The following is a 115,343-nucleotide window of genomic DNA, read 5'->3' as shown; positions in this document are numbered from 1 at the left end:
TCTGGTCGCACTTCTCGCCCGAGATCTCGACTCGACCAAGCAGTGGGTCCATGACGTCCTCGGTCCTCTCGCCGCGCCCGGCGAGACCTCCTCGATCCTCCGCGAGACGCTCAACGCGTATTTCGAGACCGGCGACAGCCACCTCCGCGCCGCCGAGCGTCTCAACGTCCACCGCAACACGGTCAAGTACCGCGTGACCAAGGCGCTCTCCGAAGCGCCCGGTGCTGATCGTCTCGACATCGCAGCCGCCTTGGTCGTCTGCAGTCTCCTCGGTTCGGCCGTCGTCGGCGACGACGCCTCCTGAACAGTTCCCATCAAACCGGTCCGACGAAAGGATCGAACATGTCCACTTCACTTGTCACCGTCCCTGGCCCTTCCGCATTCGAGGGTCGCACCGTGGTGATGTCCGGCGGGAGCCGCGGCATCGGCCTCGCCATCGCGATCGAACTCGGACGACGCGGCGCGAACATCGTCATGCTCGCCAAGACGGACAGCCCCGACCCTCGCCTGGACGGCACCATTCACACCGCAGTGGACGCAGTTCGAGCCACCGGGGCTCACGCAGTCGGAGTGATCGGCGATCTGCGTAGCGATTCCGACATCGCCCGATTGGTCCGCACCGCTGTCGAGGAGTTCGGCGGCGTCGACATCTGCGTGAACAACGCCAGCGCGCTCGCTCCGACGGCGACCGCCGACTTGCCGATGAAGAAGTACGACCTGGTTCAGCAGGTCAACGCCCGCGGTACGTTCGCCCTCACACAGGCGTGCCTGCCTCACCTCCGCCGGTCCGACCACGCACGCGTGGTGACATTGTCTCCACCGATAAACCTCAACCCCGACTGGCTCGGGAGATTCCCCGGATACATGGTCTCGAAGTATGGGATGACTCTGGCGACACTGGGTTTCGCCGCCGAGTGGCGCGATGACGGAATCGCATGCAACTGCTTGTGGCCCGAGACGACGATCGCGACCGCCGCCGTGCGGAACCTTCTCGGCGGCGACGAGACGGTCGCGCATTCACGGAGTCCACAGATCATGGGCGATGCGGCCGCAGTCCTCGTCGCCGCGTCGGCCGACGTCACCGGTCGGTGCTTCATCGACGCCGATCTGGTCCGCGACGCCGGCGTCGCCGATCTCAGTCCGTACGGTGGCGCGGAACCGCTGGAGTACGACTTCTTCCTCGACCCTCCGGCGGCAGAGGAATAGCGAGATGCCCCAGAGGTCACGCGGTGGTCGTGTTCGTCCACCACCACGGCGTGACTTCTGCGGCGTCCCGCGGTTCCGGTCAGCCCGAGACTGCCGCCGTCTCAATTACTGCGACATCCAACGCGGCCCGAGCCGTCTGCTTGCCGCTGTAGATGTCGATTGCGGTCAGCGTTCGCGCCTTCGGATCACTCACGTACGCCGTCCCCCCGACGACGTCGATCGACGGCATCGGTTCCTGCCATTCGACGGGTTCGGTCCAGGGGTCGATCACCTGGTGCCGCGCCGTCTGTCGTCCGGTCTCGGGGTCGAACACGTAGACCGCCCCGTCGGTTCCGAGGATCATCGCCTGACCATCCTGACCGCGCGCGAGAGACCGGAAGCTGTAGCTCGTGGGAAGGTCGACGATCCGGAGAGATCCCGTGCGAGTGTCGGTCAGTGAGAACCTGCGCGGCCGTTCGATCTCGTCGTCGGCCAGCTGATCCGAAGGCCGAGTCTTGTAGTCGCCCAACACGATCGGCGACTCGTCCGAACCCGCTTGATTGCCGATCCGGCCGTAGGCGTCCGGTGATGCGACCTTGGTGATCGAGTTGCCACGAACGACCAGGATCCCGTTCTGGCATCCGAACGTCAGCACGCCGCCGGACGCGGCGGCCTCACCATGCACCCCCGGGCAGTCGGCTGACGCAGCCGACTCCTTCTGCACGGCGTCCACAATCCGAATGCCCGATCGAGATTCCTCGTCACCGTCGGTCACGACCAGCGAGCCGTCGCCCCGCGACACCGCGACTCCGTGATGCGCGTGCGGGGTGCGGTAGTCGGCCACGTCCGGGGCCTTGTCGCCGAGCGCGGACTGATCGATGGTCTTCACCTCGCCCGTCCCGTCGAAGAACAGTGTGAGGCGGTTGTCGTGGGCCACCGCGTGGCCGGGCTCCGAGCCGTCGAACCTCGCCCCGGTGAAGCGTGGTTCGGAGACTTTGAAGTGCGCGTGGTCGCCATGCTCCTCACGCCACGTACCCGAATCGAGCACCTCGAAGCCGGCGTCGGTCGTGACGATCACGTGCCGGTCGTCACCTGCCGGGTTGAGTCGAAGGAATCCGTCCTTCTGCAGGTCGGCGACTTGCTCGAGAGTCTTTCCGTCGAGGACGCGAAGTCCCCCGTCATACGACACAACGACTCGCGGTGTGGCGCGAGCACGCTCAGTGACGCTCGGTGACGACGACGTCTCGTCGTCGGCGGAGCCACACGCAGTGAGGGTCGCCGCCAATGCCACCAGCACGGCGGAGGTCCGGAGAGAGAGTGATTTCTGCATGCCGGACAGTCAACACTTTAATGACAATTATTGTCAACAACGCATGAGTCAGTGATGAAACGGAGTCGTCTCGGCCGCGTGGGGAATCGGCCCGTCCAACCGGTCGAGGTACGCCACCTCTGCGCGCAGATCATCGAGCAACGCCGAAGCGAGATCACGACTGAATCCGTTGCGGACCACGATCCGTTGGACGACGACGTCCGTCAGATCGTCGGGAAGCGGATACGCCGGAACCAGCCAGCCCTTCATGCGCAGACGATCGGAGAGGTCGTACAACGTCCAGTTGGTGGTGTGCCCGTCGCGCAGTCTCCACGCGAACACCGGGATGTCGGTGCCGTCGCTCCACAGCTCGAAAGAGTCCATCTGTCCGATCGCCTCCGACAGATACGCTGCGACGTCGAGTGATGTCTGCTGGACCTCGCGGTAACCGTCGAATCCGAGGCGCAGGAACAGGTAGTACTGCAGCAGCACCTGAGCACCCGGTCGAGAGAAATTGAGCGCAAATGTCGGCATGTCGCCGCCGAGATAGCTGACGCGGAAGATCAGGTCTTCGGGCAGTGCCTCGAGGTCTCGCCAGACGATCCACCCGACTCCCGGGTACACGAGCCCGTACTTGTGGCCGGAGGTGTTGATCGACGCGACACGCTCGATCCCGAAGTCCCACACCAGGTCTGGTCGGCAGAATGGAGCCACCATCGCGCCGGACGCGCCGTCGACGTGGATCGGCACGTCGTGCTCGGTGTCGTGTGCGATGACGTCGAGCGCCGCGGCGATCTCCTGGACCGGTTCGTACGAACCGGTGTACGTGACTCCCATGATCGCGACCACCCCGATGGTGTTCTCGTCGACGTACGACTGCAGGTCGTGCCCGTCGAGGAGGCGATGATCGTCCGATACTGGAACGTACCGCGGCTCCACTTCGAAGTAGTTGCAGAACTTCTCCCAGCAGACCTGGACAGCACTCGACAGGATCAGGTTCGGCTTGTCCGTGGAGAGCCCGGCCTCTCGGCGTGCATGCTGCCATCGACGCTTGAGCGCGAGACCTCCAAGCATGCAGGCCTCCGACGAGCCGATCGTGGACGTGCCGATCGCGCGTGCCGGATCGGGCGCGTTCCAGAGGTCGGCGAGCATCGACACACACCGGTTCTCGATCTCGGCGGTCTGCGGGTACTCGTCCTTGTCGATCATGTTCTTGTCGGCCGACTCGACGTACAGGCGGTTGGCGTGATCGTCCATCCAGGTGCCGACAAAGGTCGCGAGGTTGAGTCGCGCGTTGCCGTCGAGCATCGCTTCGTCGTGAACGAGCCGGTACGCGGTCTCCGCAGCCATCGAGGCGTCGGGCAACCGATTCTTCGGAACTTCGACGTCCTCGCCCGGAGCGACGGTGGCTGGATTCGGCCGCACTGTGTCGCGAATGCCCACAGCTCTGCCTCGAAACCCTCGTGCACGATCGGAACCAGTCATCACTTCACCTCTCGTCAGCAGTCGACAGTCGCCACCATTCTCACTGCTGCGTGACGGATGCGCCATCGTCGACGGGCGAATCGGGGCGGGAGTCGACGAGCGACGCCCCCGACAGGAGCGACGGCAGTCCCTTCCCGTGCCTGCTGAACACCAGGAGGATCAGGGCGATGGCCGCGAACCCCCAGGCCGCTGCGTCATACGGGTCCGGCAGCAACGTCAAGGCGTAGTACATGCCGATGCTCGAGCAGAACCTGACGACTCGAAGGAGTGCCACGGGGAGCGGGCCTCCCCGGTATTCGAGTTCCACGCACAGGTCCCCGATCGATCGCCCGGTCCCCGCGATGACCATGAGCCACACGACCGCGGGCACCGCTCCGCCGACGACCGCTGCGAGTTCTCCGGACAGAACCGCGGCCCGATCGTCGACGACGTACTCGAGCCAGAGTTGCACGCTCACCGATACGAGAGCCGACAGCATCGCGGCCGCGAGGACGTCGCACCAGACTCCGACGATGCGACGAGACTTGCTGACGGGCGACGCGACATCGCTTCCTGGACGCTTGGACATGCCACGCATGCGTCGTGGCACGACCAGCGCCATGATCGAGCCGAGAACCGCACCGGCGGTGTTCGTGACCAGATCGTCGACATCGAACACCCGGTACGCGCAGTCGTAGATCCACCACATTCCGGTGACCTGGGTGGTCTCCACAAACAGTGAGACTCCGGCGCCTGTGATCAGGGCAGTCGGCAGGCCTCGTCCACCGAGGACTCGGATGAACACACCGAGCGGGACGAAGAGCAGAACGTTGAGCGCCAACTGCAGCGTCGCCGGATCGGTGAAGGGGCGTCCGCGGTCGCGGGCGCCCTCGACGTCGCGCACCGCCTGCCACAGGTCGGTGTTCGTTCCCACGCACACCAGGTGGTCCGGGTCCGGCAGAGGGAAGAGCGTGTACGTCCATATCGCACAGAAGTAGATGAGGGCCGCGATCCACAACAGCGACCGACCAAAGGTCAGACCACCTCGCCGTCGATAGCTCAGGGCCACGAACGGAACGAACAGCAGCATGCCGATCGCCACGCCCGCACCTATGGCCAGGCCGCCCGAAAGAACTTCATTTCCCACGGCCCCAACAGTATTCGGCCCCGGAATGCACTGAACCCCGGGACCGTGAGGTCCCGGGGTTCAGTGAGATCTAGCTACGCGATCAGGCGTTGCCCGACAGACGCTCGCGGAGAGCGGCGAGCTGCTCATCGCTGGCCAGCGAACCACCGGTCGACGCTGCACCGGTCGACGAAGCCGACTCGGAGGTGGTCGACGATGCCGACGACGACGAGTAGTCGGTCGGAGCGTTCTCTGCCTCGGCGGCTGCAGCGGCGAACTTCTCCATCTGCGTGGTGTGCATCTTGTGGCGACGCTCGGCCTCGGCGTACCGGGCCTCCCATGCCTCACGCTGCTTGTCGAAGCCTTCGAGCCATTCGTTGGTCTCGGCGTCGAAGCCCTCGGGGAAGATGTAGTTGCCCTGGTCGTCGTAGCTGTCGGCCATGCCGTACTTCGACGGGTCGAACTCTTCCGCGTAGTCCTCGTTGGCCTGCTTCAGCGACAGCGAGATGCGACGACGATCGAGATCGATGTCGATGACCTTGACCATCGCGTCGTCGCCGACGGAGACGACCTGGTCCGGGACCTCGACGTGGCGCTCGGCCAGCTCCGAGATGTGGACGAGGCCTTCGATGCCCTCTTCGACGCGCACGAATGCACCGAACGGAACCAGCTTGGTGACCTTGCCCGGGACGATCTGGCCGATCGCGTGGGTGCGGGCGAACTGACGCCACGGATCTTCCTGCGTCGCCTTGAGCGACAGCGACACGCGCTCGCGGTCCATGTCGACGTCGAGGACCTCGACAGTGACCTCGTCGCCCACGGTGACGACCTCGGACGGGTGGTCGATGTGCTTCCACGACAGCTCGGAGACGTGCACCAGGCCGTCGACGCCGCCGAGATCGACGAATGCGCCGAAGTTGACGATCGAGGACACGACGCCCTTGCGGACCTGGCCCTTCTGCAGCTGGTTGAGGAACTCGCTGCGGACCTCGGACTGAGTCTGCTCGAGCCATGCACGGCGCGACAGGACCACGTTGTTGCGGTTCTTGTCGAGCTCGATGATCTTGGCCTCGACCTCCTTGCCGATGTACGGCTGGAGGTCGCGGACGCGACGCATCTCGACGAGCGATGCGGGCAGGAAGCCGCGCAGACCGATGTCGAGGATCAGGCCGCCCTTGACGACCTCGATGACGGTGCCCTTGACGGCCTCGTCCTTCTCCTTGAGCTCCTCGATCGTGCCCCAAGCGCGCTCGTACTGTGCGCGCTTCTTCGACAGGATGAGGCGGCCTTCCTTGTCCTCCTTGGTGAGGACAAGCGCTTCGACCTCGTCACCGACGGTGACGACTTCGCTCGGGTCGACGTCGTGCTTGATCGACAGCTCGCGCGACGGGATGACACCCTCGGTCTTGTAGCCGATGTCAAGCAGAACCTCGTCGCGATCGACCTTGACGATCGTGCCTTCGACGATGTCGCCATCGTTGAAGTACTTGATCGTGGCGTCGATGGCAGCGAGGAAATCCTCAGCCGAGCCGATATCGTTGACGGCGACCTGCGGCGAGGTGATGGTGGGGGACGACATGTGGTGAGTTGCTCCGGACAGGTAAGTAGTAGGTACGTCGCTCCCGTGCGATCCGTGCAGGCCACAGCGGGTTTGACGATGATTGGACGCGCATGCCGGGCACGCGCGTATACCAGGTTACTACCCGGCGCTGGCCTGCACAAATAGAGCCCCATCGTCTCACGACTGGCTGTCGCCGCGTGCCGAATGACAGGATCGTCATCGTGGCTGCATCCATCGAACTCCTCCTCGACGACACCGCGGACGTCGCGATCCGCGACCGGTGGCGCTCACTGGCCGCCTTAGGGGTCGATCCGGCGATCGGCCGACCTCACTGCACCTTGATCGCCGGCACTCGGATCAGCGGCGCGGACTCCCATCTCGCGACGATCGCCCAGCGCCTTCCGATCCCGGTCCTGATCGGTCCTCCGGTGGCGCTTCCGGCGGGTCCCGGTCTGTTCACCCTCGCTGCGTCTGTGGTTCCGTCGAGCGAACTCCTCTCAGTTCACGCCACCGTTCACCGTCTGTGCGGCGACGCAGTCGACGGCCTCGTCGACCACGTGACACCCGGATCGTGGACGCCGCACATCACACTTGCCCGACGGCTCACCGCCGACCGGGTGGGCTCGGCCCTCACCCTCGACTGGTCCCCGATTCCCGCGCATGCCAACGCGATTCGCCGCTGGGACGGCGACACTTCTTCGGAGATGGTGGTGGCCGGCCGTGCCTGCTGACACTCCTCGCCCGCCGCGTGTGCTCGGCGACGTCGACACCTCGACCAGCCAACGCGCGAACCGTTCGTGGTGGGACGCCGAGGCTGCCGAATACCACGCCGAACACGGCGAGTTCATCGGGAACCGGACGCCGGGAGGAGAGTTCGTGTGGGGCCCGGAGCGTCTCCGGGAGTCGGAGATCCGGCTCCTCGGCGACGTCGCGGACCGCGACGTCCTCGAAGTGGGGTGCGGTTCGGCGCCGTGTGCGCGCTGGCTCTCGGCGCGCGGCGCCCGCGTCGTCGGGCTCGATGTGTCTGCGGGGATGCTCGCGCATGCCGTCGACGCGATGAGACTCGACGAACGCCCGGTGCCCTTGGTTCAGGCCGGGGCCGAACGCCTCCCGTTCGCTGACGAGTCGTTCGACATCGCATGTTCGTCGTTCGGGGCGATTCCGTTCGTCGCCGACTCCGCGCGGGCGATGCGTGAGGTCGCCCGAGTCCTGCGCCCGGGTGGGCGGTGGGTGTTCGCCACGAATCACCCGATGCGGTGGATGTTCCTCGACGATCCCGGACCCGACGGACTGGTGGTCCGCATGTCGTACTTCGACCGGACGCCTTACTCCGAGGCCGACGACGACGGCGTCGTCACCTATGTCGAACACCACCGCACGATGGGCGACCGCATCCGCGAGATCGTCGGCGCAGGCCTCGTCCTGGACGACGTCGTCGAACCGGAGTGGCCCGAGGACCTCGATCAGGAATGGGGACAGTGGTCTCCCCTGCGCGGTTCGTACTTCCCGGGCACCGCGATCTTCGTCTGCCACAAGCCATGACCGCCGAACTCACGTACCGCGATGTCGGGGCCAGTCTGCGGGGCGAGGCACCACCTGGTTTTCACGCCCTCCACCGCGAGACGCTGATCGGCCGGGGCGCCGACACGTTCGCCACCGCCCGTAGGTCGCTTCTGAGCTGGCAGGTCCAGCGGCGTTCCGGGGTACGGGTGCAGACCGCGTCCGACGTCGTGGCCGAAGGTGTAGAAGCCGTGGTCGGCATCGGGGTGGGACCGTTCCGGATCAGCGGGCCGGTCCGTGTGGTCGCCGTGATCGACGAACCGACCCGCGCGGGTTTCGCCTATGGAACACTGCCCGGGCATCCGGAGACCGGCGAGGAGTCGTTCATCGTCGAGGTGGACGACGACGGCGTGGTGCGCTTCGTCCTCACCGGCTTCTCCCGGCCGAGCACGCTCCTCACGAAACTCGGCGCACCGGTCGCGTCACTGGTCCAACGCGCAATCACCGACCGCTACGCCCGCGCGCTGCTCTGACCCGGCCGTCCGCCCGTCGAGCGGAGTCGAGACGCCGACGACGCGCTCAGAGAAGCTTCGACAGGAACGACTGCGTGCGTTCGTGTTTCGGGTTCGAGAGGATCTCGCGGGGATCGCCCTTCTCGACAACCACTCCACCGTCCATGAACACGAGCTGATCGGCGACCTCGCGAGCGAAGCCCATCTCGTGGGTCACGACGAGCATCGTCATTCCGTCGGACGCCAGACCGCGCATCACTTCGAGCACATCGCCGACGAGTTCCGGGTCGAGCGCCGACGTCGGCTCGTCGAACAGCATCAACTTGGGTTCCATCGCGAGCGCGCGGGCGATCGCGACGCGCTGCTGCTGGCCGCCGGAGAGCTGTGCCGGGTAGGCGTCGGCCTTGGCGCGCAGTCCGACCTGGGTGAGCAGGTCGAGCGCTCGCTCGGACGCCTGAGCCTTCGACTGTCCTTTGACCAGAACCGGCGCCTCGATGATGTTCTCCAGGACGGTGCGGTGCGGGAACAGGTTGAAGTGTTGGAACACCATGCCGATGTCTCGGCGCTGGCGGCCTGCTTCCTTCGGGCTCAATTCGTACAGTTTGCCGTCGCGTTCGCGGTAGCCGATGAGCTCACCGTCGACGGTGAGTCGTCCGGCGTTGACCTTCTCAAGGTGGTTGACGCAGCGAAGGAATGTCGACTTGCCCGACCCGGACGGACCGATCAGACAGGCGACCTCCCCGCGCTTCACCTCCAGCGTGACGCCGGTCAGCACGTTGAGCGCGCCGAAGTTCTTGCAGACCTGGTCGGCGACGACCATCGGGGTCTCAGTGGTGGTCACAGACTCAGCCTCCGATGAGGTTGGGGTTGTTGGCGGCGGCGAGGTTCTCCAGCTGCGCGTCAGACAGGTTTCGGGACGAGCCGCGGGCGTAACGCTTTTCGAGGAAATGCTGGCCGACCATCAGAACGCTTGTCACAGCGAGGTACCAGGCCGACGCGACGAGCAGCAGCGGGATCGGCTGGAAGTTGACGCCCGCGATGTCGCCCTGGCGGCCGAACACGTCGAGAGTGAACGGCACCGCCGACACGAGGCTGGTGGTCTTGAGCATGCTGATCAATTCGTTGCCGGTCGGCGGGATGATCACTCGCATCGCCTGCGGCAGCACCGTCCGTCGCATCGTTTGTCCCCACGTCATACCGAGCGCGGTCGACGCCTCCATCTGGCCCTCGCCGACCGACGAGATGCCTGCCCGGACGATCTCGGCCATGTACGCGGCTTCGTTCAGTGCCAGTCCGATTGTCGCGAGTACAAACACATGCTGGAGGCTGAACTCCTGCGCATCCCATTCGACGAACGTCGGGCCGAACGGCACGCCGATGTTGATCGTCGGGTACAGCGAACCGAACAGGCCCCACAGGATCAGCTGGACGTAGACCGGTGTTCCGCGGAAGACCCACAAGTAGATCCACGCGGCCCAGCGGAAGACTCCGTTCGGCGACATGCGCATCACCGCGAGCAGCACGCCGAGAGCCACACCTCCGACCATTGCGAGAATGGTCAGTGCCAGCGTGTACCCGACGCCCGACAGGATCCTGACCTCGAAGAGGTACTTCCCGAACGTGTCCCAGTGATAGTTGTCATTGGTCGCTGCTCCGTAAATGAACAACCCGGCGAGGACGACCACAATCGTGCCCGCGACCCACTGTCCTGGGTGCTTCACCGGTATCGCTTTGATCGGGGCAGGCCTGCCGCTTTCGGCCGTCTGCTTGTCGTCAGTCGTCATGAGTTATTCCTTCGCCCCGTTGATCTCTGCGTGCTCGATCATTCCGGCCTGCACGCCCCAATGCTCGTTGATCGTCCGGTAGTAGCCCTTGTCGATGAGATGCTGCATCGCCTTCTGCACCGCGGCGGCGAGCGGCGAGCCCTTCTTGATCGGAAGTCCGTACGGCGCGGCGTCGTACGCAGGGCCGACCTGGTGCAGTTGGCCGTCGGTCTTCTTGATCGCGTACGCGGTGACGGGTGAATCCGCGGAGAACGCGTCCACCTGGCCGAGGAGCGTGGCATTCACAGCTTGGTCCTGGCTGTCGAACTTCACCTTGATGATCGGATCTTCACCGCGCGCTTCGCACGCCGCGCTCTTGGCCGGCACTTCGTCGGTGTCTTCAACGGTCGTCGCCTGGACACCGACGCGCAGACCGCACGCGTTGTCCGGGTCGATCTCACGTCCCTCTTTGGTGGCCCACTGCACGCCGGCGCTGAAGTAGGTCACGAAGTCGACCTCCTTCTCGCGTTCCAGCGAGTCGGTGAAGGACGACATCCCCATGTGGAAGGTTCCGGCCTGGATGGCGGGAATGATCTTGCCGAAGTCTGCTTCGAAGAACTTCGGCTCCAGCCCGAGGACTTGACTGACAGCCGTGACCAAGTCGACGTCGAAGCCGATGATCCGTCCTTCGCTGTCCTTGAACTCGTTCGGCTGATACGGCACGTTGGTGCCGACCTTCAGCACTCCCCCTGCGCGAATGTCGTCCGGAACGAGCGCCGCGATGTCGGGCTGCTTCGCGATGGTCAGCGAGATCGGCTTGGTGTCGTTGGCCGATTCGTCGACGACACATCCGGTCATCAGCAAGGCCGCACAGGCCAGCACACCTGCCAGACGCACGCGCATGGGCACCTTCTTGTTCTGTCGCATCGGTTGATGAAACTACTTCAATCAGAGACACGAGTATTGCCGATCCGAGTTCTCCGCCACGCCATCGGGTCCGGTCATGCAACCGAATCGTGAGTCTGAGCGTCTAATCCCTGTGCTCAACCAGATTCACAGCACGGCGAGCACGGCAGAACTGAATTCTCCTGTCGACGCCGTTCCTCCCAAGTCTGCGGTCGCCAGACCGTCGGCGAGGACGTGTGCGACGGCGCCATCGATCGAGTCGGCGGCTGACCTGAGTGCGTCGGAGTCCCGACGTTCGCCCTCCCACCGCAGGAGCATCGCGACCGAGAGAATCGTGGCGATCGGGTTGGCGATCCCCTGCCCGGCGATGTCCGGAGCGGCACCGTGCACCGCCTGGGCCATCGCCCGGTCCGTCGAACTGTTCAACGACGCCGCGAGGCCGAGCGACCCCGACAGCTCAGCGGCGAGATCCGACAGGATGTCTCCGAACAGATTCTCCGTGACGACCACATCGAAGTCGGCCGGCCGCCGAACGAGGAGCGCTGCCATGGCGTCGACGTGCTCCGTGTCGACGGTGACGTCCGGGTAGTGCTCGGACACCTGAAGACACACATCTCGGAAGAGTCCCGTCGTCAGACGGAGCACGTTCGCCTTGTGGACGACGGTCACATGCCCACGTCGACGCCGTGCCGCTTCGAACGCCTCCACGGCGATCCGTTCAGTCGCGGACCGCGTGATCAATCCGACGGACAATGCGACGTCGGGAGTCGGCATGAACTCGCCACTCCCGACGGCCATGTTCCGATCGGCGTACAAGCCCTCGCTGTTCTCCCGCACGATCAGCACGTCGATGTCGGGTGCGGTCGCGGGCACTCCGGCGACCGCGCGGGCGGGCCGCAGGTTGGCGAACAGATCGAACTGCTTGCGCATCACAGCACCAGGCGCGGGATGACGGAACGCCGGCGGGTACGCGGCACTGTCATGCGGTCCGACGAGCCACAGCTCGATGCCGGACAGAGCGTCCAACGTCGACTCCGGAACGGGGGCGCCGTGCGATTCAATCGCGGCGGCCCCGAACGGCAGCTCGACGGTCGCCAGCTCGACTCCGTGTGCCTCCAGCGCGCGCCGCGCGACGTCGACGGCCATCGGCACCACTTCCGGTCCTATCCCGTCGCCTTCGAGCACGGCCAACCGGACAGTCTGGCTATCAGTCATCGATCCTCCTCGAGTTCGCACGGAGGCAGGTCCGCGCCGGGCAGTTCCAAGACCGAGTCGTACGCCCTGGTCATCGTGACCCCGTTCAGCGGGGCGTAGGAAGCGTCGTAAAGCACGCACAACTCTTCGGCCGGTAAGGGTTCGACCACCACGAGCATGACCGCTGCAACGGTTCCCACGACGACAACAACGGCACTGAGGAAGCCTGGCACCAGTAGATCTGCCCTCGTCCGCATGGTCACTCCCCCGAGTAGCGCACGTAGCAGGCACCGGAGCCGTACCCGCTGCACACGGACTCAGCGGCGGACTCGCTCGCGACGGGGATCACGACAACCCAGGTCGACGACGATCCGACGATGTACCCGGGCCTGACCACGGCACCGTGCTGCGCGGCGGCTGCGTCCGCGTTCGATCGATCGTTGAAGGCTCCGAGCTGTGCATACCATCCCCCTGCGCCCGATTCGGTCCGCGTCGGCTCGGTGGCGGGCGGCGGAGTATGGGTCTCGGTGACGGTGACGGGCGGGGTGACCGTGACAGTCTCGGGAGTCGACGGCGCGGAGGTCAGTGCCGACGATGCGGCAGCGGGATCTGCCACCGCGTCGGACGAGTCCTTCCCGATGAGCCAGCCGACTATCCCGAGCACGCCGAGCAGTGCGATGATCGCCGGCAGCACCCAGTCCTGTCGGCCGTCGCGCATCAGTGAGCTGCTTCGTCCCACGTGCGGCCGAAGCCGACCGACACCTCAAGCGGCACGGACAGCTTGATCGCGCCGCCCATCTCCTCGCGAACCAGCTTCTCGACGGCGTCGCGCTCGTCGGCGGCGACATCGAGCACGAGTTCGTCATGAACCTGCAACAGCATCCGCGACCGATGTCCCTCTGCCGCGAGTCGGTTCTGGACCTTGATCATCGCGACCTTGATGATGTCGGCCGCCGTGCCCTGGATCGGTGCGTTCAGCGCCATGCGCTCGGCGGACTGACGTCGCTGGAAGTTGTCCGAGTTCAGGTCGGGCAAGTAACGGCGACGGCCGAACAGGGTCGCCGTGTACTCCTTGCGACGTGCTTCGACCACAACGTCGTGGAGGTAGTCGCGCACTCCGCCGAAGCGGTCGAAGTACTGCTCCATCTGCTGCTTGGCCTCTTCTCGGCCGATGCCGAGCTGCGCGGCCAGACCGAACGCGCTCAGGCCGTACGCGAGACCGTACGACATCGCCTTGACCCGCGACCGCATCTGCGAGTCGACTTGATCGACCGGAACGCCGAACGCCCGCGAGCCGACGAAGTTGTGCAGGTCCTCCCCCGACCGGAACGCTTCGATGAGCCCTTCGTCTTCCGAGAGATGCGCCATGATGCGCATCTCGATCTGCGAATAGTCCGCCGTCATCAAGGAGTCGAACTCCGGCGCCACCACGAAACCACCACGAATCTGCCGTCCGGCGTCGGTGCGGACGGGGATGTTCTGCAGGTTCGGGTCGGTCGACGAAAGACGGCCGGTCGCGGCGACGGTCTGGTTGAACGTCGTGTGGATACGGCCGTCGTCGGCGACCGACTTGAGCAGGCCGTCGACAGTCACCTTCAGGCGAGTGGCGTCGCGGTGCTCGAGCAGGAACTTGAGGAAAGGATGCTCGGTCTTCTCGTACAGCGAGGCCAACGCGTCCGCATCGGTGGTGTAGCCCGTCTTCGTCTTCTTCGTCTTCGGCATGTCGAGTTTGTCGAAGAGGATCGTCTGCAGCTGCTTCGGCGATCCCAGATTGACCTGCTCGCCGATCACCTCGTAGGCGGATTCGGCGGCGTCACGGACACGCTGCGCGAATTCACGCTCCAGGTCGGAGAAGTGCTCGGTGTCGACGCCGATGCCGACCGCCTCGAGTTCGGCGAGAACAAACGCGAGGGGCAATTCCATCTCGGTCAACAGCGACGTCGAGTCGATGCGCTCGAGTTCGGTGTCCAACGCGTCGGCGAGTTCGGCGACCGCCCTCGCGGACAGCATCAGAGTCTCTGCCGCACGCGCGGAATCGGCGTCGTCGTCGAGCAGCGACAACTGACCGCCGTCGTCCACTCCGTCGTCGGCGCGGAGCTCACGACGCAGGTAGCGCAGCGCGAGGTCGTCGAGGTTGAACGTGCGCTGCCCCGGTCGCACCAGGTACGCGGCGAGCGATGTGTCCGAGGTGACTCCCGCGACAGTCCAGCCGCGACCCCGGAAGGCGTGCACCGCCCATTTCGCCTCGTGGACGGCCTTCGCGACCGATGCGTCCGCCAGCCAGTCGGCGAGAGCCGCCTCGTCGTCCACCGACAGGGCGACCGGGTCGATGTACGCCGCGTCGCCATCGGCAGCAGCGATCGCCAGACCGTCGACATCGCCGCCGACGACGACGTGCTTGGCGTCCACGGCAAGTCCAGCACGTCCGGTCCTGGCGTGAGCGTCGAGCCAAGCGGCCACCTCGTCTGCGCCGAGCCGGGTGCCGTTGACCTCGAAACCCTCCTCCGCCTCGGGCTCCACCGACGACAGCGTCGAGAACAGGCGGTCGCGCAGAACCTTGAACTCGAGGTCGTCGAACAATGCGTGGATCTTGTCGCGGTCCCAGGCGTGCAATGCGAGCTCGTCGGGTCCGGCAGGCAGTTCCATGTCGCGGACGAGTTCGGTCAGCCTGCGATTCATGATGACGCCGGCGAGGTTGGCACGCAGCGAGTCGCCGACCTTGCCCTTGACCTCATCGGCCCGATTGACGAGTTCGTCGAATGAACCGTATTCACGAATCCATTTGGCCGCGGTCTTCTCACCGACTCCCGGGATGCCGGGCAGATTGTCGGACGGGTCGCCGCGGAGCGCGGCGTAGTCCGGGTACTGGGCGGGCGTCAGGCCGTACTTCTTCTCCACCTCGTCGGGGGTGAAGCGAGTCATCTCCGACACGCCGCGCTTGGGGTAGAGCACGGTGATGTTCTCGTTCACCAGCTGCAGCGAGTCGCGGTCGCCGGTGACCACCAGAACGCGATAGCCCTGCTGGTCGGCTTGCGTCGCGAGTGTTCCGATGATGTCGTCCGCCTCGAACCCGTCGATGGCCATCACCGGTATCCCCATGGCGCCCAAGACGTCCTTGGTCAGGTCGACCTGGCCGCGGAACTCGTCGGGCGACTTGCTGCGCTGGGCCTTGTATTCGGGGAACATCTCCGACCGGAACGTCTGACGCGAGACGTCGAAGGCGGCCGCGATGTGTGTCGGCTCCTCATCGCGCAGCAGGTTGATCAGCATCGACGTGAAGCCGTACACGGCGTTGGTGCTCTGTCCGGTGTTCGTCTTGAAATTCTCCGGAGGCAACGCGAAAAACGCACGATAGGCGAGAGAATGCCCATCGAGAAGCATGAGGGTCGGGCGATTCTTGCTGGCGTTCGTCTGCGCTGGGCTCACACGAATGAGTCTAGTGGCGACCCCCGACAACGTCGGCCGGGGCCGTCAGTCGCCGAGCGTGTCGACGACGATCTCAGCGACCGCCTTCATCGTCACGCGACGATCCATCGCGTTTCGCTGGATCCACCGGAACGCCTCAGGCTCGGTGATCTCCTGCTTCGTCATCAACAGACCCTTCGCCTGTTCGATGAGCTTGCGTGTCTCGAAGCGCTCCGACATGTCGGCGACTTCGTTCTCGAGCGCCTTCAACTCGCGGTACCGGCTGAGCGCCACCTCTATCGCTGGCACCAGGTCGGCCTGGTTGAACGGTTTGACTAGATACGCCATCGCGCCGGCATCGCGCGCCTTCTCGACGAACTCGCGCTGGCTGAACGCGGTCAGCATCACCACTGCCGCCAGCCGCCTCGCGGCGATCTCGCTCGCCGCGTCGATCCCGTCGCGGACGGGCATCTTGACGTCCATGATCACAAGATCCGGATCGAGTTGTTCCGTGAGGTCCACGGCCACCTGACCGTTCGGAGCTTCGCCGACGACGTCGTATCCCTCTTCGCGGAGCATCTCGACGAGATCGAGACGAATGAGCGAATCGTCCTCCGCCACAACGACGCGGACCGCGCTGGCGGATGTCGCGTCGGACATTTGCGAGCCTTCCGTTCGTCGTCGTGTGGAAGTGCGTGCCCCGGGCCGGACTCGAACCGGCACCCCGTTAGAGACCGCATTTTGAGTGCGGCGCGTCTGCCAATTTCGCCACCGGGGCAGGTGGAAATTCGTGCGATGCACAAGTGTACGGACCCACCCCGGTCGATTTCCACTCGGGTCTGAAGTCTTCTGCGACAAGAGAATCGGATCTCGACTATGACGGCCCCTACCCTTATTGTTACCTGAGAGTCAGGTCACAGATCGGTCGCGAACTCCTCACGGCCGCAGCTCGACCCGGCTCGTCGGGGAGGTAATCGCACGTGAGCGTGTTGCGCCGGACGGTCCGGCAGTTTTCAGTTCTGATGGTCACCGCAGTCACCGTGGTCGCCGGGGCGGGGCTCGTTCCCGCCGTGCCTGGCACCGCCGACGCCGAACTCTACGGCGCACTCGGTGCGAAATGGACACGGACCCATGACGGGCCGTCGAAGTACAAGGGCTACAAGGTGACGCCGGACGTCCCGATCCGGATGTCGGACGGCACCGTGCTTCGCGGAAACCTGATACGGCCGACGGACCGCAACGGTCGCCCGGTCAGCGAGAAGCTGCCGACCGTGGTCAACATGACCCCGTACACCAAGATGGTGTCGGCGCTGGCCTCCGAGTCGATGAACTATCCGGTGTTGGTCCCGCAACTCATCGAGCTCCTCAACTCGATCAACCTGCAGGGCACTTTCCTCTCCGGATACAACGAACTCGTCGGCGCGCTGCGCGGCGGTCTGATCAACACGTTCTCGTACGACCCGAAGCTCATCAAGAGCGGATACAACATGCTCGTCGTCGACGTGCGCGGCACCGGCTTCTCGCAGGGCACCTGGCAGGTGTTCGGAGAACGTGAACGCCGCGACACCGTCGAGGTGATCGACTGGGTGAAGCGACAGCGGTGGGACAACGGCAAGGTCGGCATGGCCGGTGTGTCGTACTCTGCGATCAACCAGCTCCAGGCCGCGTCCGACGCCCCCGGCGAACTCGGCGCGATCTTCCCGATCGTTCCGGGCGCCGATCTGATCCAGGACGTCATCGCTCCCGGAGGCGGAGTCGGCATGGGATTCCTCGCACCGTGGCTGGGCCTCGTCAACGGAACCAAGATGATCCCCAACGTCGCGTCCATGCTGAACGGCACATTCGATTGGAAATGGCTCGGCGATCGCGTCAAGGACCCGCTCACCTACTTCGACGTGATGATCGAAGCCCTCACCACGAGGACGCCGAACGGTCTGCGCGGAACCACCAAGGATCTCGTCACGGCCGGCACCGCACGACGCAGGTCCCTGCACACAGACACCTCGAAGATCACCACCCCGACATTCGCGATCGGCGGCTGGAACGATCTCTTCACCTTCAGCGAATCGCGTCTGCTCAGCGGATTGACCTCGCTGCCCGACGGTCAACGCAAGCTGATCATGGACGACGGCTACCACATCACGTCCGGATCGAACTTCGGCCAGCGCGGCTACCCGCCGCGGGCCGACGTGCTCGCCCGCGCCTGGTACGACAAGTGGCTCAAGGGCATCGACAACGGTATCGATCGCTACTCCCCCGCGACGCTGTCGCAGGAGCCCAGCGGCGCGTTCGTCCAGGGTCCGACCTTCCCGCTGCCCGGTCATCAGCGCCAGCGCCAGTACCTCTCGGGGCGTCCGTCCGGCACTACCGACACTCCGGTGGCGGGTGACGGATCGTTGTCGTCGGCGGTTCCCGCGAACCGCGCCACACGACGCGTCGCGCCCGGATTGTCGACGGTGTGCAGCCGCGACGGAGCGCAGTCGGCAGCAGGCATCACTGCTCTCTTCGACTTCTGCGCACGCGACTCCCGGGTGTCCGAGATTGCCGCTCAGACGTTCACGTCGGAGCCCGCCACGGCGACGACGACGATCAGTGGAACGCCCGTCGTCCACCTGCGGCAACGGCTCAACGCCCGCGACGGGTACTGGCACGCGACAGTCAACGTCGTCTCGCCAGACGGCCGCTCGACGACGGTCTCGATGGGGCAACTGATGGTCTCCCTACGAGGTCTCGACAAGCAGCGGACCGCCTTCGGGCCCAACGGCGACGTGATCGACGCCATCCCTACGCTGTCGCTGGACGACTACCGCCCGGTTCGGCCGGGCCAGGTGCTGACGATCGACATCCCGATGACCGCGACCCAGGCGAAACTGCGTCCGGGTGATCGTCTGCGGGTGGACATCTACGCGTTCAACTTCCCGAAGGCAGTTCCGCTGGGTCCGGGCCTGTGGTCGTCGCAGTTGCGTCCGCAGTACATCGAGATCGATCCGGCGAACCCGAGCTGGGTGAACGTCCCCGTGTCCCGCCCGCTGCGATGACCGCGCTGGAGATCGCAGTACAAGACGCCGCGGGCGCGGCAGTCGCGCTCGCGGGCGGCGCCGATCGGGTGGAGCTGTGTGCCGCTCTCGGCGCCACCGGCGGACTCACCCCGTCGCCTGCGACGATCGCGGCGACCGTGGCGACCGGAGTCGAGGTGCACGCGCTGATCCGCAACCGGCCCGGTGGGTTCGTCTACTCACCGGATGAAGTCAGAGTGCTCGCCGACGACGTTCGACGCGCTGTCGACCTCGGTGCGGCAGGCGTCGTGATCGGGGCGCTGCAACCGGACGGTGCACTCGACGCAGCGGCCACCGCGATCCTGCTCGACGCTGCAGGCGACGCCGACGTGACGTTCCATCGCGCGATCGACACCGTGAGCGATCCCGTACGGACGCTGCACCAGCTCGCCGACATCGGCGTCCTGCGAGTGCTCACGTCCGGAGGTGCACCGAAGGCGGGTGACGGTCTGAACACACTCGCCGCGCTGATCGCCGCCGACACGGGTGTGGAAGTGATGGCGGGCGGCGGCGTCACTCCGACGTCGATTCCGTCATTGCTCGCGGTCGGCGTGGATGCGGTCCACCTGTCGGCGAAGGCCGTCGTCTCCGATCCGGGCGCGACCGGCCCCGGCGGTGGCACTGCCAGTGGACTCGAGGTGACCGACCCTGCGGTCGTCGCGGCGGCCCGAGCCGCGACTTACACGAAAAGGTAGCCGGTTCGGAGGCCTTCCGCGGTCGCCAGACTGCGGAAGGTCTTTCCCATTCGCACGACGTAGACGTCCACGGTCTTCACGTCGTCCACCTCGAACTCGGCGAAGCAGGTGTCGCCGCCCATCACACGCAACGTGTCCAGGCGAGTCGTCGCCAGCGGTCCGCCGTGGACGTCGTCGGCGTCGTACAGTTCGACGGTGTCCCCGAAGGACACCTGCGCCGAACCCACTGCCGCACGCGTACCACAATCGATGGTCACCGCCCCGGCGGCGGTGATCGTCGAACGAGAGTCGACTCCGACCACGAGGGCGAGAACGCCCAGCACGGTCACGGCCAGCGCGACGATCACACTGCCGATCCTGATCGGCCACCGGTACCGCTGCTGCCACGTCTTCGGCGGCAACGGTGGGCCCGGTGGCAGATGGAAACGGACGTCGATCTGCTGTGTCGGGGCGGTCATGAGCGCGGCGGGAAGTACTTGATCAGGGCTTCCTGCACGACGGACGCCGCGAGGGTGCCGTCGCGCATGAAGTAGCGGCCCGAACCGATGCCGCGAGAGCCGGCGGCAACGGGTGACTCGGTCGCGTACAGCAGCCACTCGTCGAACCGGAACTCACGGTGGAACCAGATCGAATGGTTGACTGTGGCCGCGAACAGCCTGTCGATTCCCCACGACAACCCATGTGTCGTGATGATCGAGTCGAGGACCGTCGTGTCCGACGAGTACGCGAGTGCGCCCATGTGCAGCAGCGGGTCGTCGGGCATCGGACCGTCGGTCTTCATCCAGGCCCGGTTGTGATTGAGCTGTTCTCCGGTGCCTTTCATCTTCCACGTGGGAGCGTTGGCGAACCGGACGTCGATGGGGTGGAGAGCCTTCACGAATGCTTCGACGGTCTCCTCGTAGCCCTCGAAGTGCTCACTGATCGGCGGCAGGTCCTCCGGGTAGGGAACCTGAGGGATCTCGACCGCGTGCTCGAGACCGGCCTTGTTGTCCTGGAAGGCGACGAGCATCGTGAAGACGACCTCGCCGTCTTGCATCGCGGTGACCTGCCTGTTCGCGAAGGCTTTGCCGTCGCGGAACCTGCTGATGTGGTATTCGAGGGGCTTTGTGACGTCGCCGCCCCGAATGAAGTGGGCGTGGAGTGCGTGGACCGGTGGGGCGCCGCGAGTCAACGATCGTCCTGCGGCCACGAGGCCCTGTCCGAGCAGCTGACCGCCGAACGTGCGGGCCATCACCTGATCCGGGTGCTGTCCGATGTAGAGGTCGTCGTCGACGCGTTCCACGTCGAGCAGTTCGAGGAGGGTGACGAGGTCGTCGGACTGGACTGCTGCCGTGGCGTCGGTCATGCCACCCACCATAAACGACGCGCACCGTCGGATTCCCGACGGTGCGCGCGTGTGTCAGCGGGCCCAGGCAGCGGTCAGTGGTCCTGCTCGCCGATGCGGTGGACATGGACGAAGTTCGTCGAACCGATCACCGACGCCGGTGCTCCGGCGACGATGACGACGACGTCGCCGTGCTTGAGGTGACCGTTCGTGACGAGAACGTCGTCGACCTGGTTGATCATCTCGTCTGTGTGGGACAGGCGGACCACGAGGTTCGGGTCGACGCCCCAGCTCACTGACAGGTGATTGCGGGTCGACTCGGTCGCGGTGAACGCGAACAGCGGGACGCGCGGATGCAGTCGTGCCACTCGACGCGCGGTGTCGCCCGACTCGGTGAACGTGACGATCGCGTCGACGTTGAGGCGTTCGGCGATGTCACGGGCAGCGTAGGTGACCACACCGCGGCGAGTGCGGGGCACATGCTTGAGCGGCGGGACGTCGCGGCTGCCGCCTTCGGCTGCCGAGACGATGCGCGCCATGGTCCGCACCGTGTCGTGCGGGTACTTGCCCACCGAGGTCTCGCCGGAGAGCATCACGGCGTCGGCGCCGTCGAGCACCGCGTTCGCGACGTCGGACGCCTCAGCGCGCGTCGGGCGCGAGTTCTCGATCATCGAGTCGAGCATCTGTGTTGCGACGATGACCGGCTTCGCGTTCTCACGGGCCATCTGGATGGCACGCTTCTGGACCAGCGGAACCTGTTCGAGGGGCATCTCGACGCCGAGGTCGCCGCGGGCGACCATGATGGCGTCGAAGGCGAGGACGACGGCTTCGAGGTTGTCGATCGCCTCGGGCTTCTCCAGCTTCGCGATCACCGGGACGCGGCGTCCCACCCGATCCATCACCTCGTGCACGAGTTCCACATCGGCCGGGCTGCGCACGAACGAGAGGGCGACCATGTCGACACCGAGTTCGAGTGAGAACTCGAGGTCGGCGATGTCCTTCTCCGACATCGCCGGAACCGAGATGTTCATGCCCGGCATCGACAAGCCCTTGTTGTTGCTGACCGTTCCGCCCTCGGTGACGGTGCAGACCACATCGTTCCCGTCGACGGTGTCGACGGTGAGTCCGACCTTGCCGTCGTCGATGAGGAGGCGGTCGCCCGGGCGGGCGTCGATCGCGAGGTTCTTGTACGTCGTCGACACGCGATCGTGATTTCCGATGACGTCGTCGACGGTGATGCGGACCTGCTCACCGTTGTTCCAGTCCACTGCGCCGTTCGGACGGCCGTTGTCCTCGAACTTGCCGAGGCGGATCTTCGGGCCCTGCAGGTCGGCCAGAATGCCGACCGTCTTGCCCGTGTTGACGCTCGCCGCGCGTACCGCCTTGTACACGCTCTCGTGGTCGCTGTGGGCGCCATGGCTGAAGTTGAGCCGAGCGACGTTCATGCCGCACTCGACAAGAGTGGTGATGCTCTCTTCAGTGTTGGTAGCAGGGCCCAGGGTACAAACGATCTTAGTTCGACGAGTCACCGCTCAAGGCTATCGGTCGAGCACCTCGACTCCCAACCTACTTGCGAGTATCGGCGAGACGTTCACCGCCTATTCGCTTTGCACCTGTTCAGGCGCCGTCGTTGTTCTCGTCTTTCGGTGCGGCGGGCCGGATCTCGATCGCGCCGGCTGACCATCCCGGGTTCTCTTCGACGACGGTGATCGCGTCGAGCCCGGAGTTCGACGACGACACGGTGAACGACTCGCCCGCTTCATGCGCGACGATGGTCGGCGTCCCCGATCGGGCCTCCTCGACCGTCGGCACATCGAGGTCGTCGACGTCGTCCTCGACGTCGACGATCGTCGGTTCCGCGTCCGCATCCTCGTCCTGTCCGCCAGTTGTGACCACGTGCGTGACAGAACTGGCGGACGGAGCGTCTTCCGTCTCGGCGGCCTCATCCTCAGCAGGTTCCTCGACCACAGCGTCAGCCGACTCCACGACAGAGGTCTCGGCAACCTCGTCCTCAACCACAGCGTCGGCCAAGTCCTCGACGGAACTCTCGTCAGTCGCGTCCCCAGCAGGCTCCTCAACCACAGCGTCAGCCGACTCCACGACAGAGGTCTCGGCAACCTCGTCCTCAACCACAGCGTCGGCCGCGGTCTCGACGGAACTCTCGTCGACCTCATCCACAGCAGGTTCCTCGACCACAGCGTCAGCCGACTCCTCGACCGAAGTCTCGTCAGGCTGGTCCGCAACAACAGCGTCGGCCGAGTCCTCGACGGAACTCTCGTCGGCCTCATCCTCAGCAGATTCCTCGACCACAGCGTCAGCCGACTCCTCGACCGAAGTCTCGGCAACCTCGTCCCCAACCACAGCGTCAGCCGCGGTCTCGACGGAACTCTCGTCGACCTCATCCACAGCAGGTTCCTCGACCACAGCGTCAGCCGACTCCTCGACCGAGGTCTCGTCAGGCTGGTCCGCAACAACAGCGTCAGCCAAGTCCTCGACGGAACTCTCGTCAGTCGCGTCCCCAGCAGGCTCCTCAACCACAGCGTCAGCCGACTCCACGACCGACGTCTCGGCTACCTCGTCCTCGACCACAGCGTCGGCCGAGTCCTCGACCGAGGTCTCGGTGTCTGTGCCGTCGATCGTGTCCACTATGTGGTCACGATCCACGGCATAGTCGACTTCCTCGTCGGAAGCGTCCAGGTGCTTGTCCAGATCGACACCGTCGACGTAATCCTCGTCGTCGTACTTCTCATCGTCGTACTCGTCGTCGAGAGTCGGCGGGATGTAGCCGACCTCGCCCTCGGAGGCGAGGAGTTCGGCGCGTTCCGGACGGAACATCGACAAGCCCTCTTCGCGGCCCTTCGGTGCGATGACCACGTAGAGCGCTGCGCCGAGGAACACGAGCGCGGCGACCAGGACGTTGACCCGGAGTCCGAGGATGTGAGTCGCCTCGTCGGTGCGCATCAGTTCGATCCAGAAGCGGCCGACGCAGTAGCCCGCGACGTACAGCGCGAACAGCCTGCCGTGACCGATCCGGAAACGGCGGTCGACGAACACGAGTGCGGCGACGATCAGCAGGTTCCACACGAGCTCGTACAGGAATGTCGGATGCACGACGCCGACGACATGTCCGTTCGAGACTCCGTCGATCACGGAGACGCCGGTCGCGCCGGTGTCGGGGTTGACGCGCTGGTACAGCTCAAGGCCCCACGGAACCGTCGTCGAATCGCCGTACAACTCCTGGTTGAAGTAGTTGCCGATGCGGCCGATCGCCTGGGCGGCGAGGATCGCGGGCGCGAGCGCGTCGCCGAACGGCGGCAGTTTGATGCCCTTCCATCGGCAGCCGACCCATGCGCCGACACCACCGAGCGCAACCGCGCCCCAGATGCCGAGTCCGCCGTCCCAGACCTGGAAGACGGCTGCGAGGCCCTTGCCGTCGTCACCGAAGTATCGCCACCAGTCCGTGATGACGTGATACAGGCGACCGCCGACGAGGCCGAACGGAACCGAGATGAGCGCCACGTCGAGGACGTCGCCCGGTTGGCCGCCGCGCGCCTGCCAGCGTCGGTCGCCCCACCAGACCGCGACGATGATGCCGACGATGATGAACAACGCGTACGCACGAAGCGGCAGCGGACCCAGATGCCACACGCCCTGCGGCGGGCTCGGGATATAGGCGAGGACGACGTCTCCTGCAGTCACAGGTGCCACCCTAGTGCACGCCTGTCAGGCGCGAGCCCGGCGCACTCCCTGTGCCAACTCGTCGACCAGCGATGCGACGGCCTTCTGGCTGTCCGCTGCGGCGCTCACGATCGCGGATCCGACGATCACACCGTCGGCGTATGCACCGATCTCAGCGGCCTGATCACCACTGCGGACTCCGAGACCGACGCCGATCGGGATGTCCGAGACCTCCCGGACACGGCGGCACAATTCCGGCGCAGCGCTCGACACGGTCGATCGTGCGCCGGTGACACCCATGGTCGACGCGGCGTACACGAAGCCACGGCACTCGTCGACGGTCATCGCCAGCCGCTCCGGCGTGGACGACGGCGCGACGAGGTAGATGCGGTCCAGCCCGTGAGCATCGGAGGCGGTATGCCATTGCGCGCCTTCCTCCGGGATCAGGTTCGGAGTGATGATTCCGAGCCCTCCCGCAGAGGCGAGGTCCCGCGCGAACGAGTCCACGCCGTACTTGAGGATCAGATTCCAGTAGCTCATCACGACCGGTTTCGCGCCGGCCGCAGCCACGACCTCGGCAGCGGCGAACACGTCCCGGACTCGCGTGCCCTGTGCGAGCGCCGAGATGGCCGCTTTCGCCACGGTCGGACCGTCCATCACCGGATCGGAGTACGGAATCCCGAGTTCGACGATGTCGCAGCCCGCGGACACCATGGTGCGCAACGTCTCAAGCGAGCCGACGGGGTCGGGGTAGCCGACCGGCAGGTAGCCGATCAGAGCCGCGCGGTTCTCGTCGCGGCAGGCGGCGAACGTGTCGCCGAGGCGGGATGCGGGTGCGGTGACGCTCACTTGTCTTCCCCTGTGGTGGATGCGGCCAATTGGGCGGCGTACTCAGTCTCTGACGGCGGTTTGCCGAACAGACCGAACCACTCTGCGGCGGTGTCGACGTCCTTGTCGCCACGACCCGACAGGTTGACGACGATGATCGCGCCCTCCCCCAGTTCCTGGCCGAGCTTCAGTGCACCGGCCACAGCGTGTGCCGATTCGATCGCCGGGATGATGCCTTCGCGACGCGACAGCAATGCCAGTGCGTCCATGGCCTCGGTGTCGGTGACGGGCCGGTACTCGGCACGACCGATCTCGAGGAGGTGAGCGTGCTCGGGACCGACACCCGGGTAGTCCAGCCCGGCAGAGATGGAATGCGATTCGATCGTCTGCCCGTCTTCGTCCTGCAGAAGATAGGAGTACGCACCCTGGAAGGCTCCGGGGGTTCCGCCGGTGAAGGTGGCCGCGTGACGACCGGTCTCGACGCCGTCGCCCGCCGCCTCGAATCCGACGAGCCGAACGCCTGCGTCGTCGATGAATGGGTGGAAGATGCCGATCGCATTCGATCCGCCGCCGACACACGCGGTGACGGCGTCCGGCAGACGACCGGTCTTCTCGAGGATCTGGTACCGCGCCTCCATGCCGATGATCCGCTGGAAGTCGCGGACGAGCATCGGGAACGGGTGCGGTCCGGCTGCGGTGCCGAAGCAGTAGTACGTGTCGTCTGCGTTTGTCACCCAGTCGCGCAGCGCTTCGTTGATGGCGTCCTTCAGCGTCGCCGAACCGGATTCGACAGCGACGACGGTCGCGCCGAGCAGTTGCATGCGCGCGACGTTCAGTGCCTGGCGCTCGGTGTCGACGCGGCCCATGTAGATCAGGCATTCGAGGTCGAGCAGGGCGCACGCGGTGGCGGTCGCCACGCCGTGCTGGCCGGCACCGGTCTCGGCGATCACCCGGGTCTTGCCCATGTGCTTGGCGAGCAGTGCCTGGCCGAGGACGTTGTTGATCTTGTGCGAACCGGTGTGGTTCAAGTCTTCGCGCTTGAGGAACAACCGGGCGCCGCCTGCAGCCTCCGAGAGCCGGGTGGCCTCGTACAACGGCGACGGGCGACCGGAGTAGTCGCGCTGAAGACGGTCGAGTTCGTCGAGGAACGCGGTGTCGGTGCGCAGCTTCTCGTATGTGGCGGTGACCTCGTCGATCACTGCCATCAGCGCCTCGGGCACGTGGCGTCCGCCGAACTCGCCCCAATGGCCGTGCTCGTCGGGTCCGATCTGCGCGATGTCGGCGACGCCGTCGCTGGCCTTGGGAAAGTCGGTCTGATCGGTCACGTGATCCATCATCCTCATCGGGCTCGGGTGACGGCAAACGAATATCTGTTCGCGTCGCACGCTGCCGCCCGCGCCGACGCTGTTGTCACATGGGAACAGTCAGCGCGACGGCTTCGGGCACGACGGATGGGCGCCGGCGGCGACGAGGTCGGCGACGGCAGCACGCGGATCACCCGACGTCACGAGGCCCTCGCCGACGAGCACCGCATCGGCGCCTGCGCCCGCGTACGCCAGCAGATCGGCGGTTCCGCGGACGCCCGACTCGGCGATCCGGACGATGTCCGACGGCAGGCCCGGCGCGATCCGAGAGAACACGTCGCGGTCCACCGTGAGGGTCTTCAGATCGCGGGCGTTGACGCCGACGACGCTCGCACCCGCTTCGAGTGCGCGGTTCGCCTCTTCTTCGGTGTGCACCTCGACCAGAGCTGTCATGCCCAGGGACTCGGTGCGGTCGAGCAGAGAGGCGAGCACCTTCTGCTCTAGAGCTGCGACGATCAGCAGAATGACGTCGGCGCCGTGGGCGCGGGCCTCATGAATCTGATACGGCCCGACGATGAAATCCTTGCGCAGCACCGGGATGTCGACGACGGCGCGGACGGCGTCCAGGTCGGCGAGCGATCCGTTGAACCGACGCTCCTCGGTGAGGACGCTGATGACTCGCGCCCCGCCGTCCTCGTACTGCTTGGCGAGGCTCGCCGGATCGGTGATGTTCGACAGCTGCCCCTTCGACGGGCTCGCACGCTTCACCTCGGCGATCACTCCGATGTCGGGCATGCGGAGGGCGGCAGCGGCGTCACGCGGCTCGGGAGCCTTCGCGGCGAGCGCCTTGACCGCGGCCAGGTCGAGCACGGCTTCGCGCGCCGCGACGTCGGCCTTGACACCGTCGATGATCGAATCGAGCACTGACTGGCTGCTCATGCGGACGCCCCTTTCTCGCGCTGTTCATCAAGAGTAAGCATCGACGTGACGCCGGTCGGGGTCGGGGTCCCGACCGTTGTCGGACCGATGCCCTAGTGTGCCGGGTATGCCGTGGACACAGGAGCAGGTGATCGCCGCTGCGCCCGACGCCGCGTCGGTCGCGGCGGGACGCAAGCTCGCCTCGCCCGGCCCGTGGTCGGGCACCGGCGCGACCGATGCACTCCTGTGGGGTTCATGCCAGGGCAGCGGGAAGAAGCCGTACCAGGTGAGCATCGACCTGACCGGTCCGGCGTTTCGATGCTCGTGTCCGAGCCGGAAGTTCCCGTGCAAACATGCGATCGCCCTGTTGCTGCTGTGGTCGGCGGGCGCGATCGCCGACGGCGAGGTGTCAGACTTCGCGTCGAGTTGGGCGGACGAGCGCGCATCGAAGGCGAAGACTCGTTCGAAGCCGGCGGCACCCGTCGATCCGCAGGCGCAAGCCGCTCGTCGGGCCGAACGGGTCGCGAAGATGGACGCGGGCGTCGGCGAGTTCAGCCGGTGGCTGTCCGACCTCGTCCGCGCAGGCCTCGCGGAGGCTCTACGCCGTCCCCTGCCGTGGTGGGAGACGACGGCGTCCCGCCTGGTCGACGCACAAGCGCCGGGTCTGGCCGAACGTGTCCGCGACACCGGAGCCGACGTCGTCGCCGGACTGGGCGCCGACGAATTGCTGGAGCGGATCGGGGTGTGGTGGATGCTCGTTCAGGCATGGAGCCGTCGCGACTCGTTGACGACATCCGAATCGGCTGATCTGCACGCTGCCCTCGGCTGGCCGACACCTACCGCAGAAGTCCGCGGCGGCGCCGTCGAATCACGCGTGTGGACGGTTGTCGGAGCTCATCGCGACCAGAAGGGCCGACTCGCTCAGCAACGCACCTGGCTCCGCGACGACGACGGCCGGTACCGACTCCTCCTGGAAACCGCCGGACCCGGCCAGTCCCTCGGCGTTCCCGCGCTGGCGGGCGCACGACTCCGCGCCGACCTCGCGATCTACCCCGGCGCCGAACCCTGCCGAGGCCTGTTCGTCGACACGCCGGAAGCCCTCGAACCACAGACGCGCTTGGGCGCCGGCCAAAGCGTCGACGCGGCGTTGGCGGACGCAGCGGCCGCGTTCGCCACGACACCGTGGCGGGACCGGCATCCGGTGATGCTGGCCGACGTCCGCTTCGGGGCCAGGCATGTCGTCGACCCGTCCGGTCAGTCGTTGGAGTTGGTCGAGGACACTCCGTCCACGGAGCTCGCAGCGATCAGCGGAGGCCGCGCCGATCATGTGTTCGGCGAACTCGACGGCGGCAGATTCCGTGTCCTCACCGTCAGCGTCGACGGTCGGGTGGTTCCGCTGTGACCGGAATCGCCGACTGGCATCGCGCGCTGTCGACGGCGGCCGTCCTCGGGACGGATCGGCGGCCGCCCCCACTGAACCCGCCGGGCTTCGTCGCGCGCCGCGACACCGAGTCGCCGCGGCTGCTGCTCGATCAGGCGGCGCTCGCCGCCGCACTGGTGAAGGCCGGACGCGTCGCAGGCGCCGAGGAGCCCGTCGACCCCGCGCCCCGCGAACGACTGCCGTATGCACCGGAGTCCGCGGTCCAACGACTCCGCACGCTCCTCGACGTCCCGCCGGTTCCTCGGGAACTCCGGATGCATCTGCTGGCCCGATGGTTGCGCACCGCGGCTTCGCGGTCGGTCATCGTGCCGCCCGAGTTCATCCCCGCGCTGTCCGCGCACTCCGCCGGCAACCCAGACCTGCGCGCCGCACTCTCCGGCGCCTGGGGCGAACGCGGACGCTGGCTGGCACCGCGGCTCGGACCCGCTGCGGTCACTGTCGCCACCCTCTCTTCGGATGTCGTGAACGTGCCCGAACAGTGGCCCGCCCTCGCCGCACGCGAGAAGGAGCACCTCCTGCGCGCATCGGCGGACACCGTCATCGGCGTCGACGACTCGTTCCTCGACAGGTGCCTGGACGAGCGCGCGGCGCGCGTCCGAGACGCCGCTCGGGACGCACTCGCAGCACGTCCGACGTCTGCGTTCGCACACCGGATGGCCGGCCGACTGTCGCGGCTGGTGGACGTCGAGGGGCCCCGCCGACGGCTCCTCGGATCGACCGACCTCGTGGTCCGGGTGCGTCCGCCGACCGACCTCGACGAGGCGGCGACCCGAGACGGGCTGCCCGGCGTCGCGACCGACGGCGACCGCGCAGCATCGTTGCGGGCCATTCTCCGGAGTGCACCCCTGCACACGTGGACCGTCGTCACCGAGTCGACGCCCGACCAGATAGTCCGTGCCCTCGCCGACGACGACGTTGTGCTCGCTGCGATCTCGACCGCAGCCGTCACCCAGCGCGACAGCCTGTGGGCCGCCGCCCTCGCACCTCTCGCCGCGGCGCCCGGGCTGGTCGAGGTCCTCGACACGGCAGACCGGGAATCGTATGTGGTGTCCCGCCTTCCGAGCGCCCGACCGTCCGAGTTCACCGGCCTGGTCGACATGGCTGAACAGCCATGGTCGGCGTCCGTCGCCTCCGCCGTTCTCGACCGCCTCGCGTCGGCACGTGACGACGCGACGTGGGCGGCACTCCCCACGCTGCCGCTCGGGCACGCCGCGCACTTTCCGCCTTCGCACCTCGGTCGTGTCCGCGCACTGCTCGACGCGCCCGAATCCTCCGGCGACAAACCTGTCACACGTGCGGCATTCGAACGCCGCCGTCGACTCCTGCACGCAACCGTCACCTTTCACGCTTTCGACCAGTCCATTCAGGAGGGCTTCGCATGACCTCAGGGTCCGACCACCAGGCATCCGGCGAGTCCGCGGTCCTGCGCGCGCACGCCGAGCAGGCGTACGCCGACGAACTCGCCGCCCTGGCCGCAGTCGACGACCGTCCGCGGCCGCCACAGTGGCAACTGTCGCCGTGGGCGGTGGCGACATATCTCCTCGGCGGAACGCTCCCCGACGGGACGACGGTCAGCGCGAAGTACGTCGGGTCGCGACGTCTGATCGAGATCGCCGTGGCGTCCCTCGCCACCGATCGGGCATTGCTGCTGCTCGGTGTGCCGGGCACCGCGAAATCGTGGGTCAGCGAACACCTCGCAGCTGCGATCAGCGGCGATTCGACGCTGGTCGTCCAAGGCACCGCGGGAACCACCGAAGAGACCCTGCGGTACGGGTGGAACTACGCGAGCCTGCTCGCGCACGGACCGTCCGACGGCGCGCTCGTTCCGGGTCCGGTGATGCGTGCGATGCGCGAAGGCACCCTCGCCCGGATCGAGGAGCTGACCCGTATCCCCGCCGACGTGCAGGACACGTTGATCACGATCCTGTCGGAGAAGTCGCTGCCGATCCCCGAACTCGACGACGAGGTTCAGGCCCGCCGCGGATTCAACGTGATCGCCACCGCGAACAACCGCGACAAGGGCGTCAACGACCTGTCGTCCGCGCTGCGCAGGCGGTTCACCACCGTCGTCCTGCCACTCCCCGACTCCCTCGACGACGAGGTGTCGATCGTCCAGGGCCGGGTGGCCAGCCTCGGCGCGTCCCTCGACCTGCCCGCCGACCTCGAGTCCCTCAGCGAGATCCGCCGGGTGGTGACGGTGATGCGAGAACTCAGGTCGGGGGTGACCCACGACGGTCGGACGACCGTCAAATCGCCGAGCTCCACTCTGTCGACGGCCGAGGCGATCTCGGTGATGACCAGCGGGCTGTCTCTGGCCGCGCATTTCGGCGACGGCCGGGTCGGGGCGGACGACGTCGCAGCCGGACTGCTCGGCGCCGTCGTCAAAGACCCTGTGCAGGACGCCGTCGTGTGGGACGAGTACCTGGAGACCGTCGTCCGCAGCCGCCCCGAGTGGAACGACCTGTACCGCGCATGCCGCGACCTGGACCCGGCTCGGGCGTGACGGTCCGAGCGCTCGGAATCCGCCATCACGGCCCCGGATCGGCGCTGTCGGTGACGGCCGCACTCGAGCAGTTCGATCCCACGTTCGTGCTGGTGGAGGGTCCACCCGAGCTGACGCCCATCCTGCCGCTGCTGGCCGACGAGGCGATGGTCCCGCCGGTCGCCGGGCTCGTCTACGCGGTCGACGAGCCGCGTCGCGCCGGGTTCTATCCGCTCGCCGAGTTCTCCCCCGAATGGGTCGCGACGCGGTGGGCCCTCGTCCGTGGTGTCGACGTCGTGTGGGCCGACCTGCCCGCCGCGCAGTCCCTGGCGATCCGGGCTGCCGTCGACGACTCGGCGGAACCCGCCGACGACAGCGGCCGGGCACACGTATCCGATCCCATCGGCGAACTCGCCAGGACCGCAGGGTACGACGATGCCGAACGGTGGTGGGAGGACGCGGTCGAGCACCGTTCCGGTGACCCATCAGCCCAATTCGAGGCGGTCCTCGACGCGATCGCCGAACTCCGCCGCGACGAGCCCGAGGCGGCTCCGCTGCTGCGTGAGGACAAGACGGTCGACATCGCCGCGGCCTCCGATCCGACGGGCCCGTCGATCACCGCGGCACGCGAAGCCGCGATGCGTGCCGCGGTACGTGCGGCCGTCAAGGCAGGCCATGATCGAATCGCGTTCGTATGCGGCGCATGGCACGCGCCCGCCGTCGACCCGACGGCCGGGCGGTCCGCGGCAGCCGACAACCGACTGCTGCGAGGCCTGCCGAAGGTCAAAGTCGCGGCCGCGTGGGCACCGTGGACGGCGGCACGGCTGTCGCAGAGTTCCGGCTACGGCGCCGGTGTCAGCTCGCCCGGCTGGTACCGGCACCTGTACGCCTCCCGGCTGGCGGGTGACGATCCCGATGCGGCAGCCGCGTCGTGGCTGGTCAGGGTGGCACGCGAGCTGCGTTCCCAGGGTATGTCCGCCTCCCCGGCATCGGTCGTCGATGCGACACGAGTGGCCCGGACCCTCGCGACCATTCGCGGCCGCCCGCATCCGGGCCTGACCGAGCTCGACGACGCCGCCCTCGCGGTGCTCGCCGACGGGGACCGGCTGCCGCTGTCTCTGGTCCACCGCGATCTTGTCGTCGGCTCGGACATCGGCGGTGTCCCCGACTCGGCACCCCTGGTTCCGCTGGCCGCCGACATCGGCCGTCAGCAGAAACGGTGCCGACTCAAGCCCTCCGCACACGCACAGACCGTCACGCTCGATCTCCGCACCGACGGCGGCCGAGCGCGGTCGGTGCTCCTGCATCGACTCCTGCTGCTCGGTGTCGAGTGGGGCGAACCAGCCGACAGCGGACGCACCACCGGCACGTTCAAGGAGACGTGGACGCTCGTCTGGGATCCGGGCCTCGCGGTCGCAGTGGTCGAGGCCGCCGTGTACGGCACCACTGTCGTCGACGCCGCGTCGGCGAGGGTGGCGTCGGCCGCTGAAACGGCAACCGCCCTCGCCGACCTGTCCGCACTCGTCGATCGGTGCATGACCGCCGACCTTCCGACACACGACGTGGTGCGAGTGCTGGCCGACCGAGCCGCCGCACACACCGACGCCCCCGAACTGCTCGGTGCGATCGAACCACTGGCGCGCATCTGCCGGTACGGGACCGTCCGCCGAGTCGACACGACTCGAGTGCGCGCCGTCCTCGATCAGGTGACGGTACGTGCCGGCATCGGTCTGCCGCCGGCGGCCGTCGCCCTCGACGACGATGCGGCGGCCGCGTTGCGGACGGCGGTCGACTCCGCGCACCGCGGCCTGATGATGCTCGACGATGAACTCCTCACGGCTCGGTGGTTCACGTCCCTGCGGGAGGTGACCGACCGGGACCGTGTGCCCGGACTCCTCGCCGGGCGTGCGGTTCGCATCCTGCTCGACGCCGGACACCTCGACCGCGACGATGTGGAACTGCGGATGAGCCGGGAACTGTCGCGTGCGTCCGATCCTGTCGGCGCAGCAGCTTGGCTGGACGGCTTCCTGTCCGGCGATGCGATGATCCTCGTGCACGACGCAGCGCTGCTCGGCGTCGTCGACCGGTGGGTGTCCGACGCACCTGTGGAGACTTTCGACGACCTTCTGCCGCTTCTGCGCCGCACGTTCTCCGCGTTCACGACCGCAGAGCGGCGGTCGATCGGCCAGACGATCGTGCGCGGCGGGTCGAACGATTCGACCGCGGTCGTCGACGAGACCCGAGCCGCACCCGCGATCTCCACGGTCGCCCGACTCATCGGATGGGAACACGCATGACCGACCCGATCACCCGGTGGCGACTGATCTTGGGCGGCGGCGACGCCGACGGAACGGGCGTCTCGTCGACCGAACTGTCCGTCGACGACGCCGCGCGCGACCGCGTGCTCGGCGAGGTCTACGACGCCCCTCGCCGCGGCGCGGGGCTCGGTGGATCCGCGCCGCGGGTCACCCGGTGGCTCGGCGACATCCGGCAGTACTTTCCGACGACGGTCGTCCGCGTGATGCAGGGCGACGCGATGGACCGACTCGGCCTGCGGCAGTTGCTCCTCGAACCCGAGATGATGGCGGCGGTGACGCCGGACATCCACCTGGCGACCACGCTGCTCGAGCTGAAGTCGGCGATGGACGACGCCACCCGTGAGACGGCCCGCCAGGTGGTTCGGGCGGTCACCGACGAACTGGAGAAGCGGCTTCGCGATGCGACCGTGCAGGCGGTGAGCGGTGCGATCGACAGGTCTGCCCGCACCCGCAGACCACGCCCAGCCGACATCGACTGGAACCGCACGATCGCGGCGAACTTGAAGCACTATCAGCCCGAGTATCGGACGGTGGTGCCCGAGCGGCTCGTCGGCTACGCCCGACGGCGATCACACGTGGAGCGCGACATCATCTTGTGCATCGACCAGTCGGGGTCCATGGCCGAATCTGTGGTGTTCTCCAGCGTCTTCGGCGCGGTCCTCCCGTCACTGCGATCGGTGCGCACCCGGCTCGTCGTGTTCGACACGTCGATCGTCGACCTCACCGACGACCTCGACGATCCGGTCGACGTGCTGTTCGGCGTCCAACTCGGCGGCGGCACCGACATCAACGGCGCCCTCGCCTACTGTCAATCGCAGATCACGAGGCCTGCCGACACCGTGCTCGTCCTGATCAGCGACCTCTACGAAGGCGGCATCGCCGAGGAGATGCTCGAACGCGCTCACGCAGTCGTCGAGTCGGGTGCGACGATGGTCGCGCTGCTCGCACTGTCCGACTCCGGTGCACCGTCGTACGATTCCGGCCACGCCGCGGCTCTCGCCTCGATCGGCGTCCCCGCGTTCGCGTGCACACCCGACCTGTTTCCGGACATGATGGCCGCCGCGATCGAACGGCGGGACATCACCGAGTGGGCTTCTGCGAACGACATCGTGACCGCCCACGAACGCTGAGACACGCGCAGTCGCCGTATGGGAGTCAGGCGCCGTCCCGCGCTCGTGTCAGGAGACGTTCGACGAGCTCGATTCCCCGGAGCGCGGCGGGACGATGCGGCCACGTCGGGTAGCGCGTGGTGTCCGAGTACAGGCAACGCAGCACCCTGACGCCTGCACGACCGCGGATCTGCATCAACGGCGACACGACTCCCTCGATCTTGAGTTGGCCGACGGCCGCCGCGACGCACGCCTGACCGACCGCGGTGAGCCTCGCCTCGGCCGAACCGTCGGCGACCAGAGCGAGAAGCCGTTCGTCCGGAAAGTCGAGGACTCCGTCGGGTAGATCGAACGCCCACCCCGCCAGGAGGTCGTCGAGGAATCCTTCGGCGGGGTCCACGCCGGGTCGCGCTGCTCGTACCACGCCTCCATGTCGCGGAGCACGTCGTTTCCATCGTCCGAGCCGAACGGCGCGAACTCGTCGGTGGCACTGTAGAACGACTCCGGCGCGAGCGCCACGAAACGTGGGTGGCTGGTCTCGGGTCGCGGCGATTCCGCGGCGTCGTCGATGTAGATCGTCATGTCGTCTCCTGTCCAGACAAATCGAAGACCTGGTTGTACAGCGGCTTGAGACCGTCTGGAGCCTTGGCGACGATCGACACCGCACCGCGCTCGGAGTCGGCATCCCGGCCCCACAGCGCAAACAGGGCGGCACGCCACGCGAAATCCGTTCCACGCAGCGCGAGGAGCGCACCGAGGGAGTCGGGATTCGCCATCATCGCCGGATACGTGGAACGGTGACGGAGATGTTGGATGTTTCCGGCGCAGGCGACCAGGTAGGCCAGTGATTCAGGGGTCGCACCGTGGGAGTCGATGTACGCCTCGACGAACTTCGCCTGCAACGACTGGTGTTCGCCGTCGACCAGTTCCAGATAGTCGCGTACCAGCGGCGCGAACCGTCGATCCGCCATCCCGAGCGCGAACACCGCGAATGTCCCCGGCATAGCGCACTGCTCGTCGTGGAGATTCTCGTACCAGGCGTCCTCGCGCATCGCCGAGCGCGCGTACCGCTCGATCAATTCGTGCAGTTCCAGGTGTCTCGCCGCTGCGGCGAACAGTTGGTGGACGCCCTTCTTCGGCAGTCCCTTGATCGGGAGGTACACCTTTGTCGGCCCTCGGAACTCGATCGCATAACTTCGCGGAAAGTCTGTCGAGTCCACAAGCCGCACGAGGTGGTCGAGGACGACTTCGTACACCTGTGCGGAGTCGTTCCTGATCACAATGCGGATCACCGCCAGCGCATCGTTGGCCGTGATCGTGACGTCGTCGGTCTGCAGGCGTGCCAGATCAGCAGGAAGGTCACCACTGCCGTGCTTCTTCAGCCGGCCGGGCAGGTCGGAGCCGAGCGCGCTCACCCAGCCGAAGATCCGGTTCGCCGACACCGACGCGTAGCTCGGTCCGTGCTTGAGTTCACCGATCGCGATTCGGCACGCGAAATCATAGAACGAGTCAGGAACACCGCTGGTGTCCGCGTCGGGGCGCAACACCCACTCCTGGTCCCAGTCCCGTCCCCTGTTGACGAAGTACGGTGCGCCGAGCCGACGTTCCACCCACATCTGGAGCTGGTAGTCCATCTCGTTCCACCCGATGAGGGGTCGCAGCCGCTCGACGAACGCCCACGCGGAGTCTGCATCGAACGTCTCAGCCGGCCCCGCACCGACACCGACCCGGTATTCGAGCAGTCCACTTCCGAGGATCTTCTGACCGTCGGTCACGACGCCGACAGGGTACGCGGCGTCGACGACCGCGGTACCGGCCTCGACCTGTTCGACGGCGCGGTCGAACAGAGCGCGCACAGCCGGGTCTCGCTGGGCGTCACCGACGATCAGGTAACCGCGGCTGGTGGCCACCGTCAGTCGCCCGTCGGATCCACACCGCTGTCGAGCGAGTCCCACATGAGTCGCTCATTGCCGTCTGCTGCGCCCGGAGTGTCGACGTTCCCCTCAGCGGCGAGACGACGCTCGCGTTCGGCGAACACCTTCTTCTCCAGTTCCTCCTGCCGGGCGGCCGGTGAGGTGTACTTCGACGACATGCCCCGGGCCGACGCGCCGCGCATCATCAGCACGGCCGCGATCACAGCGCACAAGGCGCCTGCGAGCAGCAGGTAACCGGGCGACGTGCTCACGGTGACGGCCTCGATCTTGTACCGCCCGGGGATGTCGATCCGGGTCGACGCGTACAGGTCGTCCGCGCCGTCCCTGATCAGAGTGAACGCCGGAACGGCCGACAGGACACCGGCGACCGCGATGATGACGGCGACCACCCGCAGCGCCCAGCCGCGGACCGCGAACTGGGCGATGACACCCGCGCCGAACAGCGCGGCGACACCGGTCAACCACGGGCTCCAGTCCGACCCGAGCACCTCGAACACCCGTGGCAGCGACAGCCCGTCGGCACCGAGCACCTCTGCCCACTTCATCCGCGACGATCCCCACAATGCGCCTGCCGCCGCGATCAGCAGCAGACTCGCGATGCCCTGGAGGCGCCGGTTCGGCTTCGGGTGGTCGGTCGTGTCGTCGCTCATGAGTTGTCTCCGACTCGAGTCACGGTTCCGGCGGCCGCAACTGCGTTGAGAACAGCCGTCGCCTTGTTGCGCGCCTCGTTGAACTCGTACTCGGCGTCACTGTCGGCGACCACACCGCCGCCCGCCTGCACGAATGCCGTGCCGCCGGACATGAGCGCGGTGCGGATCGCGATCGCGGTGTCGGCGTCGCCTGCGAAGTCGAGATATCCGACGATGCCGCCGTAAAGACCACGCCGAGTGAGCTCGTGCTCCTCGATGATCTCCATCGCCCGTACTTTCGGCGCCCCGGTCAGAGTGCCTGCGGGGAAACACGCGGTGACGGCGTCGAGCGCGTGCTTGCCGTCGCGCAGGCGTCCCGACACCGTCGACACCAGGTGCATCACATGGCTGTAACGCTCCACCCGACGGTAATCCGTCACGCGGACCGTGCCCGGCTCGCACACGCGGCCGAGGTCATTGCGTCCGAGGTCGACGAGCATGAGGTGCTCGGAGTTCTCCTTCTCGTCTTCGAGAAGGCCCTTGGCGAGGAGTTGGTCCTCGGCTTCGGTGGCGCCACGCCAGCGGGTGCCCGCGATCGGGTGCGTGGTGGCGACTCCCTCGGTGACCGTCACGAGCGCTTCGGGTGACGAGCCGACGATGGTGAACGGGTCGCGGCCCACCCCGGGGACCCGAACAAAATACATGTACGGGCTCGGATTCGACGCGCGGAGCACGCGGTAGACGTCGAGCGGGTCGGCTCCAGTGTCCATCGAGAACCGCTGCGAGGGAACCACCTGGAACGCCTCGCCTGCTTCGATCTCCTCGACCACGTCCTCGACGATCACCCGATACTCGTCGAGTGTGCGCTGCGAGGTGTAGTCCGGCGTCGGGCGCTCGAACGTCGACACTGTCGACGGGGCCGGCGCCGCGAGTGCCGCGGTCATGTCGTCGAGACGTCGGACCGCGTCGGCGTACGCCTCGTCGGCCCGTTCGTCGCTGCCGTCCCAGTTGATCGCGTTGGCGATCAACGTGATGGTGCCTTCGTGGTGATCGAATGCCGCGAGCTCGGATGTCAGCAGCCAGAACATGTCGGGAAGTTCGAGGTCGTCGACAGTCGTCGACGGCAGTCGCTCCAGACGCCGCACGAAGTCGTATGCCATGAATCCGACGAACCCACCGGTCAGCGGCGGCATGTCGGCGAGCGCCTCGGTCTGCAGCAGGCGCAGGGATTCCGCCAGCGCCTCCAGCGGGTCGCCGCCGATCGGGGCTCCCGCGGGCACCGAACCCCACCAGTGCGCTGCACCGTCGGCGACGGTAAGCGCAGTCGAACCGGAACCGATGAACGACCACCGCGACCACGACTGACCATTGGGCGCGGACTCGAGCAGGAACGTGCCGTCGCGGTCACCCGCCAGCTTGCGGTACGCCGACAGCGGTGTCTCGGAGTCGGCGAGCAGCTTACGCGTGACCGGGACCACGCGATGATCGGCGGCCAGGTCGAGGAACTCGTCGAGCGACGTGGTGTGCAGGCTCATCCGAGAGGTTCCCCGCCGACGCCCCACTGACTGCGCGGGATCTCGGTGATCGTCACCCACACCGAGTCGGGGTTCTTGCCCGTCGCCTTCGCGTATGCGTCGGTGACGGCGGCGATCGTCTCACGCTTCACCGCGTCGGAGAGTCCTGCGGTCTGCGAGATCTGGATCAGCGGCATGTTCAGTGCCCTCCTGTGTCGGGATCGGTGGAGTCGATGACGGAGTCGGCGAACTCCAGCGGCTCGGTGTCGAAACAGCTGTGATTGCCGGTGTGGCAGGCCGCGCCCACCTGGTCGACGGTGAGGAGCAGGGTGTCCCCGTCGCAGTCGATCCGGATGTCGTGCACGTATTGCGTGTGACCACTCGTCTCGCCCTTGACCCAGTACTCCTGGCGGGACCGCGAGTAGTACGTGCCCTTGCGGGTGGCGAGGGTCCGTTCGAGCGCCTCGTCGTCCATCCACGCCATCATCAGGACGATGCCGGTGTCCCGTTCCTGGGCGATGGCGGCGAAGAGACCGTCCGGACCGCGTTTGAGTTTGGCCGCGAGTTCTGCGGGCAATGCCATGGGAACAACTCCTGGTGGAAGTGAATGTGCGATCAGCGGACGGTGATGCCGTCGGCCCGCATCGCGTCTTTGACCTGGCCGATCGTCAGCTCTCCGAAGTGGAAGACAGATGCGGCCAACACCGCGTCGGCTCCTGCGTCGACGGCGGGCGCGAAGTCGCCGACTGCGCCCGCACCGCCGGACGCGATGACCGGAATCGTGACGGCCGCCCGCACAGCGCGAATCATGTCCAGGTCGAAACCGTCCTTGGTCCCGTCCGCGTCCATCGAGTTGAGCAGGATCTCACCGACCCCGAGCTCAGCCCCTCGACGTGCCCATTCGACCGCGTCGATGCCGGTGCCTCGACGACCACCGTGTGTTGTCACTTCCCACCCGGACGAGGTCTTCTCCCCTGTCTCGGGAACCGTCCGCGCGTCCACCGACAGCACGATGCACTGCGAGCCGAAACGGCGGCTCATCTCGTCGAGCACCTCGGGGCGGGCGATCGCCGCCGTGTTGACGCTCACCTTGTCCGCTCCGGCGCGCAGCATGGTGTCGACGTCGTCGACGGTGCGGATGCCGCCGCCGACAGTCAGCGGAATGAAGATCTGGTCCGCCGTCCGACGGACCACCTCGATCATCGTCGACCGACCCGAACTCGACGCGGTGACGTCGAGGAAGGTCAGCTCGTCGGCGCCCTCTGCGTCGTAACGCGCGGCGAGTTCGACCGGATCGCCCGCATCACGCAGGTTCTCGAAGTTCACGCCCTTGACCACTCGGCCACCGTCGACGTCCAGACACGGGATGACCCGCACCGCAACACTCACTGCTCCACCTTGCTCTCGTTGGTTCGCCTGTCCGGCACACCGCTCTGGGCGACCACCGTCAGCAATTCTTCATGAAGTCGCTCGTCCCCGGCCACCATCGACCGTGAACCGACACGCCACGGGTGCCCGTGCACGTCGGTCGCGATGCCGCCTGCCGCCCGGATCAGTGCCACACCGGCCGCGTTGTCCCACGCATGTCTGCTGAACGACACCGCGCCGCCGAAGATTCCGGCGGCCACATACGCCAGGTCGGCGCCGGTCGACCCGGTCATCCGCATCCGCCTCGCCCGGTAGCTGAGCATCCGATACAACTCGGCACGCGCGGCGCCCGAGTACCGTCCGCCGCCGCGCGCGTTGTACGAGCCGCACCCGATGACCGCCGAGGACAACGCAGTGTCGACGAGCGGAGTGCCCGGCTCCCCGTTGACCGTGAACGACTCCCCGACCACCGCCGCATACGACTGATTGAGGATCGGCAGACGAGTCACACCGATCACCGGTTCGCCCTCGATCGCCAACGACAGCAGCATCGCCGCCATCGGGAGACCGACGGAGTAGTTGTACGTCCCGTCGATCGGGTCGAGGATCCACACGGTGCCCGCCTCAGACGGCGGCCCTCCGAACTCTTCGCCGTGCACCTCGATCCCGGTCAGTTCCTGCAGTTCGGCACCGATGCGGCGTTCCAGCGACAGATCGATGTGCGTGGCGAAGTCGTCGCCGATCTTGGACACGGCGCTGGGCGCTCCGAGCCCGTCGATGAACACGTCCTGCACCGAGTCGAGCACGCCCTCGGCCATCGACAGCAGCCGCTGCAGGTCGAGGTCGGCCGGAACAGGCACGGTCATGCTCCGTCTCGGCTCCGCTCGACGATCGAGTCGACCGACACCGCAGCCAACGCTTCGGGAAGGGTGAATCGTCCCGCGTACAGTGCCTTGCCGATGATCGCGCCTTCCACCCCGAGGTCGGTGAGGTCGGCGATCGCGACGAGGTCGGCCACCGTCGAGACGCCGCCTGAGGCGACGATCGGCGCGTCCGTCGCCCGCGCCACCTGCGCGAGAAGTTCGAGGTTGGGGCCGGTCAGTGTGCCGTCCTTGCTGACGTCGGTGACGACGTAGCGCGAGCAGCCGTCGTTGTTGAGGCGTTCGAGCGTCTCCCACAGGTCTCCGCCGTCGGTGACCCAGCCGCGACCACGGACTCGCCACGAGTCGCCGTCGCGCAACACGTCGAGTCCGACGGCGATCTTGTCGCCGTGCTCGGCGATCGCCCGCGCGCACCACTCCGGGTTCTCGATCGCGGCCGTGCCGAGGTTCACGCGCGTCGCACCGGTCGCCAACGCCGCGGCGAGCGTCGCGTCGTCGCGGATGCCACCGGACAACTCCACCTTGATGTCGAGCTCCCCCGCGACCTCGGCGAGCAGCGCCCGGTTGTCACCACGACCGAATGCCGCGTCGAGGTCCACGAGATGCACCCATTCGGCGCCGCCCGCCTGCCATGCCTGCGCGGCGTCGCGCGGCGACCCGTACGAAGTCTCCGAACCGGCTTCGCCCTGCACCAGGCGGACCGCCTGCCCGTCGACGACGTCGACGGCCGGCAGCAGTTCCAGGGTCTTCATGCCCACAGTGGTTTCTCTCTCGCTCTACTTGTCGTCCGCCGCTGCGCGGCGTTCGTCGATCTCTCGCTGGACTCCCGCCAGCATGCGCTTGGACACCAGCGCGATCACCGCGACCATCACCACCACGGCGACGATCGCGACGATCAGTGCCGCGACCGCCGACGTCTGCGCGACGACGAGGATGATCAGGACGGCGACGACGAGCACCAGCACACCGGCGCCGAGTGCGTACGCCACCGATTTGCCGTACGAGTAGTCGTCGGCCGCGGACGTCTTCTTGGCTGCCATCTAGAGGCTCTCGATCCAGTTGACGAGCAGTTGCGAACCGACGTCTCCCGATTTCTCCGGGTGGAACTGAGTCGCCGACAGCGGTCCGTTCTCGACGGCCGCCAGGAACGGTCCGCCGTGGTCAGCCCAGGTCAAGAGCGGTGCGGCGATGTTCGATGCAACCGAGTCCATCTCCCACTCCTGCACCCCGTACGAGTGCACGAAGTAGAACCTCGCGTCGTCGTCGATGCCGGCGAACAGTGTCGAATCCGCAGGTGCCTGCACCGTGTTCCATCCCATGTGCGGGAGGACGTCGGCCTGCAGACGTGTGACCGAACCCGGCCATTCGTCGCATCCGGCGGTGTCGACGCCGAACTCGACGCCTCGCGTGAACAGGATCTGCATGCCGACGCAGATGCCGAGCACCGGGCGTCCACCTGCCAGGCGACGGCCGATGATCCGGTCGCCCTGTACCGCGAGCAATCCCTCCATACAGGCCGCGTACGCACCGACGCCGGGTACGAGCAACCCGTCGGCGTTCAGCGCGGTCTCGAAGTCGGAGGTGATCTCCACGTCCGCGCCGGCCCGCTCGAGCGCACGCTGCGCAGAGCGGAGGTTTCCCGAGCCGTAGTCGAGCAGGGCGACCTTCTTCGGTGCACTCACAGGCTGCCCTTCGTGGACGGGATGCCGCTCACCCGGGGATCGGGTTCGACGGCTTCGCGCAACGCTCGCGCGACGGCCTTGAACTCGGCTTCGGTGATGTGGTGCTGGTCGCGCCCGTACAGGACTCGGACGTGCAGTGCGATCCGCGCGTTGAGGGCGATCGACTCGAACACGTGGCGGTTGATGACAGTCGAGTACGAGACGACCGGGCGATCGCCGCCCGAGTAGCCGCCGATGGTTGCGGTCAGCAGGTGCTCGGGTTCACCTGTGTGCACGCAATACGGGCGGCCGGAGACGTCGACGATCGCCTGTGCGAGGGTCTCGTCCATCGGGATCCACGCGTCACCGAAGCGTCGGATGCCCTTCTTGTCGCCGAGGGCCTCACCGATCGCCTGCCCCAGCACGATCGACGTGTCTTCCACGGTGTGATGCGCTTCGATGTCGATGTCGCCGGTCGCGTGGACCGTCAGATCGAAGCTGCCGTGCGCGCCGAACGCTGTGAGCATGTGGTCGAAGAACGGGACCCCGGTGTTGATGTCGGTGACGCCGGTGCCGTCGAGGTTGATCTCCACGACGATCGACGACTCGCGGGTGGTTCGTTCGACACGCGCGATGCGGGCCTGCGGTGCTGTGGTCACGCTGACTGCTTTCGGTCGGTGCCTGCCAGCTTCTCGCTGACCGACAGGAAGACATCGTTCTCGGCTGCCAGTCCAATCGTCGCACGCAAGCGGCCGGGGATGCCGACGTCCCTGATCAGCACGCCGTCGTCGAGGTAGCGCTGCCAGGTGGCGGGTGCGTCGGTGAATTCGCCGAACAGGATGAAGTTGGCGTCGGACGGGACGACGTCGTATCCCATCGCGGAGAGTGCTGCGACCACCCGCTCGCGTTCGGAGATGAGCGTCGCGACGCTGCCGAGGGTCTCTGCGCTGTGCCGAAGCGCTGCGCGCGCGGCCGCCTGGGTGAGGACCGACAGGTGGTACGGCAGCCGCACAAGGAGGATGGCCTCGATGACGGCGGGCGAGGCCGCGAGGTAGCCGAGTCGGCCGCCCGCGAAGGCGAACGCCTTGCTCATGGTGCGGGACACGATCAGCTTGTCGCCGAACTCGTCGAGCAGGGTCACTGCACTGACCTGCGACGAGAACTCGCCGTAGGCCTCGTCGACGACGACGATGCCGGGCGCCACCCGAAGGATCGAGGCGATCTCCTCGACCGGCACGCTGGCCCCGGTCGGGTTGTTCGGCGACGTCACGAACACGACGTCGGGCCGGTGCTCGGTGATCGCCGCTGTCGCCACGTCGACGTCGAGACCGAAGTCGTCTGCGCGCTGCGCAGCGATCCAGGTGGTCTGCGTTCCGTCGGAGATGATCGGGTGCATCGAGTACGACGGGACGAAGCCCATCGCGCTTCGCCCGGGACCGCCGAACGCCTGCAGGATCTGCTGCAGCACCTCGTTGGAGCCGTTGGCCGCCCACAGGTTGTCGACGGTCAGCGGAACACCCGTCGCGCCTGCGAGGTACGCCGCGAGATCTGTGCGCAGGTCGACGGCGTCCCGGTCGGGGTAGCGGTGCAGATCTTCGGCCGCCGAGCCCACGGCTTTCGCGACGTCGTCCACCAGCGCCTGCGTCGGCGGGTGTGGATTCTCATTGGTGTTGAGGACCACCGGAACCTGCAACTGCGGCGCGCCGTACGCCGATTTGCCTCGTAGCGACTCGCGAAGCGGGAGGTCGGCGAGGGTGTACTTGTCGCCGACGCTCATCGGGCGAATCTTTCCGGCGCCGGGAGCGGAGCGAGCGGGCCGAATCTCGCCGTGACGGCTTCGCCGTGGGCGGGCAGGTCTTCGGCGTTGGCGAGGGTGACCACGTGATCGGCCACTCCGGCGAGGGCGTCACGGTTGTAGTCGATGACGTGGACGCCGCGCAGGAACGTCTGAACCGACAGACCCGACGCGTACTTGGCCGAACCGGTGGTCGGGAGCACGTGGTTCGATCCGGCGCAGTAGTCGCCGAGACTCACCGGCGAGTACGTGCCGACGAAGATCGCGCCCGCACTGGTGATGCGCTCGGCGACCGCCGCAGCGTCTCGGGTCTGGATCTCGAGGTGCTCGGCTGCGTAGGCGTCGACGACCGCGACACCCGCGTCGATGTCGTCGACGAGCACGATGCCGGACTGCTTGCCTGCGAGAGCCTCGGTGACGCGCTCAGAGTGCTTGGTGCTGTTCGCGGCCTGCTCGACGGCGGCGTCGACGGCGTTTGCGAACTCCTCACTGTCGGTGACGAGCACCGATGCGGCGAGCACGTCGTGCTCGGCCTGGCTGACCATGTCGGAGGCGACGATCGCCGGGTCGGCCGAGTCGTCGGCGAGGATGGCGATCTCCGTGGGGCCGGCCTCGGAGTCGATGCCGACCACACCGCGGACGAGCCGCTTGGCAGCGGTCACGTAGATGTTGCCCGGCCCGGTGATCAGATCGACCGGGTCGAGGATCTGGCCCGTCAGGTCGGTTCCGCCGTAGGCGAGGAGTGCGACACCCTGCGCACCGCCGACCGCCCACACCTCGTCGACGCCGAGCAGCGAGCAGGCGGCGAGGATGGTCGGGTGCGGCCAGCCGCCGAAGTCCGCCTGGGCGGGCGACGCGACGACGAGCGACTGCACGCCCGCTTCCTGTGCGGGGACGACGTTCATGACGACACTCGACGGGTACACCGCGTTGCCGCCGGGAACGTAGAGGCCGACTCGTCGGACGGGGATCCACTTCTCGGCGACGGTTCCGCCCGGAACCACCTGGGTGACCGATGTGGAACGACGCTGGTCAGCGTGTACCAGACGGGCGCGACGAATCGACTCCTCCAGCGCAGCAGTCACGTCGTCATCGAGGTCGGCGCGGGCCTGGGCGATCACCTCGGCGGGGACGCGCACGGACTGCGGACGGATCCGATCGAACTTCTCGGTGTAGTCGAGCGCCGCATGCGCTCCATGCTCGGCCACCGCTTCGACGACGGGTGTGACGACGGGCATCACGGCGTTGACGTCTGTTCCGCCGCGAGGCAGCGCACGACGCAGTTCGCTCAGCGTCGGGGCGGCACCCCGCAGATCGGTTCGGGCGAGCATGGTTTCTCCACTTTCGAGCGAGGGATTTCGGCTCCCACCAGGATATGCGGTCACCGCAAACTGTTAACGATCGCCTCCGCGGTGTGTGACGTGGTCCGCTCAGATCAGCCGCTGCCCACCCCGGTACAGATGTCCACCCGCGTTCACCACGCTGCCGCCGACTGCGTCGTCCAGCGGCAGATTCCAGAGAGCGCCGTCCGACTCGGGACCGAACACGGTGATACCCTGCTCGCCGGACACCGCGATCCGTGTCCCGTCAGAACCGAGGGTGTCGTACAACGAAGCGATCACCCTCGACGCCCCCACTCCGGTCGCCAGGTCGTACCAGGCGAATCGTCGTGCGTCGTTCTCGTCGCCGCTCATGTTGTCGATGATCACTCCGCGTCCGGACGCCTTCGCGTGAGCACTGTAGGCCCCGTCGAGTTTGCGAGACCAGAGGACGTCTCCGCTGGCTGGGTCGATGACGCCGACCTGTTTGTCGAGGTCCGCCATCACGGGAAGTGCAGGAGCGGGCACAGTGAGGGCATTGCCCTGCGCCACGTAGAGCGGCCGCCAGTCCCCCGGAATCGCAGCGAGTCGCTTGCCGTCGTTGGTGTAGAAGTGGTCTCCCAGGACGAAGCCTGACGCATAGGGCGTCAGCTGGGGGTCCTCCGCGTACTTGTCGTCGGGCTTCGACACTCGGGTGAGTTCTCTGCCGTCGCTCACTCGAATGGCGATCGTCTCGGCTTTGAAGAATGCGTCGCCGTTCGATGCGGGCGCCACCGCGACCACGGAGCCGCCCAGGATCACGTTCTTCGTGGAGTCGCGCTCCCACACGGTGTCGCCGCGGTTGTTGACCACTGTGACCGTGTAGTCGTCGCCGGACCCGGTGGACATCACAACCGAGTCTCCGACCACCGCGTACGACGTCGACGACCCCAGTGCGGTCACCGAGCCGGTGACGGCGGCGCGAGCGAGATCAACGATCACGATGCGTCCGTGGTATCCGACACGACACGCCGCCCATGCTCCGGAGCCGTTGACGCCGCAGTCGGTTGGAGCGTCGTCGCCGGAGATCCGCGCGGTCCGGAGGAGCTTCGCCGTCGACGCGTCGACGATGTCGAGGGCGCCGTCCCGGCCGACGAGAACGGTGTCGCCGACGGCACCGACAACTCGTACCCCGTAGTTCTGGTCGATGCCCGGCGGCGCGTATCGCCAGGCGCCCGCGGTCGGTTCGGTCTCGAGCGACGCCAGAGGCGGCGTCACGTCAGGCAGGTCGAGTGCCCGTGCGCTGTCGGTCGGTTCCTGCACGTAGTCGCCTTGACCGGCCTTGAGACTGTCGGGGAGTGCAAACCATATCCCGCCTGCGACGACCACCAGTATGGCGACGACCGCCCCGACTATCACGGCGATGCGTCGGCCGGATCTCGGCCGGTGCTGCGGTCCGGCGATCATCGTCGGCGGAGCGTGGACAAACGACGGAGGCGATGGGACCGGCGGCAATGTCGGCGACGCGGCGGGCGGTGTCTGTGCCAGTGCGTGGTCGAGGGCCGCGGCAAATTCCGCGGAGGTCGCGAATCGCGCTGCCGGATTCTTTGCCGTCGCCCGCTGGAGCACTGCGTCGACGGCAGGCGCGAGGTCCGGCCGAGCGGTCCGGACGCTCGGAAGCGGATCGTTCAGTTGACTGCTGATCACCCGCGCGGCGCTCGACGCGGCGAACGGTGCACGACCGGTGAGCAGAGCAAACGCGGTGCACGCGAGCGAGTACTGATCGCTGCGGCCGTCGACCTGCAGTCCTTGGAGTTGCTCAGGCGACGCGAAGTCGACCGTTCCCACTGCCGTACCCGTCGACGTCAGCCCGACATCTGCAGACTCCGACCGTGCGATCCCGAAATCGGTGAGCAGGATGTCGCCGTCAGTGCTGCGCAGTATGTTGGCCGGCTTCACGTCGCGGTGGACCAGTCCCCTCGCGTTCGCCCTGTCGAGCGCGTCGGCGACCGTCCTGGTCACGAGCCTCACCTGGTTCGCGGTGAACGGGCCGTGTGTTCGGAGGCGATCGGCGAGGTCTTCTCCGTCGACGAACGCCATCGCGATCCACAGCCGGCCGTCGTATTCGCCGCGGTCGTGGACGGGGACGATCGCCGGGTGCCGCAATGACGCCGCCAGTTCTGCTTCCCGCTCGAAACGCGCCCGGTAGTGGGGATCCGACGAGAACTGCGGAGCGAGCACTTTCAGCGCGTCGTGCCTGGGGAGTCGTGGGTGCGCCGCGAGGTAGACCTCACCCATCCCACCGGAGCCGAGCAACCGCTCGATCGCATAGCCCGCGAACTCACTGCCGACGTCCAGGTTCACGCACGTCACCGTACACAACCGATCCGGTCAGATCGGGCTCTGCGTCATTCACACAACGTCGGCGACGATTTCCTGTCCTGCTCCGGAATTCGTCGCCGACGTTCTCAGCGGCGCATGGGGACGTGCGGAATGCCGTCCTCTATGAACTGCGGGCCGTCGGCGACATAGCCCCAGCGGGCGTACATCTGTTCCAGGTGCGCCTGAGCGTCCAGAACGCTCGGCCGGTCGCCGATGTCAGAGACGATCCGGTCGATGAGAAGCCTGACGAGGCCATTGCCTCGAAGTTCGTGGCGGGCGCACACCCGCCCGATGCGCAGGAGCGCGGTGCCGTCCGGGAGTTCGTCGGTCAGGAGCCTGGCCGTGGCGATCGGCGCACCGTCCAGGTCCGTGCACCAGTACTGAACCGCCGAAGGCTCAAGGTCTCGACCGTCGAGGTCGGGGTAAGCGCACTCCTGCTCGACCACGAACACGTCGACGCGCAACTGCATCAACCCGTACAAGGTCACCGGATCGATGTCGGCCAGGGCTGCGGCGTGCACGGTCGGATTCACCGTTCCATGATGCCGCGAAACGGAATCGTCCCGTCAAGCGCCCGCCACTCGGTCGGGTCGAGAAGCCTCAAGAACTTCGGCACTCGCCGCCGCGCCTGGCGCGGTTACGAGTGCCGAAGTTTCAGATGCCGGGGTTCAGGTGGCAGGTTCGCCGGTCGCGGGTGGCGTGAATCAGTCGTCCGCTCACATGTCCAGACCGAGGTCGAGGACGGTGACGGAATGGGTGAGCGCACCGACGGCGAGGTAGTCGACGCCGGTTGTCGCATAGTCACGGGCGACGTCGAGCGTGAGGCCTCCCGACGACTCCAGTTTCGTGTCGGGGGCACGCTTGTCACGACGCTGGACTGCCATCTGAGTGGCCCACGGCTCGAAGTTGTCGAGCAGAACCAGCTGGGGCGACAGGGCGAGGACCTCGTCGAACTGATCGAGCGAATCGACCTCGACTTCAACGGGCACGTCGGGTGCTGCGGCGCGAACCGCATTCAGAGCGGCGGCGACCCCGCCTGCGGCGACGACGTGGTTGTCCTTGATGAGCGCGGCGTCACCGAGACCCATGCGGTGGTTGACTCCACCGCCGGCCCGGACAGCGTACTTCTGCAGCACCCGCATGCCGGGCAGAGTCTTGCGCGAGTCACGGATCTTGGCACCGGTGCCCTCGACCGCATCGACCCATGCGGCTGTCGCCGTCGCGATGCCCGAGAGGTGACAGAGGATGTTCAGTGCGGTGCGTTCGGCGGTCAGCAGGGCACCTGTCGGCGCGGTGACGGCAAGCACCACGGTGCCGGGCTCCACCCGCGACCCGTCGACGATCTCCTCGGAGACCGTGTAGCGGTCCGCGCCGATCACCTCGTCGAACACCGCTCTGACCACCGGCAGCCCGGCGATCACGCCGGGTTGCCGAGAGACGATCCGCGCCTGCGCAACCGCGTCGGCGGGCACCGTCGCGAGCGAGGTGATGTCGGGCCCGTACCGTAGGTCCTCGATGAGAGCGGTCCGGATCAGCGCGAGAACATCGTCGTCGATCTCCAGGCTCAACTCGCCGTTGACGTCGACGTCTCCGATGAACGTCATTCGCCGCCGCCCGGGTTGCCGATCTCGATCATCCGCTGCACCGACGCGCGCGCACGCTCGGCGACGTCGGGTGCGACGTGCACCTCGTCCTTGCCCTCGCGCAGGCATCGGAGCAGAGCCGCCGGGGTGATCATCTTCATGTACGGGCACGCCGCGCGTGAGTTGACGGCCTGGAAGTCGACCTCGGGAGCGGCCTTGCGCAACTGGTGCAGCATGCCCACCTCGGTCGCGACGAGGACCTGCTTGGAGTGGGTCGCCCTGGCTGCGTCGATCATCCCGCCCGTCGACAGAATCTGCACGCGATCCGCCGGAACGGTCCCCTCGCCCGCGAGATACAGAGCGGACGTCGCACAGCCGCATTCCGGGTGGATGAAGAGCTCGGCGTCGGGGTGCGAGTCGACCTGGTCGGTCAGCTCGTCGCCGTTGATGCCGGCGTGAACGTGGCACTCGCCTGCCCAGATGTGAATGTTGTCGCGGCCGGTCTCACGCTTGACGTGCGCGCCGAGGAACTGGTCCGGGAGGAACAGGACCTCGCGGTCGGGGTCGATCGACGCGACGACGTCTACCGCGTTGGACGACGTGCAGCAGATGTCCGTCAGTCCCTTGACCTCCGCCGTCGTGTTCACGTAGGAGACGACGAGGGCGTCGGGATAGTCGGCCTTCCACGCACGGAGGTCGTCGGCGGTGATCGAGTCGGCGAGCGAGCATCCGGCTCGCTCGTCCGGGATGAGAACCCGCTTCTCCGGGCTCAGGATCTTCGCGGTCTCGGCCATGAAGTGGACGCCGCAGAAGATGATCTCGTCTGCGTCGACCTCGGCCGCGATACGCGAGAGCGCGAGGGAGTCGCCGACGTGATCGGCGATGTCTTGGATCGCGGGCAGCTGGTAGTTGTGGGCCAGGATCGTCGCGTTGCGCGCCTTCGCTAGCCGTTTGATCTCGGCCGCCCAGGCGGCGTCGGCCTCGACTCCCCCGTACGCGGCGGGGATCCCGTGGCGCGGGTCGGGCATGCCGAGGTCGGTCTCGGTACGTGTGATCACGGTGTCTGTGGTCATGGCGAGGAACACTCCATTCGCAGCGTCTCCGGCGACGGGCTGAGCCACCAGAGCAGGTTTCCGACTGATGGTCGATAACCCTGCGGCCATGGTAACACCCGTCACCTCGGGCGGCTCCGCACGACTATGAAGGCCGAGTGGAGAGGATCGTCGGCCCGGCACTCGAATGTTTCAAGGTTGCGGTCGGATCCTGGGCGTACCCCGAGCCGGGCGTTCTCGTGATCGGCGGCATACCGCTGTACGCGGATCGGGGTCGTCGGCGCACCGGCGGTCGCCGCGTACGCACACTTCAACAGTCACCACTGGATACCCGATCTGCGCATCCCGATACTCATCATGTTCACCGCCGTGACGTGGCGCATGCGGGTCTGGTTCACCGTGAGCGATCGCCGCCACTGGATGCCGCTCCCGGTACCGTTCGTCCTCATCGGCATCTTCCTCTGGGTCGCCGAGAACGTCGCGACCTACTTCGGCGCGTGGGAGTATCCCGATCAGGAAGGCGTCTGGCGGATGGTCCATCTCGGCGAGTCCAGTTCGTGGATCCTGCTGGTCAGTCTCAGCTTCGTCCTGGTATCGGCGCTGATGAGGCATCGAACATCGCGTGACTCCTCGCTCACCGGGCCCACCGTCGCACACTAGACTCGACGCATGCCGAGCTCCGTGGACGTCGAGGTCCTCACTGCCGTGTTCCAGGTCCGCGAATGTGGCGACCGCGGACACACGCTGCACGTGCTGCTGCATCGCGCGTCCGACGACTCCGACACGTGGCGACTTCCGGGAGGCCTCGTCGGGGACCGCGACACACTCCCGACGTCGGCCGGACGTCACCTCGGCGAACAGGCCGATCTGACCCGGGTCGCACACCTCGAACAGTTGTCGGTGTTCTCCGACCCCGATCGTGTGCCCGCCAGGCGGACCATCGCGTCGACCTTCCTCGGACTCGTTCCCCGCGACATCCCGGCCGATCCGGCTACCGCCGCAGCGGCGTGGTTCGACGTCGATGATCCGCCGGAGTTGGCGGGCGATCACCGCGACATCGTCGACCTGGCTCGTCAGCGACTCGCCGGGAAGCTCTCGTACACCAACATCGCGTTCGCGCTCGCACCCGGAACGTTCTCGATGTCAGAGCTTTCCGAGATCTACGGGGCCGCCCTCGGCTACCCCGTCGACGCGACCAACCTGCTGCGGATTCTGTCCAGGCGCGGTGTTGTGGTCGCCACCGGCACTGTCGGCCGGACCGGTCGGACCGGCGGACGCCCACCCAGCCTGTACGCCTTCGCCGACTCCCGGCTGCGGGTGACCGACGAATTCGCCACCTTGCGTCCCCCACTCTGACCCGACGAGATCCCCCGGGCGCAGGGCCGGGTTCTTCGCTGTCAACACGCAGATCAAATAGACGATCAGTGCGGTCGTCGGAGCGCAGATGAGCAGCAACCACGGCGGGGCCACGTCACTGTCGAACCACAACTTCGCTGTCAGGTGATACTCGCCGGGATTCACACGGTTGAGGTCGGGGCGCGTCGCCTCGGCGATCGACGTGCCGATGTTCATCGCCAACCCGGCCGACACCACGGACATCACCGTGGTCAGGATCAGCCCCGGCACACCGCGCATGTGCGGCAGGCCGAACCAACTGGCGAGAGCGAGCACCGCACCCAGCCCGAACGACAGCAAGGCGAACACCGCCACTCCTCCGAACAGGTTCGCCGATGCCCCCTGGGAGAACCGAGCGTCTCCACCGGGGAGCACAGTCACCGTGATCGGCGGGGCGAGCCACACCCACAACGCGCCGGCCGCCACCGAGAGCACGACGACCACCAGGACAAAGAGCACAGGTGTACGGCGGTTGATCGCATTCAGGTTCGCCAGCGCGGGGCGAGAGGGCACGGCGGTGGTCATCGGCGTCCGAGCTCCACCGAATCGACGGTGCCGTGACGCGAACAGCGGGCGTCCCAACCGTCCGGACGCACCTGCACCACCATCCGGCGGCCGCACTGACCACAGAACCGCGGCGGTTCGAGACCCATTCTGGCAGCTGCGGGCACGGCGTCGTCGGCCTGGAGTTCCAGTTCCACCCCGGTGAAGACACCGAATTTCAGCGGCTCTGCAAGCGGTGTCGGGACCATCAGGCGTCTGCCTCCTTCTCGGGCGAATCACCCACGACGCTACACGCCGCGGACGACACGTCAGATCGTGTCATTGAGGGCCTTGATCGGCATCGACAGATCGGCGAGAAGATCGAGGTCGTTCTCGGCGGGACGGCCGAGGGTCGTCAGGTAGTTTCCGACGATCACGGCATTGATGCCTCCGAGAATGCCCTGCTGCGCTCCGAGGTCGCCGAGGGTGATCTCTCGCCCGCCCGCGAAGCGCAGAATGGTGCGCGGCAGCGCCAGCCGGAAGGCGGCGACAGCGGCCAGCGCCTCCGAGGCGGGCAAGACGTCGAGGTCGCCGAAGGGAGTGCCCGGGCGGGGGTTCAGGAAGTTCAACGGCACTTCGTCCGGGTCGAGTGACGCGAGGTCGGAGGCGAACTCCGCGCGCTGCTCCAGCGTCTCCCCCATGCCGAGGATGCCGCCGCAGCACACCTCCATGCCGGCATCGCGGACCATCCGCAGCGTCCCCCACCGCTCCTCCCACGTGTGGGTGGTGACGACGTTCGGGAAGTGGCTGCGCGCCGTCTCCAGGTTGTGGTTGTAGCGGTGGACGCCCATCGCCGCCAGTTCGTCGACCTGCTCTTGGGTGAGCATGCCGAGGCTGCACGCGATCTGGATGTCGACTTCGTTGCGGATGGCTTCGATGCCTGCCGCGACCTGGCTGAGCAGTCGCTTGTCCGGACCGCGGACCGCGGCGACGATGCAGAACTCGGTTGCACCGGTCTTGGCAGTCTGCTTGGCGGCCTCGACCAGCGACGGGATGTCGATCCACGCACTGCGGACCGGTGAGGAGAACAGTCCGGACTGGCTGCAGAAGTGGCAGTCCTCCGGGCATCCGCCGGTCTTCAGCGAGATGATGCCCTCCACCTCGACCTCCGGGCCACACCAGCGCATGCGCACGTCATGGGCCAATGCCAACAGTTCGGTGAGCCGGTCCTCCGGCAGTTGCAGGACACGCAGCACCTGGTCGCGGTCGAGCCCGACTCCTCGTTCCAGCACCTGCTCGCGGGCGATCGCGAGGATGTCGTCGGTGGCCGCCCCGGTCGGGTCGTTGCGCTGTTCGGTTGTCGTCACGGGTGTACTCCTGGCTGTGAGGTGGTCGGGCTGGTGATGGGGCTGCGCACCCAGGTCGGTGCGTTGATCTGAAAGGCCGCAGGGTCGAGTGATCCGGCGCCTGCGGGAAGGGTCGCGACGATCGGTACGCCGGTGAGACGTTGCAGGTCGTCGCGGTTGCATGTCATCGCGAGGTCCGGCTGCGGAGGCCATGCGCCGATGATCAAGCCGTCGACGCCGAGTCCCGCGCGCCGGATCTCCCGAACGGTGAGTTCGGTGTGATTGAGAGTTCCGAGACCCGGATCGGTGACCACGAGGATCTGCGCACCGAGGTCACGCGCGAGATCGAGAACAGTGAGGTCGGGCGCCAGCCGGACGAGCACGCCCCCCGCGCCTTCGACAATCACGAGGTCGCACGTCTGCGCGAGATCAGAGACGGCCGAGTGGACATCGTCGAGCGTCACGTAGGCCAGACCAGCACGCCTCGCAGCGGTCTCCGGGGCGAGAGGCTCGGGGTAGCGAGCCGGTTCGCGCGTCGAGACGTCACCCGCGAGTGCGGTCACCACGGCGAGGTCCCCGGGCTCGCCGGGCGCGATCCCGGTCTGGGCCGGTTTGCAGACGCCGACGCACAGGCCGTTCGCCCGAGCCGATGCCGCAAGCGCCGCGACCGCGATCGTCTTGCCGACGTCCGTTCCGGTGCCGGTGACCACGACGATCCGGGCGGTCATGCCGCACCTGCCATGCCGAGCGCGTTCCGGACGACCGCTGCGACGGTGGTGATGGTCGCGTCGTCGACGTCGGCCCGCATCGTCAAGCGCAGTCGCGACGTGCCCTCCGGCACCGACGGCGGCCGGAAGCAACCCACGAGCACTCCGCGGTCTCGGCACTCCTGTGCTGCGGCGACCGCTGCGGCGGGGTCGCCGACGATGAGTGAGACGACTGCCGACTCGGGCCGGTCCGCGCCGACAGCGGCCGCGATGCGGCGTGCGCCGGCAAGCAGACGATCGGGAAGGTGCGGATTCGCGATGAGCACACGCAATGCTGCGTGAGCGGCGCCCACCGCGGCCGGATTGACACCGGTGTCGAAGATGAAGGTCCGTGCATGGTCGATCAGATGGTCTCTGAGCAACACCGACCCCGCAACCACGCCGCCCTGCGCACCCAACGATTTCGAGCACACGGCGGTGACGACGAGGTCTGGAGAACCGGCGAGGCCGCATTCGGCGACCAGTCCCCTTCCACCTGGGCCGCGCACTCCGATCGCGTGGGCCTCGTCGACGAGCAGCGTTGCGCCGGTCGCTCGTGTGGCTGCGTACAACTCGCGCAGCGGTGCAAGTCGTCCGTCGATGCTGTACACGGAGTCGGTGACCACCAGGGCCCGTTGCTCTGTCCGCTCGGACAGCACACGACGCACTGCGTGGTGGTCTCCGCGATCGACGACGACCACACGTGCGCGAGACAGTCGGCAGCCGTCGATCAACGAGGCGTGCGCTCCCGTGTCGCTCACGATCAGATCGCCTCGGCCGGCCAGCGCCGTCACAGCTCCGACGTTCGCGAGGTACCCCGACGAGAACATCAGTGCCGCGCCGGCACCGACGAAGTCGGCGAAGTCGTTCTCGAAGTCCAGATGCGCCTGAACGGTTCCGACCACCAGCCTCGACGACGTCGAACCGGTTCCCCACGTGTCGATCGCGGCATGCGCACCCGCGATCACATCGGGATGCGTCGACAGGCCGAGGTAGTCGTTGGACGCGAGATTGATCTCCGTGGCACCGGACTGTCGGGCGACCGGCGCCCGATGCAGCCCGGCCGCGGCCGTGCGCTCGGCGACGTCGGCGAGCCACGCGGCGGTCATGCCGGGACTCCTTGGAGGGACCGCTCCTGCTCGAGGGTCGCGTGGACGGCTGCGGTGATTCCGGTGGTGATCGCGGTCAGGTGGGCGTCGTCGGCGATGAACGGCGGCATCGTGTAGATCAGATTGCGGAACGGCCGCAGCCACACACCCGAATCGAGTGCGGCGTCGGTGGCGGCGACCATGTCGACGGGCCTGTCGAGTTCGACGACTCCGATCGCGCCGAGCGTCCGCACGTCGGCGACGCCGTCGAGCACGGCCAGCGGCGCGAGACCGTCGGCGAGACGCCGCTCGATCTGGGGCACGCGAGTACGCCAGTCGGATTCGCTGAGGACACCGATCGACGCGCATGCGACCGCGCAGGCGAGCGGGTTCGCCATGAAGGTAGGCCCGTGGGCCAGACCGCCCGCCTCGCCCCCACTGATCACATCGGCCACCTCGTCGGTGGTGAGCGTGGCCGCGAGAGTCATGTATCCGCCGGTGAGAGCCTTGCCGACACACATGATGTCCGGCGTCACCCCCGCATGGTCGACGGCGAACATCTCCCCCGTACGACCGAACCCGGTGGCGATCTCGTCGCAGATGAGCAGCACGTCGTGCACGGTGCACAGCCTGCGCAGTTCGGCGACCAGACGCGGATCGTGGAAGCGCATACCGCCCGCCCCCTGGACGACGGGCTCGACGATCACCGCGGCGATCGTGCCCGCATGCACGGCGAGCGACCGGTCGAGAGCCTCGATGTACGACGGGTCGAAGTCGGTCGGCGGAGCAGGTACGAACACCTGCTCGGCGAGGACTCCCCGCCACATCGAGTGCATGCCGCCGTCGGGATCGCACACGCTCATCGGAGCGAACGTGTCGCCGTGGTAGCCGCCGCGCCACGTGAGGATCTTCGTTCGGCCGACGAGTCCGCGGCCGCGTTGGTATTGGACGGCCATCTTGACCGCCACTTCGACCGACACCGACCCGGAGTCGGCGAAGAACACCTTCCGGAGCGCATCGGGAGTGCGGTCGACGAGCAGGCCGGCCAGCCGGGCCGCAGGCTCGTGCGTGAGTCCGCCGAACATGACGTGCGACATGCGCCCGAGTTGCGCTGCGGCGGCGTCGTCGAGCACGGGATGCCGGTAGCCGTGGATCGCGGCCCACCACGAACTCATGCCGTCGACCGCCTCGGTCCCGTCGGCGAACCGAAGGTGGACGCCGGACGCCGACTCGACGATTCTCGGGCGGGTGGTCGACGGGAATCCGCCGTACGGGTGCCACACGTGTTCGGCGTCGAGTTGTGCAATCGTGTCGGGTCCCACGCGCGCTCCTCTCGTCGGGTCAGATCACAGCCGGTCCGCTGATCCTGAACACCGTACAGGAAGTACCTGTACGTCGTACAGGTCGCTATGGTTGCCTGGTGAGCAACACCCGGGCCGACGTCCTCGCCGCCGCACGCGCCATCCTCGCCGAGCACAGCCTCGCCGACCTGACCATGCGGCGCCTCGCAACCGACCTCGGCGTTCGACCGAACGCGTTGTACTGGCATTTCCCGAACAAGCAGTCGATGCTCGCCGCCCTCGCCGACGACATCCTCTCCCCGGTCGTCTCACACCCGGCCACGTCGCCCGACGGCGGCGATCTCGCCGACCGGATCCGTGCCGTCGCGATCTCCATGCGTCGCGCCCTGCTCGCCGTCCCCGACAGCGCAGAGATCGTGTCCTCGGCATGGGCGTCGGGCCTGTCGGGCCGCGATGCGGTCGACCTCGTCGTCGGGGTGGCGCGAAGCGGAGGTCTCGACACACAGACATCCGCCGGGGTCGCGACAGCCGTGTGCCAGTTGACGATCGGCCTCACGATCGAAGAGCAGACGCGCACTCAGATGGAACGGCTCGGCGTCATCGAGCCGTCCGGTCGCGACTTCGACGCCGAGTTCGCATCCGGGCTCTCCGTAATCGTCGCCGGAGCGGTCGCCGGACGCGGAGTGAACGGGCGTCCAGGTCGGTAACATCATCGCGTGGAGCCGATAGCGACGTACCGCGTCCAGTTGACGCCCGACTTCGCTTTCGCCGAGGTCGTCGGAATCCTCGATCACCTCTCGGACCTCGGTGTCAGCCATCTCTACCTCTCGCCGATCCTGCAGGCGATGCCCGGCTCCACACACGGCTACGACTGGTGCCCACCCGCCCGCATCGATGCCGGACTGGGCGGCCTCGACGGATTCCGCCTGCTTCGCGCACACGCTCAGGCGGTCGGCATCGGCGTGATCCTCGACATCGTGCCGAATCACCTGGGCATCGCCGACGCACGTCACAATCCCTGGTGGGCCGACGTCCTCCGGAACGGCGCCGACTCCGCGTACGCCCACTACTTCGACCTCGACCTCAACTTCGGCGACGGAGCCCTGTGCCTGCCGTGGCTCGGCGCCGACGGCGACCTCACCGCGCTCCGGCTCGACGACGACGGCTGTCTCCGGCTCCACGATCGGGTTCTCACGACCGCGGAAGGGACCGCTGCTCCAGGCGATGGCCCGCTCGCCGTCCTCGCCCGACAGCACTATCGACTCGTCCCGTTCGACAGCATGCAGATCGGGTATCGGCGTTTCCTCGCCGTGAACGATCTGGCGGCGCTCCGGCAGGAGATCGTCGACGTTTTCGACGCGACTCACGGGTGGCTGACGGAGCTCGCGGCCGACGACCTCTTCGACGGTGTGCGGGTGGATCACCTCGACGGGCTCACCGATCCCGTCGGCTACTGCGCTCGACTGCGCCGAGTGATCGGCGACCGCTTGTTCTACGTCGAGAAGGGACTGTCGGTGGGTGAGCGTCTCGATCCGGCGCTCGTCGTCGACGGGACGACGGGGTACGACACGCTCCGCATCATCGAAGGCGCCTACACGGCGGCGTCGGGAACGATCGAACTGTCGGAGACCAGCCAACGGATGACCGGGGTCAGCGGCGACGGCGACGATCTGACCGCGCGCGCGAAGGACCTCAAGCATGTGACGTTGATCGACCTGTTCTCCGACCGCGTCCGCCGCACCACAGAACTCTTCGCGGCCGCCGCACCCGACGTGCCGGTCCACAACATCCAGCAAGCCGTGACGACACTGATCTGCGACGCCAGACTCGCCCGGCCCGACTACCCGTCGCTCGTCGACGACGTCGTCGCGTCGATCGACCGGATCGCCGAGGCCAACCCGACGATGGCCGATGCGCTGGACGCACTGGAGTTCACGTTCACTCACCGCGATCACGCGCCCGGTGCCATCGCCCGTCTCGGCGAGGCCGTCGCCGCCGTCAACGCGAAGGCGATGGAGGACATCGGGTATCACCGGACCGGTCGCCTCGTCTCGAACAACGAACTGGGCTGCTCGCCTCTCGTTCCGTCGGTCAACCGCACCGAGTTCCACGGTCATCAGGCCGATCGCGCCCGGGACTGGCCGCTGTCGATGAATGCACTGTCGACGCACGACACGAAACGCAGCGAAGACGTACGCGCGCGGATCGCCGTCATCGCGCAGACCCCGCAACGCTGGTCTGTGCTTGTGATGACCCTCTGGCGAGTCGTCCCTCCGCCGAACGATCGCACCGCGTACTTCCTCCTGCAGAACGTCGTCGGACTGTGGCCACAGGGCGACGTGCCCGACTCCGCGCTGTGCGATCGCCTCGCCGCATACGCGCGCAAAGCGATGCGCGAAGCCGGCCTCATCTCGTCGTGGACAGCCGTCGACGACGACGCCGAACACGCGATGCTCGCCTGGCTCGAATCTCTGTACACGGGCCCCGCCGCCACGCTGATCAGCAACTTCGTCGACGTCATCGCGGACGCGGGACGTGACGAGGCGATCGCGCGCAAAGTGCTGTCGTTGTTGCTGCCCGGAGTCGGCGACATCTATCAGGGCACCCAGTGGTGGGACGACTCGCTCACCGACCCGGACAACCGGAGACCAGTGGACTACACGCAGTCCCTCGATCACCCGAAGACCCGAGCGATCATCACCGCCCTCGCAGTGCGTCGCCGCACCCCGACGGCCTTCGGTCGCGACAGCGGCTACACCGACATCATGTCGAAGGGAACGAACTCCACACACGTCGTCGGATTCTCCCGCGACGTCGACGGTGAGGCCCGAGTCGTGGTGCTCGCCGTGCGTTTGGCGCACACCTTTCGCACTGTCGAGGCACGCGAGGAGGCCGTGGTTCCGCTACCGCCGGGGCTGTGGCGTGACGCCGAGACCGGAGCCGACCACTCCGAGCAGGCCACCGCATCCACGATCCTCGGTTCTCGACCCTTCGCGATTCTCGAACTCCTGTAGGAGGCTCAGCCCCCGGGCTGCGGCGCGGGCGCCGAAGGCGTCGGAGCACCCGGGGTGGTCGCTCCGTTCGGAACGCCGGGGACGACGGCGAAGTCGGAGACGAGCCAGTCGCCGTCGACCTTGTCGACGGTCAACTGCACCAGCGCCAGGTTGGTGCCGCCGGTCGGCGCGGTGGCACTGGTGCCCTTCAACTCCACGGCGATCACCACAACGGCGTGGTCCTTGCTGAACGTCTTCACCGACGACGACGTCACCTTCGTGGTGAAGTTGTCGATCTTCGTCTCCTTGGCGAAGTCCACCGCACCCTGCGAGTCCTTCTCGACCCGATCGTGGAATGCGCCGGTCGTCATCGGAAGCACAGCGTCCTTCAAGGCCGACGCCGACTGGTCCTTGCTGAACAGCACCTCGAAGTACTTCGTCACAAAGGCCGACGCCGCGGTCTGGGAGTCGTCGAATGCGGCGAGTTCACGCTTGGTGTCGAACAGAGTCCACCCGCCGAAGGCGATGGCGACGACAACCGCCACACCGACGACTCCCGCGACGACCCGCTTGAGCGTGCGCGCCGATACCGTGAACTCACGGTCGGCGGCGGCTTCCGCCTCGCGTGCCTGCGCCTTCGCCTTCGCTTTTGCTGCGACGCCGCTGACCTTCACCTCGTCGGGCTCGACGGTCGCCTCGTCGGCGATGTCGTCACCAGTCTTGTCGAGGTTCACCGCGGAGTCGTCGGTGGTGTCGGTCTCTGGTGTCTCGGAACTCATGTGTCCTTTTCTCTATCGGTCGAGCGGAACGGTACGCGCGTTCGGATCATAGTTCGGCGGCGGACCAGCCGTGTCGTCGCCCTTCGGGCGCGGAGCGTTCGCGGCGCCACGGGTCTGCAGTGTCGGGTCGTTGGTGACGCAGTACAGGTTCTTCGGGACGGTAAGTTCGAGGACCTGTGTGGGCGGCGTCGGCGCTATCGAGTAGTTGCACGACGGCCTCGGGTAGATCGAGGCCAGAGCCCACCAGGCGCCGTCGTGGAACATCTTCTGCGCCTGCACGCTGCCGTCACGGATGGACGGGAACAGTGTGGCCATCGTCGGCGCCCGCAACGCACCCTGACGGGCGATGTCGGCGAACTGTTTGACAAGGTCGGCGAGCGGATCGCTGATCGTCGACAATGAGCCGGCGAGCGAGCTGAACTGCGCTGGGCCGCGGCCGAGCAGTTGTCGGAGTTCGCCGTCCGCATTCGCGGCCGCCGTCGCGACCTTGTTGAATCCCTTGGCGAGCGTGTCGAGATCGGGTTGAGCGTTCGCGGTCGTCTTGAAGATGGTCCCGAGGTTCTGGATCAACTTCGTGGTCTGCGGAAGCGTCTTGGCCAGATCGGCGAAGATCACACCGCCCGAGTGGAAGATCGACTTCAACTGGTTGGGACCGCGGTCGTTGAGGGCGATCTCCAACTGCTGAAGCGACGCCGTCAGCTTCGGCGGATCGATCTGACCGACCACGTCGAGAGTCGACTGCAGCATCGACGAGAACGCGACGGTCACATGAGTCTGGCCGACCTGGACGATCGATCCGTCCTCCAGAAAGGGACCGTCGTTCGTGGTCGGGGTGAAGTTGACGTACTGCTCACCCGCACCGGACAGGCCCAGCGCGGACACTTTGCTGTTCTTGTTGATCTTGACGTCGTCGTCGAGACGCATCGTGACGACGACGTCGGTCGGCGTCACCTGAATCGTGCGGACGTGGCCGATCTCCGAGCCGCGCAGCATCACTTTGCTGGTCTCCTGCAGTCCTCCGGACTGCGGGAAATGGACGGTCACGTCGTAGGTGCCCTGCCACGGACGCCAGCTCAGTGAGCCGAAAGCGAGATACGCCAGTCCGAGAAGCATGACCAGCACCAGGGAGAGGTTGCCGACCATGATCTTGTGTTCACGCAGCCATGCCATCATCGTGCGATCACCGCCCCGCCAGTCGTGCGAGCAGACGAGCCAACGTCTGCTGCAGGGCGTGATCCCCCTGCATGATGTCCGACGCCTCAGGCAGTCTCGACGCCGAGTCGAAGCCGACGCCGGGTGTCAGCCAGAACACCTTCGCCGACACCAGGGCCGCCGAGCCCTGAGTCGACTTGATCCACTTCGGGTTCAGTTTCTCCATCGCGTCGGCCAGCGGGCCGAGGGTCGGCGCCGCATTGCCCAGTGCGATCAACGTGGTGTTGAGGTGACCGAGCAGTTCCGGCAGATTCTGCCGTTCGGACCGGAGGAAGTCGTTGGTCGCGTCGGTGACGTTGTTCGTCTTGTCCAGTGTCGACAGGATCAATCCGATGTCGCCGTTGACGGCGTCGATCGCGCCGGGCAGCTTGTTGATCGATGCGGCCAACTGCGCACGACCGTCGGCGAGCGACTGGGTGAGATTCGCCGTCGTCGCGAACGCCTTGTCGACCGCGCCCGCGTTGCGATTCATCTTGTCGATGGCTGTGGTGAAGCCGTCGATGGCGCCGCGGAGTTCGGGCGCGTTGCCCGACAGTGCGGTCGACAGTTCGGTGAAGATCCGTTGCATGGCGCCCACTGCGCCACCGTCGACCAGCCCGGTCATGCTGACCAGCAGGTCTTCGACGGTCGCGGCAGCCGATGTGGGCCCGGTGAGCTTGCCCCCGTCGGCGATGAGCCCCTTCGACGAATCCGCGGGCGGGATGAGCGCGACGAACACGTCACCGAGCGGCGTGGCCTGACGGAGTTCGGCTCCGGTGCCCACCGGCAGCTTCACGCTCGTCGACACCGACATCGTGACGTCGGCCCGATAGTTCGAGGCGACGATGTCGTCGACCTGTCCGACGTCGGTGCCCGCGAGCCGGACCTTCGCCTGGGCAGGCAGGTTCAACGCGTTGTCGAACAGCGCGTGGACGGTGATGGAGTCACCGATTCCGCCCGGCGCCGGCAGCGGGATCTGCTCAACGGTCAAGCCTGGGATCGAGCCGCAGGCGGCGAGGCTCACCGTGGTGACCAGAGCGACAGCTGTCGCTGCGACCTTCCTCATGCGGTTCATTTCTGCAACAACCCCAACAGTCCTGAGTAGATGCCGAGGTCGGGGCCGAAATCGCCCAGCTGACCAGTACGGCAGCCCTTCTTGTTCACGTTGATCGCCTCACACAGACGGTTGGACAGTTCGTTGTCGACCAACGACTTGTCGAGCAGCACCGAGGCACGCCAGGCGCCCTGTTCGGCGGAGATCGAGTTCGAGAGGTTCTGGAACAGCAACGGCGCCATGTCGATTCCGTCGACGACCTCGCGCGAGAAGTCCGAGAGGTTCGCCGTCACGGCCGCCATTCGAGACGTCGACGAACTGATCGTGCCCGAGTTGGCCTCGAGGAACTCCGACGTGTTCTGCAACGCCTTGTTGAGATCGTCGAGCGTCGCGACGAGTCCGACGGACTGGTCGCCGAGCATCTGCGACACCTGAGTCATCGAGGAGGAGAACGCCATCATCTTCGGGTAGTTGTCGGTGAGCGCCGTGGTGAGCGTGCTCATCGCCTTGAGGATCTCGGTGAGCGAGTCGCTGTTGTCGGCGCCGGTCTTGCCTGCCGCGGCCAATGCGGTGAGTGCGTCGCGGAGCTTCGCACCGTTGCCCGATGCGATGCCGGACGTGACGTCGACGAAATCGGCGATGGGACCGGTGCCCGGCTTGTCGCCCGACAGGTTCTCCACGAGCGAGTCGACCGCGTCGAACAGCGTCCCGATCTCAACCGGGGCCTCCGTGTTCTTGACGGTTCCACCGTCCTGCAGCGTCGGGCCCTTGGTGTAAGCCGGCGTCAATTCGATGTGCCGGGTGGTGACGATCGACGTGTTGACGATCGCCGCGGTGGCGTCTTCGGGAACGTCGACGTCATTGCTGACCGTGAAGACCACCTTGACGCGGGTGCCCTCCGGTTCGACCGACGTGATGCGCCCGACCGGCATGCCGAGGACGGCGACGTCGTTGCCGACGAACAGCCCGGACACGTCGTCGAAGTACGCCGTCACCGATTTGGCTTGGCCGAGTGCGGTGGTCCAACTCGCCGGCATCAGTGAGCAGCCGGTCACGCCGAGCGCGACGACTGCCGTCATGGCGGCCGCGGCGAACGCGCGGCGGGGTGCGGTCAGCATCCTTCCACCACCCGCGCGGCGCAGAGCCAGTTGTCGGGGAACAGTCCCCACGGCAGGTAGCCGTTCGCGTACGGACCGTCAGCCATGAGGTTGGTGGTCAAGCGGGCGGTCACCGGCAGTACCTCCAGGAGCTTCCGTAGGTTGTCGCGGTTCTTCTCCAGCCCGGACGAGATCGTGTCGAGGTTGGCCATCAGCGGAGCGAATGTGTTGCCGTTCTCCGCCGCGACGGCCCGAGCCTGCTCGGTGAGTTCGGCGATTCCGTCGAGCATCCTGGTGACGAGTTGTTCACGAGTCGTGATCTTGTTCGCGAGCTGAGCGCCCTGGCCGACGATGATCGCCAGTTGGAACTGACTGCTCTGGACCTGCTCGGTCACAGCCTTCGTGTCGGTGAGGAGAGTGTCGATCTGCGAACTGCGGTCGTTGATGATCTTCGACATGCGAGTCAGCGCGTCGAGTGTGGGCCCCATGATCGCCGGTGCGCCCTTGAGCTGTGTGTTCAGCGTCCGAATGCTGTTGGCGAGATCCTCAGAGTTGATCCCGGCGAGAACCGGGGTGCCCTTGGCGAGGGTCTGCTGCAGATCGTAGGGCACCCGCGTGTCGGTTATCCGCTCCCCCGACAGATCCTTGTCCGACTCTCCGACGACGATGTCGATGTAGCGCTGACCCAGGAGCGTCGACATCTTGATCTCTGCGGATCCGTCTTCTTTGACTTGCACTTCGTCGTCGACGGCCATCGAGATGGTGACATGGTCGCCGTTGAGCTTCGTGTCGGTGACCTCTCCGACGTCGATGCCCGCCACTCGGACTTTGTCGCCGGGGCGGATTCCACCGGCTTGAGCGAAGTCGCCGGTGTAGTCACGCTTGCCGAACTCTGCCTGGCTGAGCCCGACGGTCGCAACCAGGACGATGATGATGCCGATGGCGCCGAAGATGCCCCACCAGAGGCGACGATTGCCGTCGTACGAGGATTTCAGTCGATTCTTCACTGGCACACACTCGAATGGTTGGATCCGCCGATCTGAGTGATCAGACCGGGTGGCAGGAGGACGTCGCCGATCGCGATGTCCAATGTGCACGCGTAGATGTTCAGGTATGCGCCCTGAGACATGACGAACGGGAAGTGTCCAAGGAAGATCGGCAGCTGCTTGGCCAGCGAGTCGAGCTTCGCGCCTACACCGATCAGCTGGTTCGTAGCGCTGACACCGGCCGAGCCGATCGACTTGAGACTCTCGCGACTGTCAGCCAGGACGCCGCCGAGTCCGGAGGCGGTCTGGCCGATCTTGCTGATGGCGGTGCCGAAGGCGCCCGAGTTGGTGTTCAGGTTCTCGACAAGCGTCGCGGTGCTGTCGAGGAGTGTCTTGACCTGGTCGCCCTGCGACGCGAGTTCACGCATGACAACGGACAGGTTCGTGATGATCGCACCGAGCACCTGATCTCGGTTGGCCATGTCGCCTGCCACCTGTCCGATCTCGGCGATGGTCCGTGACAGCGACACCTCGTCGCCCTGGAAGGCCTGGATGAGGCTCTCCGACATCGAGTTCACCTGTTCCGGCGTGAGCGTGTCGAAGACCGGCTGGAACCCCGCGAGCAGTTTGGTCACGTCGAACGAGTCCTCACCCGGAAGCCGCAGTGTGGAGCCTTTGCTCAACTGACTGCCCGGCGTCGCACCGTCGAGGTTCAGTGCGAGATATCGCAGTCCGACGAGGTTCTGGTATCGGATCGCAGCGCGTGTGTTGTCGTAGACGTGCTGGCCGTCCTGCACTTCGAAGGTGACGTGCGCCTTGCCGTCTTCCAAGCTGATGTCCTGGACGCGGCCCACTCGGACACCCGCCATGCGGACGTCGTCGCCCGCCTTGAGGCCGGACGCGTCGCGGAACACCGTCGCGTAGTCGGTGGTGCCGCCCGAGACGGACCGCTCGAGCGTCGACCAGATGATGTAGGTCAGCAGGACTGCGACGACCGCGAACACACCGAAGCCGATCAACGGCTTGCGGATGCTCTCGGTGTTCTTCTTGCTCACCGTTCCCCTCCCTGTTCCGGCGCCGCCGACACCAACGGACCGACCATCAGGGTCTCGGCCGCCGACGGCTTGCGTCCCAGTGCCTTGCTCAGCGTCTTCTGGTCCTGCTTCGTGGTGACTCCGCGGACGTTCTTCGACGCCTTGCGCTTCATCGAGTTCGGGTACACCGACAACGGACCGGACATGGTGGGGCCGGTTCCGGTGCCCGGGCCGACACAGCCGGGCCCGCGCAGCTGGCCGTACGGCCCGCCGTCGTACACCGGGCAGTTCTGCCGCGTGTACATCTGGTACGCGCCGAAGTTGACGCCGAGGTTGAGCTGCACGTGACCGTTCACGCCGGTGAAGACTCCGAGAACACGCGTCGCGAGTGTGTAGATCTCGCGGAGGCCCTCCGGCAACGAGTTCGGCTCGTACATGAGTGCACCGAGCATGGTGTTCAGGTCGTGGACGAGGCGCTTGCCGCCGTCGCCGTTCTTGGCGAACAGTGCCTGCGTCGAGTCGAGCATCGACTGCGCGTTCGTCAGCAACGCCGTCAGCTCGTCCTGCTTCTCGACGATCGTCATGGCCGGCTTCACCGCCTTGCCGAGGGTGTCGAGCAGTTCGGGCGTCGACGCGGCCAACGCGTTGATCGACCGGTTGAAGTTGTCGAACCCCGACGGGGCGCCCGCCGGGAACTGCGCGTTGATCGTCTTCCAGTAGGTGTCGAGGACGCCGACGAACGTGGAGAACGTCGCGCCGCCGCCGTCGAGCGAGTCGGCGATGGTGCCGAGCACCATGCCGAGATCCTCCGGCGGCACACTCTTGAGAAGTGTGCGGAGGTCGTTCTGCGCATCCTGCAACCGGATCGTCGGCTCGGATGTGTCGGCAGGAACGACGTCACCCGAACCGAGTCGGTCACTCGACGGGTTCTTGGGTTGAATCAGCTCCACCGAGTTCACGCCGAATAGGTTCGACGGCACCGTGCGCGCGGTCGTGTTCTTCGGGATCCCCGACGCCTGTCGGGGATCGAGCAGCATCGCCACGTCGCGTCGTTGGTCACCGGCCGAGCCGACGACCGACACGGAGTCGACCTCGCCGACGATCATGCCGTTGTAGCGGACGTCCGCACCGCTGATCAAGCCGTCACCGACATCGGTGAGCTGTGCGGTGACTTCCGTGTTGTCGTCGAACTTTCCCTGATAGCGCATCATCAGCAGCGTCACGACGAGTGCCGCGACCGCCGCGAAGATCACGCCCCGCACGAAGTACGTCGACAGTGACGGGTCACGGCCTCCGGTATCGATTCTCATAGCCGGTTACCCCGATATCCTGATTCCGGCGGACATGCCCCAGAAGACGAGCGTCATGATCAGATTCGCGAACACGATCGTGATGATCGACAGTCGGATCGCGTGTCCGGCCGCGACGCCGACGCCTTCGGGGCCACCCGACGCGAAGAAGCCGTAGTAGCACTGGATGAAGGTTGTCAGCAGGACGAAGACGATCACCTTCACGAAGGAGAACGCGACGTCGCGCGACATGATGAACGAGTTGAAGTAGTGCAGGTACGTGCCGGTGCCCTGGCCGCTCTGCACCTGGAACATCAGCTGGCAGGCGATGTAGTTGGCCGCGAGTGAGATCGCGTACAGCGGGATGATCGAGAGGACGGCCGCCGCCATGCGGGTGGTCACCAGGTACGGGAGAGGTCTGATCGCGATCGCCTCGAGTGCGTCGATCTCCTCGCTGATGCGCATGGAGCCGAGCTGCGCGGTGAAACGGCAGCCGGACTGGGCGGTGAAGGCCGTCGCCGCCAACAGGGGCGCGATCTCACGGGTCGTCGCGAACGCCGACAGTCCGCCGGTAACCGGCGACATGCCGAGCAGATTCAGCGCGGTGTAGCCCTCGATGCCGACCGTCGCGCCACCCATGACGCCGAGGATCACCATGACACCGACGGTGCCGCCGCCGACGACGATCGCACCGTTGCCCCATGCGACGTCGGAGAGCAGACGCCACACTTCCTTCTTGTAGTGGCGGAAGGTGACGGGGGCGAGCCCGATCGACTTCACCAGGAAGGTGATGAGGTGACCCATCGCGACGAGAACATCGCGGGGTGCCTCGAGCCCCTTGCGGCCCCATTCGAGGGGCTTCAGCAGAGGCGGCGTATACCGAGACGCGGTCATGTCACACCACCTTGGCCGGGACGACGAGGGCGAACAGCTGCGTCATCACCACGTTGACGGTGAACAGCAGAAGGACCGAGTTCACGACCGCCGCGTTCACCGAGTTCGCGACGCCTGCGGGTCCGCCACTTGTGTTCAAGCCGCGGTCACAGGCGACAACAGCGACGATCGCACCGAATATCACGGCTTTCACCAGCGCGAATATCAAGTCCGATGTGCTCGCGAACGACGCGAACGTGCCCGTGTAGCTGCCAGGCGTGCCTCCCTGCGCGTACACGTTGAAGACATAGCCGGTGATGAAGCCGACGAAGCAGACGAAGCCGCAGAGCAGGAACGCGACGACCATCGTCGCGAGGAGGCGCGGCGAGATGAGACGCTGGATCGGATTGACGCCCATCACCTTCATGGCGTCGATCTCCTCGCGGATGGTGCGCGAGCCGAGGTCGGCGGCGATGGCCGATCCGACTGCCCCGGCGAGCAGCAGCGACGTGACCAGCGGCGCGCCCTGGCGGATCACACCGAGGCCGGTGGCAGCGCCGGAGAACGATGTCGCACCGATCTGGCCCGCGATGTTGGAGACCTGGATCGAGACGATCACGCCGATGGGAATCGCGACGAGCAACGTCGGGAACACCGACGTCGACGCCATGAACGCGCACTGGCGGATGAACTCCTTGAACGGGAATCGACGCTTCGCGATATCGGTGGCGAGGACCTTGAAGACTTCGATGAACATCGCCAGCTGTCGCCCGAACGTCTCGAACGATTTGGTCACGTGATCGTGGAACCACGTTCCGACGCCGCTGCGAGACCAGCGTTCGCCGATGCCGGCGCGCCGGGTGTCGACCGTCTGTGTGCTCACTCCCCTGCCTTCACATCGTCGATGTCATGGCGCAGCCACGCGGTCATCCCGCCTTGCCCCCACGATCCTTCGGATGGTCTTCGGAGCGTCGCCCCGGAGATCTGTGGCTCGAAGCATACACAGAACGACACGTTTCCGGTGCCACGGGTCACAGATAGTTGCAGGGTGTGATCCACAACAGACGCATTGTCGGTCGTCAGGGGCGTATTCGGGCATTTGGAACGATGGCGTGCCACATAGTACCCGGGGCGCGGCGGAACCCTCGCAGTCGGCATGATCTGTTCGCACGCTGATCGAACAGAGGACTACTCCCGCGTAGCCTGCACCCGATCGACCACAGGCCTAGCGTCAATATGTCGACGAACCCGAGACTCTCGGGCGCGACCACCGCCGGAGGACGCCATGTCCACACTTCGCACCGCCATTCGCACCGGCCTCGCGCTCTGCGCGGTCACCGCTCTCGCGACCGGCATACCGGGACCGGCAGCCGCCGACCCGAGGGGCTCGTCCGACTTCGGGTCGTCGTCGCTCCCGGCTCCAGGCAAGGAGCCGCGGCAGTCGTTCCAGGCCAAGTTCACCTTTCTCGTCGACAACACGCCAGAGAACTACGGAGTCTCGATCAAGACGATCTTCTCGAACTGCGTCGAGGAGGCCGCACCGGCGAACCTCGACTTCACAGTGCCGATGAGCCCGCACGACTGGGAAGTCGAGCGGACCGAGACGTTCACCATGCAACCCGAGGATCGGCTCAGCGGCGCGGGCTTCCCCACGCTGTGCATGTTCCAGAACACGTACCAGGTGTGGGCGGTGCACGTGACCACGTCCACCGGAACTCAGGACTGGCAAGTGGAACTGCAGAACGGAAACGTCGCATGGGGCAAGGCAGGCAAACGGATCCTGATCGACCGCACCCCGCAGGGTGTGGAGATCTACATCCTCGGATCGGATCTGGGATGAGGACCACGTTCACGCGGTACGCCGCCGCAGCCGCAGCATTCGTCACCGTCGTCGTAGCCGCCCCCACGCCGTTCGCCGAGGGCCGGCCCGACTTCGGGTCGCTCGGCAGCGGGTCGACCGACCCCAGGCCCCCGGGCGCGGACTATCTCGACGAGCATTTCGACGTGAACTTCGCGTTCGAGTCGCACGCGAACCAGGAGGTCACCTACCGCGTGGAGATATCCGCGCCGCGCAGTCACTGCGTCGACGCGATCTCACCGACCGACCTGAAGTTCGCCCAGAGAGTGGCGACGGGGGCCGCCGACGTAACGCGCAAGGAGGTGTTCAGCTACGACCCGTCGCCGTCGTTCGACGGTCTCATACCCCGCTACTGCTTCTGGGAGAACAACTACGCGGTCTGGGCCGTCCACATCTACATCAACGGCGACACACGCCAGGACTGGCAAGTGGAGTTCATCAACGGCAGCGGCATCGGCTATGGGACCGCGGGCGACAAGATCGAGGTGACCCGGCTGCCCGGGCTGGCGGTCAACGTCCGCCTCAAGCGGTGAGCGATCCTCAGGTGAGATAGCGATACGCGGGAGTTCCCGGCTCGAGGCGCTCGACGTCGAGGCGTGAATGCGCCATTCGACGTTCGAGTCCCTCGAGGCCCGAGGGGGCGCCGAGTTCGATGCCGACGAGCGCGGCACCGGTGTCGCGGTTATTCCGCTTCACATACTCGAAGAGCGTGATGTCGTCGTCCGGCCCGAGCACGTCGTCGAGGAACCTGCGCAACGCTCCCGGCTCCTGTGGGAAATTCACCAGGAAGTAGTGCTTGAGGCCACGATGCACCAGGGAACGCTCGATGATCTCTCCGTACCGGGAGACGTCGTTGTTGCCCCCGGACACCAGGGAGACGACTCGCGCACCGGGCGCGATCGGAAGGTCGGCCAGCGCTGCAGTGGCGAGTGCCCCGGCAGGCTCGGCGATGATCCCCTCGTTCTGGTACAGCTCCAGCATCGTCGAACAGATGGCGCCCTCGTCGACGTGGGTGAGCGTCACACTGCCCGGTGCGAGATCGATCTCGTCGGCGTCGATCACCGGCGCCGCAGGCGCGTCAGTGATGGCGGCGAGGACCGGGTGGGCCACGACCCGCGCACCGGCAGCCGCCATCACTGCGTGGCCGAGGGCGCCGATCCGCTTGACCGAGGCGCCGTCGACGAACGGATCGATCGCGTCGAGCGTGTAGGGCGCGCCGTTGACGAGCGCCGCTGCGAGCGACACCGCACCCGCGGGCTCCACACCGACGATCGCCACCGTGGGGTGCGCCGACCGAAGGTACGTGACGATTCCCGCCATGCACCCCGCTCCACCGACGGGGAGGACCACCACGTCCGGCGGTCCGTCGAGCTGGTCGAGGATCTCCCGGCCGATCGTGCCTTGACCCGACGCCGTGCGCGCGTCGTCGAATGCATGGATCCAGGTGGCGCCGGTCCGCATCACGTCCGACTGCGCAGCAGCCGCAGCGGCGTCGTACGTCTCCCCCACCGGGATCAACTCGACGAATCCGTTGCCATGCCAGACGATGCGGTCACGCTTCTGCTTCGGGGTGGTGGTGGGCACGTAGATCCGGCCGTGGACCTTCATCGTCGCGCATGCGAACGCGACACCCTGTGCGTGGTTGCCTGCGCTCGCAGCGACGACACCTGCCGCCAACTCCGTCTCGGACAGCTGCGCCATCACGTTGTATGCACCGCGGATCTTGTAGGACCGGACGGTCTGCAGGTCTTCGCGCTTGAGATGGATCTGCGCACCATAGTCGCGCGAGAGGCGCGGGCATGCGTCGAGAGGAGTGTTCGAGACGACACCCTCCAGCCGCGCCGCGGCAGCGTCGATACTGCTCGGCGTCAGACCGGGAACGGGCGGCTCAGAACTCTCGACTGCTGTCGGCGGCGTACTCACGCCGTCCATCGTCCCACCGTCGGCCGTACCAGGCGTAGCCGCCCCACCACGCTGTGACCGCCGCCGCTGCGGCCATCCAGGCGGCGACGACCATCGTGCCGCCGAACACCATCACCGACACACCCGCGAGCACTCCGCACAGCACCGCGAGCAGCTTGTTCAGCGGCCAGCTCACGCCTGCGACGTCGACGGTCGGCATCAACCGTGTCGCCTCACGAATCAGGGTGGTCATATAACGACTATAGCGCATCCTGATCAAGAGTTTCGGGTGCCCGAAACATGATGTGTCGCACACCCGGCAGATGGAGCGTCAGGTGAGGCAGCTGGGTCCGAGGAGGGCCTTCAGGTCGCCCATCAACGCCGACGTCGGGTTCACCCGAAGCGCGTCGGTGAGCCGCAGCTGAGTCTGCTTACGGTCGCTGACCAGCGTCACGTGAACGTCGGACGTGCCGGGATGCCGGACCAGGACCTGTTTGAGCGCACCGATCCGATCCGGTGTGCACCTGTTCGCGGCCAGCGTCAGCATCAGCGGCTTCGACGTCCCGACCGCGGTGAGGTCCGGAACGGCGAGATCGTTGGCACTGATCATCAACGAGTCGTCACGCTTGTTGACACGCGCCCGGACGAGGACGATGTTGTCCTGCACCAAGTCCATGCCGTACGCCGTGAAGGCCCGCGGAAAGAAGTAGACCTCGGCGCCACCGACCATGTCTTCGATCGTGACGGCAGCCCATGGTTCGCCCTTCTTGTTCACTCGACGCGTGACAGACGAGATGATGCCGCCGATCGTGATCTGCGCACCGTCGGAGATGTTGCCTTCCAGCAGCGAGGTGATCGACGTGTCGGTCTGCGCGGAGATCGCGTGTTCGACTCCGGCGAGGGGATGCCCGGACACGTACAGGCCGAGCATGTCGCGTTCGAGCGCGAGCTTGTGCTTGTTGTCCCACTCCTCGTCCGGAACCTTGACGGCGAACACGTCGCCGACGTCCTCGATGTCGGAGCCTCCGAAGAGATCGAACTGCCCCATCGCCTCGGCCTTCTTGGTCCCGAGGACCGAGTCGACGGCGTCGGCATGCACCAGGAACAGCCCCTTGCGCGGATGTTCCATGGAGTCGAACGCACCCGCCTTGACCAGCGATTCGGTCACCTTCTTGGTACAGGCCACCACATCGATCTTGCCGAGATAGTCCGAGAAGTTCGTGTACGCGCCCTTGCTCTCGCGAGTCGCGATGATCGAGGCCACCACACCCGACCCGACGTTGCGGATCGCGGCGAGACCGAAGCGGATGTCCTCCCCGACGGCGGCGAAGTCGGCGCGCGACTCGTTCACATCCGGCGGAAGGACGGTGATGCCCATCTTCCGGCAGTCCGCCAGATAGATCGCAGCCTTGTCCTTGTCGTCGCCGACGGACGTGAGCAGGCCGGCCATGTATTCGGCCGGGTAATTCGCCTTGAGGTACGCGGTCCAGAACGAGACGAGACCATAGCCCGCCGCGTGCGACTTGTTGAATGCGTAACCCGCGAACGGGAGGACGGTGTCCCACAGGGCGGTGATCGCCGCCTGCGAGAAGCCGTTCTTCTTCATCCCCTCCGCGAAGCCGTCGTAGGCCTCGTCGAGGATCTCCTTCTTCTTCTTGCCCATCGCGCGTCGCAGGAGGTCGGCCTCGCCGAGCGAGTACCCGGCCACCTTCTGCGCGATCTGCATGATCTGTTCCTGGTAGACGATCAGACCGAACGTCTCCGAGAGGATCTCCTTGAGCGGTTCCTCCAGCTCGGGGTGAATCGGCTTGATGTCCTGCAGGCCGTTCTTGCGTTTGGCGTAATCGGTGTGCGCGTTCACACCCATCGGGCCCGGTCGGTACAGCGCGAGAACAGCGACGATGTCTTCGAAGCCCGTCGGCTGCATCAGCTTGAGGAGTTCGCGCATGGCCGCACCGTCGAGCTGGAACACGCCGAGCGTGTCGCCGCGCGCGAGCAGTTCGTAGGTGGCCGGGTCTTCCAGCGGAAGCTTGTCGAGGTCGAGGTCAATTCCGCGGTTCGTCTTGATGTTCTCGATGGCGTCGCCGATGACCGTCAGGTTGCGCAGACCGAGGAAGTCCATCTTCAGCAGACCGATGGCCTCACACGACGGGTAGTCCCACCCGGTGATGATCGCGCCGTCCTGCGCACGCTTCCACACCGGAATCGCGTCGGTGAGCGGCTCGCTCGACATGATGACGGCACACGCGTGGACGCCGGCGTTGCGGATCAGCCCCTCGAGGCCGAGCGCGGTGTCGTAGATGCGCTTGACGTCGGGATCGGTGTCGATGAGGGTCCGGACCTCGGCCGCTTCACCGAAGCGCTCATGATTCGGATCGGTGATGCCGGCAACCGAGATGTCCTTGGCCATGATGGGCGGCGGCAGCGCCTTCGTGATGCGGTCGGCGATCGCGAAGCCCGGCTGCCCGAACTGAACGCGCGCCGAGTCCTTGATCGCGGCCTTCGTCTTGATCGTTCCGAAGGTGATGACCTGAGCGACCTTGTCGTTGCCCCACTTCTGCGACGCGTAGACGATCATCTCGCCGCGGCGGCGATCGTCGAAGTCGATGTCGATATCGGGCATCGACACGCGTTCAGGGTTCAGGAAGCGCTCGAAGAGCAGCCCGTGCGGGATCGGGTCGATGTTCGTGATGCCCAACGCCCATGCGACGAGTGACCCTGCCGCGCTGCCTCGGCCGGGGCCGACGCGGATCCCGACTTCGAGAGCGTGTTTGATGAGGTCGCCGACCACCAGGAAGTAGGCGGGGAAACCCATCTGGTTGATCACGCGGAGCTCGTACTCGGCACGTTCGGTGTAGTTCGTCGGCACCGTCTGTCCGGTGAACCGGCGATCGAGGCCTGCCATCACCTCGTGCGACAGCCACGACTCCTGCGTGTATCCCTCCGGCACGGGGAAGATCGGCATCCGGTCACGGTGCGTGAACACCCCTTGGTAGGACGTGACGCGCTCACCGATCTCGACGGTGTTGTCGCAGCCGCCGGGCACCTGGTGGTCCCACAGCTCGCGCATCTCGTCCGCCGACTTCAGGTAGTACCCGTCGCCGTCGAACTTGAATCGGGTCGGGTCCGACAGCGTCTTTCCCGTCTGCACGCAGAGAAGCGCCTCGTGCGAAGTCGCCTGCTCGCGAGTCACGTAGTGGCAGTCGTTCGTCACGATCGGCTTGATGCCGAGCTTGCGGCCGATGTCGAGCAGGCCCGAGCGCACGCGAGACTCGATCTCGAGGCCGTGTTCCATCAGCTCGAGGTAGAAGTTCTCCTTGCCGAAGATGTCCTGCCATTTCGCCGCGGCCTCGAGCGCCTCCTGCTCGTGGCCGAGACGCAGGCGGGTCTGGACCTCACCGGACGGGCATCCGGTCGTCGCGATGATGCCCTTGGCGTGTGCAGCGATGATCTCGGCGTCCATGCGCGACCACTTGCCGAGCTGCCCTTCCAGAGAAGCCAATGACGACAGCTTGAACAGGTTCCGGAGGCCGTCCTCGTTCTCGGCGACCATCGTCATGTGCGTGTAGGCGCCCGAACCGGAGACGTCGTCGCTCTTCTGGTCCCGTGTGCCCCACAGGACGCGCTTGGTGTTGAAGCGATTGTCCGGCGCGATGTACGCCTCGATGCCGATGATCGGCTTGATGTCGTGCTTGCGAGCGGCGTTGTAGAACTCGGACGCCCCGAACATGTTGCCGTGGTCGGTCATGCCGATCGCGGTCATCCCCAAGCGTTTGGCCTCCGCGAAGAGCGGCGACACCTTGGCTGCACCGTCCAACATCGAGTACTCGGTGTGGTTGTGCAGATGGACGAACGACCCCGACACGTGCGGCTCCCCTGATCAGATTCGGCTTCGAATGACACCACTGTATGCGCCCGGTACGACACCACCGGTCCCGCACACGCGGGTGTGACGGATGAGGCGCGCTGCCCGGCTGTCAGACGTCTCGCAAGACGTCCAGAGCGTGTTGCAGATCATCGGGGTAGTCGGTCGTGAACTGCACACGACGACCGTCCGCGGGATGCGCGAACGCCAACGATCGAGCATGCAGCCATTGCCGCTCCAAACCGAGGCGTTCGGCCAGCTTCGGGTCCGCACCATATGTCGGGTCACCCGCGCACGGATGGTGCAGAGCCGAGAAGTGCACGCGGATCTGGTGGGTGCGGCCGGTCTCCAGATGCACGTCGAGCAGCGACGCGGCCGCGAACATCTCGAGCGTCTCGTAGTGCGTCGTCGACGGCTTGCCGTTCGCGGTGACGGCGAACCGCCAGTCCGAACCCGGGTGGCGGCCGATCGGCGCCTCGATGGTGCCTTCCGGCGGATCCAGGTGGCCCTGCACGAGCGCGTGGTACACCTTCTCCACCGTGCGGTACTTGAACGCTCGCTTGAGCAGGGTGTAGGCGCGTTCGGACGCCGCCACCACCATGATCCCGGACGTTCCGACGTCGAGGCGGTGGACGATGCCCTGCCGCTCCTGCGCACCTGACGTCGAGATGCGGAAACCCGCTGCGGCCAGCGCCCCGATCACCGTCGGGCCGGTCCACCCCTGGGACGGGTGAGCGGCGACGCCCGGCGGCTTGTTGACGACGACGATGTCCGAGTCGTGGTAGATCACGTCGAGGTCTTCCACCGGTGTCGGCTCGATCGTCAGGGGACGCTCCGGTTCGGGGAGCGTCACGTCGAGCCAGGCCCCGGCCACCAGCTTGTGCGCCTTGTCGACTGCGACGCCGCCCACGGTGATGTCACCCGCGTCGGCGAGGCCGGCCGCGACCGTCCGGGACAGTCCGAGCAGACGCGCGACTCCCGCATCCGTCCGCATGCCGTGCAATCCGTCGGGCACGGGCATCGCTCGTGAGTCACGCATGGTTGTCGGTCTCCTCATCGGTGCTGTCGGCCTCGGTCGGATCAGTCTCCGCCGGGTCGGGGTCGTTGCGAGCCGCCCACCCCGTTCGGGTGCCGTCGTAGTCGTAGCCGAGCAGTGTCAGGACGACGAGGAGGATCGCGCCGCACACGACGGCGGAGTCGGCCACGTTGAACGTCGGCCACCAGTCGCCGACCTTGATGAAGTCGACGACGTGGCCGCGCAACGGGCCGGGCGAGCGGAACATGCGGTCAGTCAGGTTGCCGAGCGCACCGCCCAGGACCATGCCGAGTCCGATCACCCAGCCTGTCGAGACGAGTTTCGACGAGTACCGGATGATCCCGAGGACCACGGCGAGCGCGACGAACGTGAGCACCCACGTGTAGCCGGTCGCCATCGAGAACGCCGCACCGCTGTTGCGGATCAGCGTGAACGTGACGAAGTCGCCGATGATCTCCATCGGCTCGTAGGGCGTCAGAAACGCGACGACGAGGACCTTCGTCAGCAGATCCAGCAGGTAGACGGTCACCGCGATGGCGGCGAGCAGAGTGACGGTCCGGGCGACGCTGCGCCCGGGCACGGTTTGCTTCATGCATCGATTGTCCCTCATCGGCCGACCACTACTCTCGTGGGCGTGACTGTTCCGCATCGAGACGCCACCGACCCTCCACGTTCGTCGACCCCGCGACGCCGCACCGTCGTCGCGCTCGCGGTGCTTCCACTGAGCGCCGCGATCGCGCTGACCGGCTGTTCGTCCGACGACTCCGGCGGGACATCCGACTCCGGTCCATGTGCGGAATCGTCGAGCGTGGACCGCGCCGGGGTGCGACCGATCCCTGTCTCCGCAGCCACCGTGACTGTCGTCGACCCGGGGTCCGGCACTCCGCAGCCGCTGACGCCCGCACCGGACACCGCTCGCGCGCAGAAGGTGACGTTGACGACGGACTCGTTGGAAGCGAGCATCGCGCCGGATGCGCAGAACAAGCAGCAGGTGCAGCGAACGCAGCAGAACCTCACGACGCCGATCACGGCTCGAGTGGTGTGCGACGATCCGTCGAACCTCGAGTTCACGATCGGCACGCCGACCACCCTCGACGATGCTCTGACTCCGGAACTGGGCGCGATATCCGGTTCGGCCGGAGGGGCCACCTTCGCGCCCGGCCTCAATCCGCAGATGCTGAGGCTGCTCCCCAACGACGACTCGTCGTCGCCTGCGAGGAGCGCAGTCGAGCAGTCGTTCACCGGGGCGTTCGATCAGTCGATCCCACTGCCGACGGAGCCCGTCGGCGTCGGCGCGCGGTGGGAGTCGGTTCGCACGATCGCCTCGGCCGCCACCATTCGCCGCACCACCACGGTGACGCTCAAGGCGCGCGTCGGATCTGTGCTGACCTTGGCGGTGACCGTCGACGAGACGCCGGTGGACTCGGTGTTCCGCATCCCGGGGTCGGCCCAGACGCTGACCATCGACCGCTACGCGATGTCGGGGTCCGGAGAGGTGACCGTCGACCTGACGAAGATGCTGCCGACCGGGGGGAAGATCGTCACCAAGGGTGCGCGTCAGCTCTCCGGAGACGCTGGAGCCCCTCCGCTGCTCCAGCAGAACGAGTACACCGTCTCGTGGAGTCCGGCGGCCCCCTGACCGTCACGTCGAGACCCGTTGAAACGCACGAATGCCCCCGCCGGGCGGCGGGGGCATTCGTGTCAGCAGGCCGGACTCAGTTGGTCGACTTCGCCTTCTTCTTCGACGACGGCGTGTCGCTCGCGCACAGCGGCGACTTGGTGTCGCTCATCGCGAGCAGCGAGCACACGGTGTCCTTCGACAGCTTCCAGCGGCCGTTGTCGAAGACGATCGATGCGTCGATCGGGTTCGCCGGGTTGCCTGGAATCTTGACGAGGACCTTCACCTTGGCCTTCTTCGGGCCGTTCTTGGTGACCGGAGCCTTGATCCGGTAGGTGACCTTCGGGTTGTCCTTCTTCGCCTTGACCAGCTTGTCGAAGATCGACGGATCCTTCTCGGAGCCTTCGATGAGGTCGACCTTCTCCGATGCCTTGATCTTCGGATCAAGGGCGGTCGTCAGCATGTCGTTGAGCGCGGCGACGCTCGGGACCTTGCTCGCGTTGGTCATCTCCGCTTCGGTGCCGGTCGCCTCGGTGCTGGTCGAGGCGGCGGCCGACGAGCTGGTCGAGGTGGGCACGGGCGGCACGCCGGAGTCGTCGGAGCCGCACGCGGCGGTGGTGGCGACAGCAGCGGCCACCACGGCAACGGCCACGAAATTGCGAATCTTCAAGAGTTCAATCCTCACGTCATGTTCCGCCCTGGCCGACTGTCGAGCCCGAGCACACATCCACTATGCCAAAAGGCGGCGGCGGCACGCATCCGATCATTCGCGACACATCCGCCACTTCCGTCCCGTGCGCTACCGATGACCAGCGCACACGTCCCGCCAGAAAGTGCAACAATCGGCCCATGAACGCATGCCGGGTTGTGATGATCACCACCGGCGGGACGGCCGCGTCCCGCACGACGGACGACGGAGCGGTACCCGTACTGACCGCAGCGGACCTCGTCCCGACGGTCTCCGACGACATCACGGTGATCCCCGTCGAGTTGATGGCTGTCGACTCGTCCGCGATGACAGTCCGTGAGCAGTTCGCCGTGGTCCGCGCGATCGCCGACGCCCTCGACGACCCGGAAGTGGCCGGAGTCGTCGTCACACACGGGACCGACACACTCGAGGAGACCGCCTACCTGGCCGACCTCTTCGCAGCTGATCCACGAACGGTCGTGTTCACCGGCGCGCAGTATCCGGCCGATCACCCGGAGTCCGACGGCCCGGCGAACATCACGACGGCCGTCACCGCCGCCGCCGATCCGCAGTATCGCGGGCGCGGTGTGCTGGTCGCACTAGGCGGATCGATCCTGAACGCCCGTGGAGTGTTCAAACGCTCGACCACCGACATTCGGGCCTTCGACACGGTGAATGCCGACCTCCCGCGCCCCTTGGTCGCCGACGCCCTCCCGGACCGGCTCCGCGCGCGCGTGGATCTCATCGCGCTGTACCCGGGAGTCTCACCGGGGACCATCGCCGCGGCGGTTGAACAACGCGCGTCCGGCATCGTCCTGTCGGCGACCGGGTCGGGGAACACGCACCCCGACATCACCGCCCAGGTGAGCCTCGCCGTGCAGCGCGACGTTGTCGTCGTCGTCTCGACCCGTGTCCCGTTCGGCACGGTCGAACCGACCTACGGCGGAGGGGGCGGCGGGGTCGATCTCGACCGGGCCGGCGCGATCTTCTCCCCATGGCTCCGGGCGCCGCAAGCCCGGATGGCGCTGCTCGCGCTGCTGTCGATCGGAGCGGACCGTCAGCGGGTGTCCGAGTTCTTCGCGGCGTCGTCGCCGTCCTGATCCCACCCGAGGCTGTCGAGCGGATCAGCCCTGGTCAGGCCGGACGCTGCCAGCCGGAAGTTCCGGGTGCGCCCCGGGCCGGTCTCACGTGTCTCGAAGCGCACTGTCACGAACCCGTGTCCACCGCCCTGCACCCAGCCGTGCCCGTGGTCGGGATGTCGGACATCGGTGCCGGTCGGCAGGTCGTCGTCTCGCTCCGGCCCTCGGGGGATCTGCACCCCGCGCGGCACGTCCACCGGGTCTGTGCCGGCAGTCGGGTCAGCGTCGAGTTCGGGGAAGAGTGAGTCCTGTCGGACGTCGGTGAGCCCCGCGTACCCGACGCCGACGAGACGGATGGGACCGATCTCCGACGGATCGAGCATCACCTTCAACGCGGCGCTCGTGAGGACGTCGAGGTCGGTCGTCGCGGCGTGCAAGGTCGACGAGCGGGTCAACACGGACATGTCGCTCCGCCGAAGCTTCACCACAACCGTTCGCGCACCTCGACCGTCGTCGATCAGCCGGCGATGCGCATCGGCTGCGGCAGCCAGTACCGCGGCGCGCAGACCGACGAGGTCGATGATGTCGGTGGCGAAGGTCGATTCTGCACTGATCTGCTTCGCACTGGCGCGTTCGGCGACTGGTCGATGATCGATCCCTTTGGCGAGTTGATGCAGGGCGGGGCCGACGGTGCCGCCGAGCACGGAGGCGACTTCGGCGTCCGACATCGCGGCTAGGTCCCCGATCGTCTCCACGCCCAGGCGCGCGAGACGGTCGCCGGACACCGGCCCGATCCCCCACAGTTTCCGGACCGGGAGTTCCTGCAGGAACTCGAGTTGACGACTCGGTTCGATCACTCGAAGTCCGTCGGGTTTCGCCAATCCGGACGCGATCTTCGCGATCTGTTTGCCGGTCCCGAATCCGACGGAGGCCGCCAGTCCCGTTGTGTCACGTATCGCAGCCCGCATGCTGCGGGCGAAGTCCGCAGCGTCGTCGACGGTGGCCCCCTGCAGCTCCGTCGGCTCCCCGAACGCCTCGTCGAACGACAACGTCTCGATGACGGGCGCGAACTCTCGAACGATGCCGAACACTCGCGCGCTGACGACGCGGTACACGTCGATACGCGGCGGCAGAACCACGGCGGACGGTCCGACGAGACGCCGCGCTTGATGCATCGGCATGGCGGAACGCGCGCCGAACGCTCGGGCTTCGTAACTGGCGCCTGCGACGACACCGCGTCCACCGCTTCCGCCGACGAGGACTGGACGCCCGGCGAGCGTCGGCCGGGTCAGTTGTTCCACCGAGGCGAAAAACGCGTCCATGTCGATGTGGAACACCCACCGCGAGCTGCGTTCTGCGGTCACCGTTCGCGGCAGAGTGCCAGGACGCGCGGATCGGTCGACGTGAAGCGGTCGACCTCTTCCCCACCGTCGCACCGCAGCAGTGAGATCGTCACCGAGTCGGCTCGTAGCGCCGCGACCGACCACTGCGCGCCCGCGTCTTCCCAACGCTGCAATCGTTCCAGGTCGTCGGTGAGCATGTCTGAAGAGTTTAGTCCTCCTCCGACTGAGCCGAATCCTCCCCGCTCCTCAAGCGAGCGGCACCACTGGACGCAGGCCCGCTCCGGGAGCAGGAATCGGTCGTGTACTACTGCGGTGGGACAGACCAGTCCGGATACTTCGGCGCGAGGGTGTCCCCACTCGACACACCACGAAGGCGGCGGCCCAGCCATGGTCCGGCGAAACCGGTGACCCAGGTCAGTGCCTGGCGCGCCTGCTCGGCAGTACTCAGGTCTGGCAGCGGTGCCAGTTCGAGCGTCTGGAGGTCGTGGTCCACACCGAGCGCGTCGAGGACCGCCATCGCCATTCGCTGGTGCCCGGCGGCCGACATGTGCAGTCGGTCGAAGCTCCAGAGGCGGACGTCGTCGTAGTCGCGGAGTCGCCAGTAGTCGACGAGCACGGCGTCATGACGGTCGGCGATCTCCCGCATCGCTTCCGCCAGAATCGCGAACCGTCCGCGCAAGGCCCGGAATCCCGCGGCCGCACCCGGATCGTGAGGCGTGAACAGCACAACTGTCGTACCCGTCGCCCTGAGGCGACCTATCGCGTCGTCGTACACCGCAGCGAGGGCGGTGATGTCTACCGATAGGCGCAGCAGGTCGTTGCCTCCAGCGTGGATCGTGACGAGGTCCGGACCGAGCGCGATCGCCGCGTCGACCTGTTCCTCGACGATCGGCACGAGCTTGCGACCACGGATCGCCAGATTCACGTACCGTGCCTCCGGCTGCGCGGCGTGCAGCACGGCTGCGACCCGATCCGCCCACCCCCGGACACCGTTCGGAAGGGCCGGATCGGCATCTCCGACACCTTCGGTGAAGGAGTCGCCGAGGGCCGCATACCGCAGATAAGTCACCATGCAAGCGTACCTATGCGGGTTCGAGAACCAGCATCGGGCAGTCAGGCCTTCGTCACGTCGGCGGAGACTCCGTCGTTGAGCTCGATCGCCGCAGCGTCGCCGGTCTCGACGTCGAACGATGTCGCGAGGACTTCGCCTGCGATCATCGCAGCGTGAGTTCTGGCGGTGTCCACCCGATCCTCCGGCACCACGAGCCGGACGACGATGCGATCCGAGATCTCCAGACCGAGGTTCCGTCGGGCATCCTGCAGTTCACGAATGCGGTCCTTGGCCCAGCCCTCCGCTTCGAGCTCCGGGGTGACGGCGGTGTCGAGCACCACGAGTCCGGCGCCGCTCGGCAACTCGGCCGTCGAGTCCGGCGATGCCGCGACGAGCTTGCGGGAGAACTCCTCTCCCCGCAGTTCGATGCCGTCGGCGACGACGATCTGCTCACCGGTCTCCGCACTGGTCGCGAACTCCCAGTTCCCCGACTTGACCGCCTTGATGGCCCGTTGGACCTCCTTGCCGATGCGGGGTCCGGCCGCGCGAGCGTTGACCGCCACCTCGACCTTGCCGAACGAGTCGACGTCGGTCGACAGGTCGACCTTCTTCACGTTCATCTCGTCCGCGATCAGGTCCGCGTACGGCGCCATCAATTCAGCGGTCGGGGACGCGACAGTCAGACCGGGCAGCGGCAGACGCACGCGCAGCTTGTTCGCCTTGCGGACGCTCGAGGCGACCGAGCAGACCGACTGGATCTCGTCCATCGCCGCCACGAGATCGGCGTCGGCGGGCAGTTCGCCATCGGCGGGCCAGTCGGTCAGGTGCACCGAGCGCTCCCCGGTGAGACCGCGCCACATGGCCTCGGTCGCCAACGGCAGGAGCGGCGCAGCCAGGCGGCCCGCCACCTCGAGCACCGTGTACAGCGTGTCGAACGCGTCGGCATCGGAGTCCTGGCCCGCCCAGAAACGTGCCCGCGAACGTCGGACGTACCAGTTGGTGAGCGACTCGCAGAACTCGCGGAAGCTCTCGCAGGCACCCGCGATGTCGTAGACGTCCAGGGCTTCGGTCATCTCGTCCCGCGTCGCCGCAAGCTTGGCGAGGATGTAGCGGTCGAGGACGTTCTCCGAGTCCGTGCGCCACGTGGCCTGGCGATCCGCGTACAACTGCAGGAAGCTGTAGGCGTTCCACATCGGGAGCAGCGCCTGGCGGACGCCCTCGCGGATGCCGCGCTCGGTGACGACCAGATTGCCGCCGCGCAGGATCGGCGACGCCATCAGGAACCAGCGCATCGCGTCGGAACCGTCGCGGTCGAACACCTCGTTGACGTCCGGGTAGTTGCGCTTGGACTTGCTCATCTTCTGACCGTCGTCGCCCAGCACGATGCCGTGAGCGGCGACGGTCTTGAACGCCGGACGGTCGAACAGTGCGGTCGCGAGAACGTGCAGGTTGTAGAACCAGCCGCGCGTCTGACCGTTGTACTCGACGATGAAGTCGCCCGGGTTGTGCGGCAGGATCCCCTTCTCGACCGAACCGTCGAACCAGTCGGTGTTCTCGAAGGGATAGTGCGCCTGCGCGAACGGCATCGAGCCCGACTCGAACCAGCAGTCGAGGACCTCGGGGACACGGCGCATCGTCGACCGTCCCGACGGGTCGTCGGGGTTCGGCCGAGTCAGTTCGTCGATGTACGGCCGATGCATGTTCGTCGGTCGAACGCCGAAGTCGGCCTCGAGCTCGTCCAGGCTGCCGTACACGTCGACACGGGGGAACTCCGGGTCGTCGGACACCCACACGGGGATCGGTGCGCCCCAGAATCGGTTGCGACTGATGTTCCAGTCCTTGGCGCCCTCGAGCCATTTGCCGAACTGGCCGTCGCGGATGTGCGACGGCGACCAGGTGATCTCCTGGTTCAGCTCCAACATCCGCGCCTTGATCGGCTGGACTGCCACGAACCACGACGGGACGGCCATGTAGATCAGCGGCTTGCCCGACCGCCACGAGTGCGGGTACGAGTGCTCGATCGTCTCGTGCCGGAGGATCCGGCCGGCTTCTTTGAGGTCCTTGATGATGACGGGGTTCGCGTCGAACACCATCAGACCCTCGTACGGCGGGACCTGCGAGGTGAACTTGCCACCCGGATCGAGAGGCTGCACCACCTCGATGCCGTTGGCGGTCGCGCAGTCCATGTCCTCCTCACCGAATGCGGGAGCGAGGTGGACGATGCCGGTGCCACTGTCGGTGGTCACGTAGTCCGCGAGCAGAACGCGGTGGGAGTTCGGGTGTCCTGCGAAGAAGTCGAACGGCGGCGTGTAGGTCAGATCCGCGAGTTCGCGTCCGACGTGCGTGCCGATCGTCTCCACCTCGCCGAGTTCCTTGGCGTACGCCCCGACCAGGGCCGTGGCCAGCAGATAGTCGACGCCCTCCGCTGTGCGCACATGGGAGTACTCGACGTCCGGATGAACGGCGATCGCGAGGTTCGACGGCAGGGTCCAGGGTGTCGTCGTCCAGATGAGGGCGTTGACTCCGTCGAGCGGCGAACCCGGAGCTGTGAGCGGCATGGTGACGGTCACGGCCGGATCCTGGCGCATCCGGTAGGCGTCGTCGAGCTTCGCCTCCTGATTCGACAGCGGGGTCTGCTCGTACCACGAGTACGGCAGCACACGATAGCCCTGGTACACCAGACCTTTGTCGTGCAGCCGCTTGAACGCCCACATGACCGACTCCATGAAGTCGAGATCGAGCGTCTTGTAGTCGTTGTCGAAGTCCACCCAGCGGGCCTGGCGGGTCACGTAGTCACGCCATTCGCCGGTGTACCGCAGAACCGAGTCGCGGCAGTAGTCGTTGAACTTCTCGACGCCCATGGTCTCGATCTCCGACTTGTCGGTGATCCCCAACTGACGCTCGGCTTCGAGTTCGGCCGGCAGGCCGTGCGTGTCCCAGCCGAAGCGCCGGTCGACCTTCTTGCCTCGCATGGTCTGGTAACGCGGGACCACGTCCTTGACGTAGCCGGTCAGCAGGTGACCGTAGTGCGGCAGACCGTTGGCGAAGGGCGGGCCGTCGTAGAAGACGAACTCGGGAGCGTCGTCGCGGTTGGCGATCGACGCCTTGAAGGTGTCGTCCGACGCCCAGAAGTCCAGCACCCGCTGCTCGACGTCCGGAAACGACGGAGCACCGCGACCGGTGCCGCCCGTCAGGTCGACGATCGGGTACACCGGTGCGGTGCTCGTGGTGTCAGTGTCGGGGGCGTTGTCGCTCACCAGTGTCTCCTCGTGCCAGTGCTGACATGTCAGCGTGTCTCGGCACGGGGACGCTCACCTATGCGATGCGCGCGGTACCACCCCGCTTGCGTCGCACCGGAATGCGACGCCTCTCGAATCTACGGCTGTGACGGGCCTACCCGTCCGGTTCTACTGGGGCGCACGCGCCTGTTCTTCCGGATGCTCCCCGGTGATGGCCGGATCATCGCTTGATCGTGACGGAGTCTACCCGTTGCGCGGTTCGCCGGTCGAGTCGGCGTCGCCCGGCTCGTCGCCGTACACGAGCTTCATCGCGGGCAGCGACGGATCAGGTGTGTTGACGACGACGGAGTCCGATTCGCCCTCCACGCGGCGACGACGCCCGACGTACCCGGAGTCGGTGTTGATCTGCGGCTGACCGCCGGTGATCGGGTCCGACGTCTCGAGCGGCTGAGGGTTCGGCTGATACGACTGGACAGCCGGAATACGGCCCGTCTGGGATGCGGCCGGGAACTGCCCCGTGACCGATCGAATGTAATCGTTCGCATCGCCGGTCTCGGCTTCCACAGGCTGCTGGCCGGCGTCGAAACGCGGCTGCTCGCCGGTGTCGAAACGAGGCTGCTGGCCGGTGTCGAAACGAGGCTGCTGGCCGGTGTCGAAACGAGGCTGCTGGCCGGTGTCGAAACGCGGTTGCTGACCGGTGTCGAAAGTCGGCAGGCGACCCGAGTCGATCGGCTTCTCCAACGGAACCGGACTTCCGTGCGCCTCCGGGGAGACGATCGAACCCAGTCCGGAGGCCTCCGGCTCGGGGTCGGCGTCCCACGACGGCGTGCGGTCTGCGACGGGCTCCTCAACGTCGTCGTCCGCGAGCGGCTCCGCGCGTGAGGACGACTCGCGTCCGCGGATGGTGAACAACGGTTCGTCGTCGACGCCCGTCCCTCCGCGCTTGCCCGCCCGGATGGTGTCGATGAGGAGCACGGCCAGGCCGACCACGCACACGACGATGCATGCGATGGCGAGCGCGAAGTTCGAGCTCACGAGAGCGAACACGAGAAGGCCGAAACCGACGAGAGTCAGCGCTACGGCGATTGTCAGCACGAGCGAGGTCCTCTCGTCGGTTCAGCGTTCGAAGGTGCGGTCACGCTAGTTCTGCGGGTAGCCGCCGTCAAAACCCTGCGGCGCCTGGGTCGAGTCGGCCGGTGCGGCACTGCCTCGCTGCTGCAGCTCTTCCAGCTGCGACTCGAGGTAGGTCTTCAGGCGGGTCCGGTACTCGCGCTCGAAGGTCTTGAGCTGCTCGATGCGACCCTCCAGCACGCCACGCTGCTGGTTGATGGTCGACATGATCTCGGTGTGCTTCTGCTCGGCGTCGCGCTGGAGGAAGTCTGCACGCTCTTGCGCCTGGCGGACCTGAGCCTCGGCACGGGTCTGCGCATCGGCGAGAAGCGCCTCACTGCGCTGACGGGCGTCGGCGAGCGTCGCGTCGGCGTTGCCCTGCGCTTCGTTCACCATGAACTCGCTGCGCTGGCGCGCGTCGGTCAACAGACTGTCCGCCTCGGCACGAGCAGAACCGGTCACTCGGTCAGCAGTGTCCTGAGCGAGGGCGAGAACGCGTGCGGCGCGACCGTGCGCCTCCTCGTCGTTGACGACGGGAGCGGCAGCGACAGGAGCGGGCTCGGGGACCGGCGCGGGCGCCGGAGCCGAGAACGCCTGGGTACGGTCGGCGCCACCCTTGGCACGGGCCTCCGCCAGTTCTGTCTCGAGTTCGGAGACGCGCTGCTTGAGGTCGTTGTTCTCGTCGATCAACCGTGCAAGCTCCGCCTCGGCGAAGTCGAGGAACTGGTCGACCTCGTCCTCGTTGTAGCCACGCTTACCGATCGGCGGTTTGCTGAACGCCACGTTGTGCACATCAGCCGGTGTCAGCCGCATTTCGGTTCCCCTTTTACATCTCACTCGAATCCGGTCGGCTTCGAGTCCGTATGTCCTGCGTCGAGTACATGCAGTCCGCGTGAGCGAACACGTTCGATGCGACGGAGTTTCCATCGCAATTCCATTAATACCAGTACCACTACGTCACTAGCGTGTCATCTCGTCACTCCAGGACCAAGTTTCATCCACAGGCTCTACCCGTTCGAAATACAATCTCGATCGTTTTGTCATCCGCCACGCGCCACTGCACCGATCAGTGCGATCCAGGGGGCCTGACCGCGCCAAAGCCCACGTCAGAGACCTTCGAGGATGCTCGACCCGGCCGCCCCGGCACTCGGGGCGGCATCACGTTCGTGTGATCTGCATTCCACTGCCCCCGGTTACCGCCACACTCGGTGAATCAGTATTTCCTATTCAACAGAGAACGGGAACAATTGTTCGACAGCTTCGACTCGGTCGATCTACAGTCCGGATGCGACCGCGAAATGCTGAGTCACCTGCATGCCGATCGCGACCAGAATCAGGATGATCATGAGAGACAGGTCCAGACGCACAGCGCCGAGATTGAGCGGCGGAATCAGCCGGCGCAGAAGCTTGACGGGCGGATCGGTCAGCATGAACACGACCTCGATGATCACCACCGACGGCCCCTTGGGTCGCCAACGACGCGCGAACGACTGCACCATCTCCACCACGAGCCTGCCGAGCAGGAGCAACGTGTAGACGAACAGCGCGAAATAGAGGATCCACAGAAACGATGTCACCTGTCAATCGTGCCTGATGTCAGACGACAACGCCGCGTCGACCCGCCGGAGGAGGCGGTTCGACGCGGCGTGGGCGTCAGGGCGAGAGGTCGCTCAGGACTGGTTGGAGAATCCCGTCTCGGCGATCCGTCGACGCTGTTCGGGGCTCACGTCGATGCCCGCGGGCGAGAGCAGGAACACCTTGGTGGCGACCTTCTCGAGCGAGCCGCGCACCGCGAAGGCGAGCCCAGCAGCGAAGTCCACCAGTCGCTTGGCATCGTCGTTGCTCATGTCGGCGAGGTCGATGATGACCGGATTGCCGTCACGGTAGCGCTCACCGATGGTTCGGGCCTCCGAGTAGTCGGCGGGACGCAGCGTCGTGATCTTGGCCGCGGTGTCGGCGACGGCATCGACGTCCATGCGGGGCTCCGGCGCAATGGCATTCGCTCCGCGCACCTGCAGACCCGACGGCCGCTCGAGGGGTTCGAGGCGCGAACGGAGCGGCGCCTCATCGGCGAGGCGGCGCGGGGCCTCCGCGCGGCGTGCCGCGACATACGGACGCTCCGAGCGCGGGGCGTAGCCGCGCGAGCCCTCGAAACGACCGCCGTCGTGCATGACGGGTTCACGCAGGTTTGCATCGGCGTACTCGGGTTCACGGTAGCCCGCGTCACGGTACTCCCCTCGGAACTCCGACGCGCGGTAGTCGTCGTCCTCGTAGAAGGGCTCCTCGCGCAGCGAGTTCGAACGGTACTTCTCCATGTACGTCCGCTCACGAGCGCTGGGCTCGCCGTCGGACGGACCGTCGAAGTAGTCGTCGTCGTACTCGTTCGGAGGCACCATGCCGAAATATGCCTTGAACTTCTGCATCGTCGTCATCGGAAGCCTTTCTCGAGATGCGCGTGATCCGTGTGGAAGTTGTTGCCAGTTGGTCCAGGTGGTTCTGTTGGGACCAATGTGACTAGAGAGAGAGTATCGGTCGCGGACCCATGATCGCGGTTCCGACACGCACACATGTCGATCCGGCTGCAATCGCCTCTTCGAGGTCACCTGACATGCCGGCTGAGAACTCTCGAGCCTCCGGATGCGAGACGATGAAGCGCTCCCGCACCGCCGCTGCCTGCTGCATTGCGGCTCCGGCCTCGATGTCGAGTGGCGCGATCACCATGAGGCCCTCCAAGCACAGCGCATCATGGGAGGCGACGCGATCCGCGGCATCTGCGAGATCGGCCTCGACGAGGCCACCACGTGAGGGGTCACCGTCGAGGCTCAACTGCAGCAGCACACCGAGAGGCGAGGTCCGTTCACCCTCATCGCGGCACCGAGCCGCGGCACCGCCGAAGGCGTCGATCAAGTCCAGCGAGTCGACCGAATGCACTCGACGCGCCCATCGCGCGACCGACCGTGCTTTCTTACGCTGCACCGTGCCGATCATGTCGGCGTCGAACGAGACGTCAGGACGCGCAGCGGACACCTCGGCCAGTTTGCGGCCGGCCTCCGGTTCACGCGACTCCCCCACCTCGCGCACACCCAGGTCGAGCAGATGCACAACGTCCGACGCCGGGAAGAACTTGGTGACGACAAGCAGCGTGACGTCACCGTCGGCGCGTCCCGCAGCACGGGTGGCGTCGGCCACCCGCGTCTGCGCCGCGCTCAGTGCCGCCGACAGCGCGTCACGTCGGGAATCCGTCACTCGCGCCCCTGTGCGGCGGAGGAGTCCATCCAGACGACCGATGCGATGCGCCCGGTCGGCGCTCCGCGTCGGTGACTGAACAGTGACAGGTCGTCGATCGTGCAGCGCGGATCGACGGCTACGCCTCCGACACCGGCATCGAGCAGTTGGCGACGGATGCCTGCACGCAGATCGAGTCCCGCGGTTCCCTTGCTGGTGCGGCACGCGCTGCCGGGGAGGTGCTTCTCCACGTCGGCCTGCATCGCACTGGGCACCTCGTAGCGATCACCACTGGCGGCGGGCCCGAGGAACGCGCCGATTCGATCGGCCCTGGCCCCGAGATCCATCATCGCCTCGAGAACGACGGGCACGATGCCGATCCGAGCGCCGACGCGCCCGGCGTGGACGGCGGCGATCACGCCGGCCTCGTCATCGCTGAGCAGGATCGGCACGCAGTCGGCGGTGAGCACAGCGAGTGCCAGATCGGTTCGCGACGTGACGAGCGCGTCGGTCACCGGAACCGGCTCGGCGACCGGTCCGTCGACGACGGTCACGGTACGACTGTGGACCTGCTCCATCCAGACCACCCGATCCGGACCCACACCCAGATCGCGGGCCAGGCGCGCCCGATTCTCCGCGACTGCGACGGGATCGTCGCCCACGTGGTCGCCCAGGTTGAACGAGTCGTACGGCGACTGCGAGACCCCACCGGCCCGCGTGGTCACGGCACGACGGACCGTGTACGCCACGGTCACTTCATGAAGTCGGGAACGTCGACGTCATCGTCGTCGAAGCGCAGCGAGTTGCGGCGCGGAGCCGGGTCGCCGAACGGGTTGCCCGGCTTCTCCCGCTCGCTGCCGAACAGCGGATCCTTCGCCGCCGGGGTCGAGACCTCGCCGGAACTCGCGGCCGCCACCTGGCTCCGGTTCGACACCGCGGGCGCATCGACCTTCTTGCGCGGCGTTCCACCGTCGAAACCGGCCGCGATCACGGTCACGCGCACCTCGTCGCCGAGGTTGTCGTCGATCACGGTGCCGAAGATGATGTTCGCCTCTTCGTGCGCAGCCTCCTGGACCTGCGACGCGGCATCGTTGATCTCGAACAGGCCGAGGTCGCTGCCGCCTGCGATCGAGATCAGAACACCACGCGCGCCCTCCATCGACGCCTCGAGCAGTGGCGAGTTGATCGCGGCCTGAGCCGCCTTGCTCGCACGACCGTCGCCCCGCGCGGCGCCGATTCCCATGAGCGCGCTGCCGGCATCGCTCATGACGCCCTTCACGTCAGCGAAGTCGACATTGATCAGGCCGGGCGTGGTGATCAGGTCGGTGATGCCCTGGACACCGTTGAGGAGCACCTCGTCGGCGCTGCGGAACGCGTCCATCAGCGACAGGTTGGAGTCGCCGAGCTGCAGGAGACGATCGTTCGGAATGACGATCAGCGTGTCGCACGACTCCCGCAGAGCAGTGATGCCGGCATCTGCCTGCCCACCGCGGCGCTTGCCCTCGAACGAGAACGGGCGCGTGACCACGCCGACGGTCAACGCGCCGAGCTTGCGAGAGATCGACGCGACGACGGGTGCGCCACCGGTGCCGGTGCCGCCTCCCTCACCTGCGGTCACGAAGACCATGTCCGCACCCTTGAGCAGCTCTTCGATCTCGTCGCGCGCGTCTTCGGCGGCCGCACGACCCACCTCGGGGTTCGCGCCTGCGCCGAGTCCACGGGTCGAGTCGCGGCCGATGTCGAGCTTGACGTCGGCGTCGGAGATCAGGAGCGCCTGAGCGTCGGTGTTGATGGCGATGAACTCAACACCCTTGAGACCCTGCTCGATCATCCGGTTGACGGCATTGACACCACCGCCGCCGATGCCGACGACCTTGATGACAGCCAGGTAGTTGTGGGGTGGCGTCATGATGCCTTTCCTAGTCCTGAATTCAAACCCTAAAGCTAAACCAAAGGGTTATAGTTATGTCAAGTACGTAACACTTGATGACAACGGTATTGATTGCGTGCAGATGTGCCGGGTAAGGCACGTGGGCGTGTCGCAGATTGTTCGCTGCGAAATCTCAGCTCACCGCGGGAAACTCCGGACTCGACACGTTGTAGGTGTCCCCATTCACCTTCAACGCGCTCTGCAGCGCCTCGGCCTTGTCGTCGGTCCGTTCTGCATCACCCCAGATCACGCGACGCTTCGACGCCATGACGAGGGTGATGTCGGCCGGCGACGACGCTTCGATCGTCGTCGTCCGAGACCGGAGCCACTCCGGCAACTCCTGCGCGACCGTCAGCGCCGCCAGAGTCGCCGGATCCTTCGATCCGGGATTCGGAACCGCCAGAATCGGCAGTCGAGCGAACGCCTTCGGCACCGCTTTCCGGTCGGCGAAGGTCAGGTAGACCATTCCGAGTCGGTCCATCACGCCGACTCCGCCCTGCCAATCGAGAGTGGCGACCGGCGTCCGCTCGGTGACCTCGATGGTCAGCGTGGACGGATAGCTTCGCTCCACCTTGACCTCCTCGACCGCGGGCAGCACCGCGATCCGATCCGCGATCGCACCGGTGTCGACCTGGAGAAGGGGGACACCCTGGGGTGCGTTCGCCAGGCGCAGCACCTCGTTGCGGTCGACGGCCGCGGTCCCGACCACATCGACCGAACGAACCGACATCAGAGGCGAATAGTACGCGACCGCGACTGCTCCCCCGACAAGTCCGAGCACACCGAGGATCACCAGAATCACGGTCGCCTTGCTCGGTCGCCGACCGCTGTCGCGGTCGGAACCTCGACGTCGGCGTCGACGACGCTCGTCGCCGTCGGCCATTACTGTTCTGCCAGCGCCGACAGGATCGACGCCGCCTGCATCGTGATGTCGCCGGCTCCGATGGTCAGAACCAGATCGCCACGTCGTGCACGCGCGGCCACCGCGCCGGGGATCGCAGACATGTTCGGCACGAACTCGGACGGCGCCGTCACCGCGTCGGAGATCAGCAGGCCGCTCACTCCAGGTTGCGGCGCCTCGCGAGCGCCGTACACATCAGCGACGAGCACTTCATCGGCGAGACTGAGCGCCTCGGCGAACTGAGCGGCGAACTCGGCAGTGCGCGAGTACAGATGCGGCTGGAAGACGGCGATCACACGACCCGATCCGTGCCGGACCACGTCGCGCGCCGCCGACAGCACGGCGCGGACTTCGGTCGGATGGTGTGCGTAGTCGTCATAGACGTCGACCTCCCGCTCGCGGCCGCGGAACTCGAACCGCCGGTGCACGCCGCCGAAACTCTCGATCCCGTCAGCGACGGCATCGACCGGTTGGCCGGTGCTCACACACGCCACGAGCGCACCGAGCGCATTGAGCGCCATGTGCCGTCCCGGCAGGGTCACGTCCAGCGACCTCTCCATCACGGTCGGTGCGACCGGCGGCGAGAGTCGGACCGCGGTGGTGCTGCCCGCCCCACGCGGAGTCACCTCGAGGAGTTCGGCCACCAGCGGCACATCCGGCGCCGAGTCGGCGTGGTCACCCGCGCCGTATCCCAGCACTGCGACTCCTCGATCGGTCAGCGTGGAGGCGACACGTCCGCCGAGCGCAGCCGAGCCGGGATCGTCGAGGCACAGCACCAGGACGCCACCGGGACGGATCAGCGCGACGAACTTGTCGAAGACCTCGACGTACGCCTGTTCGGTGCCGAAGAAGTCGAGGTGATCCACTTCGATGTTGGTGACCACGACGATGTCCGGGGTGTACTCGAGCAGCGAGCCGTCGCTCTCATCGGCCTCGGCCACGAACACTCCACCGCTGCCGTGGTGCGCATTGGTGCCCGACTCGTTGAGCTCACCACCGACCGCGAACGACGGGTCGCTGCCGCAGTGCTGCAGCGCGACGACCGACATCGACGTTGTCGACGTCTTCCCGTGTGTGCCGGAGATCAACAGGGTCCGGTGCCCCTCCATCAGGAGCGCGAGAACCTGCGGGCGGTACAGGATCGGGATCCCGCGCCTGCGCGCCTCGACGAGTTCCGGATTGTCCTTGGGGATCGCGGCGTGGGTGGTCACGACAACGGTCGGACCGCCGTCCAGCACGTCCAGCGCAGACGGGTCGTGGCCCACCGTGACCTGGGCGCCCCGCGTCCGGAGCGCAAGAATCCCACGGGAGTCTTTGGCATCCGAACCCGACACGCTTCCGCCCCGCGCGAGGAGGATGCGGGCCAGTCCGGACATCCCGGCGCCGCCGATGCCGACCATGTGTACACGGGCGAGCTGTTCGGGCAGCTGCGGCGACGGCGCGCTCATCGGATTCTTCTCTCGGTCGCGAGTTCCAGTGCTGCGGTGGCGACGGCGACGGCCGCGTCGCGGTGACCGACCGATGCCGCGGCCGCTCCCATCGTGGCCAGCCGATCCGCGTCGGTGATCAACGCCGGGATCTGCTCGGCGACCCACTCCGGAGTCACGTCGTTGTTGCCGACGATCAGGCATCCGCCGACCTTCTCGACGGGCAGCGCATTGAGTCGCTGTTCGCCGTTGCCGTGCGGCAGCGGAACGTACACGGCAGGCAGTCCGGCCGCTGAGATCTCGGCGACCGTCATCGCACCCGACCGACACATCACCAGGTCAGCAGCGGCGTAGGCGAGGTCCATCCGGTTCAGGTAACTGATGCCGACGTAGGCCGGTGCGCCCTCGGGCGAGACCGGACTGATCGAGTTCTTGGGTCCATACGCATGGAGCACTCCCACTCCGGCGTCGCCCAGGGCGCCCGCGGCGGGCGCTACCGCCTCATTGAGACGCTGTGCGCCTTGCGAGCCGCCGAACACCAGCAGCGTGGGCGCATCCGCGTCCAGCCCGAAGAACTGGCGGGCCTGTGCACGGACGGCGGGCCGATCGAGGCCGGTGATCGCTCCCCGGACGGGGATGCCGACGACCTCTGCACCTGCGAGCCCGCAGTCGGGCACGGCCGCGAGGACACGATCGGCGACCTTGGCGCCCACCTTGTTGGCGACACCCGCACTCGCGTTGGCCTCGTGGATCACCACCGGCAGTCGAGACGATCCGCGGAACGTCGACCGAGCCGCGAGATAGGCCGGCAGGGCCACGTAGCCGCCGAAGCCGACGACCACATCGGCGTCGACCTCCGCGAACACCTTGCGGGTCGCGCGAACCGAACGCAGAACACGCCACGGCGTCTTGGCCAGTTCCAGACCGGGCTTGCGGGGCAGCGGCACGGGCGGGATCAACTTCAAGTCGTATCCGCGTTCGGGGACGATTTTCGTCTCCAGTCCACGGGTGGTGCCGAGTGCCGTGATCCGCGCCGTCGGGTCGAGCTGACGGACTGCATCGGCGACGGCGAGTGCAGGCTCGATGTGTCCCGCCGTGCCCCCGCCTGCCACGACGACGGACAGCGGCCTGCCGGTCTCTCTGTTCTTGCTCACCGGCGCCTGGTCTCCCCTTCGTTCCGCCTCGTCGGCCGTGCTCGCGACGACGTGTCTGCGCCGCTGCGTCGTGATCGTTCCGCTCTCGCCGCAGCCGACCGAGGCTGGCGCGGCTGTTCACGTCGGAACGCTCCCGGCTGGCTGCCAGGATAGTGGATCTCGCCGGACCGGACAGACGTCGACCCGCTGCCTGCGACGGGACGCCGGACTCGAGACGACCGGGCGGGCGCCGGTCGGCGGCGGTCAGCCGACGGCGCCGGGCGGCGTCGCTCGCGGCGACTCCTGCTCACGGCGGCGCGTGGAGGTCTGTAGGCCTGCGGAACCGGCAGACGCAGGAGCCGCGCGAGGCCCTTCGGCTTCGGCCGAGTCAGCGCGGTGACGGCGGCGGGTTCGTGGCGCGCGGCGTTCGCGAGCAGCCCTAGCATCGCGAGCATCGTCAACGCCGACGTGCCGCCGTACGAGAGGATCGGCAACTGGATGCCGGTGACGGGCAGCAGACCGATCACGTAGCCGATGTTGATGAACGCCTGCGCGAGGAACAGCACGGTGATCGTCACCGACAGCAGTCGGAGGAACGGGTCCGCCGAACGTCGTGCGATCCGCATTCCCACCCAGCCGAGCAGGACGTACAGGATGACGACGCTGAGCGCCCCGATCAGCCCGAGCTCTTCGCCGATGATGGCGAAGATGAAGTCGTTGTGCGCGTTGGGAAGGTAGTTCCACTTCGCAGTGCCCTGACCGAGTCCCTTGCCGAAGATCCCGCCGTCGGCGAGAGCGAATTTGGCTTGATTCGCCTGGTAGCCCCCGCCGAGTACGTCCTGCGCACCGCCGAGGAAACTGAACACTCGAGCAGCGCGGTACTCCTCGACAAAGGCGAAGGCGACGAACCCGATGGCGCCGAAGAACGCGAACGACGCGACGATCCGCCCCGGCAGCCCGGCGAAGACGAGGAGAACGCCCACGATCATGACCAGGATCATCATCGTCGACTGGTTCGGCTGGATGGCCACGAGGAACGCCATCACCGCGGCGACCGGCAGCAGCGGGAGGAGGAGTTCCTTGCTGAAAGTCCCGCCGGGTCGCTTATGGGCGAGAATGCTCGCGCCCCAGAGACACAGTGCGACCTTCGCGACCTCGGACGGCTGAAGAGTGAGCCCTCCGATCTCGATCCACCGTTTCGCTCCACCGCCCTGCACGCCGACGCCGGGGATCATCACCATGATGAGCAGGAACAAGGAGACGAGGACCAGTGGGAACGAGAGCCGCTGCAACGCGGCGGGCGACACTCGCATCGCCAGGTAGAAGCCCACGAAGCCGAGCGCGACGAACATCGCCTGCGTCGTGAACATCCCGTACGCCGAACCGTCTTTCGAGTATCCGTCGACCGACGACGCCGACAGCACCATCAGGAGGCCGAGAACTGTCAGGATCACCGTCAGCGACAGCACCATGTGGAACGACGTCAACGGTCGGCCGACAAGATTGCCAATGCCCTGCCGCACGGTACCGATCACTGCACGGACGTCGAACGAGGACATCGACAGGTTCAGCCGCCGTGCCGTCTCCTGAGCGCGGCCGTCGTCAGCCGAATCCCCGGCGGCGTCGGCATCTGCATCGAGGATGTCCGGAGCCGGCGACCCGTTCGAACCGTGGTCGACTGCCGGTGAGTCCGGGGCGTCCGCCTCCGTTTCGGAGTCGACGGGCGTGTGGTCTTTCTCCTCGGCGTTCGTCGAGACGCCAGGCTCTGCCGTGGTCGAGCGCTTTCGACGCCGATCTCGACGATCACGGCCGTCTCTCCGGTCTCGACTGCTCATCGGTCTGCGACGGAGTCGGCGAGGGCCAGCGATGCGGTCGCGAACGAATCGCCCCGCGCGCCGTAACTGGCGAACATGTCGAGCGACGCGGCCGCGGGCGCCAACAGCACCGCGTCCACGGCACGACCGGAGTCCGCCTGTTCTGCCTCTGCCAACTGCCAGGCGGCCGATACCGCCTGCGCCATCACCGCGTCGGCGCTCGAAGCACCGGTCGCTGCGATGGCCGAAATGCCGCCATCAGTCCGCTGAGTCATCACCGAACCATCGTCCCTTGTGAATACTGTGACTGCTGGGACTTCTGGGGCGTGTCGCGCAATCGCGTCCATAATGGTGTCGCGATCCGTGCCAATCGCGACGATTCCCGCGAAACGGCGCTTGTTGTGTGCGATCAGGTCGTCGACCGGTGCGCCTTTCAGCAGGCCGCCTGCGATGAGCACCACTCGCTCATAGCCCGACACCGCAGCCTGCGCGGCGTGCGGGTTCGTGGCCTTCGAGTCGTCGACGAACCCGGTCGTGTTGATCCGCGCAACGATCTGGCCACGGTGCGCTGCAGGCGAGAAGCCGATCAGACCGCGCTCGACGGCCTCCGGATCGATCCCGATCGCACGGGTGACGGCGGCCGCGGCCAACGCGTCGAACAGCCCGGACGGACCTGCGGGCCGGATGCGATCGACGGCGATGAGCGGCACTGCGACGGCGGCGAACGCATTGTCGACGAGCATCCCGTCCACGACGCCGAGCTGGCCGGTCTGCGGCACGGCCAGCGTGAAGCCGATGCGCCGGGACTGCTCCCCTGCCGGGAGACCCGAGGCGACGGCGTCATCGAGACCGACGACCGCCACGTCGCCGAGCAGCGCCTGCTGTTTTGCGGCGGCGTACGCATCGAACGACCCGTGCCAATCGAGATGATCGTCGGCGACGTTGAGCACCACACCCGCCGCCGGGCGCACCGATGGCGCCCAGTGCAGTTGGAACGACGACATCTCGACACACAGGATGTCGGCCCGTGGCGTCGCGCGGAGCGCATCGGCGACGGTCAGCCCGATGTTGCCGCACGCGAGGACTGCCCGATCCGAGGCTTCGACGATCGCCTCCGCCATGGACGTGGTGGTGGTCTTGCCGTTGGTGCCGGTGATCACGAGCCAGGTGCGCGGCGGGCCGTACATGCCGGCCTGATCGGCGCGCCACGCCAGTTCGACGTCGCCCCACACCGGAATGCCCGCAGCGGCCGCGGCCACCAGCAACGCATCGTCCGGCCGGAAACCGGGCGACACGACGATCAAGTCGATGTCCGGCGGCGCACTGACCACGCCGTCGACGTCGAACGCATCGGGGCCGACCATTGCGACACCGCGCCCGGCGAGGTCGGGATCGGTCCCGCCGTGGGCGAACTTGGTGTCGAGCATGGTGACCCGGGCGTTCTGCTCGTCGAGCAGATTCAGCACCGCGAGACCGGTCGCCCGCGCCCCGGCGACCAGGACACGCTTGCCCGCGAGGTTCAGTTCCGACTGCTGCGCACTCATCGGTTCGTCAGCTCTGCAGCGAGAGGAACTCGCCGTAGAACAACGTCAAGCCGAGCGCACAGGCGATGGCGGTGAGGAGCCAGAACCTGATGATGACCGTCGTCTCGGCCCAACCGCCCAACTCGAAGTGATGGTGGAACGGTGCCATGCGGAACACGCGCTTGCCGGTCGTCTGGAAGAACGCGATCTGTACGACCACCGAGATGATCTCGGCGACGAACAGTGCGCCCAGGACAACGGCGAGAAGCTCTGTCTTCGTGGTGATCGACAGTCCCGCGATCAGACCGCCGAGTGCCAAGGAGCCCGTGTCACCCATGAAGATCTTCGCGGGAGCGGCGTTCCACCAGAGGAAACCGAGGCACGCGCCGCCTGCCGCGACCGCGACGACCGCGAGATCAAGGGGGTCACGGACCTGGTAGCAGCCCGCCTTGTCGTCGGACACGCCGAGCAGCTCGCACGACTGGCGGAACTGCCAGAACGTGATGAGGACATACGAGCCCATCACCATCGCGGCCGATCCCGCGGCGAGGCCGTCGAGGCCGTCAGTGAAGTTGACCGCGTTCGACCACGCCGCCACCACCAGCCAGCAGAAGAACACGAAGCCGACCGCCGTCAACGAGATGACGTTGATGTCGCGCGCGTACGAGAGGTGCTCGCTCGCGGGCGTCAATTCGGCGCCGTTGCGGAACTGCAGCAGGAGGATGCCGAAGATGATTGCGGCGAGGAACTGGCCGACCGACTTCGCAGTCTTGTTCAGACCGAGATTTCGCTGCTTGCGGATCTTGATGAAGTCGTCGAGGAAGCCGACAAGACCCAGTGCGGTCGCGAGCCCGAGCACCAGCAGTCCAGAAGCGCTCGGCCCCTGCCCGTTGCCGATCAGGCCGACGAGGTGGGCGCCGAGGTAACCGGCCCACAGCGCGGTGATGATGGCGACGCCACCCATGGACGGGGTGCCGCGCTTGGCCTTGTGGCTCTCGGGCCCCTCGTCGCGAATCTCCTGGCCGAATCCCTGGCGGGAGAACACCTTGATCAGCACGGGGGTCAACAGAATCGACACCGCCAGCGAGATCGCTCCGGCGATCAGAATCTGGGTCACAGCTGATGAATCCTCACTCGTCGAGAGAACTTTGACTACTGAATCTAGCCTGTGAAGGCCCTGAATGAGGGCACCCGGTAGGCGGTCGCGCGTCGGACGTCACACTTGGACGCGACGAACCTGCAGGTGGAGCTCGTTCTGCCAGAAATCGATCAGTGCGGGTGCGAGGTCGTCCGGTCCGGCGACCACCACCACGTCGCCCGGTCCCGGCCGGTAGCCCGGCGCGGTGCGCATGTGGTCGACGGCCTCCGCCGGTGTCCCGACGAATGCGGCCTCGTCGCCCCACGACCCCTCCATGACCGCCCCCTGATGCAGGGCCCGGACCACACGTGACTCGCCGACCGCGATGATTTTGTCCACTGCGACGCGGACTGCCTGTCGACCCAACCCGTCGTGGTCCACCGCCCGACTGTTGTCATCGGCTCCGTCGGCGTCGGCGAGCTCGCCGAACACCGCCCACGTTCGAGCCGAGTCACCGGAGCGGTGAGCGCTGCCGGCGCCCGAGTCCGCGGCGACCGCCACCATCGCGCGAAGCAACCGCTTGGCCGCGGGCACATCGGCTCCGGACTCGGCGACCATAACGCGCAGCAAGGCGTCGCCGGAGATCGATTCGAGCGCTTCGCCGAGCACGGTGCGGTCGTCGAAGGGATGCTTCACCCCGTTGATCTCCTGCCCGGTCTCGTGTCCTTTGCCCGCGACGAGGACGACGTCGCCGGACCGTGCCCACTCGACGGCGGCGGTGATCGCGGCACGTCGATCACCGATCTCCCGAACGTCCGACGCCCTGCGCTGGGCAGCAGGCACTCCTTCCACCCCAGCGACGACTGCCGCGCGGATCGTCGACGGATTCTCCGACCGCGGATTGTCATCAGTGACGATCACCAGATCGGCCGCTCGCACGGCGGCCGCACCCATCAGGGGACGCTTCTCGGTGTCGCGGTCCCCACCCGCACCCAAGACGACGGCGATACGCCCGTCTGTGTCCGCGGCGAGGGTCGCGAGCACCGCTTCGACGGCAGCCGGCTTGTGCGCGTAGTCGACGACTGCGAGGAAGTCCTGCCCGCGATCGACCTTCTCGACACGTCCGGGCACGGCCACGTGGGCGAGCCCCTCGATCGCGACGTCCACGTCGACACCGGCTGCGTCGACGGCGGCGAGCGCGACGAGGGCGTTCGCGACGTTGTAGGCGCCGGGAAGCGGGACGAGGATGTCGTGGGCCGCGCCGTCCGGGCCCACAGCGGACACCCGCTGGCTCCCCTGCAGGTCGCTGATCACTGCCGAGACATGCCAGTCGCCGGGCGTCTCCCCGGTCGACACGGTGACTGTCGGGTGACCGCCGTCGGACGCTATCCGGGCCATCCGCGCACCCCACTCGTCGTCGACGCAGATCACTGTGCGCGCCGCGCGATTGGGCGAGTCTGATGCGAACAGCCGTGCCTTCGCATCAAAGTACTCGTCCATCGTCTTGTGGTAGTCGAGGTGATCCTGCGACAGGTTGGTGAACACTCCGACCGCGAATCGGCAGCCGTCGACGCGACCGAGCGACAGCGCGTGACTCGACACCTCCATCACGACGGCGTCCGCGCCGCGTTCGAGCATCACCGCGAGCAGCCGCTGGAGGTCGGGCGCTTCGGGCGTGGTGAGGTCGCTCGGGATCGGCTCACCGTCGATCCTCGATCCCGTCGTCCCGACGAGTCCGACGCTCTTGCCCGCCGCCCGCAGCGCCGACTCCGCCAGGTACGACGTTGTGGTCTTGCCGGACGTCCCGGTGATGCCGATGAGAGTCAGTTTCGACGACGGGTCCCCGTACACGCGCGCCGACACTGCACCAAGCACACTGCGCGGCTCAGGGTGGACGAGCACCGGAAGCGTCGAACCGACTCCGCGGACCGTCTCGAGGCCTGCCGGGTCGGTGAACACCGCTACGGCCCCCGCCGCCTCCGCCTGACTCACGTAGGTCGCGCCGTGCGTCCTGGTCCCCGCCATCGCGGCGAACACGTCTCCCGCACCGGCGGCCTGCGCGCGCAGCGTGATCCCGGAGACCTGAATGTCCGGGCCGTCGAGCGATGCACCGGACAGCGCTCCGAGCTGCGACAACAGCACCGGCTCGGTGGCCGGTCGGAACCCGTTGTGCGGGGCGTCCGCTCCTGTGCTCACTCGAAGACCTCTTCCTGTGGTGCTCCGCGCACGACAGATCGATCGTGCGCGTTCTCGACAGATGAATCTACCGTGGCCGTCCGACAGAACCGGTCAGGCCTGCAGGCGCAGACGCGGTGCGGGCTGGGCCGAGTACGGCACGCGCTCGTGCTGCAGCAGCCACGCGCCGATCGTGGCGAACAGCGGTGCCGCCGACTGACCGCCCGAGCCGTCCGAGCTGCGAACCGGGTTGTCCATCATGATGCCGACGACGTACCGCGGGTCGTCCGCCGGAGCGATCCCGGCGAAGGTGATGTTGTAGCTGGACTTCGAGTAGCAATTGCAGGCCGGGTCCACCTGCTGAGCGGTTCCGGTCTTGCCCGACGTCTGGTAGCCGGCGATGGCGCCTTTCGCGCCGGTCCCCTGCTGATTGCCGTCGTCGTCGTTCTGCATCACGGCGCGGAACATGTCGCGGACCGTGTCGGCCGTCTTGGGAGAGACCACCCGCACCGAGTCGGGCTTCTCACCGCCGGTGATGATGCGCGGCGGAATCCGGACACCGCCGTTGGCGATCGCCTGATACATCGAGGTCATCTGCAGCAGGGTCATCGACAGACCCTGGCCGATCGGGAGGTTCGCGAACGAGCCACCGGACCATTGACTGAGCGCCGGAACGTCGCCGGGGCTCTCGCCCGGCAGGCCGACTCCCGTCATCGCGCCCAGCCCGAAGCGCTGCAGCATGTCGGCGAAACGCCGCTCCCCGACCCGCTGCGCGAGCATGAGGGTGCCGACGTTCGACGACTTGCCGAACACTCCGGTCGTCGTGTACGGAGCCGTGCCGTGGGCCCAGGCGTCGTTCACCGTGATGCCCGACATCTTGATCGATCCGGGAACCTGCAGCACCTCGTCGGGATTGGTCACGCCGTATTCGAGGGCCGCGGCGGCGGTCACGATCTTATTGACCGATCCGGGCTCGAACGGCGACGTCACCGACCGGTTGCCCAGGTCGGCGCCCTTCTGCTCGTCGAGAGGCTTCGACGCGTCGAAGGTGCCGTCGTTGGCCATCGCGAGGACTTCCCCGGTCCGACTGTCCATGACGACCACCGACACGTTGTTCGCGCCGGACGCCTTCTTCGCCATGTTGACCTGGCTCTGCACAAACCACTGGACGTCGGAGTCGAGAGTCAAGTGGACGGTCTCGCCGTCCTTCGCGGGATGGACGTTCCGTTTGCTGCCCGGAATCATCACACCGTCACGGCCCTGGTCGAACGTCTCGGTGCCGTTGGTACCTGCCAACACGGGCTCGAGCGACGATTCGAGACCGATCAGCCCGTTGCCGTCGTAGTTCACGTCGCCGACGACGTTGGCTGCAAGGGATCCGCCCGGGTACACCCGGATGCTCTGCTTCTCGGCTCCGACCTCCGGAAACTTGTCCTGGATGGACTTCGCGAGTTCGGGGGTGATGGCGCGCGCGAGGTAGACGAAGTCCTTGTCGGACGTCAACCGCGTGAGCAGGTCCTCCTGGCTGATGCTGCCGCCGAGCATCTCGGACACGCCCGCGGAGATCTCCTTGAGTCGCGTCGGGACGTCGGGCACGGCGTTGTTCTTCTTGTGCTCGGTGTCGATCGACGCGCGGACGGCCTTCGGCTGGAAGGTCAGGGCCCGCGCGTCGTCGGTGTGCGCCAGGAGTCGCCCGTTGCGGTCGACGATGGACCCGCGAGTCGCGGGCAACTGCATCGTCACAGACCGTTGCTGGGCGGCGAGCGCCGAGATGTCGTCCGCTGCGATCACGTTGACGTACACCATTCGGCCTGTGACGAGCACCAGAGCGGCGGCCACGAGAACTCCGACGATGCGCTGCCTGCCGATGAATCGAGGCGACGGAGCCGAGTCGAGTTCGTCGATCCGGGAGTCGTCCACCGGCGGCGGGGTCGGCGGCCGACTGCCCGCACTCGATCGTGCGCCCGGCCTGGACGCCGGCGGGCGCACGGAGCGGGAACTGGATCGGGTCATGATTGTCGATTCTCCACCCGGTCAGCGTGCACGTGCGGTATTCGGCCTCGGCGTGGCGGCAGACCGGGGAACCACATTCGGCGCGGGCGTCGACGATGTCGGGGCCGTCGCACGGTCGGTGGACGTGGGTTCGGTCGACGTGGTGCCCGTCGTGCCGAGTCCCTGCGAGTCGTCGACCTTGTCCGCATCGATCTTTGCGACCGGGTTGGGCTCCGGGTTCAGAGCCGGCAGCGGTTTGCCGTCTGCCGGAGTCGCCGTACCGCGGACCTTCTTCGATCCGCTTTCGCCGACGGTCACCTGCACAGCCCCGTCAGCCGGCACCATGCCCTGCTCGGCTGCCTTCGCTGCGAGTTCAGGTGCAGCGTCGGCCTTGTCGAACGTGCGCTGCAGATCGTCGCGGCGGTCGGACAGCGACTGGTTCTCACTGCGCAGCGCGTCAAGCGCATACGAGTCCTGGGCCGACTTCGTCGTCAGGTACAGGGTGAGGCCGAGCGCCCCGACGATCAGGAGCAGAACCGGGAACACCAGCGGGACGCCGGCGATTCGGCGACTGGTGATCCCACCGCTCGGCCCGACCGGCCCGATGCGACGCTCGCGCCGGTCCAACGCGCGTTGCGCGGCCTTCGACCGATTCGCTCGCTCGACCGTCGCGGTGCCGCGGGTCCTCCGTGGACGGCGTTCGCCTCGTGCCTTCTCGGTCCGAGCGCCGGCCCCCGCCGAACGCTCGGGACCAGTCTTACGGTCGTCGAGCAGTGTGCTCACCGTGTGCCCCCTTCGTCTTCTGCCACGCGTTCGATCGCGCGGATGCGTACCGGCGCAGACCGCGGGTTCGCTTCGCGCTCAGCCGCGTCGGCCTGTTCCGCTCCCCGTGTGACGAGTGCGAACCGGGCGGCCGTGCCCGGAAGATCCACCGGAAGCCCGGCGGGTGTGGTGTTGCGGACGGCTTGGGCGAAGTCTCGTTTGACGATCCGGTCCTCGAGGGACTGGTAGCTCATCACCGCGAGACGTCCGCCGACCGCGAGTACGTCCAACGACGCAGGGATCACGCCCCGGAGCGAGTCGAGTTCGTGGTTCACCTCGATGCGCAAGGCCTGGAACGTCCGCTTGGCGGGATGCCCGCCGGTCCTGCGCGTCGCGGCCGGGATGGTCGCGTAGAGCAGCTCGACAAGTCTGCCGCTCGTGGTGAACGGCTCGATCGCACGCTCACGGAGGACCGCCGACGCGATCTTCCCCGCAAAGCGCTCCTCGCCGTACTCACTGAGCACTCGCGCCAACGCGCCGTGCTCATAGGTGTTGAGGATGTCCGCGGCGGTCAGGTCGTCGTCCGAGTTCATCCGCATGTCGAGCGGCGCGTCGACCGAGTACGCGAAGCCGCGATCAGTGCGGTCGAGCTGCATCGACGAGACACCGAGGTCTAGCAGGACACCGTCCACGGTCGACAATCCGGCTCGCGCCACGACATCGTCGATCTCGTCGTAGCGAGCGTGGTGGAAGAACACACGGTCGCCGAACCCGGCGAGTCGTTCACTCGCGATGCCGATGGCCGATGTGTCGCGATCGATGGCGTGCACGACGAGCCCTGGCAACCGGGTGAGGAAGTACTCGGTGTGACCGCCCGCTCCGAGGGTTCCGTCGACGAGGACCGCGCCTGTGCCGTCGGAGTCGGTCCGGGTCAGTGCTGGTGCCAGGAGATCGAGCATCCGCTCGGCCATCACCGGCACGTGACCGTGTTCACCGTGCTGACGTTCGTTCACTGCGCCTCCTCCCCGGTGTCGCATGTCTGACGACGACGCCACGGCCGGGTGGCAGACGCGTCGTGATGAGCTGGACGAACCGAGACACGCCGGAGAACAACACTGCGGTGAGGCGGGGTCCCCGCCCGAGCGCACCTGGCGTTGGGGAAGTACGTCAGGGTCGATCGGGCCGAGGCCTCGTCTCACCGCAGGTGTCGTCGTCCGTCGTTTTCAGTTCGTCAAAAAGTCGCTAGAGGATCGAGTCCAGTGCGGTCGATCCGGCGTTCGAGAACGCTTCTTCGTGCTCTGCCTGGTACTCGCGCCACTTCTGCGCGTCCCAGATCTCGAGGTGGTCGTACGAACCGATCACCACGCACTCCTTGGTGAGTTCCGCGTATTCGCGATGCTCACCCGAGAGGCTCACCCGCCCCTGTCCGTCCAGTCGCTGCTCGTCGGCGCCTGCGAAGAAGTACCGCAGGAACGCACGTGCCTCGGGATCGTTGCGCGATGCCGTCACCGCTTTGTCGGCGATGGCGTCGAACTCCTCCGCGCGGTACACCGACAGGCTGCGGTCTTGGCTTCTAGTCACCATGACCCCTCCTGCCAACGCGTCCCGAAACTTGGCCGGCAAGGTCAACCGCCCCTTGTCGTCGAGCTTGGGTGTGTAGGTACCGAGAAAGCGAGCCATGTCGGCAACCTCCTCACCCGTTCTGGTTTCGGCGGTTCCGGTGTCCCCCTCATCCAGTGATGCCCACAGTACCCCACTTTCCACCACTTTCCACCCCGCGAGCCCCACCCCTTCCCCACCCACTTCTATCTGCGCAGGTCAACACCATGATGACTTCGGAGATTCTCAGGAAACAGCCAGCACACAACGCGCGTGTCGGCCTACACCCTTGGGGCAAAACAGCACTAAAGAGGCTGAAGAGAGATGGTGTGCCCATTGAGTGGGTGAAAGTGGGGAACCGGGGTGGGGCGTTGTGGGGACTCGGGGGCACAAGCCCGCCGACACACCAAAAAGCGGGGCCTCCCCTTCTCCTCGGTGAGAGAAGGGGAGGCCCCGCTTTTACAGAACTAGTGGACTGTTAGTGATCGTCCTGATCGAACCGGCGCTGGAAGCGTTCTTCCATGCGTTCGCTCAGTGACGGCTTGCTCGGCTTGGCCCGCGAGGACGATCCGCCATTCGATGTCGACGATACGTCCGTCAGATGTGGACCTCGCGGCCCGAACATCCCGAACGCCGCGGCTGCGAACATCACGAGGAAACCGATGAAGCTCAGAATGCGGAGACCGCCCACTTCGACGTCGACCATGAGGCCGCCGACAAGAAGCGCCAGACCGACAAGGAACCCGAGCACGGCGACAAGGCGTCGTCGTGCCGTCGGACGGCCGACGCGCTGTTTTGTCACGCTCGAGGCGAACTTCGGATCCTCGGCGTACAGCGCGCTTTCGATTTCGTCGAGCATGCGTTGCTCGTGCTCAGAAAGCGGCACTATCCCTCCTCGCTGGTCAGCTAGGCGTCATCGGTCAATGCCCAGTACAACTTCATGATACGAGCAGATCCGCTTGACGACCACCACTCCGTCCGGTCGAACGACGGCGATCGGGCATCTTTCCCTGTTCGTACATCAATAGTGTGGCATCTGCCACGTCCAAGAACTCCATCGCCCTGCGTTCCACACGCGCACACAGCGTTGAGTCGACAGTCTTGACCAGCCCGGCCTCGACGTGGCCACGCATCACCGACAGTCCACCGAAGTATTCGGCGAGGTCGTGCGCCTCGGGGGCCACCGCCTTGATTCGACTCCATGCGTCACGGGCATCCCGGCGTCGGCGCACCGGACCCGGCGGCTCGTGAACTGCAAGCACCGCAGCAGATGCACGGATCGCAGCCAGGTAGAAGAGACGAAACCGCTCGGCTCCGTCGTCCTCGACGGCCGAGGCGTCCTCGAAGAGGGCCTCAGCCCGCTCGAGGAGTTCCCGGCTGCGCAGCACGACCCGCTCGTCGACGACACCTCGCGTCGACTCGGACGATCGTGCACTCGCTTGCGACCGTGCCATCTCGTGTCACGTCCTCTCGTCAGGTCCTGCCCGTTCCGGCGCCTCACCGGTGATCTGGTGCAACAGTCCCATGAGGGTCTGACATTTCTGGTCGCGCTAATCTCTCCACAGCTTTCGCCGCACCAGATAGGACTGAAGGATGACCAGCCGTTCGCTGTCCCCGTACCGCCTGGTGGCGCTGCACCCACAGGACGCGAACGAATGGATCGACCCCGCGGTGCACACGTATGTGACGGCGATGAACTATCCGCGCGGAACCGAGGCCCACCGCGCTCCCCTGTGGCGGGACCACATGACTCGACCCGGCTGGTACGCGGTCGGCGCGTTGATGCAGGTGTCGAGCATCGATGCACTGCGCCCGTCGATCAGTCGATTGCGCGTCGACGGTATGACCGGCGTGGATCGTGAGGTGCTGGTCGGAGTCGCGTACGGGTATCACGGCGCCCGTGATCAATGGTGGAATCAGCAGCTGCGATCGGGACTGCGGCGCACGGGTCGTCCGCCCGCCGAGATAGAGCGGATCACCTCGGACTACTTCGAGCTCACCGAACTCCACGTCCACCCGATTGCGCAGGGTGCGCGGCTCGGCGAACGTCTGCTGCTGGCACTGCTCGCAGACCGGCCCGAATCGAGGGTCCTCCTGTCCACACCGGAGGTCGCAGGCGAGGCGAACCGCGCCTGGTCGTTGTATCGGCGGCTCGGGTTCGCCGATGTCCTGCGAGGCTTCACGTTCGTCGGCGATTCCCGGCCCTTCGCATTCCTCGGGCGCGCACTCCCGTGTCGCGAGGACCATTCGTTGCAGCGCTCTGGCACGATGACACCGTGAAGTCACTCCGCAGAGCCCCGATTCTCGCCGTCGTCGCGCTCCTCGCAGTGGCGCCGCTGCTGTCCGGCTGCCTCACCAAGTCGACGACGGTCGGCGACCAGTTCTCTGGTCGAATCCTCGTCGTCAGCAGCCCTGACGCAGGCCCTACGACTCCGGCGTTCGACATTCCCGCGTCACTCGGCAGCCAGGTGTGGTCCACCGACTTCCCGTCGAACGACGCCGCGACCGCGCCCACTGCGAGCAAGACCCCGGACTCCGCCGACACCGTCGTACCCACCGCCGAGGGGAAGAAGGGCGCGCAACTGTCGTTCGATCACCTTTCGACAGGGCAGTTCAGCCAGTTGGGCGACATCATCGCCGGTGCGCTCCCGGATCCGACCGCAACCGTCGATTTGAAGGCGACACGCAGCGGCGAGTTCGTTCGCCTCCGCGGATCGGCGTCGCTCCTCGATCTCGACCCGGCGACGACGTTCGTGTCGATCACGGTCGACTTCGCGGGGCCGGTCGCGGCGACGAACGGTCAGCAGTCGGGCGACTCGACAGTCACCTGGATCCCGCAGCCCGGTCAGACGACTGAGTTCAACGCCGATTCCGAGTACGCCGACCCGGCGACCGCGGCGGTGCCGAGTTGGACGTGGTTCATGCTCATCCTGTGCGGCGCCCTTGTCGTCTTCATCGGCCTCGCCGCCTACAAAAACCGCGACAACAGTCCGCGACCCGGCCGTTCGCAGAAGTCCAAGCCTCTCCCGAAGCCGCTGCAGAAGGTGGCCGACAAGGTCACGTCCTCCGACTGACCCACCTCAGACCGAGGCGCGCTCCAGAGCACCACGGGTGTCGATGCCGATGCGTTCGAGCACTTCGCTCGTCGCCTTCGTGAAGTTGAGGCTGCAGAAGTGCAGGCACGGTGCACCCTCGTCGATCAGCCGCTGCGCCATCTCGGTGCACAGGTCGATCCCGACCTGACGGATGGCGGCCTTGTCCTCCTCGGGACCGTCACCCGCTGCTTCTACGAGCCGCTTCTCGACGTCGGCCGGGATCGTGCTGCCCGACAGTTCGGTCATGCGTCGAGCCGTCGCAAGCGACGTGATCGGCATCAGGCCCGGGATGAGCGGCTTCGCGCCCTGTTCCGGGTCTGCGGCCACGACCCGATCGCGGAGACGGAAGTAGTCGTCGACGTCGAAGAACACCTGCGTCACGGAGTACTCGGCGCCCGCACGCAGCTTACGGACGAGGTTCTCGGTGTCCGACGCCAGATCCGGCGAGCGATGGTGCCCTTCGGGGAACGATGCGACTCCGGTGTGGAAGTCGCCGAGCGAGTCGATGAGCTCCACGAGTTCCGATGCGTACTCGACACCCTGGGGATGCTTGGTCCAGGTGCCGAGCGGATCGCCCGGGGGGTCGCCCCGCAGTGCGAGAAGATTGACGATCCCCTTGTCGGCGTACGCGCCGACAAGCGCGCGCAGTTCGTCGATGCTGTGGTTCACCGCGGTCAGGTGCGCGATCGTCAGCAGTGTGGTCTCGGTGGCGAGTTCGCCCGCGATGCGCACGGTGCGATCGCGGGTCGTCCCGCCTGCACCGTAGGTCATCGAGACGAAGGCCGGGTTCATTCGTTCGAACACCCGCACGGCACGCCACAGTCGAGCTTCAGCCGCCTCGTCGCGCGGCGGGAAGAACTCGACTGAGAACGGCACGGGCCCGCTGTGTGGGGCTGCGATCCGTTCGACGACGGACTGCCCGCGGGCTGCGACGGCTGTCGACTCATTGCGTTCACTCACGAGCCGATCATACGGTCGCGGTCCGATCCTTCGGATTCGACTCCGACCCGACCCCTGCTCCGATCCAGGCAGTGACCTACGGGTCGACGCGTCGGCGTGAGTGCCGTCACTGCGACGTCCACCGGTAGGGTTGCTGGCGTGGTGAATCTGACGGAGCTGCCTGCTGCAGTGGACGACGTGCTCGACGGGTTCTTCCAGGCCACGGCACCGATCCTCGAGGCGATCTATCCCACTGTCGGCGAGGGGGGCGATGCGCTGCGCGACTTCGTGATGACGGGCGGAAAGCGAGTCCGACCGCTGTTCGTCTTCGCTGGACGGCAGTGCGCCGCGGCGGGTCCACCACTCGCCAACGGAGATAAAATCACCTTGATTGAAACTCCGGACGAGCTGCGCGAGACGCTGCGGGTCTGTGCGGCGATCGAGCTTATCCAAGCGTGTGCTCTCGTCCACGACGACATCCTCGACCGCTCGGACACGCGCAGGCAGAATCCGACGGTGCATCGCCGCTTCGAAGCCGTCCACGCCGACCGCGGATGGGCTTCGGACTCCGGACACTACGGCGACTCTGCTGCGATCCTGATCGGCGACATGGCGCTTGCCTGGGCCGACGACCTTTTCCACGGCGCGATGCCGACGCCTGATGCCGTCGCCGATCCCCCGCACCGCCCGATCCCGTTCGCGGCGTCCGCGGTGTGGTCCAGGATGCGGACCGAGGTGCTCGCGGGCCAGTTCCTCGACATCACCAACGAGGTGTCCGGTGACGAGTCGCTGACCGCGGCAGAACGCGTGATGGCGTACAAGACCGCCGCCTACACTGTCGCTCGACCATTGGAGCTCGGGGCGACACTCGGTGGAGCGTCCCCCGAACTGTGTGCCGAACTCCACGGCATCGGCATCGACCTCGGTATCGCGTTCCAACTGCGCGACGATCTGCTCGGAGTGTTCGGCGACCCCGCCGAGACCGGCAAGCCCTCGGGCGACGACCTCATCGCGGGCAAACGCACAGCCCTGCTCGCCGTCGCGCTCGACGCCGCTTCCGATGCCGACGCCCGTCTGCTCCGCAGCAGCGTCGGCCGCCCGATCAGCGATGCCGAACTGGCCGCCGCCCGCGACGTCCTCATCCGATCCGGTGCCGTGGCCGAGATCGAACGACAGATCGCCGATCGCCGTGACGTCGGCCTCGCCCGGATCGACGCCCTCGACTGCCCTGCTGCGGCTCGCGCCGACCTGACGTCGATGGCGCACCGCATCACCAGCCGGAACAAGTGACTGCGGTGTCGACTCCCCATGTCGTCGTGATCGGCGCAGGCCTGTCCGGACTGTCGGCCGCGGCTCGACTCCGCCAGTCCGGCGTCGACGTGACCATCATCGAAACAGCATCTGCGGCAGGCGGTCTCGTCCGCACCGAAACGATCGGCGGGCACCGATTCGACACCGGCGCGACTGTCCTGACCATGCCGGGACTGCTCGTCGACGTGCTCGATGCCGTCGGAGTGACCGAAGATCAGGCCCGCGAACGGCTGTCGCTGACTCCGGTCGATCCGGGCTACGTGATGAACTACGCCGATGGAACTTCGTTGACCATCCCGCACGATGCGGCAGCGATTCCGGCCGCCGTGGCCGACGCGTTCGGTCCGAAGTCCGGATCTGACGTGGCCGACCTGCTGACCTGGCTCCGGAGAGTGTACGACGCGGAGTTCGAGGTCTTCATCGACCGGAACTTCGACGGATTCAGCGACCTGGCCGATGGACGGACTCGCAAGGCCGCCGCCGAGCTCGTCCGGCTCCGCACCCTCGGCGGCTTGACCGGCGCGATCGCACGATTCGTGTCGGACGAACGTCTGCAGCGCGCATTCACCTTCCAGGCGCTGTACGCGGGTGTCCCGCCGCACCGTGCCCGGGCGATCTACGCGATCATCCCCGACATGGACATCGGGCGGGGAGTCTGGGCGGCGCCTGGAGGCATGGGTCGGGTCGGCGAAGTCCTCGCGTCCGCGCTTGTCGATGCGGGCGTCCGCATCTCCTACGGGACCACCGCGACCGGGTTCACCAGGGACTCTGCGGGCTCGATCGTGGCCGTCGACACGACCCACGGTCCCATAGCCGCGGACGCCGTCGTCTCGACTGTCGAACGTGACGCCGTCGCTCGTCTGACCGGCGAAGGTCGCGCACGTCGACGTCTCACGTATTCGCCGAGCGCGGTGGTGGCCCACGGCCTGGTGCCGGTCGATGTGACCGCCCGGTGGCGATCGGGTCATCACACACTCGACTTCGGCACTGCGTGGACACAGACGTTCGCCGAGATCACCGGCCGCCAGGGCCGCGTGATGTCGGACGGTTCGTTCCTCGTGACGCGCGGCGCAGTCGGCGATCCGGGAACGTTTGTCGTCGACGGCCTGGAGTCGGTGTCAGTCCTCGCTCCGACGCCCAACCTCGACTCGGCCGAACTGCCGTGGGACGTCCTCGCCGAGCCGTACGTCAACGAAGTACTCAGCACCCTCGCGCACCGCGGGTACTCGGGAATCGACTCGATGCGCATCCTCCGCATCGATCACCCCCGCACGTGGCAACGCGCAGGCCTGCCCGCGGGAACTCCGTTCTCGGCCGCTCACACGGCCGCCCAGACCGGGCCGTTCCGCACGCGCAACGTCTGGCCCACGATCGACAATCTTGTCCTCGCGGGCAGTGCCACGGTGCCCGGTGTCGGCATCCCACCGGTCCTGATCTCGGGCGGACTCGCGGCTTCGCGTGTCATCGACATGCTGAGTACAGGCGTCGACCGATGACGACGGCAGCCACCGACAACAGCGTCGACTCGTCCGGCGGCTCGCTCAAAGCGTTCGTCGGCCGGTATCCGGACTCCGTCATGGGGTTCGCGGGCGCGTTCGCCGTCACGATCGGCACGTACGGCCTGGCCGACGTCCCGCGAAACGATGCGACGCTCGCCGACCTGGGCCTTGCGCCGATGACGTACGGCCACGGCAAGACCCTGTCGGGTGTGGTGTTCTGGCTCGGCGTCACGCTGATGATCTGGGCGTGGGTGCGGATCGGGCGGGCCCCCCATGCGATGAGCCTGCGGGCGACCGTCACAACGGTCCTCGCGTGGGCGGCGCCGCTGATGCTCGCGATCCCGGTCTACAGCCGTGACGTGTACGCATACCTCGGTCAAGCGATGGTCCTCGCCGACGGGTTCGACCCGTATCAGGACGGTCCCGCCCATGTCCCAGGCCCCATCGTCGACTCGATGGCTCAGATCTGGGCGCCCACGACGTCGCCCTACAGTCCGGCGTTCATGCTGCTCGCACGCGGTGTTGTCGAGGTGACCGGCCAGAACGTGTTCGCAGGCGTCATCGCCTTCCGGATCGTTCTGCTGCCAGGTCTGCTGCTCGCGCTGTGGGCTGTCCCGAAGATCGCCGCGCACTTCGGCGCGAGTCGTCGCCGAGGGCTGTGGCTGGCAGTCCTCAACCCGATGCTGCTGATCCACCTCGTCGGCGGTCCGCATGCCGAACTGCTGTTGATGGGTGTCCTCGCCGCCGGCGTCGCACTCGTCCTCGACGGCCGCCACATCCTCGGGCTGCTGGTACTCGGCTGCGCCGGATCGCTCAAGGTGACCGCGTTCATCGCGGTCCCGTTCGTGGTGTGGATCTGGATCGATCATCTGCGCAGAGAACGCGCCGTCTCCGTGCGGGACGGCGTCGGGGTGTTCGCCGCGACGGCAGCGATCCCGCTGGCGGTCTTCGGTGCGTTCACAGCGATCCTCGGGCTGGGCATAGGCTGGACGAACGGGCTGACGTTCGCGGACCGCATCATCAACTGGTTCACGCTTCCGAGCCTGGTCGGCCATGTGGCGAGCTACGTCCTCGCGCCGTTCCACGTGTGGAATCTGCAGGCGATCCTGCCGGTGACTCGCTTGATCGGCCAGGTTGTGCTGGCGGTCCTGCTGGTCTGGTTCTTCTTCCGTGGACGCGGCGACGAACGCTCGGCGATGAGGTGCATGTGCTGGGCGATGTTCGCGGTCCTGCTCCTGGAACCTTCCACTCTGCCCTGGTACTACTCGTGGGTCACGGTCCTGGTGGTCGCGTTCACCCTGCCGATGTGGGCACGTCAGAC

General features: G+C 66.7%; 106 protein-coding genes, 1 tRNA gene and 2 pseudogenes (2 of these 109 only partly in view). 26 read left to right on the top strand and 83 right to left on the bottom strand.

Annotated elements, in window-relative coordinates; genetic code table 11:
• On the top strand, positions 1 to 304 hold the final stretch of the coding sequence (locus WFK36_RS06815; protein WP_336790813.1) for a PucR family transcriptional regulator. The gene continues 962 nt to the left of window position 1, outside the view; only the last 304 of its 1,266 coding nucleotides appear in the window; the start codon falls outside the window, past its left edge; it ends in the stop codon at positions 302 to 304.
• A 38-nt stretch (positions 305 to 342) separates the two neighbouring features.
• Positions 343 to 1,206 (top strand): SDR family oxidoreductase, encoded by an 864-nt coding sequence (locus tag WFK36_RS06810; protein WP_336790811.1) that lies wholly within the window; start codon positions 343 to 345, stop codon positions 1,204 to 1,206.
• A 79-nt stretch (positions 1,207 to 1,285) separates the two neighbouring features.
• On the opposite strand, the gene aztD is transcribed toward WFK36_RS06810, so the two are convergent.
• The 4 genes from aztD to rpsA all read right to left on the bottom strand — a co-directional run bounded on the left by aztD (position 1,286) and on the right by rpsA (position 6,663).
• Positions 1,286 to 2,515 carry a zinc metallochaperone AztD gene (aztD, locus tag WFK36_RS06805; RefSeq protein ID WP_336790809.1) on the bottom strand — a complete coding sequence of 410 codons (1,230 nt, stop codon included), beginning with the start codon at positions 2,513 to 2,515 and terminating at the stop codon, positions 1,286 to 1,288.
• A gap of 48 nt (positions 2,516 to 2,563) precedes the next feature.
• The gene (gad, locus tag WFK36_RS06800) at positions 2,564 to 3,979 is read right to left on the bottom strand and encodes a glutamate decarboxylase (protein ID WP_419717464.1); all 1,416 of its coding nucleotides are present in this window, start codon (positions 3,977 to 3,979) and stop codon (positions 2,564 to 2,566) included.
• 40 nt (positions 3,980 to 4,019) lie between these two features.
• Positions 4,020 to 5,105, bottom strand: coding sequence for a VanZ family protein (locus WFK36_RS06795; RefSeq protein ID WP_336790805.1), 1,086 nt, complete (start codon positions 5,103 to 5,105; stop codon positions 4,020 to 4,022).
• A gap of 82 nt (positions 5,106 to 5,187) precedes the next feature.
• Positions 5,188 to 6,663 carry a 30S ribosomal protein S1 gene (rpsA, locus tag WFK36_RS06790; RefSeq protein ID WP_008380036.1) on the bottom strand — a complete coding sequence of 492 codons (1,476 nt, stop codon included), beginning with the start codon at positions 6,661 to 6,663 and terminating at the stop codon, positions 5,188 to 5,190.
• A gap of 203 nt (positions 6,664 to 6,866) precedes the next feature.
• Here rpsA and WFK36_RS06785 point away from each other — a divergent pair, with 203 nt between their 5' ends.
• The 3 genes from WFK36_RS06785 to WFK36_RS06775 are packed head-to-tail and all read left to right on the top strand — an operon-like array spanning position 6,867 to position 8,678.
• Complete coding sequence (locus WFK36_RS06785; RefSeq protein ID WP_336790803.1) at positions 6,867 to 7,376, top strand: 2'-5' RNA ligase family protein; 510 nt, start codon at positions 6,867 to 6,869, stop codon at positions 7,374 to 7,376.
• Complete coding sequence (locus WFK36_RS06780; RefSeq protein WP_336790802.1) at positions 7,366 to 8,187, top strand: class I SAM-dependent methyltransferase; 822 nt, start codon at positions 7,366 to 7,368, stop codon at positions 8,185 to 8,187. The genes WFK36_RS06785 and WFK36_RS06780 overlap by 11 nt, the downstream gene beginning before the upstream one ends.
• Positions 8,184 to 8,678, top strand: a complete 495-nt coding sequence (locus WFK36_RS06775; RefSeq protein ID WP_336790800.1) for a DUF1990 family protein — start codon at positions 8,184 to 8,186, stop codon at positions 8,676 to 8,678. Before WFK36_RS06780 ends, WFK36_RS06775 begins: the two co-directional genes overlap by 4 nt.
• 46 nt (positions 8,679 to 8,724) lie before the next feature.
• Here WFK36_RS06775 and WFK36_RS06770 read toward each other — a convergent pair whose 3' ends face one another.
• The 8 genes from WFK36_RS06770 to WFK36_RS06735 form a co-directional block, all read right to left on the bottom strand.
• Positions 8,725 to 9,477: an amino acid ABC transporter ATP-binding protein gene (locus WFK36_RS06770; RefSeq protein ID WP_040520240.1), complete on the bottom strand. Its 753-nt coding sequence runs from the start codon at positions 9,475 to 9,477 to the stop codon at positions 8,725 to 8,727.
• 25 nt (positions 9,478 to 9,502) lie between these two features.
• Positions 9,503 to 10,441, bottom strand: coding sequence for an amino acid ABC transporter permease (locus WFK36_RS06765; RefSeq protein ID WP_008380044.1), 939 nt, complete (start codon positions 10,439 to 10,441; stop codon positions 9,503 to 9,505).
• A gap of 3 nt (positions 10,442 to 10,444) precedes the next feature.
• Positions 10,445 to 11,347: an ABC transporter substrate-binding protein gene (locus tag WFK36_RS06760; RefSeq protein ID WP_008380045.1), complete on the bottom strand. Its 903-nt coding sequence runs from the start codon at positions 11,345 to 11,347 to the stop codon at positions 10,445 to 10,447.
• A gap of 126 nt (positions 11,348 to 11,473) precedes the next feature.
• Positions 11,474 to 12,541, bottom strand: coding sequence for an isocitrate/isopropylmalate dehydrogenase family protein (locus WFK36_RS06755; protein ID WP_336790796.1), 1,068 nt, complete (start codon positions 12,539 to 12,541; stop codon positions 11,474 to 11,476).
• Positions 12,542 to 12,779: 238 nt separating this feature from the next.
• Complete coding sequence (locus WFK36_RS06750) at positions 12,780 to 13,238, bottom strand: SPOR domain-containing protein (protein WP_336790795.1); 459 nt, start codon at positions 13,236 to 13,238, stop codon at positions 12,780 to 12,782.
• A complete protein-coding gene (polA, locus tag WFK36_RS06745; protein WP_336790990.1) occupies positions 13,238 to 15,901 on the bottom strand; it encodes a DNA polymerase I in 2,664 nt (887 codons plus the stop codon). Before polA ends, WFK36_RS06750 begins: the two co-directional genes overlap by 1 nt.
• A 90-nt stretch (positions 15,902 to 15,991) precedes the next feature.
• Complete coding sequence (locus WFK36_RS06740) at positions 15,992 to 16,585, bottom strand: ANTAR domain-containing response regulator (protein ID WP_008380053.1); 594 nt, start codon at positions 16,583 to 16,585, stop codon at positions 15,992 to 15,994.
• Between the two features lie 36 nt (positions 16,586 to 16,621).
• Positions 16,622 to 16,703 (bottom strand) — tRNA-Leu (locus WFK36_RS06735).
• A gap of 244 nt (positions 16,704 to 16,947) precedes the next feature.
• Here WFK36_RS06735 and WFK36_RS06730 point away from each other — a divergent pair.
• Together WFK36_RS06730 and WFK36_RS06725 are read left to right on the top strand one after the other, a co-directional pair.
• Complete coding sequence (locus WFK36_RS06730) at positions 16,948 to 18,963, top strand: CocE/NonD family hydrolase (protein WP_336790989.1); 2,016 nt, start codon at positions 16,948 to 16,950, stop codon at positions 18,961 to 18,963.
• Positions 18,960 to 19,676, top strand: coding sequence for a copper homeostasis protein CutC (locus tag WFK36_RS06725; RefSeq protein WP_336790792.1), 717 nt, complete (start codon positions 18,960 to 18,962; stop codon positions 19,674 to 19,676). Before WFK36_RS06730 ends, WFK36_RS06725 begins: the two co-directional genes overlap by 4 nt.
• On the opposite strand, the gene WFK36_RS06720 is transcribed toward WFK36_RS06725, so the two are convergent.
• From WFK36_RS06720 to trpC, 7 genes are all read right to left on the bottom strand, one after another.
• Positions 19,661 to 20,134 (bottom strand): hypothetical protein, encoded by a 474-nt coding sequence (locus WFK36_RS06720; protein ID WP_336790790.1) that lies wholly within the window; start codon positions 20,132 to 20,134, stop codon positions 19,661 to 19,663. The genes WFK36_RS06725 and WFK36_RS06720 overlap by 16 nt on opposite strands.
• Entirely contained in the window at positions 20,131 to 21,033 is a 903-nt protein-coding gene (locus WFK36_RS06715; RefSeq protein ID WP_419717463.1) for an acyl-CoA thioesterase, read from the bottom strand. The genes WFK36_RS06720 and WFK36_RS06715 overlap by 4 nt, the downstream gene beginning before the upstream one ends.
• 62 nt (positions 21,034 to 21,095) lie before the next feature.
• A complete protein-coding gene (pyk, locus tag WFK36_RS06710; protein WP_336790786.1) occupies positions 21,096 to 22,529 on the bottom strand; it encodes a pyruvate kinase in 1,434 nt (477 codons plus the stop codon).
• Positions 22,530 to 22,617: 88 nt separating this feature from the next.
• A complete protein-coding gene (lgt, locus tag WFK36_RS06705) occupies positions 22,618 to 24,708 on the bottom strand; it encodes a prolipoprotein diacylglyceryl transferase (protein ID WP_419717462.1) in 2,091 nt (696 codons plus the stop codon).
• A gap of 15 nt (positions 24,709 to 24,723) precedes the next feature.
• Complete coding sequence (gene trpA / locus WFK36_RS06700) at positions 24,724 to 25,527, bottom strand: tryptophan synthase subunit alpha (protein ID WP_336790784.1); 804 nt, start codon at positions 25,525 to 25,527, stop codon at positions 24,724 to 24,726.
• Positions 25,524 to 26,840, bottom strand: coding sequence for a tryptophan synthase subunit beta (trpB, locus tag WFK36_RS06695; RefSeq protein ID WP_336790988.1), 1,317 nt, complete (start codon positions 26,838 to 26,840; stop codon positions 25,524 to 25,526). The genes trpA and trpB overlap by 4 nt, the downstream gene beginning before the upstream one ends.
• 90 nt (positions 26,841 to 26,930) lie before the next feature.
• A complete protein-coding gene (gene trpC, locus WFK36_RS06690) occupies positions 26,931 to 27,749 on the bottom strand; it encodes an indole-3-glycerol phosphate synthase TrpC (protein WP_008376645.1) in 819 nt (272 codons plus the stop codon).
• Between the two features lie 106 nt (positions 27,750 to 27,855).
• Here trpC and WFK36_RS06685 point away from each other — a divergent pair, with 106 nt between their 5' ends.
• The 5 genes from WFK36_RS06685 to WFK36_RS06665 are packed head-to-tail and all read left to right on the top strand — an operon-like array spanning position 27,856 to position 35,099.
• Entirely contained in the window at positions 27,856 to 29,130 is a 1,275-nt protein-coding gene (locus tag WFK36_RS06685; RefSeq protein WP_336790783.1) for an SWIM zinc finger family protein, read from the top strand.
• Positions 29,127 to 30,551, top strand: a complete 1,425-nt coding sequence (locus WFK36_RS06680) for a DUF5691 domain-containing protein (RefSeq protein WP_336790781.1) — start codon at positions 29,127 to 29,129, stop codon at positions 30,549 to 30,551. Before WFK36_RS06685 ends, WFK36_RS06680 begins: the two co-directional genes overlap by 4 nt.
• The gene (locus WFK36_RS06675) at positions 30,548 to 31,672 is read left to right on the top strand and encodes an ATP-binding protein (protein WP_336790779.1); all 1,125 of its coding nucleotides are present in this window, start codon (positions 30,548 to 30,550) and stop codon (positions 31,670 to 31,672) included. The genes WFK36_RS06680 and WFK36_RS06675 overlap by 4 nt, the downstream gene beginning before the upstream one ends.
• Positions 31,642 to 33,948 (top strand): DUF5682 family protein, encoded by a 2,307-nt coding sequence (locus WFK36_RS06670; protein WP_336790778.1) that lies wholly within the window; start codon positions 31,642 to 31,644, stop codon positions 33,946 to 33,948. The genes WFK36_RS06675 and WFK36_RS06670 overlap by 31 nt, the downstream gene beginning before the upstream one ends.
• Positions 33,945 to 35,099, top strand: a complete 1,155-nt coding sequence (locus WFK36_RS06665; protein ID WP_336790776.1) for a VWA domain-containing protein — start codon at positions 33,945 to 33,947, stop codon at positions 35,097 to 35,099. Before WFK36_RS06670 ends, WFK36_RS06665 begins: the two co-directional genes overlap by 4 nt.
• Positions 35,100 to 35,124: 25 nt before the next feature.
• Here WFK36_RS06665 and WFK36_RS06660 read toward each other — a convergent pair whose 3' ends face one another.
• From WFK36_RS06660 to nadA, 18 genes are all read right to left on the bottom strand, one after another.
• Entirely contained in the window at positions 35,125 to 35,502 is a 378-nt protein-coding gene (locus WFK36_RS06660) for a hypothetical protein (RefSeq protein ID WP_336790774.1), read from the bottom strand.
• A gap of 154 nt (positions 35,503 to 35,656) precedes the next feature.
• Entirely contained in the window at positions 35,657 to 36,988 is a 1,332-nt protein-coding gene (locus WFK36_RS06655; RefSeq protein WP_336790772.1) for a DUF6138 family protein, read from the bottom strand.
• Between the two features lie 2 nt (positions 36,989 to 36,990).
• Complete coding sequence (locus tag WFK36_RS06650; protein WP_336790770.1) at positions 36,991 to 37,662, bottom strand: TIGR02234 family membrane protein; 672 nt, start codon at positions 37,660 to 37,662, stop codon at positions 36,991 to 36,993.
• Positions 37,659 to 39,176 carry an anthranilate synthase component I gene (locus WFK36_RS06645; protein WP_336790768.1) on the bottom strand — a complete coding sequence of 506 codons (1,518 nt, stop codon included), beginning with the start codon at positions 39,174 to 39,176 and terminating at the stop codon, positions 37,659 to 37,661. The genes WFK36_RS06650 and WFK36_RS06645 overlap by 4 nt, the downstream gene beginning before the upstream one ends.
• On the bottom strand, positions 39,173 to 39,352 hold the full coding sequence (locus WFK36_RS06640; protein ID WP_008376662.1) for a tautomerase family protein: 180 nt from the start codon (positions 39,350 to 39,352) through the stop codon (positions 39,173 to 39,175). Before WFK36_RS06640 ends, WFK36_RS06645 begins: the two co-directional genes overlap by 4 nt.
• Positions 39,353 to 39,354: 2 nt before the next feature.
• Positions 39,355 to 39,738: a phosphoribosyl-AMP cyclohydrolase gene (hisI, locus tag WFK36_RS06635; protein ID WP_336790767.1), complete on the bottom strand. Its 384-nt coding sequence runs from the start codon at positions 39,736 to 39,738 to the stop codon at positions 39,355 to 39,357.
• Between the two features lie 32 nt (positions 39,739 to 39,770).
• Entirely contained in the window at positions 39,771 to 40,544 is a 774-nt protein-coding gene (hisF, locus tag WFK36_RS06630; protein WP_008376666.1) for an imidazole glycerol phosphate synthase subunit HisF, read from the bottom strand.
• Positions 40,541 to 41,389, bottom strand: coding sequence for an inositol monophosphatase family protein (locus WFK36_RS06625; protein ID WP_336790764.1), 849 nt, complete (start codon positions 41,387 to 41,389; stop codon positions 40,541 to 40,543). The genes hisF and WFK36_RS06625 overlap by 4 nt, the downstream gene beginning before the upstream one ends.
• Positions 41,386 to 42,156 (bottom strand): bifunctional 1-(5-phosphoribosyl)-5-((5-phosphoribosylamino)methylideneamino)imidazole-4-carboxamide isomerase/phosphoribosylanthranilate isomerase PriA, encoded by a 771-nt coding sequence (gene priA, locus WFK36_RS06620; protein ID WP_419717461.1) that lies wholly within the window; start codon positions 42,154 to 42,156, stop codon positions 41,386 to 41,388. Before priA ends, WFK36_RS06625 begins: the two co-directional genes overlap by 4 nt.
• A gap of 24 nt (positions 42,157 to 42,180) precedes the next feature.
• The gene (locus tag WFK36_RS06615) at positions 42,181 to 42,444 is read right to left on the bottom strand and encodes a hypothetical protein (protein WP_008376671.1); all 264 of its coding nucleotides are present in this window, start codon (positions 42,442 to 42,444) and stop codon (positions 42,181 to 42,183) included.
• Positions 42,445 to 43,086, bottom strand: a complete 642-nt coding sequence (gene hisH / locus WFK36_RS06610; RefSeq protein WP_008376672.1) for an imidazole glycerol phosphate synthase subunit HisH — start codon at positions 43,084 to 43,086, stop codon at positions 42,445 to 42,447.
• Positions 43,083 to 43,724 (bottom strand): imidazoleglycerol-phosphate dehydratase HisB, encoded by a 642-nt coding sequence (gene hisB, locus WFK36_RS06605; protein WP_008376674.1) that lies wholly within the window; start codon positions 43,722 to 43,724, stop codon positions 43,083 to 43,085. The genes hisH and hisB overlap by 4 nt, the downstream gene beginning before the upstream one ends.
• Positions 43,721 to 44,842 carry a histidinol-phosphate transaminase gene (locus tag WFK36_RS06600; RefSeq protein ID WP_336790758.1) on the bottom strand — a complete coding sequence of 374 codons (1,122 nt, stop codon included), beginning with the start codon at positions 44,840 to 44,842 and terminating at the stop codon, positions 43,721 to 43,723. The genes hisB and WFK36_RS06600 overlap by 4 nt, the downstream gene beginning before the upstream one ends.
• The gene (gene hisD, locus WFK36_RS06595; RefSeq protein ID WP_008376677.1) at positions 44,839 to 46,191 is read right to left on the bottom strand and encodes a histidinol dehydrogenase; all 1,353 of its coding nucleotides are present in this window, start codon (positions 46,189 to 46,191) and stop codon (positions 44,839 to 44,841) included. Before hisD ends, WFK36_RS06600 begins: the two co-directional genes overlap by 4 nt.
• 99 nt (positions 46,192 to 46,290) lie before the next feature.
• On the bottom strand, positions 46,291 to 48,522 hold the full coding sequence (locus WFK36_RS06590) for a serine/threonine-protein kinase (RefSeq protein ID WP_336790755.1): 2,232 nt from the start codon (positions 48,520 to 48,522) through the stop codon (positions 46,291 to 46,293).
• A 104-nt stretch (positions 48,523 to 48,626) separates the two neighbouring features.
• Positions 48,627 to 49,073 carry a GNAT family N-acetyltransferase gene (locus WFK36_RS06585; RefSeq protein ID WP_336790753.1) on the bottom strand — a complete coding sequence of 149 codons (447 nt, stop codon included), beginning with the start codon at positions 49,071 to 49,073 and terminating at the stop codon, positions 48,627 to 48,629.
• A gap of 183 nt (positions 49,074 to 49,256) precedes the next feature.
• A complete protein-coding gene (nadC, locus tag WFK36_RS06580) occupies positions 49,257 to 50,144 on the bottom strand; it encodes a carboxylating nicotinate-nucleotide diphosphorylase (RefSeq protein ID WP_336790751.1) in 888 nt (295 codons plus the stop codon).
• Complete coding sequence (gene nadA, locus WFK36_RS06575) at positions 50,141 to 51,196, bottom strand: quinolinate synthase NadA (RefSeq protein ID WP_419717460.1); 1,056 nt, start codon at positions 51,194 to 51,196, stop codon at positions 50,141 to 50,143. The genes nadC and nadA overlap by 4 nt, the downstream gene beginning before the upstream one ends.
• Positions 51,197 to 51,333: 137 nt before the next feature.
• On the opposite strand from nadA, the pseudogene WFK36_RS22750 reads away from it, so the two are divergent.
• From WFK36_RS22750 to WFK36_RS06565, 3 genes and pseudogenes are all read left to right on the top strand, one after another.
• A pseudogene (locus WFK36_RS22750) lies at positions 51,334 to 51,393 on the top strand (hypothetical protein); the annotation flags it as partial.
• A gap of 49 nt (positions 51,394 to 51,442) precedes the next feature.
• A complete protein-coding gene (locus WFK36_RS06570) occupies positions 51,443 to 51,835 on the top strand; it encodes a DUF817 family protein (RefSeq protein WP_336790985.1) in 393 nt (130 codons plus the stop codon).
• A gap of 9 nt (positions 51,836 to 51,844) precedes the next feature.
• Positions 51,845 to 52,531 carry an NUDIX hydrolase gene (locus WFK36_RS06565; protein WP_336790749.1) on the top strand — a complete coding sequence of 229 codons (687 nt, stop codon included), beginning with the start codon at positions 51,845 to 51,847 and terminating at the stop codon, positions 52,529 to 52,531.
• Between the two features lie 45 nt (positions 52,532 to 52,576).
• Here WFK36_RS06565 and WFK36_RS22745 read toward each other — a convergent pair.
• The 6 genes and pseudogenes from WFK36_RS22745 to WFK36_RS06540 form a co-directional block, all read right to left on the bottom strand.
• A pseudogene (locus tag WFK36_RS22745) lies at positions 52,577 to 53,095 on the bottom strand (DUF2567 domain-containing protein); the annotation flags it as partial.
• Positions 53,092 to 53,322, bottom strand: coding sequence for a biotin synthase auxiliary protein BsaP (bsaP, locus tag WFK36_RS06560; RefSeq protein WP_008376689.1), 231 nt, complete (start codon positions 53,320 to 53,322; stop codon positions 53,092 to 53,094). The pseudogene WFK36_RS22745 and the gene bsaP, both read right to left, overlap by 4 nt.
• Positions 53,323 to 53,382: 60 nt before the next feature.
• On the bottom strand, positions 53,383 to 54,420 hold the full coding sequence (gene bioB / locus WFK36_RS06555) for a biotin synthase BioB (RefSeq protein WP_008376691.1): 1,038 nt from the start codon (positions 54,418 to 54,420) through the stop codon (positions 53,383 to 53,385).
• A complete protein-coding gene (bioD, locus tag WFK36_RS06550; protein WP_336790744.1) occupies positions 54,417 to 55,127 on the bottom strand; it encodes a dethiobiotin synthase in 711 nt (236 codons plus the stop codon). Before bioD ends, bioB begins: the two co-directional genes overlap by 4 nt.
• Positions 55,124 to 56,254: an 8-amino-7-oxononanoate synthase gene (locus WFK36_RS06545; protein WP_336790742.1), complete on the bottom strand. Its 1,131-nt coding sequence runs from the start codon at positions 56,252 to 56,254 to the stop codon at positions 55,124 to 55,126. The genes bioD and WFK36_RS06545 overlap by 4 nt, the downstream gene beginning before the upstream one ends.
• Positions 56,251 to 57,555: an adenosylmethionine--8-amino-7-oxononanoate transaminase gene (locus tag WFK36_RS06540; RefSeq protein ID WP_336790740.1), complete on the bottom strand. Its 1,305-nt coding sequence runs from the start codon at positions 57,553 to 57,555 to the stop codon at positions 56,251 to 56,253. The genes WFK36_RS06545 and WFK36_RS06540 overlap by 4 nt, the downstream gene beginning before the upstream one ends.
• A gap of 98 nt (positions 57,556 to 57,653) precedes the next feature.
• Here WFK36_RS06540 and WFK36_RS06535 point away from each other — a divergent pair, with 98 nt between their 5' ends.
• Both WFK36_RS06535 and treY read left to right on the top strand, forming a co-directional pair.
• The gene (locus tag WFK36_RS06535) at positions 57,654 to 58,241 is read left to right on the top strand and encodes a TetR/AcrR family transcriptional regulator (RefSeq protein WP_336790738.1); all 588 of its coding nucleotides are present in this window, start codon (positions 57,654 to 57,656) and stop codon (positions 58,239 to 58,241) included.
• 9 nt (positions 58,242 to 58,250) lie between these two features.
• Positions 58,251 to 60,548, top strand: a complete 2,298-nt coding sequence (treY, locus tag WFK36_RS06530) for a malto-oligosyltrehalose synthase (protein WP_336790736.1) — start codon at positions 58,251 to 58,253, stop codon at positions 60,546 to 60,548.
• A 5-nt stretch (positions 60,549 to 60,553) separates the two neighbouring features.
• Here the strand turns inward: treY and WFK36_RS06525 are convergent, their stop codons facing one another.
• Genes WFK36_RS06525 through WFK36_RS06485 form a run of 9 tightly spaced genes read right to left on the bottom strand, consistent with a single transcriptional unit; the run spans position 60,554 to position 69,677 of the window.
• On the bottom strand, positions 60,554 to 61,306 hold the full coding sequence (locus WFK36_RS06525) for a hypothetical protein (protein ID WP_336790734.1): 753 nt from the start codon (positions 61,304 to 61,306) through the stop codon (positions 60,554 to 60,556).
• Positions 61,307 to 61,318: 12 nt separating this feature from the next.
• Positions 61,319 to 62,479 (bottom strand): MlaD family protein, encoded by a 1,161-nt coding sequence (locus WFK36_RS06520; protein WP_008376702.1) that lies wholly within the window; start codon positions 62,477 to 62,479, stop codon positions 61,319 to 61,321.
• A 7-nt stretch (positions 62,480 to 62,486) separates the two neighbouring features.
• On the bottom strand, positions 62,487 to 63,572 hold the full coding sequence (locus tag WFK36_RS06515) for an MCE family protein (protein ID WP_008376703.1): 1,086 nt from the start codon (positions 63,570 to 63,572) through the stop codon (positions 62,487 to 62,489).
• Positions 63,569 to 64,669, bottom strand: coding sequence for an MCE family protein (locus tag WFK36_RS06510; RefSeq protein ID WP_336790731.1), 1,101 nt, complete (start codon positions 64,667 to 64,669; stop codon positions 63,569 to 63,571). The genes WFK36_RS06515 and WFK36_RS06510 overlap by 4 nt, the downstream gene beginning before the upstream one ends.
• Positions 64,663 to 65,655: an MlaD family protein gene (locus WFK36_RS06505; RefSeq protein ID WP_336790729.1), complete on the bottom strand. Its 993-nt coding sequence runs from the start codon at positions 65,653 to 65,655 to the stop codon at positions 64,663 to 64,665. Before WFK36_RS06505 ends, WFK36_RS06510 begins: the two co-directional genes overlap by 7 nt.
• Positions 65,652 to 66,689 (bottom strand): MCE family protein, encoded by a 1,038-nt coding sequence (locus tag WFK36_RS06500; RefSeq protein ID WP_336790727.1) that lies wholly within the window; start codon positions 66,687 to 66,689, stop codon positions 65,652 to 65,654. Before WFK36_RS06500 ends, WFK36_RS06505 begins: the two co-directional genes overlap by 4 nt.
• On the bottom strand, positions 66,686 to 67,978 hold the full coding sequence (locus WFK36_RS06495) for an MlaD family protein (protein WP_336790725.1): 1,293 nt from the start codon (positions 67,976 to 67,978) through the stop codon (positions 66,686 to 66,688). Before WFK36_RS06495 ends, WFK36_RS06500 begins: the two co-directional genes overlap by 4 nt.
• A 6-nt stretch (positions 67,979 to 67,984) precedes the next feature.
• On the bottom strand, positions 67,985 to 68,851 hold the full coding sequence (locus WFK36_RS06490) for an ABC transporter permease (protein WP_008376712.1): 867 nt from the start codon (positions 68,849 to 68,851) through the stop codon (positions 67,985 to 67,987).
• A 1-nt stretch (position 68,852) separates the two neighbouring features.
• Positions 68,853 to 69,677, bottom strand: coding sequence for an MlaE family ABC transporter permease (locus tag WFK36_RS06485; protein ID WP_336790982.1), 825 nt, complete (start codon positions 69,675 to 69,677; stop codon positions 68,853 to 68,855).
• Positions 69,678 to 70,115: 438 nt separating this feature from the next.
• Here WFK36_RS06485 and WFK36_RS06480 point away from each other — a divergent pair, with 438 nt between their 5' ends.
• Positions 70,116 to 70,670, top strand: a complete 555-nt coding sequence (locus WFK36_RS06480; protein WP_336790722.1) for a hypothetical protein — start codon at positions 70,116 to 70,118, stop codon at positions 70,668 to 70,670.
• A complete protein-coding gene (locus WFK36_RS06475; protein ID WP_336790720.1) occupies positions 70,667 to 71,221 on the top strand; it encodes a hypothetical protein in 555 nt (184 codons plus the stop codon). The genes WFK36_RS06480 and WFK36_RS06475 overlap by 4 nt, the downstream gene beginning before the upstream one ends.
• Before the next feature lie 7 nt (positions 71,222 to 71,228).
• Here WFK36_RS06475 and ilvA read toward each other — a convergent pair whose 3' ends face one another.
• From ilvA to lspA, 5 genes are all read right to left on the bottom strand, one after another.
• Complete coding sequence (gene ilvA, locus WFK36_RS06470) at positions 71,229 to 72,620, bottom strand: threonine ammonia-lyase IlvA (protein WP_336790718.1); 1,392 nt, start codon at positions 72,618 to 72,620, stop codon at positions 71,229 to 71,231.
• Positions 72,577 to 72,843 carry a hypothetical protein gene (locus tag WFK36_RS06465; protein ID WP_008376716.1) on the bottom strand — a complete coding sequence of 89 codons (267 nt, stop codon included), beginning with the start codon at positions 72,841 to 72,843 and terminating at the stop codon, positions 72,577 to 72,579. The genes ilvA and WFK36_RS06465 overlap by 44 nt, the downstream gene beginning before the upstream one ends.
• A 78-nt stretch (positions 72,844 to 72,921) precedes the next feature.
• Positions 72,922 to 76,455 (bottom strand): DNA polymerase III subunit alpha, encoded by a 3,534-nt coding sequence (dnaE, locus tag WFK36_RS06460; RefSeq protein ID WP_008376718.1) that lies wholly within the window; start codon positions 76,453 to 76,455, stop codon positions 72,922 to 72,924.
• Positions 76,456 to 76,567: 112 nt separating this feature from the next.
• The gene (locus tag WFK36_RS06455) at positions 76,568 to 77,494 is read right to left on the bottom strand and encodes an RluA family pseudouridine synthase (RefSeq protein WP_008376720.1); all 927 of its coding nucleotides are present in this window, start codon (positions 77,492 to 77,494) and stop codon (positions 76,568 to 76,570) included.
• The gene (gene lspA / locus WFK36_RS06450; RefSeq protein ID WP_336790716.1) at positions 77,487 to 78,083 is read right to left on the bottom strand and encodes a signal peptidase II; all 597 of its coding nucleotides are present in this window, start codon (positions 78,081 to 78,083) and stop codon (positions 77,487 to 77,489) included. The genes WFK36_RS06455 and lspA overlap by 8 nt, the downstream gene beginning before the upstream one ends.
• Positions 78,084 to 78,125: 42 nt before the next feature.
• Here lspA and WFK36_RS06445 point away from each other — a divergent pair, with 42 nt between their 5' ends.
• Positions 78,126 to 79,130 carry a hypothetical protein gene (locus WFK36_RS06445; protein WP_336790714.1) on the top strand — a complete coding sequence of 335 codons (1,005 nt, stop codon included), beginning with the start codon at positions 78,126 to 78,128 and terminating at the stop codon, positions 79,128 to 79,130.
• Between the two features lie 76 nt (positions 79,131 to 79,206).
• Here the strand turns inward: WFK36_RS06445 and WFK36_RS06440 are convergent, their stop codons facing one another.
• On the bottom strand, positions 79,207 to 79,779 hold the full coding sequence (locus WFK36_RS06440; RefSeq protein ID WP_008376725.1) for a WKL family lipoprotein: 573 nt from the start codon (positions 79,777 to 79,779) through the stop codon (positions 79,207 to 79,209).
• A gap of 179 nt (positions 79,780 to 79,958) precedes the next feature.
• Between WFK36_RS06440 and WFK36_RS06435 the strand changes: the two genes are divergently transcribed.
• Positions 79,959 to 80,897: an asparaginase gene (locus tag WFK36_RS06435; RefSeq protein ID WP_336790712.1), complete on the top strand. Its 939-nt coding sequence runs from the start codon at positions 79,959 to 79,961 to the stop codon at positions 80,895 to 80,897.
• On the opposite strand, the gene WFK36_RS06430 is transcribed toward WFK36_RS06435, so the two are convergent.
• The 24 genes from WFK36_RS06430 to WFK36_RS06315 form a co-directional block, all read right to left on the bottom strand.
• A complete protein-coding gene (locus WFK36_RS06430; RefSeq protein WP_419717470.1) occupies positions 80,855 to 82,198 on the bottom strand; it encodes a DNA polymerase IV in 1,344 nt (447 codons plus the stop codon). The two genes, WFK36_RS06435 and WFK36_RS06430, sit on opposite strands and share 43 nt — an antisense overlap.
• A 38-nt stretch (positions 82,199 to 82,236) precedes the next feature.
• On the bottom strand, positions 82,237 to 82,416 hold the full coding sequence (locus WFK36_RS06425) for a hypothetical protein (RefSeq protein WP_008376730.1): 180 nt from the start codon (positions 82,414 to 82,416) through the stop codon (positions 82,237 to 82,239).
• Between the two features lie 107 nt (positions 82,417 to 82,523).
• A complete protein-coding gene (locus WFK36_RS06420; protein ID WP_419717455.1) occupies positions 82,524 to 83,291 on the bottom strand; it encodes an SGNH/GDSL hydrolase family protein in 768 nt (255 codons plus the stop codon).
• A 41-nt stretch (positions 83,292 to 83,332) separates the two neighbouring features.
• Complete coding sequence (gene ileS, locus WFK36_RS06415) at positions 83,333 to 86,527, bottom strand: isoleucine--tRNA ligase (RefSeq protein ID WP_336790707.1); 3,195 nt, start codon at positions 86,525 to 86,527, stop codon at positions 83,333 to 83,335.
• A gap of 225 nt (positions 86,528 to 86,752) precedes the next feature.
• The gene (locus tag WFK36_RS06410) at positions 86,753 to 87,604 is read right to left on the bottom strand and encodes a hypothetical protein (protein WP_336790705.1); all 852 of its coding nucleotides are present in this window, start codon (positions 87,602 to 87,604) and stop codon (positions 86,753 to 86,755) included.
• Positions 87,605 to 87,649: 45 nt separating this feature from the next.
• Positions 87,650 to 88,432: a DivIVA-like cell division protein Wag31 gene (gene wag31 / locus WFK36_RS06405; RefSeq protein ID WP_008376735.1), complete on the bottom strand. Its 783-nt coding sequence runs from the start codon at positions 88,430 to 88,432 to the stop codon at positions 87,650 to 87,652.
• A gap of 461 nt (positions 88,433 to 88,893) precedes the next feature.
• On the bottom strand, positions 88,894 to 89,196 hold the full coding sequence (locus WFK36_RS06400) for a YggT family protein (RefSeq protein WP_008376736.1): 303 nt from the start codon (positions 89,194 to 89,196) through the stop codon (positions 88,894 to 88,896).
• Between the two features lie 93 nt (positions 89,197 to 89,289).
• Positions 89,290 to 90,051 carry a cell division protein SepF gene (locus tag WFK36_RS06395; RefSeq protein ID WP_336790701.1) on the bottom strand — a complete coding sequence of 254 codons (762 nt, stop codon included), beginning with the start codon at positions 90,049 to 90,051 and terminating at the stop codon, positions 89,290 to 89,292.
• Between the two features lie 82 nt (positions 90,052 to 90,133).
• Positions 90,134 to 90,865, bottom strand: a complete 732-nt coding sequence (locus WFK36_RS06390; protein ID WP_336790699.1) for a YggS family pyridoxal phosphate-dependent enzyme — start codon at positions 90,863 to 90,865, stop codon at positions 90,134 to 90,136.
• Entirely contained in the window at positions 90,862 to 91,593 is a 732-nt protein-coding gene (gene pgeF / locus WFK36_RS06385) for a peptidoglycan editing factor PgeF (RefSeq protein WP_336790697.1), read from the bottom strand. Before pgeF ends, WFK36_RS06390 begins: the two co-directional genes overlap by 4 nt.
• Before the next feature lie 2 nt (positions 91,594 to 91,595).
• On the bottom strand, positions 91,596 to 92,753 hold the full coding sequence (ftsZ, locus tag WFK36_RS06380; protein WP_336790695.1) for a cell division protein FtsZ: 1,158 nt from the start codon (positions 92,751 to 92,753) through the stop codon (positions 91,596 to 91,598).
• A gap of 154 nt (positions 92,754 to 92,907) precedes the next feature.
• Positions 92,908 to 93,657, bottom strand: coding sequence for a cell division protein FtsQ/DivIB (locus WFK36_RS06375; protein ID WP_336790693.1), 750 nt, complete (start codon positions 93,655 to 93,657; stop codon positions 92,908 to 92,910).
• Positions 93,657 to 95,123, bottom strand: coding sequence for a UDP-N-acetylmuramate--L-alanine ligase (murC, locus tag WFK36_RS06370; RefSeq protein WP_336790691.1), 1,467 nt, complete (start codon positions 95,121 to 95,123; stop codon positions 93,657 to 93,659). Before murC ends, WFK36_RS06375 begins: the two co-directional genes overlap by 1 nt.
• Entirely contained in the window at positions 95,120 to 96,256 is a 1,137-nt protein-coding gene (gene murG, locus WFK36_RS06365) for an undecaprenyldiphospho-muramoylpentapeptide beta-N-acetylglucosaminyltransferase (RefSeq protein ID WP_336790689.1), read from the bottom strand. The genes murC and murG overlap by 4 nt, the downstream gene beginning before the upstream one ends.
• The gene (ftsW, locus tag WFK36_RS06360) at positions 96,253 to 98,070 is read right to left on the bottom strand and encodes a putative lipid II flippase FtsW (RefSeq protein ID WP_336790687.1); all 1,818 of its coding nucleotides are present in this window, start codon (positions 98,068 to 98,070) and stop codon (positions 96,253 to 96,255) included. Before ftsW ends, murG begins: the two co-directional genes overlap by 4 nt.
• A complete protein-coding gene (gene murD / locus WFK36_RS06355) occupies positions 98,067 to 99,593 on the bottom strand; it encodes a UDP-N-acetylmuramoyl-L-alanine--D-glutamate ligase (protein WP_336790685.1) in 1,527 nt (508 codons plus the stop codon). Before murD ends, ftsW begins: the two co-directional genes overlap by 4 nt.
• A 7-nt stretch (positions 99,594 to 99,600) precedes the next feature.
• Positions 99,601 to 100,689, bottom strand: coding sequence for a phospho-N-acetylmuramoyl-pentapeptide-transferase (gene mraY / locus WFK36_RS06350; RefSeq protein ID WP_205328696.1), 1,089 nt, complete (start codon positions 100,687 to 100,689; stop codon positions 99,601 to 99,603).
• A gap of 99 nt (positions 100,690 to 100,788) precedes the next feature.
• The gene (locus tag WFK36_RS06345) at positions 100,789 to 102,846 is read right to left on the bottom strand and encodes a UDP-N-acetylmuramoyl-L-alanyl-D-glutamate--2,6-diaminopimelate ligase (protein ID WP_336790681.1); all 2,058 of its coding nucleotides are present in this window, start codon (positions 102,844 to 102,846) and stop codon (positions 100,789 to 100,791) included.
• A 93-nt stretch (positions 102,847 to 102,939) separates the two neighbouring features.
• The gene (locus WFK36_RS06340; protein WP_336790679.1) at positions 102,940 to 104,838 is read right to left on the bottom strand and encodes a peptidoglycan D,D-transpeptidase FtsI family protein; all 1,899 of its coding nucleotides are present in this window, start codon (positions 104,836 to 104,838) and stop codon (positions 102,940 to 102,942) included.
• 21 nt (positions 104,839 to 104,859) lie between these two features.
• Entirely contained in the window at positions 104,860 to 105,600 is a 741-nt protein-coding gene (gene ftsL / locus WFK36_RS06335) for a cell division protein FtsL (RefSeq protein ID WP_336790677.1), read from the bottom strand.
• The gene (gene rsmH, locus WFK36_RS06330) at positions 105,597 to 106,616 is read right to left on the bottom strand and encodes a 16S rRNA (cytosine(1402)-N(4))-methyltransferase RsmH (RefSeq protein ID WP_336790675.1); all 1,020 of its coding nucleotides are present in this window, start codon (positions 106,614 to 106,616) and stop codon (positions 105,597 to 105,599) included. The genes ftsL and rsmH overlap by 4 nt, the downstream gene beginning before the upstream one ends.
• A gap of 205 nt (positions 106,617 to 106,821) precedes the next feature.
• Positions 106,822 to 107,259 (bottom strand): division/cell wall cluster transcriptional repressor MraZ, encoded by a 438-nt coding sequence (gene mraZ / locus WFK36_RS06325; RefSeq protein ID WP_336790673.1) that lies wholly within the window; start codon positions 107,257 to 107,259, stop codon positions 106,822 to 106,824.
• 397 nt (positions 107,260 to 107,656) lie between these two features.
• A complete protein-coding gene (locus WFK36_RS06320) occupies positions 107,657 to 108,064 on the bottom strand; it encodes a DUF3040 domain-containing protein (protein ID WP_336790670.1) in 408 nt (135 codons plus the stop codon).
• 52 nt (positions 108,065 to 108,116) lie between these two features.
• Complete coding sequence (locus WFK36_RS06315) at positions 108,117 to 108,632, bottom strand: SAV_6107 family HEPN domain-containing protein (protein WP_008376760.1); 516 nt, start codon at positions 108,630 to 108,632, stop codon at positions 108,117 to 108,119.
• A gap of 139 nt (positions 108,633 to 108,771) precedes the next feature.
• Between WFK36_RS06315 and WFK36_RS06310 the strand changes: the two genes are divergently transcribed.
• Together WFK36_RS06310 and WFK36_RS06305 are read left to right on the top strand one after the other, a co-directional pair.
• Positions 108,772 to 109,458 (top strand): GNAT family N-acetyltransferase, encoded by a 687-nt coding sequence (locus WFK36_RS06310; RefSeq protein ID WP_336790667.1) that lies wholly within the window; start codon positions 108,772 to 108,774, stop codon positions 109,456 to 109,458.
• Positions 109,455 to 110,252 (top strand): LppM family (lipo)protein, encoded by a 798-nt coding sequence (locus WFK36_RS06305; RefSeq protein WP_008376765.1) that lies wholly within the window; start codon positions 109,455 to 109,457, stop codon positions 110,250 to 110,252. The genes WFK36_RS06310 and WFK36_RS06305 overlap by 4 nt, the downstream gene beginning before the upstream one ends.
• A gap of 6 nt (positions 110,253 to 110,258) precedes the next feature.
• On the opposite strand, the gene WFK36_RS06300 is transcribed toward WFK36_RS06305, so the two are convergent.
• Positions 110,259 to 111,233, bottom strand: coding sequence for a methylenetetrahydrofolate reductase (locus tag WFK36_RS06300; RefSeq protein ID WP_008376767.1), 975 nt, complete (start codon positions 111,231 to 111,233; stop codon positions 110,259 to 110,261).
• A 138-nt stretch (positions 111,234 to 111,371) separates the two neighbouring features.
• On the opposite strand from WFK36_RS06300, the gene WFK36_RS06295 reads away from it, so the two are divergent.
• The 3 genes in view from WFK36_RS06295 to mptB are tightly spaced (each overlapping or abutting the next) and all read left to right on the top strand, a layout consistent with a single transcriptional unit that may run on beyond the window.
• A complete protein-coding gene (locus WFK36_RS06295) occupies positions 111,372 to 112,502 on the top strand; it encodes a polyprenyl synthetase family protein (RefSeq protein ID WP_336790664.1) in 1,131 nt (376 codons plus the stop codon).
• Positions 112,499 to 114,019, top strand: coding sequence for a phytoene desaturase family protein (crtI, locus tag WFK36_RS06290; protein ID WP_336790662.1), 1,521 nt, complete (start codon positions 112,499 to 112,501; stop codon positions 114,017 to 114,019). Before WFK36_RS06295 ends, crtI begins: the two co-directional genes overlap by 4 nt.
• Positions 114,016 to 115,343, top strand: the 5' portion of a protein-coding gene (mptB, locus tag WFK36_RS06285; RefSeq protein WP_336790660.1) for a polyprenol phosphomannose-dependent alpha 1,6 mannosyltransferase MptB. It continues 178 nt past the right edge of the window; the window shows 1,328 of its 1,506 coding nt (coding positions 1-1,328); the start codon lies at positions 114,016 to 114,018; its stop codon lies off the right edge, out of view. The genes crtI and mptB overlap by 4 nt, the downstream gene beginning before the upstream one ends.

The sequence above is a fragment of the Gordonia malaquae genome (assembly GCF_037148075.1).
Taxonomy (GTDB): Bacteria; Actinomycetota; Actinomycetes; order Mycobacteriales; family Mycobacteriaceae; genus Gordonia; species Gordonia malaquae.
Note: the sequence above shows the minus strand (reverse complement) of the source record. Positions and strands in the feature narration are given on the sequence as shown.

Coding starts and splice junctions, on each gene's coding strand:
- hisI (WP_336790767.1), bottom strand. CDS start 39,738: ATGGCATTGCCCGCAGAACTCGCGGCCAAACTCAAACGCGGTCCGGAC.
- lspA (WP_336790716.1), bottom strand. CDS start 78,083: ATGAAGCAAACCGTGCCCGGGCGCAGCGTCGCCCGGACCGTCACTCTG.
- aztD (WP_336790809.1), bottom strand. CDS start 2,515: ATGCAGAAATCACTCTCTCTCCGGACCTCCGCCGTGCTGGTGGCATTG.
- WFK36_RS06515 (WP_008376703.1), bottom strand. CDS start 63,572: ATGAACCGCATGAGGAAGGTCGCAGCGACAGCTGTCGCTCTGGTCACC.
- WFK36_RS06465 (WP_008376716.1), bottom strand. CDS start 72,843: ATGACCACCCTGATTCGTGAGGCGACACGGTTGATGCCGACCGTCGAC.
- ftsZ (WP_336790695.1), bottom strand. CDS start 92,753: ATGACGCCACCCCACAACTACCTGGCTGTCATCAAGGTCGTCGGCATC.
- WFK36_RS06600 (WP_336790758.1), bottom strand. CDS start 44,842: ATGAGCGTCGGCGACAAGTACACCCTCGCCGACCTCCCGCTTCGCGAG.
- murD (WP_336790685.1), bottom strand. CDS start 99,593: ATGAGTGCGCAGCAGTCGGAACTGAACCTCGCGGGCAAGCGTGTCCTG.
- WFK36_RS06315 (WP_008376760.1), bottom strand. CDS start 108,632: ATGGCACGGTCGCAAGCGAGTGCACGATCGTCCGAGTCGACGCGAGGT.
- WFK36_RS06425 (WP_008376730.1), bottom strand. CDS start 82,416: ATGCTCACCGACGACCTGGAACGATTGCAGCGTTGGGAAGACGCGGGC.
- WFK36_RS06725 (WP_336790792.1), top strand. CDS start 18,960: ATGACCGCGCTGGAGATCGCAGTACAAGACGCCGCGGGCGCGGCAGTC.
- WFK36_RS06650 (WP_336790770.1), bottom strand. CDS start 37,662: ATGAGCGACGACACGACCGACCACCCGAAGCCGAACCGGCGCCTCCAG.
- WFK36_RS06640 (WP_008376662.1), bottom strand. CDS start 39,352: ATGCCGCTGATCCAGATCTCGCAGACCGCAGGACTCTCCGACGCGGTG.
- WFK36_RS06645 (WP_336790768.1), bottom strand. CDS start 39,176: ATGAGCCTGCACACCACGTCGCTCGACGAGTTCCTCGACCTGGCCGCC.
- nadA (WP_419717460.1), bottom strand. CDS start 51,196: ATGACCACAGACACCGTGATCACACGTACCGAGACCGACCTCGGCATG.
- WFK36_RS06615 (WP_008376671.1), bottom strand. CDS start 42,444: ATGGCAGCCAAGAAGACGTCCGCGGCCGACGACTACTCGTACGGCAAA.
- WFK36_RS06760 (WP_008380045.1), bottom strand. CDS start 11,347: ATGCGACAGAACAAGAAGGTGCCCATGCGCGTGCGTCTGGCAGGTGTG.
- WFK36_RS06675 (WP_336790779.1), top strand. CDS start 30,548: ATGACCTCAGGGTCCGACCACCAGGCATCCGGCGAGTCCGCGGTCCTG.
- WFK36_RS06730 (WP_336790989.1), top strand. CDS start 16,948: ATGGTCACCGCAGTCACCGTGGTCGCCGGGGCGGGGCTCGTTCCCGCC.
- WFK36_RS06770 (WP_040520240.1), bottom strand. CDS start 9,477: ATGGTCGTCGCCGACCAGGTCTGCAAGAACTTCGGCGCGCTCAACGTG.
- murC (WP_336790691.1), bottom strand. CDS start 95,123: ATGAGCGCGCCGTCGCCGCAGCTGCCCGAACAGCTCGCCCGTGTACAC.
- bsaP (WP_008376689.1), bottom strand. CDS start 53,322: ATGGTCCCGACACCGCTTGCAGAGCCGCTGAAATTCGGTGTCTTCACC.
- WFK36_RS06455 (WP_008376720.1), bottom strand. CDS start 77,494: ATGCGTGACTCACGAGCGATGCCCGTGCCCGACGGATTGCACGGCATG.
- WFK36_RS06420 (WP_419717455.1), bottom strand. CDS start 83,291: ATGGTGACTTATCTGCGGTATGCGGCCCTCGGCGACTCCTTCACCGAA.
- WFK36_RS06685 (WP_336790783.1), top strand. CDS start 27,856: ATGCCGTGGACACAGGAGCAGGTGATCGCCGCTGCGCCCGACGCCGCG.
- WFK36_RS06510 (WP_336790731.1), bottom strand. CDS start 64,669: ATGCTGACCGCACCCCGCCGCGCGTTCGCCGCGGCCGCCATGACGGCA.
- trpC (WP_008376645.1), bottom strand. CDS start 27,749: ATGAGCAGCCAGTCAGTGCTCGATTCGATCATCGACGGTGTCAAGGCC.
- WFK36_RS06750 (WP_336790795.1), bottom strand. CDS start 13,238: ATGCGCGACGGCCGACAGGACTGGGTGCTGCCGGCGATCATCGCACTG.
- WFK36_RS06475 (WP_336790720.1), top strand. CDS start 70,667: ATGAGGACCACGTTCACGCGGTACGCCGCCGCAGCCGCAGCATTCGTC.
- WFK36_RS06310 (WP_336790667.1), top strand. CDS start 108,772: ATGACCAGCCGTTCGCTGTCCCCGTACCGCCTGGTGGCGCTGCACCCA.
- WFK36_RS06495 (WP_336790725.1), bottom strand. CDS start 67,978: ATGAGAATCGATACCGGAGGCCGTGACCCGTCACTGTCGACGTACTTC.
- WFK36_RS06435 (WP_336790712.1), top strand. CDS start 79,959: ATGAACGCATGCCGGGTTGTGATGATCACCACCGGCGGGACGGCCGCG.
- WFK36_RS06810 (WP_336790811.1), top strand. CDS start 343: ATGTCCACTTCACTTGTCACCGTCCCTGGCCCTTCCGCATTCGAGGGT.
- WFK36_RS06340 (WP_336790679.1), bottom strand. CDS start 104,838: ATGACCCGATCCAGTTCCCGCTCCGTGCGCCCGCCGGCGTCCAGGCCG.
- WFK36_RS06665 (WP_336790776.1), top strand. CDS start 33,945: ATGACCGACCCGATCACCCGGTGGCGACTGATCTTGGGCGGCGGCGAC.
- WFK36_RS06395 (WP_336790701.1), bottom strand. CDS start 90,051: ATGACGACGATGCAGAAGTTCAAGGCATATTTCGGCATGGTGCCTCCG.
- mraZ (WP_336790673.1), bottom strand. CDS start 107,259: ATGGCTCGCTTTCTCGGTACCTACACACCCAAGCTCGACGACAAGGGG.
- polA (WP_336790990.1), bottom strand. CDS start 15,901: ATGCTTCTCGATGGGCATTCTCTCGCCTATCGTGCGTTTTTCGCGTTG.
- WFK36_RS06480 (WP_336790722.1), top strand. CDS start 70,116: ATGTCCACACTTCGCACCGCCATTCGCACCGGCCTCGCGCTCTGCGCG.
- wag31 (WP_008376735.1), bottom strand. CDS start 88,432: ATGCGGCTGACACCGGCTGATGTGCACAACGTGGCGTTCAGCAAACCG.
- WFK36_RS06775 (WP_336790800.1), top strand. CDS start 8,184: ATGACCGCCGAACTCACGTACCGCGATGTCGGGGCCAGTCTGCGGGGC.
- rpsA (WP_008380036.1), bottom strand. CDS start 6,663: ATGTCGTCCCCCACCATCACCTCGCCGCAGGTCGCCGTCAACGATATC.
- WFK36_RS06430 (WP_419717470.1), bottom strand. CDS start 82,198: ATGGACGCGTTTTTCGCCTCGGTGGAACAACTGACCCGGCCGACGCTC.
- priA (WP_419717461.1), bottom strand. CDS start 42,156: ATGAAGACCCTGGAACTGCTGCCGGCCGTCGACGTCGTCGACGGGCAG.
- nadC (WP_336790751.1), bottom strand. CDS start 50,144: ATGACGTTCATCGGAGACGTCGACGTCAACGGCGAGTTGAGCCTGGAG.
- WFK36_RS06720 (WP_336790790.1), bottom strand. CDS start 20,134: ATGACCGCCCCGACACAGCAGATCGACGTCCGTTTCCATCTGCCACCG.
- gad (WP_419717464.1), bottom strand. CDS start 3,979: ATGACTGGTTCCGATCGTGCACGAGGGTTTCGAGGCAGAGCTGTGGGC.
- WFK36_RS06755 (WP_336790796.1), bottom strand. CDS start 12,541: ATGACTGATAGCCAGACTGTCCGGTTGGCCGTGCTCGAAGGCGACGGG.
- WFK36_RS06625 (WP_336790764.1), bottom strand. CDS start 41,389: ATGACCGTGCCTGTTCCGGCCGACCTCGACCTGCAGCGGCTGCTGTCG.
- WFK36_RS06565 (WP_336790749.1), top strand. CDS start 51,845: ATGCCGAGCTCCGTGGACGTCGAGGTCCTCACTGCCGTGTTCCAGGTC.
- WFK36_RS06740 (WP_008380053.1), bottom strand. CDS start 16,585: ATGTCCGACGCGACATCCGCCAGCGCGGTCCGCGTCGTTGTGGCGGAG.
- trpB (WP_336790988.1), bottom strand. CDS start 26,840: ATGGATCACGTGACCGATCAGACCGACTTTCCCAAGGCCAGCGACGGC.
- WFK36_RS06520 (WP_008376702.1), bottom strand. CDS start 62,479: ATGATGGCATGGCTGCGTGAACACAAGATCATGGTCGGCAACCTCTCC.
- WFK36_RS06375 (WP_336790693.1), bottom strand. CDS start 93,657: ATGGCCGACGGCGACGAGCGTCGTCGACGCCGACGTCGAGGTTCCGAC.
- WFK36_RS06670 (WP_336790778.1), top strand. CDS start 31,642: ATGCCGCGACCTGGACCCGGCTCGGGCGTGACGGTCCGAGCGCTCGGA.
- hisD (WP_008376677.1), bottom strand. CDS start 46,191: ATGCTCGCCCGAACCGATCTGCGGGGTGCCGCCCCGACGCTGAGCGAA.
- bioD (WP_336790744.1), bottom strand. CDS start 55,127: ATGACCGCCCGGATCGTCGTGGTCACCGGCACCGGAACGGACGTCGGC.
- WFK36_RS06490 (WP_008376712.1), bottom strand. CDS start 68,851: ATGACCGCGTCTCGGTATACGCCGCCTCTGCTGAAGCCCCTCGAATGG.
- WFK36_RS06715 (WP_419717463.1), bottom strand. CDS start 21,033: ATGGTGGGTGGCATGACCGACGCCACGGCAGCAGTCCAGTCCGACGAC.
- WFK36_RS06545 (WP_336790742.1), bottom strand. CDS start 56,254: ATGACCGCCGCGTGGCTCGCCGACGTCGCCGAGCGCACGGCCGCGGCC.
- rsmH (WP_336790675.1), bottom strand. CDS start 106,616: ATGCGACACCGGGGAGGAGGCGCAGTGAACGAACGTCAGCACGGTGAA.
- ilvA (WP_336790718.1), bottom strand. CDS start 72,620: ATGGACGGCGTGAGTACGCCGCCGACAGCAGTCGAGAGTTCTGAGCCG.
- ftsW (WP_336790687.1), bottom strand. CDS start 98,070: ATGAGCAGTCGAGACCGGAGAGACGGCCGTGATCGTCGAGATCGGCGT.
- WFK36_RS06765 (WP_008380044.1), bottom strand. CDS start 10,441: ATGACGACTGACGACAAGCAGACGGCCGAAAGCGGCAGGCCTGCCCCG.
- WFK36_RS06525 (WP_336790734.1), bottom strand. CDS start 61,306: ATGAGTTCCGAGACACCAGAGACCGACACCACCGACGACTCCGCGGTG.